At 68.1% G+C, this 115,343-nt stretch carries 96 protein-coding genes, 8 pseudogenes and 1 riboswitch; of the genes and pseudogenes, 44 read left to right on the top strand and 60 right to left on the bottom strand.

Annotation, left to right across the window (positions count from 1 at the left end):
• Positions 1–19 precede the first annotated feature (19 nt).
• From BJF87_RS01925 to hpt, 7 genes are all read right to left on the bottom strand, one after another.
• Positions 20–535 (bottom strand): DUF3180 domain-containing protein, encoded by a 516-nt coding sequence (locus tag BJF87_RS01925; RefSeq protein ID WP_006357026.1) that lies wholly within the window; start codon positions 533–535, stop codon positions 20–22.
• Positions 532–1,059: a 2-amino-4-hydroxy-6-hydroxymethyldihydropteridine diphosphokinase gene (folK, locus tag BJF87_RS01920; protein ID WP_006357027.1), complete on the bottom strand. Its 528-nt coding sequence runs from the start codon at positions 1,057–1,059 to the stop codon at positions 532–534. Before folK ends, BJF87_RS01925 begins: the two co-directional genes overlap by 4 nt.
• A complete protein-coding gene (gene folB / locus BJF87_RS01915) occupies positions 1,056–1,427 on the bottom strand; it encodes a dihydroneopterin aldolase (RefSeq protein ID WP_035754592.1) in 372 nt (123 codons plus the stop codon). Before folB ends, folK begins: the two co-directional genes overlap by 4 nt.
• Complete coding sequence (gene folP, locus BJF87_RS01910) at positions 1,420–2,274, bottom strand: dihydropteroate synthase (protein ID WP_006357029.1); 855 nt, start codon at positions 2,272–2,274, stop codon at positions 1,420–1,422. Before folP ends, folB begins: the two co-directional genes overlap by 8 nt.
• A gap of 71 nt (positions 2,275–2,345) precedes the next feature.
• Positions 2,346–2,957 carry a GTP cyclohydrolase I FolE gene (folE, locus tag BJF87_RS01905; RefSeq protein ID WP_006357030.1) on the bottom strand — a complete coding sequence of 204 codons (612 nt, stop codon included), beginning with the start codon at positions 2,955–2,957 and terminating at the stop codon, positions 2,346–2,348.
• A gap of 10 nt (positions 2,958–2,967) precedes the next feature.
• A complete protein-coding gene (gene ftsH / locus BJF87_RS01900) occupies positions 2,968–5,379 on the bottom strand; it encodes an ATP-dependent zinc metalloprotease FtsH (protein ID WP_075862552.1) in 2,412 nt (803 codons plus the stop codon).
• A 183-nt stretch (positions 5,380–5,562) separates the two neighbouring features.
• Positions 5,563–6,126 (bottom strand): hypoxanthine phosphoribosyltransferase, encoded by a 564-nt coding sequence (gene hpt / locus BJF87_RS01895; protein ID WP_005197838.1) that lies wholly within the window; start codon positions 6,124–6,126, stop codon positions 5,563–5,565.
• A 313-nt stretch (positions 6,127–6,439) separates the two neighbouring features.
• On the opposite strand from hpt, the gene BJF87_RS01890 reads away from it, so the two are divergent.
• Positions 6,440–7,159 (top strand): glycine zipper family protein, encoded by a 720-nt coding sequence (locus BJF87_RS01890; protein WP_075862551.1) that lies wholly within the window; start codon positions 6,440–6,442, stop codon positions 7,157–7,159.
• A gap of 29 nt (positions 7,160–7,188) precedes the next feature.
• On the opposite strand, the gene tilS is transcribed toward BJF87_RS01890, so the two are convergent.
• From tilS to dacB, 3 genes and pseudogenes are all read right to left on the bottom strand, one after another.
• Positions 7,189–8,145 (bottom strand): tRNA lysidine(34) synthetase TilS, encoded by a 957-nt coding sequence (gene tilS, locus BJF87_RS01885; protein WP_035754585.1) that lies wholly within the window; start codon positions 8,143–8,145, stop codon positions 7,189–7,191.
• Complete coding sequence (locus tag BJF87_RS01880; RefSeq protein WP_075862560.1) at positions 8,124–9,218, bottom strand: zinc-dependent metalloprotease; 1,095 nt, start codon at positions 9,216–9,218, stop codon at positions 8,124–8,126. The genes tilS and BJF87_RS01880 overlap by 22 nt, the downstream gene beginning before the upstream one ends.
• Positions 9,215–10,533 (bottom strand): annotated as a pseudogene (gene dacB / locus BJF87_RS01875) (D-alanyl-D-alanine carboxypeptidase/D-alanyl-D-alanine-endopeptidase). The gene BJF87_RS01880 and the pseudogene dacB overlap by 4 nt, the downstream one beginning before the upstream one ends.
• A gap of 283 nt (positions 10,534–10,816) precedes the next feature.
• Between dacB and BJF87_RS01870 the strand changes: the two are divergent.
• A complete protein-coding gene (locus BJF87_RS01870; protein ID WP_006357037.1) occupies positions 10,817–11,329 on the top strand; it encodes an inorganic diphosphatase in 513 nt (170 codons plus the stop codon).
• A 201-nt stretch (positions 11,330–11,530) separates the two neighbouring features.
• On the opposite strand, the gene BJF87_RS01865 is transcribed toward BJF87_RS01870, so the two are convergent.
• Positions 11,531–11,983: a hypothetical protein gene (locus BJF87_RS01865; RefSeq protein ID WP_075862550.1), complete on the bottom strand. Its 453-nt coding sequence runs from the start codon at positions 11,981–11,983 to the stop codon at positions 11,531–11,533.
• Positions 11,980–13,332 carry an aminotransferase class V-fold PLP-dependent enzyme gene (locus BJF87_RS01860; protein WP_075862549.1) on the bottom strand — a complete coding sequence of 451 codons (1,353 nt, stop codon included), beginning with the start codon at positions 13,330–13,332 and terminating at the stop codon, positions 11,980–11,982. The genes BJF87_RS01865 and BJF87_RS01860 overlap by 4 nt, the downstream gene beginning before the upstream one ends.
• Positions 13,333–13,349: 17 nt before the next feature.
• Positions 13,350–13,464: riboswitch (SAM riboswitch) on the bottom strand.
• A 112-nt stretch (positions 13,465–13,576) separates the two neighbouring features.
• On the opposite strand from BJF87_RS01860, the gene BJF87_RS01855 reads away from it, so the two are divergent.
• The gene (locus tag BJF87_RS01855) at positions 13,577–14,656 is read left to right on the top strand and encodes an isochorismate synthase MenF (protein ID WP_084813137.1); all 1,080 of its coding nucleotides are present in this window, start codon (positions 13,577–13,579) and stop codon (positions 14,654–14,656) included.
• 101 nt (positions 14,657–14,757) lie between these two features.
• Positions 14,758–16,293, top strand: coding sequence for an MFS transporter (locus tag BJF87_RS01850; RefSeq protein WP_075862547.1), 1,536 nt, complete (start codon positions 14,758–14,760; stop codon positions 16,291–16,293).
• 32 nt (positions 16,294–16,325) lie between these two features.
• Here BJF87_RS01850 and BJF87_RS01845 read toward each other — a convergent pair whose 3' ends face one another.
• The 3 genes from BJF87_RS01845 to BJF87_RS01835 are packed head-to-tail and all read right to left on the bottom strand — an operon-like array spanning position 16,326 to position 18,540.
• Positions 16,326–17,576: an O-succinylhomoserine sulfhydrylase gene (locus tag BJF87_RS01845; protein ID WP_187346445.1), complete on the bottom strand. Its 1,251-nt coding sequence runs from the start codon at positions 17,574–17,576 to the stop codon at positions 16,326–16,328.
• A complete protein-coding gene (locus BJF87_RS01840) occupies positions 17,540–17,953 on the bottom strand; it encodes a rhodanese-like domain-containing protein (protein WP_075862559.1) in 414 nt (137 codons plus the stop codon). Before BJF87_RS01840 ends, BJF87_RS01845 begins: the two co-directional genes overlap by 37 nt.
• Positions 17,950–18,540 carry a hypothetical protein gene (locus BJF87_RS01835; RefSeq protein ID WP_075862546.1) on the bottom strand — a complete coding sequence of 197 codons (591 nt, stop codon included), beginning with the start codon at positions 18,538–18,540 and terminating at the stop codon, positions 17,950–17,952. The genes BJF87_RS01840 and BJF87_RS01835 overlap by 4 nt, the downstream gene beginning before the upstream one ends.
• 134 nt (positions 18,541–18,674) lie before the next feature.
• Between BJF87_RS01835 and BJF87_RS01830 the strand changes: the two are divergent.
• Both BJF87_RS01830 and BJF87_RS01825 read left to right on the top strand, forming a co-directional pair.
• Positions 18,675–19,699 (top strand): annotated as a pseudogene (locus BJF87_RS01830) (ABC transporter substrate-binding protein).
• Between the two features lie 190 nt (positions 19,700–19,889).
• Complete coding sequence (locus BJF87_RS01825) at positions 19,890–21,287, top strand: FAD-dependent oxidoreductase (RefSeq protein ID WP_075862545.1); 1,398 nt, start codon at positions 19,890–19,892, stop codon at positions 21,285–21,287.
• A 77-nt stretch (positions 21,288–21,364) separates the two neighbouring features.
• On the opposite strand, the gene BJF87_RS01820 is transcribed toward BJF87_RS01825, so the two are convergent.
• On the bottom strand, positions 21,365–21,871 hold the full coding sequence (locus tag BJF87_RS01820; RefSeq protein WP_075862544.1) for a hypothetical protein: 507 nt from the start codon (positions 21,869–21,871) through the stop codon (positions 21,365–21,367).
• A gap of 173 nt (positions 21,872–22,044) precedes the next feature.
• On the opposite strand from BJF87_RS01820, the gene BJF87_RS01815 reads away from it, so the two are divergent.
• Genes BJF87_RS01815 through BJF87_RS01805 form a run of 3 tightly spaced genes read left to right on the top strand, consistent with a single transcriptional unit; the run spans position 22,045 to position 25,051 of the window.
• Positions 22,045–23,088, top strand: coding sequence for an iron ABC transporter permease (locus BJF87_RS01815; protein ID WP_006357047.1), 1,044 nt, complete (start codon positions 22,045–22,047; stop codon positions 23,086–23,088).
• Positions 23,085–24,224: an iron chelate uptake ABC transporter family permease subunit gene (locus tag BJF87_RS01810; RefSeq protein WP_075862543.1), complete on the top strand. Its 1,140-nt coding sequence runs from the start codon at positions 23,085–23,087 to the stop codon at positions 24,222–24,224. The genes BJF87_RS01815 and BJF87_RS01810 overlap by 4 nt, the downstream gene beginning before the upstream one ends.
• Positions 24,221–25,051, top strand: a complete 831-nt coding sequence (locus BJF87_RS01805; RefSeq protein WP_075862542.1) for an ABC transporter ATP-binding protein — start codon at positions 24,221–24,223, stop codon at positions 25,049–25,051. Before BJF87_RS01810 ends, BJF87_RS01805 begins: the two co-directional genes overlap by 4 nt.
• On the opposite strand, the gene BJF87_RS01800 is transcribed toward BJF87_RS01805, so the two are convergent.
• Both BJF87_RS01800 and BJF87_RS01795 read right to left on the bottom strand, forming a co-directional pair.
• Positions 25,048–26,364, bottom strand: coding sequence for a ClC family H(+)/Cl(-) exchange transporter (locus tag BJF87_RS01800; RefSeq protein ID WP_006357050.1), 1,317 nt, complete (start codon positions 26,362–26,364; stop codon positions 25,048–25,050). The two genes, BJF87_RS01805 and BJF87_RS01800, sit on opposite strands and share 4 nt — an antisense overlap.
• A 77-nt stretch (positions 26,365–26,441) precedes the next feature.
• Positions 26,442–27,458 (bottom strand): Lrp/AsnC family transcriptional regulator, encoded by a 1,017-nt coding sequence (locus BJF87_RS01795; RefSeq protein ID WP_081474296.1) that lies wholly within the window; start codon positions 27,456–27,458, stop codon positions 26,442–26,444.
• Positions 27,459–27,738: 280 nt separating this feature from the next.
• On the opposite strand from BJF87_RS01795, the gene BJF87_RS01790 reads away from it, so the two are divergent.
• On the top strand, positions 27,739–29,220 hold the full coding sequence (locus BJF87_RS01790; protein WP_281430803.1) for an MFS transporter: 1,482 nt from the start codon (positions 27,739–27,741) through the stop codon (positions 29,218–29,220).
• A 70-nt stretch (positions 29,221–29,290) separates the two neighbouring features.
• Here the strand turns inward: BJF87_RS01790 and BJF87_RS01785 are convergent, their stop codons facing one another.
• The 5 genes from BJF87_RS01785 to BJF87_RS01770 form a co-directional block, all read right to left on the bottom strand.
• Positions 29,291–30,193, bottom strand: coding sequence for an LLM class flavin-dependent oxidoreductase (locus BJF87_RS01785; RefSeq protein ID WP_006357053.1), 903 nt, complete (start codon positions 30,191–30,193; stop codon positions 29,291–29,293).
• 46 nt (positions 30,194–30,239) lie between these two features.
• Positions 30,240–30,719, bottom strand: coding sequence for a DUF456 domain-containing protein (locus tag BJF87_RS01780; RefSeq protein ID WP_006357054.1), 480 nt, complete (start codon positions 30,717–30,719; stop codon positions 30,240–30,242).
• A 71-nt stretch (positions 30,720–30,790) separates the two neighbouring features.
• On the bottom strand, positions 30,791–31,420 hold the full coding sequence (locus BJF87_RS26520) for a hypothetical protein (protein WP_262338838.1): 630 nt from the start codon (positions 31,418–31,420) through the stop codon (positions 30,791–30,793).
• Positions 31,351–32,418, bottom strand: a complete 1,068-nt coding sequence (gene purT, locus BJF87_RS26515) for a formate-dependent phosphoribosylglycinamide formyltransferase (protein WP_262338837.1) — start codon at positions 32,416–32,418, stop codon at positions 31,351–31,353. Before purT ends, BJF87_RS26520 begins: the two co-directional genes overlap by 70 nt.
• A gap of 74 nt (positions 32,419–32,492) precedes the next feature.
• Entirely contained in the window at positions 32,493–32,855 is a 363-nt protein-coding gene (locus tag BJF87_RS01770) for a UBP-type zinc finger domain-containing protein (protein WP_040004425.1), read from the bottom strand.
• Between the two features lie 44 nt (positions 32,856–32,899).
• Here BJF87_RS01770 and BJF87_RS01765 point away from each other — a divergent pair, with 44 nt between their 5' ends.
• Both BJF87_RS01765 and BJF87_RS01760 read left to right on the top strand, forming a co-directional pair.
• Positions 32,900–34,492, top strand: coding sequence for a Na+/H+ antiporter (locus tag BJF87_RS01765; RefSeq protein WP_006361004.1), 1,593 nt, complete (start codon positions 32,900–32,902; stop codon positions 34,490–34,492).
• A 119-nt stretch (positions 34,493–34,611) separates the two neighbouring features.
• Positions 34,612–35,004 (top strand): hypothetical protein, encoded by a 393-nt coding sequence (locus BJF87_RS01760; protein WP_006361003.1) that lies wholly within the window; start codon positions 34,612–34,614, stop codon positions 35,002–35,004.
• 4 nt (positions 35,005–35,008) lie between these two features.
• Here the strand turns inward: BJF87_RS01760 and BJF87_RS01755 are convergent.
• Positions 35,009–36,636 (bottom strand): annotated as a pseudogene (locus BJF87_RS01755) (adenylate/guanylate cyclase domain-containing protein).
• Between the two features lie 148 nt (positions 36,637–36,784).
• On the opposite strand from BJF87_RS01755, the gene BJF87_RS01750 reads away from it, so the two are divergent.
• Positions 36,785–38,191 carry a carotenoid oxygenase family protein gene (locus tag BJF87_RS01750; protein WP_075862557.1) on the top strand — a complete coding sequence of 469 codons (1,407 nt, stop codon included), beginning with the start codon at positions 36,785–36,787 and terminating at the stop codon, positions 38,189–38,191.
• Between the two features lie 308 nt (positions 38,192–38,499).
• On the opposite strand, the gene BJF87_RS01745 is transcribed toward BJF87_RS01750, so the two are convergent.
• A complete protein-coding gene (locus BJF87_RS01745) occupies positions 38,500–39,786 on the bottom strand; it encodes an adenylosuccinate synthase (protein WP_006361000.1) in 1,287 nt (428 codons plus the stop codon).
• Between the two features lie 91 nt (positions 39,787–39,877).
• On the opposite strand from BJF87_RS01745, the gene BJF87_RS01740 reads away from it, so the two are divergent.
• Positions 39,878–40,534, top strand: a complete 657-nt coding sequence (locus BJF87_RS01740) for a hypothetical protein (protein WP_035754567.1) — start codon at positions 39,878–39,880, stop codon at positions 40,532–40,534.
• A gap of 12 nt (positions 40,535–40,546) precedes the next feature.
• Here BJF87_RS01740 and BJF87_RS01735 read toward each other — a convergent pair whose 3' ends face one another.
• From BJF87_RS01735 to BJF87_RS01715, 5 genes are all read right to left on the bottom strand, one after another.
• Positions 40,547–41,950 carry an MFS transporter gene (locus BJF87_RS01735; RefSeq protein WP_075862541.1) on the bottom strand — a complete coding sequence of 468 codons (1,404 nt, stop codon included), beginning with the start codon at positions 41,948–41,950 and terminating at the stop codon, positions 40,547–40,549.
• 108 nt (positions 41,951–42,058) lie between these two features.
• Positions 42,059–42,886, bottom strand: coding sequence for a polysaccharide deacetylase family protein (locus tag BJF87_RS01730; protein WP_006360997.1), 828 nt, complete (start codon positions 42,884–42,886; stop codon positions 42,059–42,061).
• A 48-nt stretch (positions 42,887–42,934) separates the two neighbouring features.
• Entirely contained in the window at positions 42,935–43,846 is a 912-nt protein-coding gene (locus BJF87_RS01725; protein WP_040004414.1) for a cation diffusion facilitator family transporter, read from the bottom strand.
• A 52-nt stretch (positions 43,847–43,898) separates the two neighbouring features.
• Positions 43,899–45,020 (bottom strand): aromatic acid exporter family protein, encoded by a 1,122-nt coding sequence (locus BJF87_RS01720; protein ID WP_006360995.1) that lies wholly within the window; start codon positions 45,018–45,020, stop codon positions 43,899–43,901.
• Positions 45,021–45,039: 19 nt separating this feature from the next.
• Complete coding sequence (locus BJF87_RS01715) at positions 45,040–45,486, bottom strand: DUF3151 domain-containing protein (protein WP_006360994.1); 447 nt, start codon at positions 45,484–45,486, stop codon at positions 45,040–45,042.
• Positions 45,487–45,654: 168 nt separating this feature from the next.
• On the opposite strand from BJF87_RS01715, the gene BJF87_RS01710 reads away from it, so the two are divergent.
• Positions 45,655–47,772, top strand: coding sequence for a hypothetical protein (locus tag BJF87_RS01710; RefSeq protein WP_075862556.1), 2,118 nt, complete (start codon positions 45,655–45,657; stop codon positions 47,770–47,772).
• Entirely contained in the window at positions 47,769–48,089 is a 321-nt protein-coding gene (locus BJF87_RS01705; protein ID WP_006360992.1) for a hypothetical protein, read from the top strand. Before BJF87_RS01710 ends, BJF87_RS01705 begins: the two co-directional genes overlap by 4 nt.
• A gap of 129 nt (positions 48,090–48,218) precedes the next feature.
• Here BJF87_RS01705 and fbaA read toward each other — a convergent pair whose 3' ends face one another.
• Positions 48,219–49,256, bottom strand: coding sequence for a class II fructose-bisphosphate aldolase (fbaA, locus tag BJF87_RS01700; protein WP_006360991.1), 1,038 nt, complete (start codon positions 49,254–49,256; stop codon positions 48,219–48,221).
• A 186-nt stretch (positions 49,257–49,442) separates the two neighbouring features.
• Here fbaA and BJF87_RS26510 point away from each other — a divergent pair, with 186 nt between their 5' ends.
• The 3 genes and pseudogenes from BJF87_RS26510 (at position 49,443) to BJF87_RS01690 (ending at position 51,229) form a co-directional block, all read left to right on the top strand.
• On the top strand, positions 49,443–49,604 hold the full coding sequence (locus BJF87_RS26510) for a hypothetical protein (protein ID WP_262338836.1): 162 nt from the start codon (positions 49,443–49,445) through the stop codon (positions 49,602–49,604).
• Positions 49,601–50,167, top strand: a pseudogene (locus tag BJF87_RS26505) (DUF368 domain-containing protein); the annotation flags it as partial. The gene BJF87_RS26510 and the pseudogene BJF87_RS26505, both read left to right, overlap by 4 nt.
• A 330-nt stretch (positions 50,168–50,497) precedes the next feature.
• Complete coding sequence (locus BJF87_RS01690) at positions 50,498–51,229, top strand: VTT domain-containing protein (protein WP_035754555.1); 732 nt, start codon at positions 50,498–50,500, stop codon at positions 51,227–51,229.
• A gap of 4 nt (positions 51,230–51,233) precedes the next feature.
• Here BJF87_RS01690 and BJF87_RS01685 read toward each other — a convergent pair whose 3' ends face one another.
• The 4 genes from BJF87_RS01685 to BJF87_RS01670 all read right to left on the bottom strand — a co-directional run bounded on the left by BJF87_RS01685 (position 51,234) and on the right by BJF87_RS01670 (position 54,564).
• Positions 51,234–51,920 (bottom strand): RNA methyltransferase, encoded by a 687-nt coding sequence (locus BJF87_RS01685; protein ID WP_075862540.1) that lies wholly within the window; start codon positions 51,918–51,920, stop codon positions 51,234–51,236.
• Positions 51,913–52,494 (bottom strand): orotate phosphoribosyltransferase, encoded by a 582-nt coding sequence (gene pyrE / locus BJF87_RS01680; protein ID WP_006360987.1) that lies wholly within the window; start codon positions 52,492–52,494, stop codon positions 51,913–51,915. Before pyrE ends, BJF87_RS01685 begins: the two co-directional genes overlap by 8 nt.
• 98 nt (positions 52,495–52,592) lie before the next feature.
• Positions 52,593–53,513, bottom strand: coding sequence for a hypothetical protein (locus BJF87_RS01675; protein WP_075862539.1), 921 nt, complete (start codon positions 53,511–53,513; stop codon positions 52,593–52,595).
• Between the two features lie 37 nt (positions 53,514–53,550).
• The gene (locus BJF87_RS01670; protein ID WP_075862555.1) at positions 53,551–54,564 is read right to left on the bottom strand and encodes a D-2-hydroxyacid dehydrogenase; all 1,014 of its coding nucleotides are present in this window, start codon (positions 54,562–54,564) and stop codon (positions 53,551–53,553) included.
• Positions 54,565–54,651: 87 nt separating this feature from the next.
• Between BJF87_RS01670 and BJF87_RS01665 the strand changes: the two genes are divergently transcribed.
• The 6 genes and pseudogenes from BJF87_RS01665 (at position 54,652) to BJF87_RS01640 (ending at position 64,292) form a co-directional block, all read left to right on the top strand.
• Complete coding sequence (locus BJF87_RS01665) at positions 54,652–55,959, top strand: aspartate aminotransferase family protein (RefSeq protein WP_006360984.1); 1,308 nt, start codon at positions 54,652–54,654, stop codon at positions 55,957–55,959.
• Positions 55,943–59,031, top strand: a pseudogene (locus BJF87_RS01660) (FAD-binding and (Fe-S)-binding domain-containing protein). Before BJF87_RS01665 ends, BJF87_RS01660 begins: the two are co-directional and overlap by 17 nt.
• Positions 59,028–60,533, top strand: a complete 1,506-nt coding sequence (locus BJF87_RS01655) for an NAD-dependent succinate-semialdehyde dehydrogenase (protein ID WP_075862538.1) — start codon at positions 59,028–59,030, stop codon at positions 60,531–60,533. The pseudogene BJF87_RS01660 and the gene BJF87_RS01655 overlap by 4 nt, the downstream one beginning before the upstream one ends.
• Before the next feature lie 58 nt (positions 60,534–60,591).
• A complete protein-coding gene (locus tag BJF87_RS01650) occupies positions 60,592–61,785 on the top strand; it encodes a M24 family metallopeptidase (protein ID WP_042378519.1) in 1,194 nt (397 codons plus the stop codon).
• Positions 61,786–61,833: 48 nt separating this feature from the next.
• Positions 61,834–63,084 carry a PLP-dependent aminotransferase family protein gene (locus BJF87_RS01645; protein WP_035754541.1) on the top strand — a complete coding sequence of 417 codons (1,251 nt, stop codon included), beginning with the start codon at positions 61,834–61,836 and terminating at the stop codon, positions 63,082–63,084.
• The gene (locus tag BJF87_RS01640; RefSeq protein ID WP_035754539.1) at positions 63,081–64,292 is read left to right on the top strand and encodes a M20 family metallopeptidase; all 1,212 of its coding nucleotides are present in this window, start codon (positions 63,081–63,083) and stop codon (positions 64,290–64,292) included. Before BJF87_RS01645 ends, BJF87_RS01640 begins: the two co-directional genes overlap by 4 nt.
• Here BJF87_RS01640 and BJF87_RS01635 read toward each other — a convergent pair.
• The 4 genes from BJF87_RS01635 to BJF87_RS01620 all read right to left on the bottom strand — a co-directional run bounded on the left by BJF87_RS01635 (position 64,289) and on the right by BJF87_RS01620 (position 68,523).
• On the bottom strand, positions 64,289–65,683 hold the full coding sequence (locus BJF87_RS01635; RefSeq protein WP_035754538.1) for an MFS transporter: 1,395 nt from the start codon (positions 65,681–65,683) through the stop codon (positions 64,289–64,291). The two genes, BJF87_RS01640 and BJF87_RS01635, sit on opposite strands and share 4 nt — an antisense overlap.
• Before the next feature lie 125 nt (positions 65,684–65,808).
• Positions 65,809–66,597 carry a GntR family transcriptional regulator gene (locus tag BJF87_RS01630; RefSeq protein ID WP_081724860.1) on the bottom strand — a complete coding sequence of 263 codons (789 nt, stop codon included), beginning with the start codon at positions 66,595–66,597 and terminating at the stop codon, positions 65,809–65,811.
• A gap of 10 nt (positions 66,598–66,607) precedes the next feature.
• Positions 66,608–67,120 carry a DUF3830 family protein gene (locus BJF87_RS01625; protein ID WP_035754533.1) on the bottom strand — a complete coding sequence of 171 codons (513 nt, stop codon included), beginning with the start codon at positions 67,118–67,120 and terminating at the stop codon, positions 66,608–66,610.
• Complete coding sequence (locus tag BJF87_RS01620) at positions 67,117–68,523, bottom strand: amidase (protein ID WP_035754531.1); 1,407 nt, start codon at positions 68,521–68,523, stop codon at positions 67,117–67,119. The genes BJF87_RS01625 and BJF87_RS01620 overlap by 4 nt, the downstream gene beginning before the upstream one ends.
• A 59-nt stretch (positions 68,524–68,582) precedes the next feature.
• Here BJF87_RS01620 and BJF87_RS01615 point away from each other — a divergent pair, with 59 nt between their 5' ends.
• On the top strand, positions 68,583–69,308 hold the full coding sequence (locus BJF87_RS01615) for a maleate cis-trans isomerase (protein ID WP_035754657.1): 726 nt from the start codon (positions 68,583–68,585) through the stop codon (positions 69,306–69,308).
• Between the two features lie 3 nt (positions 69,309–69,311).
• On the opposite strand, the gene BJF87_RS01610 is transcribed toward BJF87_RS01615, so the two are convergent.
• From BJF87_RS01610 to BJF87_RS01565, 10 genes are all read right to left on the bottom strand, one after another.
• Positions 69,312–70,247, bottom strand: coding sequence for an aminoglycoside phosphotransferase family protein (locus BJF87_RS01610; RefSeq protein ID WP_035754529.1), 936 nt, complete (start codon positions 70,245–70,247; stop codon positions 69,312–69,314).
• The gene (locus BJF87_RS01605) at positions 70,244–70,942 is read right to left on the bottom strand and encodes a response regulator (protein WP_035754527.1); all 699 of its coding nucleotides are present in this window, start codon (positions 70,940–70,942) and stop codon (positions 70,244–70,246) included. The genes BJF87_RS01610 and BJF87_RS01605 overlap by 4 nt, the downstream gene beginning before the upstream one ends.
• Positions 70,939–73,434 (bottom strand): sensor histidine kinase KdpD, encoded by a 2,496-nt coding sequence (locus BJF87_RS01600; protein WP_262338839.1) that lies wholly within the window; start codon positions 73,432–73,434, stop codon positions 70,939–70,941. The genes BJF87_RS01605 and BJF87_RS01600 overlap by 4 nt, the downstream gene beginning before the upstream one ends.
• A 108-nt stretch (positions 73,435–73,542) precedes the next feature.
• Entirely contained in the window at positions 73,543–74,178 is a 636-nt protein-coding gene (locus tag BJF87_RS01595) for a potassium-transporting ATPase subunit C (protein WP_006359813.1), read from the bottom strand.
• Positions 74,179–74,183: 5 nt separating this feature from the next.
• Positions 74,184–76,325: a potassium-transporting ATPase subunit KdpB gene (kdpB, locus tag BJF87_RS01590; RefSeq protein ID WP_006359812.1), complete on the bottom strand. Its 2,142-nt coding sequence runs from the start codon at positions 76,323–76,325 to the stop codon at positions 74,184–74,186.
• Complete coding sequence (gene kdpA, locus BJF87_RS01585) at positions 76,322–78,130, bottom strand: potassium-transporting ATPase subunit KdpA (RefSeq protein WP_006359811.1); 1,809 nt, start codon at positions 78,128–78,130, stop codon at positions 76,322–76,324. Before kdpA ends, kdpB begins: the two co-directional genes overlap by 4 nt.
• 6 nt (positions 78,131–78,136) lie before the next feature.
• Positions 78,137–78,235, bottom strand: a complete 99-nt coding sequence (locus tag BJF87_RS01580) for a potassium-transporting ATPase subunit F (RefSeq protein WP_081474355.1) — start codon at positions 78,233–78,235, stop codon at positions 78,137–78,139.
• 250 nt (positions 78,236–78,485) lie between these two features.
• A complete protein-coding gene (locus BJF87_RS01575; RefSeq protein WP_006359810.1) occupies positions 78,486–78,878 on the bottom strand; it encodes a PPOX class F420-dependent oxidoreductase in 393 nt (130 codons plus the stop codon).
• A complete protein-coding gene (locus BJF87_RS01570) occupies positions 78,875–79,621 on the bottom strand; it encodes a hypothetical protein (protein ID WP_006359809.1) in 747 nt (248 codons plus the stop codon). Before BJF87_RS01570 ends, BJF87_RS01575 begins: the two co-directional genes overlap by 4 nt.
• Before the next feature lie 30 nt (positions 79,622–79,651).
• Positions 79,652–80,245, bottom strand: coding sequence for a DNA-3-methyladenine glycosylase I (locus BJF87_RS01565; RefSeq protein ID WP_006359808.1), 594 nt, complete (start codon positions 80,243–80,245; stop codon positions 79,652–79,654).
• A 223-nt stretch (positions 80,246–80,468) separates the two neighbouring features.
• On the opposite strand from BJF87_RS01565, the gene sigK reads away from it, so the two are divergent.
• Entirely contained in the window at positions 80,469–81,029 is a 561-nt protein-coding gene (gene sigK, locus BJF87_RS01560) for an ECF RNA polymerase sigma factor SigK (protein WP_006359807.1), read from the top strand.
• A gap of 160 nt (positions 81,030–81,189) precedes the next feature.
• Here the strand turns inward: sigK and BJF87_RS01555 are convergent, their stop codons facing one another.
• Positions 81,190–82,281 (bottom strand): GIY-YIG nuclease family protein, encoded by a 1,092-nt coding sequence (locus tag BJF87_RS01555; RefSeq protein ID WP_006359806.1) that lies wholly within the window; start codon positions 82,279–82,281, stop codon positions 81,190–81,192.
• Between the two features lie 158 nt (positions 82,282–82,439).
• Positions 82,440–84,992: an ATP-dependent chaperone ClpB gene (clpB, locus tag BJF87_RS01550; RefSeq protein WP_006359805.1), complete on the bottom strand. Its 2,553-nt coding sequence runs from the start codon at positions 84,990–84,992 to the stop codon at positions 82,440–82,442.
• Positions 84,993–85,399: 407 nt separating this feature from the next.
• Here clpB and BJF87_RS01545 point away from each other — a divergent pair, with 407 nt between their 5' ends.
• Positions 85,400–86,641: a triacylglycerol lipase gene (locus tag BJF87_RS01545; RefSeq protein ID WP_035754521.1), complete on the top strand. Its 1,242-nt coding sequence runs from the start codon at positions 85,400–85,402 to the stop codon at positions 86,639–86,641.
• A gap of 55 nt (positions 86,642–86,696) precedes the next feature.
• Here the strand turns inward: BJF87_RS01545 and BJF87_RS01540 are convergent, their stop codons facing one another.
• Positions 86,697–87,083, bottom strand: coding sequence for a DUF2784 domain-containing protein (locus BJF87_RS01540; protein WP_006359803.1), 387 nt, complete (start codon positions 87,081–87,083; stop codon positions 86,697–86,699).
• Positions 87,084–87,199: 116 nt separating this feature from the next.
• Here BJF87_RS01540 and BJF87_RS01535 point away from each other — a divergent pair, with 116 nt between their 5' ends.
• Complete coding sequence (locus BJF87_RS01535) at positions 87,200–88,438, top strand: cytochrome P450 (RefSeq protein ID WP_006359802.1); 1,239 nt, start codon at positions 87,200–87,202, stop codon at positions 88,436–88,438.
• Between the two features lie 43 nt (positions 88,439–88,481).
• A complete protein-coding gene (locus tag BJF87_RS01530) occupies positions 88,482–89,081 on the top strand; it encodes a DsbA family protein (protein ID WP_006359801.1) in 600 nt (199 codons plus the stop codon).
• Here BJF87_RS01530 and BJF87_RS01525 read toward each other — a convergent pair whose 3' ends face one another.
• Positions 89,082–89,855, bottom strand: coding sequence for a DUF427 domain-containing protein (locus BJF87_RS01525; RefSeq protein ID WP_035754519.1), 774 nt, complete (start codon positions 89,853–89,855; stop codon positions 89,082–89,084). It lies immediately after the preceding gene.
• A 92-nt stretch (positions 89,856–89,947) separates the two neighbouring features.
• Between BJF87_RS01525 and BJF87_RS01520 the strand changes: the two genes are divergently transcribed.
• The 3 genes from BJF87_RS01520 to BJF87_RS01510 are packed head-to-tail and all read left to right on the top strand — an operon-like array spanning position 89,948 to position 92,124.
• On the top strand, positions 89,948–90,844 hold the full coding sequence (locus tag BJF87_RS01520; RefSeq protein ID WP_035754517.1) for an MBL fold metallo-hydrolase: 897 nt from the start codon (positions 89,948–89,950) through the stop codon (positions 90,842–90,844).
• Positions 90,845–90,896: 52 nt separating this feature from the next.
• Entirely contained in the window at positions 90,897–91,376 is a 480-nt protein-coding gene (locus BJF87_RS01515) for a DUF2231 domain-containing protein (RefSeq protein ID WP_006359798.1), read from the top strand.
• A gap of 58 nt (positions 91,377–91,434) precedes the next feature.
• Positions 91,435–92,124, top strand: coding sequence for a response regulator transcription factor (locus BJF87_RS01510; RefSeq protein WP_035754655.1), 690 nt, complete (start codon positions 91,435–91,437; stop codon positions 92,122–92,124).
• Here the strand turns inward: BJF87_RS01510 and BJF87_RS01505 are convergent.
• The 3 genes from BJF87_RS01505 to BJF87_RS01495 all read right to left on the bottom strand — a co-directional run bounded on the left by BJF87_RS01505 (position 92,085) and on the right by BJF87_RS01495 (position 99,172).
• Positions 92,085–93,434 (bottom strand): HAMP domain-containing sensor histidine kinase, encoded by a 1,350-nt coding sequence (locus BJF87_RS01505; RefSeq protein WP_230461839.1) that lies wholly within the window; start codon positions 93,432–93,434, stop codon positions 92,085–92,087. The genes BJF87_RS01510 and BJF87_RS01505 overlap by 40 nt on opposite strands.
• A gap of 79 nt (positions 93,435–93,513) precedes the next feature.
• Positions 93,514–97,776, bottom strand: coding sequence for a non-ribosomal peptide synthetase (locus BJF87_RS01500; protein WP_006359795.1), 4,263 nt, complete (start codon positions 97,774–97,776; stop codon positions 93,514–93,516).
• A gap of 175 nt (positions 97,777–97,951) precedes the next feature.
• Positions 97,952–99,172, bottom strand: a complete 1,221-nt coding sequence (locus BJF87_RS01495; RefSeq protein ID WP_139319402.1) for an alpha/beta hydrolase family protein — start codon at positions 99,170–99,172, stop codon at positions 97,952–97,954.
• A gap of 203 nt (positions 99,173–99,375) precedes the next feature.
• Here BJF87_RS01495 and BJF87_RS01490 point away from each other — a divergent pair, with 203 nt between their 5' ends.
• From BJF87_RS01490 to BJF87_RS01480, 3 genes are all read left to right on the top strand, one after another.
• Positions 99,376–100,221 carry a 3-hydroxybutyryl-CoA dehydrogenase gene (locus tag BJF87_RS01490; RefSeq protein ID WP_005198135.1) on the top strand — a complete coding sequence of 282 codons (846 nt, stop codon included), beginning with the start codon at positions 99,376–99,378 and terminating at the stop codon, positions 100,219–100,221.
• Between the two features lie 259 nt (positions 100,222–100,480).
• Positions 100,481–101,497: a hypothetical protein gene (locus BJF87_RS01485; RefSeq protein ID WP_035754513.1), complete on the top strand. Its 1,017-nt coding sequence runs from the start codon at positions 100,481–100,483 to the stop codon at positions 101,495–101,497.
• 209 nt (positions 101,498–101,706) lie between these two features.
• Positions 101,707–102,171: a cupin domain-containing protein gene (locus BJF87_RS01480; RefSeq protein WP_006359792.1), complete on the top strand. Its 465-nt coding sequence runs from the start codon at positions 101,707–101,709 to the stop codon at positions 102,169–102,171.
• Between the two features lie 33 nt (positions 102,172–102,204).
• Here the strand turns inward: BJF87_RS01480 and BJF87_RS01475 are convergent, their stop codons facing one another.
• Positions 102,205–102,948 (bottom strand): alpha/beta fold hydrolase, encoded by a 744-nt coding sequence (locus BJF87_RS01475; RefSeq protein ID WP_035754652.1) that lies wholly within the window; start codon positions 102,946–102,948, stop codon positions 102,205–102,207.
• A gap of 193 nt (positions 102,949–103,141) precedes the next feature.
• Between BJF87_RS01475 and BJF87_RS01470 the strand changes: the two genes are divergently transcribed.
• The 6 genes and pseudogenes from BJF87_RS01470 to BJF87_RS01445 all read left to right on the top strand — a co-directional run bounded on the left by BJF87_RS01470 (position 103,142) and on the right by BJF87_RS01445 (position 111,294).
• On the top strand, positions 103,142–103,573 hold the full coding sequence (locus tag BJF87_RS01470) for a Fur family transcriptional regulator (RefSeq protein WP_006359790.1): 432 nt from the start codon (positions 103,142–103,144) through the stop codon (positions 103,571–103,573).
• A 49-nt stretch (positions 103,574–103,622) separates the two neighbouring features.
• Positions 103,623–105,848: a catalase/peroxidase HPI gene (gene katG / locus BJF87_RS01465; RefSeq protein ID WP_005198130.1), complete on the top strand. Its 2,226-nt coding sequence runs from the start codon at positions 103,623–103,625 to the stop codon at positions 105,846–105,848.
• A gap of 151 nt (positions 105,849–105,999) precedes the next feature.
• On the top strand, positions 106,000–106,365 hold the full coding sequence (locus tag BJF87_RS01460; RefSeq protein ID WP_005198129.1) for a metalloregulator ArsR/SmtB family transcription factor: 366 nt from the start codon (positions 106,000–106,002) through the stop codon (positions 106,363–106,365).
• Positions 106,362–108,028, top strand: a pseudogene (locus BJF87_RS01455) (SulP family inorganic anion transporter). The gene BJF87_RS01460 and the pseudogene BJF87_RS01455 overlap by 4 nt, the downstream one beginning before the upstream one ends.
• Positions 108,029–108,248: 220 nt before the next feature.
• Positions 108,249–110,487: pseudogene (locus tag BJF87_RS01450) on the top strand (NADP-dependent isocitrate dehydrogenase).
• Between the two features lie 75 nt (positions 110,488–110,562).
• A complete protein-coding gene (locus BJF87_RS01445) occupies positions 110,563–111,294 on the top strand; it encodes a hypothetical protein (protein WP_040004259.1) in 732 nt (243 codons plus the stop codon).
• Here BJF87_RS01445 and BJF87_RS26500 read toward each other — a convergent pair.
• Together BJF87_RS26500 and BJF87_RS26495 are read right to left on the bottom strand one after the other, a co-directional pair.
• Positions 111,291–111,527 (bottom strand): hypothetical protein, encoded by a 237-nt coding sequence (locus BJF87_RS26500; protein WP_230461840.1) that lies wholly within the window; start codon positions 111,525–111,527, stop codon positions 111,291–111,293. The two genes, BJF87_RS01445 and BJF87_RS26500, sit on opposite strands and share 4 nt — an antisense overlap.
• Before the next feature lie 608 nt (positions 111,528–112,135).
• Complete coding sequence (locus tag BJF87_RS26495; protein WP_006359785.1) at positions 112,136–112,495, bottom strand: hypothetical protein; 360 nt, start codon at positions 112,493–112,495, stop codon at positions 112,136–112,138.
• 58 nt (positions 112,496–112,553) lie between these two features.
• Between BJF87_RS26495 and BJF87_RS01430 the strand changes: the two genes are divergently transcribed.
• Positions 112,554–113,261: a type 1 glutamine amidotransferase gene (locus BJF87_RS01430; RefSeq protein ID WP_006359784.1), complete on the top strand. Its 708-nt coding sequence runs from the start codon at positions 112,554–112,556 to the stop codon at positions 113,259–113,261.
• Between the two features lie 54 nt (positions 113,262–113,315).
• Here the strand turns inward: BJF87_RS01430 and BJF87_RS01425 are convergent, their stop codons facing one another.
• Complete coding sequence (locus BJF87_RS01425) at positions 113,316–114,389, bottom strand: ADP-ribosylglycohydrolase family protein (protein ID WP_075862537.1); 1,074 nt, start codon at positions 114,387–114,389, stop codon at positions 113,316–113,318.
• A gap of 262 nt (positions 114,390–114,651) precedes the next feature.
• Between BJF87_RS01425 and BJF87_RS25640 the strand changes: the two are divergent.
• Positions 114,652–115,104: pseudogene (locus BJF87_RS25640) on the top strand (HNH endonuclease); the annotation flags it as partial.
• Positions 115,105–115,343 lie beyond the last annotated feature (239 nt).

Raw genomic sequence — 115,343 nt, 5'->3', positions numbered from 1 at the left:
TGGTGGCCGACGAGCGATGTCAGGAATCGCCGACGGCGGGCGGGTCCTCGGGCGCCCGGCAGCAGTACTCGAGCCACATCGCCGCGCACACCAACAACACGCCCCCGATCAGGCCCACGATCGCGCCGGGTCGGTCCTGGTCGGCGGCCGTCACGTTCTGCTGACCGAGGAGGAAGACGAGCAGTCCGGTCCACACGCCCACGGCGATCGCCCCGAGGATGGCAGAAGCCTTGGCGAGGGCCAGCACTCGTGCCGCGGTGAGCGGATGGAGTTGTCCGCGAGCACGACCCACGTCCCGGGACTCGACCCTCGACCGGACGACGAAGGCGATGACGACCTCGAGAGCGGCGAGCACGTAGAGCACGATCCCGGCCAGCAGCGGCAGCGGCGGGAAGTCGTTGTAGTTGTAGCGCACCAGAATCCACGCGGCGATCGCGGTGACGGCGGCGATGACGACGAGGTCGCGGAGCCGGGTGGGACCGAGGCCGGTCTCCTCGTCGTCCTGCCCCGGACGGCGTGGGTCGGGAAGCGTCATGACCCGCCACCCCCGCCCGGCCCGAGTCGCTCGACGGCACGCACCGCGTCCCGTTCGGCGGCGTCGAGGGCATCGATCAGCTCACGCACCGGCCGCTCCCCCTCCGGCGTCCACAAAGTGGCCTCCGGTTCGATCTCCAACCACGGGATGAGGACGAAAGCACGCTGCGCCGCCCGCGGGTGCGGAAGCGTCAGCACCGGGTCGTCGTCGACGACGACGCCCCCGGCCTCCGTGACGGAGATGACGTCGACATCGAGAGTTCGCGGCCCCCAACGGACTTCACGGGTACGGTCGGCGGCCTGCTCCAGTTCGTTGCCCCGGTCCAGCCATTGCCGCGCGCTCAGCGGCCCGTCGACGATGAGGGTGATGTTGAGGAAGTCGTCTTGTTCGATGCCGCCCCAGGGTGGGGTCGCGTACACCGCGGACACCGCGACGAGTTCGTCTCCGAAACCCTCGACCACCGACCGCAGATGGCCCAGTGAATCCCCGACATTGGAGCCGGCCGAGAGCACCGCGCGACTCATCGCATGCCCTTCCTGGAGCGGCGGGTCACCACCGCGACGTCGTCGAAGGTCAACGGGATCGGTGCCGACGGCTTGTGCACGGTGACCTCGCAGGCGGAGATGCGTTCGTCGGCCATGATCGTCTCCGCGACCTCCGCACCGACCGTCTCGATCAGGTTGCGGGGCTCGCCCCCGACGATCGCCGCGACCTGCTGGGCGAGTGCGCCGTAGTCGACGGTCTCGGCGAGGTCGTCGGTGTCGGCGGCGGCACGCAGGTCGAGCCACAGGGTGACGTCGATGAAGAAGTCCTGGCCGTCCTCGCGCTCGTGGTCGAAGACCCCGTGATTCCCACGGACCTTCAGTCCGCGTAGTTCGATCCGGTCAGCCATGCGACCCTCCTGCTCCGAATGTGGTGCGTGAGCCGCCCGCACGCCAGGCCTCGGCGACGGTCACGGCGTCGTAGGTGCTCGCCACATCGTGGACGCGGACGCCCCAGGCGCCGGCCGCGGCGGTGAGCGCCGAGATCGACGCCGTCGCGATGTCGCGGCCCGCGGGCGGACGGTCGACGCCGTCGCGACCGAGAAGTGTGCCGAGGAACCGTTTGCGGGACGCACCGACGAGGACGGGGAAACCCAGCCCGATGAAGGTCGGGAGCGCATGCAGCAGAGCCCAGTTGTGTTCGGCCGTCTTGGCGAAGCCGAGTCCCGGATCGAGGATGAGCTGATCCGGGTCGACGCCTGCGGAGACCGCGGCGTCGACCTGCGCCAGCAACTCACCGCTGACCTCGGCGACCACGTCGCGGTACCCACCGACATCACCGATGCGGTGGGTGAACCGACGATCCGTGCTCTCCCCCGCCGGCCGCCAGTGCATCAGGATCCAGGGCAGTCGGGCGTCGGCGACCACGCGCGCCATGTCGGCGTCGGCACGACCGCCGGAGACGTCGTTGACGATCGAGGCACCGGCCTCGATGGCGGCGGCCGCGACCTCGGAGCGCATGGTGTCGACCGAGACGACGACGCCGTGTGAGGCGAGGGCTGCGATGACCGGGGCGACGCGCTTCGCCTCGAGGTCGGGGTCGACGCGGATGGCGCCCGGACGGGTCGACTCACCACCGACGTCGATGAGGTCGGCGCCCTGCTCGATCAGCTGGAGTCCGTGCGCGACCGCTGCGTCGGTGTCGAGGTAGCGACCGCCGTCGGAGAAGGAGTCCGCGGTGACGTTCAGGACGCCCATCACCAGCGTCTGGTGGTTCCCACCACCGGCCGGGACCGCGCTCGAGGGAGTCATCGGAGGATCGGCCGGGGTCACCGGGTGATCAGGTCGAGGGCTTCGCCGCGGGATACCGCACTGGTCTTGAAGATTCCGCGGACGGCCGACGTCGTGGTGGTCGCCCCCGGCTTCCGGATGCCCCGCATCGCCATGCACAGGTGCTCGGCCTCGATGACGACGATGACGCCGCGGGGTTCGAGCTTACGCATGACCGCGTCGGCGATCTGACTGGTCAGCCGCTCCTGGACCTGCGGGCGCTTGGCGTACAGGTCGACGAGCCGCGCCAGCTTCGACAGGCCGGTGACCCGGCCGGACGTCCCCGGGATGTACCCGACGTGCGCGACACCGTGGAAGGACACCAGATGGTGCTCGCAGGTGGAGTACATCGGAATGTCCTTCACCAGCACCAGTTCGTCGTGGTCCTCGTCGAAGGTGGTCGCGAGGACCTCGTCGGGGTCGGTGTACAGGCCGGCGAACATCTCGCGGTAGGCGTTGGCCACCCGCGTCGGGGTGCGGACCAGACCTTCACGGTCGGGGTCCTCGCCGATCGCCAGCAGCAGCTCGCGGACCGCGGCCTCGGCACGTGCCTGATCGAACTCCGACCGGTGCCCATTCACCACGGCGTCGCGCCCCTCGCTGATCGTCATGCGTCAAACCTTACGAGCTTCGCCCGTCATCACCCTCACCGGCACTGTCCGTCCGGGCATTCCCGTTGTCGCCGTGCCGGCCCCAGCCGTTGGTCCCGTTGGAGGCGGGACGATCGGCCGAGGGCTGCTCCGGCGGCCATCCCGGTGCCGACCAGTCGCGCGGCGCACCGTAATCCGGGCGGGTGCCGCCGGTGTACGGACCACCGGGCGGCGGAGCCGACTGACCCGGGTTCGGGTACTGGGGATTCGGATACCGGGGAGCAGGATTCTGCGCACCCGGATACTGCGCACCCGGGTACTGGGGATCCGGGTACTGGGGATTCGGGTACTGGGGATTCGGGCTCCCCGATCCAGGCGGGACCGGTCCGCCCTGGGCACCCGGCTCCGGGTAGACCGGCGGGTAGTTCGGGACCTGACCCGGAACCTGCGAACCACCCGGGTAGCCCGCACCGACGGGCTCGGGGATCTTCGCCGCCTCCGGCGGGGGCCACGGCTCACCGCGCTCGATGGCGAGCTCGCCCGGCGTCTTCACCGGCGGCTTGTCGCTCGGGGTCCGCTCGCCGAAATCGTTGAACGCGGTGATCCGCGGGCGCTTGACGACGTCGGAGAAGATCTTCTCCAGGTCCTTGCGGGTCAGCGTCTCCTTCTCGAGGAGCTCGGTCGCGAGCACGTCGAGGGTGTCCCGGTACTCGGTGAGGATGGCCCACGCCTCGGTGTGCGCCGCCTCGATGAGACGACGGACCTCGTCGTCGATCTCACTGGCGATCTCCGCCGAGTAGGCCGCCTGAGCACCCATCGAGCGGCCCAGGAACGGGTCGCCCTGGTCCTGGCCGTACCGCACGGCACCCAGCTTCGCGCTCATGCCGTATTCGGTGACCATCGCGCGGGCGATCTTGGTGGCCTGGTCGATGTCCGACGACGCGCCGGTCGTCGGCTCGTGGAAGACGAGTTCCTCGGCGGCGCGACCACCCATGGCCATCACCAGACGCGCGATCATCTCCGACCGCGTCATCAGGTCCTTGTCCTGCTCGGGCACGGCGAGGGCGTGACCGCCGGTGCGACCGCGCGCGAGGATCGTGACCTTGTAGATCGGATCCAGGTCGGGCATCGCCCACGCGGCCAGGGTGTGCCCGCCCTCGTGGTACGCCACGACCTTGCGTTCGTGCTCGCTGATGATCCGGCCCTTGCGCCGCGGCCCGCCGATGACCCGGTCGACGGCTTCTTCGAGCGCCTCGGCCGTGATGGTCTGCTTGTTCTCACGCGCGGTGAGCAGGGCGGCCTCGTTGACGACGTTCGCGAGGTCGGCACCGGACATGCCCGGCGTGCGCTTGGCCAGACCGTCGAGGTCGGCGTCCGAGTCGATCGGCTTGCCCTTGGCGTGCACCTTGAGGATCGCGCGGCGCCCGGCCATGTCGGGATTGCCGACCGGGATCTGACGGTCGAAGCGACCGGGGCGCAGCAGCGCCGGGTCGAGGATGTCGGGACGGTTGGTCGCCGCGATCAGGATGACGCCCGACCGGTCACCGAAGCCGTCCATCTCGACGAGCAACTGGTTCAGAGTCTGCTCGCGCTCGTCGTGCCCACCGCCGAGGCCGGCACCGCGCTGCCGGCCGACGGCGTCGATCTCGTCGACGAAGATGATGCACGGACTGTTGTTCTTGGCCTGCTCGAACAGGTCTCGCACCCGGGACGCGCCGACACCGACGAACATCTCGACGAAGTCGGAGCCGGAGATGGTGAAGAACGGGACCCCGGCCTCGCCGGCGACCGCACGCGCCAGGAGGGTCTTGCCCGTACCGGGCGGGCCGAACAGCAGCACGCCGCGCGGGATCTTCGCGCCCAGCGCCTGGTAGCGGGCCGGGTTCTGGAGGAAGTCCTTGATCTCGTAGAGCTCCTCGACGGCCTCGTCGGCGCCGGCGACATCGGCGAAGGTCGTCTTCGGCATGTCCTTGCTGAGCTGCTTGGCCTTCGACTTGCCGAAGCCCATGACGCCACCGCGGCCACCGCCCTGCATGCGGCTCATCACGAAGAAGAACAGACCGAACAGCAGGATCATCGGCAGGACGAAGATGAGGATCTGCCAGAGCACCGACTGCTCGTTGACGTTCGTCGTGTACTTCGTGCCGGTCTCCTGGACCGCGTCGAAGATCTGTTCGCCGGCCTGCGCGGGGTACTTGGTGCTGATCTTGTCCGCGTCGGCGTCGTCGACCTTGATCGGCGAGTTGAGCTCGATGCGCAGCTGCTGCTCGCGGTCGTCGATGCTGATGAACTTGGTGTTCTTCTTGTTCAGCTGCTCCAGCGCGACGGAGGTGTCGACGCCCCGGTACTCGCGGTCGGAGTCGCTCATCACGCTCCAGCCCCACAGGGCGAGCAGGACGAGCGCCAGGATGGCGAGGTTGCGGAAGACTGTCTTACGGTTCATGCCAGTTGGTGGGGGTTCGACCGGCGAGCGGGATCGAGTCCCGGCGCCCACTTCGTTCCCATGTCCTTCCCATCGACGTACACATTGAGGCTACCGGTCAACGATCATGCTGGTGAAACCGTTCCCGTCGCCGATCCACGGCTCGGCGCGCAGGTCGCCGGGCGGGTTCGGGCTCTCGAAGGATCAGCTGCTGTAGACCGCGGGCTTGAGGCGCCCGATGTAGGGCAGGTCCCGGTAGCGCTCGGCGTAGTCGAGTCCGTACCCGACGACGAACTCGTTCGGGATGTCGAAGCCGACGTCGGCGACACGAACCGGCGACCGGACGGCCTCGGGCTTACGGAGCAGCGTGCACACCTCGAGACTGCGGGGCGAACGCGTGGCGAGGTTCTTCATCAGCCACGACAGGGTGAGACCCGAGTCGATGATGTCCTCGACGATCAGGACGTCGCGGCCCTGGATGTCGCGGTCGAGGTCCTTGAGGATCCGCACGACGCCGGACGATGAGGTCGACGAGCCGTAGCTCGACACCGCCATGAACTCCAGCTGGGACGGGATCGGCAGGGCGCGCGCGAAATCGGTCATGAACATGACCGCTCCCTTGAGCACCCCGATCAGGACCAGGTCGTCCTCGATGGCGGTGTACCGGGAGGCGACGGAGTGGGCTAGTTCGACGGTGCGCTGCTTGATCTGTTCCTCGGTGATCAGAACAGCGTCGATGTCAGCGGCATAGGGGTCAGCGGACTGCACCGTTACAGCTTGTCATGTTTCGCGGGTCACATGGCCGACGGGTGGGACCGCCGTCGGAAATTACTCACGAGTAGCGAGTAGACCGTTCGGACCAATTTGACCGCCGAGTTGTTTGCTTGTATAACAGTCAGATAACGAACTTTAACATCGGCCCCTTGCGAAACTTTTCTTAACAATTGTTGTGCCGGGTTTGTGAATGTTGGGCCACCTGCCAGCAACGCGGGTAGCAGGGGTATTTCGACCTGTGAATATGATCGACCGGGTTCCCCTATTCCCCCCTCGGGGAACTCCCCTTCATGGAAAGAATTCCTTCATGTCAACTGAACGACAAGACGGGGCCTTGTCGCGCAAATACACGCGCACATTGGTCGCTGTTGCCATATCCCTTGCCACCGTTGTGATCACGGCACTCGCCGGGACCGCACAGGCCGCCCCCAAGCAATTCGGGCCGGCCACCTACGACGCGACCTGGAATCAGTCGTCGCTGACCCTCACCCTGCACAACGCCTCGGCGAGTACCGAAAACGGATCGCTGACGATTCGCGATTTCGCCGGTGCGGAAGTCTTCCGTATGCCTCTTGCATATCGCATGGAAGATCGCCAGTTCCCGATCGACGCACGTCAGGCCGGCAACAAGGTGACGCTCATTCCGTCGCGTAACAACGCGCGTTCCGTGCAGGTCAACCCGACCGAGGTCAACAGTTTGCGCGATAGCGCGCGTCACCAGGTCGCCGCACCGCAGACGCGCCAGGAGCGCGATGACCAGGCATTGATCCGTTTCCAGCAGCAGCTGGGTGCGGGCACAACCATCTCGTCGCTGGTCGGCACGATCGTCGGCGCAATCGTCGGTGGCCTGATCGGCTGCATCGTCGGAATCACCGCGGCAGTCGTCGGTTGTCTCGTCGGAGTCGCCCCGGCGGCCGCGGTCGGTGGGATCATCGGTCTCGCGATCGGTGGCGGTGGCACCCTGATCGCAGCCGGGCTCCACTACTTCGAAACGATCAACTCGCCGTTCAAGGCTCCTCGACGGTAGGTCACAGACCTTTCTCCTGACGGTCCGTCTCACCTCGCGGTGAGGCGGACCGTCAGCTTTTCACCGCTTCGTTCCACGACGGTCCGCACGCCAGGGTCGCCGCCGATCGCCACCTGGGCGCGCCCCGTTCCGGATTCCACGACGAGCCGATCGACCGCGGCGATCACCCGATGCGTCGGTTCGGTTGCCCCGACGTCGAGCAACCAGCGTCGGATGACCCTGGTACGCACGGCCCTCGGCAGGTCGTGCAGCGGCGCGACCGCCAGACCATCGGGAGTCCCGGCACTCCGCCACACCGCCTCCGCCCAGCCGTCGAGGGCGTCGTTGTCGTCCTGCAGACCGTCCGCGGTGCGGCCCAGCGCAGGCACGACGCCGCCCTGGAGAACGTCGTCGAGCATCGGGATCACGTCGGCACGCAAACGAACCCGGGTGAACCGCGGGTCGCGGTTGTGCGGGTCGTGGTGCACGGCCAGCCCGAGTTCGGTACACACCGCGAGCGTCTGCATCCGGCGCACTCGCAGCAGTGGCCGACCCCACGGGGCCTTCCACGCACGCATGCCGGCGATCGAACGCGCCCCCGAACCGCGTGCGAGTCCGAGCAGCACGGTCTCGGCCTGGTCGTCGGCGGTGTGCGCGAGAAGCACCGGACGACCGTCCCGGGCGGCGTCGAGCGCTGTGTACCGCGCGTCCCGGGCAGCGGCTTCGAGTCCCCCGCGGGTCCCGACCCTGACCTCGAGCACGCGTGCGTCGGCGCCGAGTTCGCGTGCGGTCGTGGCGGCCCGGCCGGCCACGTGGTCCGAACCTTCCTGGAGTCCGTGGTCGACGATCAGCGCGGTGACGTCGAGTCCCGCGCGGACGGCCGTCGCCGTCAGTGCGAGCGAGTCGGCGCCGCCGGACAGTCCCACGCAGACGGATGCGCGCGGACCGGCGAAACAGGTGGCCGCGAAATCCGCGACCACCTGAGTCAGAGCACGCGTCGAATCCATGCCTGCGGGGTGTCGATCTCGTCCGGCAGCGGCATCGTCTCGGGCGAGGTCCACACCGTGTTGAACCGCTCCATGCCGACGGTCTCGACCACCTCGTCGACGAAGGCCTTGCCGCGGATGTACTGCGCGATCTTGGCGTCCATGCCGATGAGGGCGCGGATGATGCGCTGCACCGGGTTCTGCGGCGCCTTGCGTCGCTTGTCGAAGGCGGTGCGGATGTGGGCGACGGACGGGACGTGCGCCGGCCCGACGGCGTCCATCACGTGGTCGGCGTGACCCTCGAGCAGCGTGCCGAGAACCATCATCCGCTGGAAGGCGTCGAACTGCTCGGGGCTCTGCAGCAGCTGCATCGCACCGAGGATGCCCTTCTCGCGGGGTTCGGAGCCCTTGAGCGTCTTGGTCATCCGCGTGACGATCTCGGTGGTCGACTCACCGGTCTCGGAGGTGAGCACGGCGACGTTGTCCTGCATGTAGTCGCGTAGCCACGGGTTGGCCGAGAACTGCACCCGGTGGGTCACCTCATGCAGGCACACCCACAGACGGAAGTCCGACGGCACGACCTTCAACTGGCGTTCGACGTTGATGATGTTGGGCGTCACGACCATCAGCACGCCGGGTTCACCGGTTTCCGGGTCCGGCGTGAACGGGTCGTACTGGCCGAGGATCGCAGTGGAGAGGAAGGCGAGCAGACCACCGGCCTGGATCCCGCCGAACTTGGCGGCGAGGCCGGGCGAAGCCGGGTCCGCGTCGGCCTCGGACCCCAGCATCGAACGCATCGAGTCGGAGGCCGCGTCGATCCAGCCCGACCGGTCGAGGATTCGGGTCGTCGGGATGCGGAGTCCGTCGGCGAGACCGGTGACCTCGCGGACCGGCGCCTCCGCACGCGTCGCCGCGTCCGCGAGCTCGGCCTGCGCGGCTTCGTAGGTGTAGGCCGTGGTCTTGGGGCCGGGTCGGACGAGCCGTTTCGCGGTCGACGCCGCGAGCGGCCAGTCGATCTGCGATCCGATGCTCAGGCGGGTGTCGTCACCCACCGGCTCGACGGCGGCCTTGCTGTCGGTTCCTGACATGCTCATCGGCACCCGCACTCTCTGAGTTGACCCACCACGGCGTCCAGGGCGGGTCTCGCGTCCGCCGGCGAGGTGCCGCCGGACATGAGGGCGAACGACAGCACGCGGCCATCGATCGTTTGGACTATGCCGGTCAACGAACTGACTCCGGTGAGTGTTCCGGTCTTTGCGCGCACCCACCCGGCACCGGGTGTGGTGGCGATCGGGAAACGGTCGGCGAGGGTGCCCGTGCCGGCGGCGATGGGCAGACCGTCGAGCATCGGTCGCAGCTTCGGTCGCGAGGGTCCGCTGGCCGCGGTCATCACCGCGTCGAGCAGCGCAGGCGTCGTGCGGTTGGCATAGGAGATGCCCGACGCGTCGGCCAGCGTGGTGCCCTTCCACTGCTCAGGGAAGGTGGTGGACAGGACCTGCTCGACCGCGTCGACTCCGGCGGCGAGGGTCGCGGGTCCGCCGCGATGCACCGACAGTTCGATCGACAGCGTCTCGGCGAGCACGTTGTCGCTGTACCGGAGCATGTCGTTGACCCGGGTCACCAGCGGCGCGGACTCGACCTTCGCCACGACGCGGTCGCCGGCGGGTGCGGGTACCTCGGTCACCGGCGCATCGACGTCGAGCGCCGCGGCCAGCGCCTCACCGGCCATGATCCCGGGCGTCGCGGATCGCGGCGAATACTCGTCGAGCGGCTCGAGGCGGGCGCCGTCGACCATCAGCGACTCGATCGGCGCGATGTCGCCGCCCTGGATGTCCCTGCGGTCCCAGGTCCGGTCCATCGTCGGGCCCGAGAAGGCGCTGAGGTCCACCGCGACCGAGGTGACCGGGATGCCGGCCTGCTTGATCTGTTCGGCGAGGTCCGCGATGCGGGCGGGCTCGCTGTAGAAGGTGTCGGCATCGGCGGCTGCGCCGACAGAGTGGGATCGCCGGCCCCCTTGAGGATCACCTGCCCGTTCGACCCCGCGACGACCGTCGTGGTGAGGCGCGCGTCGTGCGGCATGGCCTCGAGGAAGGCCGCGGCCGAGAGCACCTTGTCGTTCGACGCGGGGATGCGCGGACGACCGGGGTTGCGCGACCACAGGACCTCGCCGGTCAGCGAGTCGGAGATCATGCCGCTCAGGACACCGAGCGCCGGATTCCGCAGTGCGGGGGCGATCGCGCGGGACACCCCGGCGGGCGTCGGGGCCGGTGCGGTGGCGGCGACCGGGTCGATCTGCGGGTCGGGGGAGATCGCGGCGGGCTGCGGCGGTATCCCCGGCGGCAGCTCGGCTTCCGTGTCCAGGCGGAGAGCCACGACCACCGCAGCGGTCGACGCCAGCGCGAGGATCACGACGGCGACGATCGTCCACCAGAGGAGTTTGCGACTGCGGGGTCTGCCATCACGACCTGCGGGTCTGGTGGTTGCGCCCACGAAGCCTCCGGATCTCTCGCATTGCGTTGCCGATACTGCATGACCGAAATGTCGGATATGAGCGACCCGGGGTCCGATGCACCCGCGCACTGCGGGGGTACGAAGTCCGAGGTCGTCGGACTAACAGTATCGTTGTTGCGACGCGCGGCCATCTGGGCCGTCCGGCGATCACACCCCCGATCCGCAACTGCCAGGAGGAACAGTGGAATTCGATGTGACCATCGAGATCCCCAAAGGTGGCCGAAACAAGTACGAGGTCGACCACGAGACGGGGAAGGTCTACCTCGACCGCTACCTGTACACCTCGATGGGCTACCCGGCCGACTATGGCTACATCGACGGCACCCTCGGCGAGGACGGCGACCCGCTCGACGCGATGGTCCTGTTGCCCGAGTCGGTCTTCCCCGGCATCATCGTGCGCGCCCGCATCGTCGGCATGTACACGATGACCGACGAGGCCGGCGGCGACGACAAGCTGCTGTGCGTGCCCGCCGGTGACGTGCGCTGGGACCACATCAAGGACATCTCCGACGTGTCGGAGTACGAGCTGGGTCCGATCTCGCACTTCTTCGAGCACTACAAGGACCTCGAGCCCGGCAAGGAGGTCCAGCCGGGCGGTTGGGTCGGCCGCGAGGCCGCCGAGAAGGTCGCCCAGGAGGCCATCGACCGTCTCGCCGCTCACCCCGACGAGGCCAACGAGCCCTCGCGCGGCTGACGCCACCCGAGCAGTCCCTCACCGACCGCCGACGACACATGCTGTCGTCGGCGGTTCGTGGTCTACAGGCAGAAGCACGAGCGCAGTGAACCCACCCGCCGCCTTCAGGCGTGAGCGCAGCGAACCCACCCGCTGCCTGAGGCGTGAGCGCAGCGAACCCACCCGCTGCCTGAGGCGTGAGCGCAGCGAACCTCGAAGGCCTCAGGCCACCCGGTGGCGCACGTCGGCGAAGACCGGAAGCACCTGCTCGCGGACTCGGCTGCCGGTGGCCGAACCGTCGATCGGGACCAGGATCACCGCGTCGGCGACCTCGGCGGCGTAGATGTCACGCAGCAGTGTGATCAGGCCGTGGGTCGTGCCGATGTAGCGGATGGTCTCCGAGCTGTCGGCGGCGATTCCGGCCTGCTCGACGGCGGCGCGTGCCGATGCCGCGTTCGGCGCGATCGCCACCTCGATCTCGAGGGCCACGACGAAGTTCGCCTGGTCGTGGGTGCCGGCCCGCAGCAGCGCGCGCGCCCGTTGGGCGTCCCGCAGGGTCTCGCGACGCACGACGATCGGGAAGGTCTGTGCAACAGCATCTCCCGCGATCGCGACCTGGAAGCCGGGACGGCCGATGGTGACGGCGGTGCGCGGAGTGTCGATGTGGACGGTCATGCGGGGTACCCCTCGTCGAGTTCTGGTCGGGTGGTGGTCGTTTCGGCGCTGAGTGCGCCGAGTGCGTCGAGCAGGCGATCGACGTCGTCGGAGGTGGTGCCCGCACCGAAGCTGGCGCGGACGGCACCCTCGGGATGACCGAGCCGCCTGAGCAACGGGTGGGCGCAGAACTTGCCGTCCCGCACACCGATTCCGTGCTCGCTGCTCAGATATTCGGCGACGGCCCGCGGCGCGAAGCCGTCGATCGTGAAGCCGGCGATGCCGACGCGGTCGGTCGAGTCGGTGAAGATCTGCAGCGGCCGGACACCGTCGATGCGAGCGAGACCGGCGTCGAGCCGCTCACCGAGCTCGAGCTCGTGGAGGCCGATGGCCTCCGGACCCAACTCGGCGAGTGCGGCGCACGCCTCGGCGATCGAAAAGGCGCCGAGCACGTTCGGCGAGCCGGCCTCGTGGCGGGCGGCCCCGGTGTGCCAGGTGGTCCCGGCCGAGTTCTCGTCACCGCGCAGGTCGACGTCGGCGGTCGCTCCACCGCCGGCGAGGTACGGGTCGGCGGCGTCGAACCAGTCGGAGCGTCCGATCAGGACGCCGGCGCCGAACGGGGCGTAGGCCTTGTGACCGGAGAACGCCAGATAGTCGATTCCGTGGCTGACGATCGAGATGGGGCGATGTGCGACGAGCTGCGCCGCGTCGACCAGGATGCGTGCGCCGTGGCGATGGGCGATCGAGGCCAGCCTGCTGATCGGGAGGACCTCACCGGTGACGTTCGACGCGGCAGTCACCGCGAGCAGCGACGCCGGCTCGGACGCGAGCTCCGCCTCGATCGCGACGAGGGTGTCCTCGATCGTGGTGCGGGCGGTGACCACGCGAGCCCGGTTGCGACCGTCCTTCGGCGCACACCACGGCAACAGGTTGGCGTGGTGCTCGATGTCGAGGACCACGACGTCGCCGGGCGTGATGTGGGCGGCGAGGTTGATCGCGTCGGTGGTGTTGCGGGTGAAGACGACGGAGTCGTCGGCGCGGCCGCGGACGAAGCCGCGCACAGTCTCGCGGGCGGCTTCGTACCGGCGGGTGGTGACCTGCGATAGGTGGCCGGCGCCGCGGTGCACGCTCGCGTACTCGCCGAGGGCCCCGGCGACCTGCGCGGCGACCGACGGCAGCGCCGGGGCACTCGCCGCGTAGTCCAGATTGGCGTAGCCGACGCGGTGTCCGGCGGCGACGGGAACTTGCGCATCCGAGCCGACGACCGGCGCCAGCGCGGGGATGAAGGGTGCCCGGTCGGCGATGGCGGCGGACACCACGGCAGGGGTCGGGCGGACGGTTGTGACGGGTGCCGAAAGCACAGCAGTCATGACAAGAGCTCCTCGAGAATCCACACTTGCCGCGTTCGGGTTCGACCGCAGCCAGGTCGTCACCCGGAGCACCCCACCGTGGAGGAGGGTTGCCGACCAGCGAGCCGGGGCTTGTCACTGGCACTCATGACCTGCGACAAGGTTCGCGGATCCCGGCGAAGGGTGTCAATTTAGATTCACCGTGATTCCTAGTTAGGACAGGCTTACCTGTACCCTGGCTGTCGTGGCATCGAGTGAGGTCTTCGTGTTGTCGCGCCCGCACGGCACCGTGCGGGGCGAAGGGGTGGTCCGGTCGTTCACCGACGTCGACGAGGCATCCGCCGCACTGCGGGCGGGCGAGGTCGGGGCGTTGACCGGGGCGATCCCCTTCGACCTCCGCGACCCCGCGGCGCTGGTCGCCCCCGTCCGGCTCCGGACCGGCGAAGCACCGCTGCCCGGGACCGGGCCGCTGTCACGGCGAGCGGTGTCGACCGTGAGCCACCCGGCTCGGGATGAGCACCGCGAGCGCATCGCACATGCGGTCAAGCGCATCGTCGCCGGCGACGTCGGGAAGGTCGTGCTCGCACGCAGCGTCGACCTGGTGCTCGACGAACAGATCCGCCCGGCGGAATTCCTCGACGCACTCGCCGGCGGCAACGCCGACCACAACGCCTTCGCGGTCGACCTCGGCGCCGCGACGGGTTCGGGCTCGTGGTTGCTCGGCGCGAGTCCCGAAGCGCTGCTGCGCAAGTCGGGATCGACGGTGACCTGTCATCCCTACGCGGGTTCGGCACCACGATCCGCCGACCCGGCCGTCGACCGTGCGACCGCCGCCGAACTGGCCGCCTCGAGAAAGGACCTCGCCGAGCACGCCTTCGTCGTCGATCATCTGCGCGAGCGCCTGGGACATCTCTGCGACGACGTCGACGCGCCGTCGACCCCACAGCTCGAGTCGACCGGCGAGATGTGGCATCTGGCCACCCCGATCCGCGCGACGCTGCGCGACCCGGCGACCACCGCACTCGACCTCGCACTACTCCTCGGACCCACCCCCGCAGTGTGCGGCACCCCGAGTGACGTTGCCGCACAGATCATCCGAGACGTGGAGGGAGATCGTGGCTTCTACGCAGGCGCGGTCGGGTGGTGCGACGCCGCGGGCGACGGCGAATGGATGGTCGCCATCCGGTGCGCCGAGCTCGCGGCCGACGGTCGGAGTCTGCGCACCTGGGCGGGCGGCGGCATCGTCGAACACTCCGACCCGCAGGCGGAACTCGACGAGACGCAGTTCAAACTACGGACCGTGTTCAACGCGCTCGGCATCCCCCTCGCGGACATCGTGAACTGACCCTCCGGTGAGCGCGCCCTCCCGCGATCTCGCCTCCGACCACGAAGGTCGGCGTTATGGTCGATGAACGTCGGGGCGAAGGGGCCAGGGAGGCGTAGCAGATGCCTGCGGAGCGGTCGACAACCCGGAAGAGCATTCTGCCGATCATCTTCGCGCTGTCCCTGGCCTTCACGATCACGGCCGTCGATCCACTGGTGCTGAGCCTGAATCTGCCGCAGGTGAGCCGGGAACTCGACGTCCCGCCCGCGGCTGTCGGATTGTTGGGTGGAATGTCGACGCTGGTCATGGCCGCGTCCGTCCTCGGCGCGGGGAATCTCGGCGACTCGATCGGACTCCGACGACTCCTGATGTCGGGACTGGCCGTGGTCACCGTCGCCGATGTGCTCGCCATGCTTTCACCCGGGTATGGCTTTCTCCTGGCGATGCGCGTCGTGGCGGGCCTGGGCATGGCGGCCCTGCTCGGGGTATCGCTGGCCCTCCTCAAGACGTCGGTGACCGAGGAGCAGCGACCGAAGGCCATCGGCATCTTCGTCGCCATCGAGATGGTTCTCTGCGGGGCGCTCCCCGCCCTGACGGGCTGGGCCGTGACGGGTCTCGGCTGGCGGTTCGTGTTCCTGGTCGCACCACTGCTTGCCGTGGTCTCGATGCTGCTGACGGCGAAGTTCGTTCCGGAGTCGCCTCGTCACGAGCGTGCGAAGCTGGACGTGATCGGCATCGTCCTGATCGGGGTGGCACTCCTGACCCTCGTCATCGGACTCGCGGCCGCCCAGAACGGTGTCCTCCGGCCCCAGGCCTGGCTGCCGCTACTCGTCAGCGTCGTCGGCGCGGTGCTCTTCGTCCGCCACGAACGGCGCACCCCCGAACCGGCGCTGGACCTGTCGCTGTTCGGCAACCGGACGTTCACGGTGGCGCTCGCCGCCGCCTTCACACTCAACTTCCTGATCGCGGGGCTCAGCATCGTCCTGGGGCAGTACGGCAGCAAGGTGCTCGCGCTGTCACCGCAGACGGTCGGACTGTTGTTCCTTCCCGGCTCGCTGCTGATCGCCGGCGCCCTGATCATGTCCGGGAGTCTGATGGAGAAGTTCTCGCCGAGACCGGTGATGGTCGCCGGTCTCGCGACCATGGCGGCCGCCGGGCTGCTGATGGCCGGCACGGTCAGCCCGATCATGGCGCTCTGGCTGCTCGTGATGTCCGTATGGCTGTACAACCTCGGGTCGATGGTGAGTTCCACATCCGTGTCGGAGACGGTGCTCTCGCATGCGCCGAGTGGGCAGTCCGGAACAGTGGCCTCGGTGCAGACGGCCTTCGGGATGACGGGCTACGCGTTCGGGCCCACCGTGTACCTGCTCCTCCTGAATGTGTTCTTCGAGCGTGAATGGCTCGCCGACAGCGAACAACGGGGCCTGACGGTGACACAGGGACAAGAGGCCGTCGACGCCGCGCGTAGCGCAGTGGCGCCGAGCCCGGGTGGCGTCGGATACGACCCGAACCTGCTACAGCAAGTGGGCGGCCTCGACCTCGGAGCGGACTTCTCCGACGCCGTGCGACTCACCATGCTGACCGTCAGTGTCCTGCCCATCGCGGTCGCGCTGGCCGCACTCAGGTTCCGTCATGAGCGTCCCGCCCGGGCGGCCTGATGGGCATGGGCAGGAGAGCCTCGTGCGCGGGCTCAGCCGAGCGCCTGATCCAGATCCGCGAGCAGGTCGTCGATGCCCTCCAGCCCGACCGACAGGCGCACGACCGCGTCACTGAGACCGATCGCGGCACGCCCCTCGGGTCCCATCGCGCGGTGCGTGGTGGTGGCCGGGTGGGTGATCAGCGACTTGGAGTCGCCGAGGTTGTTGGAGATGTCGATGACCTTCAGTGCGTTGAGGACCTCGAAGGCGCGCTTCTTGCCGTCGATGCCGTCGTGGTCGTTGAGCTCGAAGGTCACCACGGTGCCGCCACCGGACATCTGGCTCTTGGCCAGCTCGAACTGCGGATGCGACTGCAGGAACGGGTATTTCACCCAGCGGACCCGCGGGTCGGCTTCCAGGAACCCGGCGATGCGCAGGGCCGAGGACACCGAGGCGTCGACGCGAAGACGCATGGTCTCCAGGCCCTTGAGCAGGGTCCAGGCGTTGAACGGGCTCAGCGCCGGGCCGGTGTGGCGCATCAACTGCTGCACCGGGCCCTCGATGTACTCCTTGGTGCCGAGGACGGCACCGCCCATGACGCGACCCTGGCCGTCGATGTGCTTGGTACCCGAGTAGACGATGACGTCGGCGCCGAGATCCAGACCGCGCTGCAGCAGTGGGGTGGCGAAGACGTTGTCCAGCACCACCTTCGCGCCTGCGGCGTGAGCCATCTCGGACACCTTGGCGACGTCGACGAGGGTCTGCATCGGGTTGGACGGTGTCTCGAAGAAGACCGCGGTGGTGGGCTTGGACAGCGCCCGCTCCCACTGGTCGAGGTCTTCGCCGTCGACGAACTCGGTCTCGACGCCCCATCGCGGGAGGATCTCGTTGCACACCACGAAGCACGAGCCGAACAGGCTGCGGGCGGCGACGAGCCGATCTCCGGCCTTGAGCAGTGCGCCGAGCGCGACGAACACCGCGGCCATGCCGCTGGCCGTCGCGAAGCAGGCCTCGGCACCTTCGAGCTGACGCAGCCGCTCCTGGAACATGTGGACCGTCGGATTGCCGTACCGGGAATAGACGAACCGCTGGTCCTCGCCGGTGAAGGCGCGCTCGGCGGCCTCGGCGGAGTCGTAGACGTATCCGCTGGTCAGGTACAGCGCCTCGGTGGTCTCGTAGAAGCCGGAGCGGGCGAGGCCACCGCGGACGGCGATGGTGTCGGGCGAAAGACCCTCCGGCAGTTCACGACCCACGGACAAATCAGGACTCACGATTGCCTCCACGGCAGATTCTCGGCGCGCCATCCCGACGCACCTCGATGGTCGTTCTCGTCGAGGGCACCCTCGAACCCGTCGACCACGTTGTAGGCCTTGCCGATTCCGTCGGCGGTCGCCGCCTCGGCCGCACCGATCGACCGGTGCCCCGAGCGGCAGAGGAAGATGACCTCGTTGTCATCGGTGACCCCGGCGCCGCGCAACTGTTCGACGAACTGCTCGTTGCGGCGCCCCTCGGGGAACGTCGTCCACTCGGCGAAGATCGTCCGCTTGCCCAGCACCTCGAGGTCGGGGACGCCGACGAAGGACCATTCGGCCTGCGTCCGACAGTCGACGAGGACCGCGTCGGGATTGTTCTCGAGCTTCTCCCACGCTTCCTGCGGGGTCAGGTCGCCGGCATAGGTCATGAGGAGCACACCTTCCATTCGCCGTTCTCGCGCACCACGATCGTCTCCACGACCTGCTTGGCATCGGCCTTGTCCTTATAGTGCCAATGGACCTTGGCGGTCGCCCGGTCACCGTCGACCACCAGGTCGGTGATCTCGGGGATCTCGATGCGTCCGTTCTGGTCCAGCGACGCCTGGTTCTCCGCGACGAACTGCGCCTCGGTGGGGAAACCGGTCTTGTCCAGGTCGGCATCGCAGGTGTTGGCGCGATACTCGGCGTAGTTCGGGCCGTTCTTCGCCGTGTAGAGGTCGTTGATGGCGTACTGGACCCGCGCGTCGTCGCTGACGCGTTCCTCGGACGGCCGCGAGATGCTCGAGAGCACGATCCCCAGCACGAGGAGCGCGACGACACCCGCCGCCACGAAGAACGGCCACGCGTTCTTCCAGTTCGGTGGCCCTTCCTCGACGAGGGCGGCGTCGACGTCGTCGTTCGACGTTGCCTTGCCGAGGGCAGACTTCTTCGAGGACGCGGCGCCCCGAGAGGTGTTCCGGGATGCGGCGCCCTTACCGGAGGGCTTGTCGGGGCCCCCGCCTGCAGCTTTGGCCATGGCGCGAAGTGTAACGACAGGCCGGGTGTGACCTCCGTCCGGATTCTCCGGCCGCCATCGCGTCGAATCGCGTGGGCACCGAATCCACGCTCGGTAAGGTGGGCCTAACCAAACGCCGACCGCCGAGGAACCACATGCGTCTGCTTTCCCATCGACTGTCCGGAATCGTGCTCGCGACGACCGTGGCGGCCCTCGTGGTGAGCTCCTGCGCCGCTCCCGAAGAGAAGGTCGCCGACGATTCGGCGTCCGTCCCGGCTCCCGAGACCGGCTCGATTCCCGTCACCGTTCAGCAGGCCTATGCCCCGGCGGTCGTGGAGAAGGCACCCACGCGGATCGCCGCCTTGGGCGTGGGTGACGGCGACACGCTGCTCGCCCTCGGCGTCATGCCGACGACGATCGCCCCGTTCGCCGATCCCGACCAGGCGACCGCGCCGTGGAACGCCGACCTGATCGGCGACTCGCAACCGGTGGTCCTCGCCAACACCTCGGCAGCTCTCGGGAACGAGATCCCCAAGGCGCTCGCCACGAGCCCCGACCTGATCACCGCGGTCGGCGCCGATCCCACCCGCGACCAGTTCGACCTGCTCACCAAGACCGCACCCACCATCCTCCGGCCCACCCAGTACAAGCCTGGCAGGTGCCGTGGAATGCGCAGACCATCCAGATCGGCACCGCGATCGGGCAACCCGACCTCGCCCGGCGCAAGGTCGGCGAGACCGAGGCCTTCCTCGCGGGCATCCGGGCGAAGAATCCGCAGTTCGCGGGCAAGACCGCCGTCGTCGTGACCGCGAGCCCGACCGGTGGGGTCTCGGTGTACGGACCCGAGGACGGCCGGGCGCAGACCGTCGCGGGCTACGGCCTCACATTCCCGACCGTCCTCCGCGACACGATCACCAGCGGGTTCTACGGCGAACTACCGGCCGAGAGCCTCGACCGGCTCGACGCGGCCGACATCGTCGTCGCCGTCGACTGGGAGGGCTCGAACGACAAGCTGCGGTCGAACCCGGCGTTCACCCGGCTCGAGGTGGCGCGTTCGGGACGGGTCGCCTACCTGCCGCAGGAGGTCGGCAGTGCCATGTCGGTGCCGACCCTGCTGACGATCCCGTGGGTGGCCGATCAGGCCGTCGGACCCATCGCCGAAGCTGCCGGCTCACGCTGACGCGCGTGGCACCGCGTCATCGCGATGACGTCGAGAAGTGAGGATTACCTCACAGCTAATTTTGGGAGTGGACACCAAGCGCCTACCGTAGAAGGGATAGGCCATATCCAAGCGTGTCGACACCAGAATCAAGGGTTTCGGATCCGGTTCCTGTGGCGGGGCGCGCCGAACAACGGAAGACACCTACTCCATGAGCGAGAACAGCCGCCCGCTTCGGGTTGCGATCGTCGGTGCGGGTCCCGCCGGGATCTACGCCGCCGACGCGTTGATGAAGTCCGACACCGCGAAGGATCGCGGCGTCAGCATCGACCTCTACGAGCGTATGCCGGCTCCGTTCGGTCTGATCCGTTACGGCGTCGCGCCTGATCACCCGCGCATCAAGGGCATCATCACCGCGCTGCACAAGGTGCTCGACAAGCCGCAGGTCCGCCTGCTCGGCAACGTCGACTACGGCACCGACATCACGCTCGACGAGCTGAAGTCGCACTACGACGCGATCATCTTCTCCACCGGCGCCACCGACGACCGCGCGCTCGACATCCCGGGCATCGACCTCGAGGGCAGCTACGGCGCCGCGCAGTTCGTCGCCTGGTACGACGGCCACCCCGACTTCCCGCGCACCTGGCCGCTCGAGCAGGAGAAGGTCGCCGTCATCGGCGTCGGCAACGTCGCCCTCGACGTGGCGCGCGTTCTCGCCAAGACCGGCGACGAGCTGCTGCCCACCGAGATCCCGGCCAACGTCTACGAGGGTCTCAAGGCAAACAAGGCCATCGAGGTGCACGTCTTCGGTCGCCGCGGACCGGCGCAGGCCAAGTTCACCCCGCTCGAGCTCAAGGAGCTCGACCACTCGCCGAACATCGAGGTCATCGTCAACCCCGAGGACATCGACTACGACGAGGGTTCGACCGTCGCCCGCCGCGGCTCGAAGATCACCGACCAGGTCGCGACGATCATCGAGAACTACGCGATCCGCGAGCCCAAGCAGGGTGCGATCCACAAGCTCTTCCTGCACTTCTTCGAGAGCCCCACCGAGATCCTCGGCGAGGACGGCAAGGTCGTCGGCCTGCGCACCGAGCGCACCCAGCTCGACGGCACCGGCAACGTCAAGCCCACCGGCAAGATCACCGACTGGGAGGTCGGAGCGGTCTACCGTGCGGTCGGTTACCTCTCGGACAACCTGCCCGGCATCCCGTTCGACTCGCAGGCCGGGGTCATCCCCAACGAGGCCGGACGCGTGTTCGACGAGGGTGAGCAGCTCACCGGCGTCTACACCACCGGTTGGGTCAAGCGTGGTCCGGTCGGTCTCATCGGCCACACCAAGGGCGACGCCAACGAGACCGTCGACTGCATCCTCAAGGACATGGAGGCCGAGAAGCTGCTCGAGCCCGCCGCTCCGGGCGAGGGCGCCATCATCGAGCTGCTCGAGTCGAAGAACATCCCGTTCACCACGTGGGACGGTTGGTACCGCCTCGACGAGCACGAGCGCGCACTCGGTGCCGCCGAGGGCCGCGAGCGCGTGAAGGTCGTCGAGCGTGAGGACATGCTCGCCGCGTCGGAGCCCCACAAGGTGGCGCGTCCGTCGGCCTGAGACGACCTCTGGAGATCGACGACGAGGGGCGACCGGTTCTCTCACCGGTCGCCCCTCGTCGTCTGTTCTCTACGGACTCAGCGCCCGGGGATGGTGGGCACTCCCTTGACCGTGTTGCCGCCGCCGGTCAGCGCGGACGCCGACGCGGACGAGCCCGTGCCGAACCGGTCGAACGGGTTGTCGATGCGTCGCACGTTCCACCAGAAGCCGACGTTGTCGGTCAGGTTCTCGGCGTAGTCGGAGATCGCGTACCCGGAGATCGACGACGGGAAGCAGCCGAACCAGGTGGTCTTGATCAGCAGGGATTCGTTCTTCTTCAGCAGCGGCTTGAACTTGGTCGCGCCGCCGGTCTCCTGCAGGGTGACGTTGCGGAATTCGCCGTCACGCGCGGTGACACGCATGAACCGGGTCATGCTCCACGCCTGGTTCCACGGGGTACCCGGGGCTCCGAACTGGCAGTAGACCCCACCCGTCATCTGCAGGTTGGGGACGGCGGCCTGCGCGGGCGCGGCACCCACGAGTGTGCCCGCCGCGATGCTTCCCGCAGCCAACACTCCGACAACGGCCCGTTTGAATGACTTCATCGATCCTCCTGTTTTCAGAACCCTCGAAACACTGGGCATATCGATCCGAGCTCATCGCAGTGTTACCGAAGACACAGCCTCCACTAACTCCGGTGCGGTCTTTCGTTACCCGAACGACATCCACGGTGCCGCGCCGCGAGAGTCGCCGACCAGCGTTGGTAAGGTAACCCTTCGTGCGCCGCTCCCTTCGTGTTCTCGGCATTCCCGTGCTGGTCGCGGCTCTGGTGGGGCTGGTCGTGGCCTCCGTGCTGTTCGGTACCCGCCCCGTCCCGCTCGACGAGGTGTGGACGAGTTTCGCCGCCGGGATCACCGAGGTCTGGGCCGCCCTCCTCGATCTCCGGCTGCCGGAGATCACCAAGGACACCGACGTCGACGGCATCGTCTGGGATCTCCGCGTCCCGCGAACCCTGCTCGGATTGTTCGCCGGTCTGGCCGTCGGCGCCGCCGGTGCCATCACCCAGGGACACACGCGCAACCCCATCGCCGATCCCGGCATGCTCGGCGTCAACGCGGGAGCCGCGTGCGCGGTCGTGGCCGGGATCTACCTGCTCGGGATCACCAGCCCCGTCGCCTTCATGTTCTTCGGACTGCTCGGCGCGATCATCGCCGCGACCGTCGTCTTCGGGCTGTCGGCACTGAGCGGCTCGAGTCCGCTGACCCTGATCCTCGCCGGAACGGGACTGACGGCGATGCTCACCGCGATCACATCATCGATCGTGCTCGTCGACACCAACTCGCTCGACCAGTGGCGATTCTGGAGCGTCGGTTCGACCGCCGGCCGTGGCATCGACGTGTTCTGGGCGAGCCTGCCGTTCATCAGCGTCGGACTCGTGTTCGCGCTGGCGAGCGGCTTCTTCCTGAATGTCCTGAGCCTCGGCGACGACATGACCAAGGCCCTGGGCTCGCGGGTGATCCTCATCCGCGCGCTCGGCATCCTGACGATCACCCTGCTGATCGGCGCCGCCACCGCGGCCTGCGGGCCCATCGTGTTCCTCGGGCTCGTGGTACCGCACATCGCGCGTGCGTTCGTCGGCGCCGACTATCGCTGGATCATCCCGTACTCGGCGCTGCTCGGCGGGATACTCCTCGTCGGCTGCGACATCCTCGGCCGCGTCGTCGCGCGTCCCGGTGAGGTCCAGGTGGGCGTCATGCTGGCCCTGGTCGGCGCTCCGTTCCTGATCTTCCTGGTCCGTCGGCAGAGGTTGGCAACCGTATGAACTCATCCGACGTGAAGACGCCCGAGCCCCGTGCTCGTGGCCTCGCAGCACGTACGCGCAGCCTCGCCCCGCATCCCGGGGGTTACCGCCTCGCGATCGAGCCGGTGTCGTTCGTCGTGCGTCCGCGCATGCTGGTCGTCGCGCTCGTCTCGGCGGCACTCGCGGTGGTGCTGTTCCTGACCAGCGTCGGGGTCAGCGACTTCCCGCTCACCCCGATCGACGTCGCGCGCATCTTGCTGGGCGGCGGCACCCGCATCGAGAACGTCGTCGTCTTCGACGTCGCGCTCCCCCGGGCCCTCGTCGGCCTGCTGGTGGGCATCGGGCTCGGGTTCTCCGGCTCCATCACCCAGCTGATCTCCCAGAATCCCCTCGCCACCCCGGACATCCTCGGCATCACCGCCGGTGCGAGCGCGGCGGCGGTCGCGGCCATCGCCTTCTCGAACACGAGCTGGGGCAGCTGGTTCGGCGACCTCGGCGTCCCGGCGTCGGCGATGATCGGCGCCCTCCTGACCGCGGCGCTCATGTACGTGCTCGCCTGGCCCGGCCGAAAGGCGAACAGCGGCATCAACCCGTTCCGCCTCGTGCTGATCGGCGTCGGCATGACCTGGATGTTGCAGGCGCTGACCAACTTCCTGCTCACCCGTGCCGACATCCGCGACGTCGGGCGTGCCCAGGTGTGGCTGGTCGGCTCGGTCGCCAACGTGGGCTGGTCCAATGTCTGGCCGGTGGTCGGTGGGGTCGTCTTCGGGATCGTGGTGATCGTCGTGTTCTCGCGGCAGATCGGCATGCTCAGCCTCGGACCGGATCTCGCACGCGGACTCGGCGTCCGGACCGGCGCGGTGTCCACGACACTGCTGCTGACCGCGGTCCTGGTCAGTGCGCTGTGTGTGTCCGCCGCCGGACCGATCGCCTTCGTCGCGTTGCTCGCCCCACAGATCGCGCTGCGGCTGGCCCGCACCGCGGTTCCGACGCCGTTGTTGTCCGGCCTGGTCGGTGCGTCCCTCGTGCTCGGCGGAGATCTGTTGTGCCGCACTGTGCTGCCCGGCGGCCTACCCGTCGGCATAGTCACCGCCGCGATCGGCGGACCGTTCCTCATCTACCTGATGATCGCGATGTCCCGGAAGGCGACCGTATGACCATCTCCCCCACCGAGAACGCCCCGCAGACGACGGCCCGGCTTCGCGGCAGCGGACTCACCGTCGGCTACGACCAGCGAGTGGTGATCGACGGTCTCGACATCGACATCCCCGACGGTCGGGTCACGACCATCATCGGCTCCAACGGCTGCGGCAAGTCGACGCTCCTGCGATGCCTCGCCCGGTTGCTGCCGCCAAAGGCGGGCACCGTGTTCCTCGACGGCGAGGACATCGCGCACGTGCGGCCCAAGCAGGTCGCCCGGACCCTGGCGATCCTGCCCCAGAACCCGGTGGCGCCCGAGGGTCTCACCGTCGCCGACCTGGTCGGTCGGGGCCGGCATCCGCATCAGCGGTGGTACCAGCAGGCGACCGCCGCCGACGAGGCCGCGGTGGCCGAGGCGATGGAGATGACCGACACCCTCGAACTCGCCGACCGTACCCTCGACGCGCTCTCCGGCGGTCAGCGCCAGCGGGTCTGGATCGCGCTCACGCTCGCGCAGGGCACCGACCTCATCCTGCTCGACGAGCCGACCACCTATCTCGACCTCGCACACTCGATCGACGTCCTCGACCTGGTCCGTCGTCTCCGCGACGATCACGGCAAGACCGTGGTCATGGTCCTTCACGACCTCAATCTCGCGGCCCGCTACAGCGATTCACTGGTGGTCATGAAGAACGGCGCCATCGTCACCACGGGCGCCCCGGCCCAGGTCATCGACGCCGAGATGCTCGACGAAGCCTTCGGCCTGCGAGCACATGTGATGACGGACCCGATCTCGGGCGGACCGCTGATCGTGCCGCTCGGCGCGCACACGCGTACCTTCTAGGCGCCCGAATCCCGTTCGCGGGAAGCGTCGTTGGCGAGCATCTGTTCCCGCAGCGAGTCGTAGACGGGCGGGGTCCCGGAGAGATGTGCCACGAGCACGGCCGCCGCGGTCGCGGCGAGCATGGGGACCGCCACCGTCGTCGTCGCGCTCATCTCCATCACGACGACCATGCCGGTGAGCGGCGCCCGGACCACCGCACCGAACAGTGCGGCCATGCCCGCGAGCACCAGGGCGTCGCGCAGCGTCGAATCCGGTTGCGGGATCACGGCGTCGAGGCCCGCGGCGAACAGGACACCCCACAGCGCACCGAGCGCGAGCATCGGGGCGAACAGACCTCCCGGTGTGCCCGCGGCATAGGACAGCGGTCCGGCGACGAACCGAACGATGAACAGTGCGGCGACCACCGGCAGGACCACCGAGCCGTCGAAGATCTGTTGCGCCAGGTTGTCTCCGCCCCCGGCGGCATCGGTGTCGACGGCCATCAGCCCGCCGACGATCGCACCGATGATCGCGGCCTTCGCGATCGCCGGGACGCGGGTGATCCCGCGTACCCCCTGGATCGCGCCGAGAACCGCTCTCCCGTAGGCGATCCCGACGAGGCCACTGAGCAGACCGAAGACCACGAACACCGGCAGCAGGGTGATCGAGGGTGGGGCCACCACGCCGACGAGGAAGTCGGGCCGGTCGCCGAGGATCACGTGACCGCAGGCCACCGCAGCAGCGACTGCGAGGATGGTCGGTATGACCACCCGCAGCCGGAATGAGTGCGTCACCTCCTCGAGCGCGAAGAGCGCGCCACCCACCGGCGCGGTGAAGGCGACCGCGAGGCCGGCCCCGCTGAGGGAGGTCTGCATGACGCGGAGGTCGAATTGGTCGAGTCCGGCACGGCGTCCGGTCTCGGAGCCGACGGCGGCACCCATGTGCACGGTCGGGCCCTCTCGCCCGAGGATGAGACCCGAACCGATCGCGGCCAGTCCACCGAAGAATCGTGCGGGGATGACACGTAGCGGCGCCGGCTCCGCCTCACCACGTTCGACGGCCTCCACATGCTGGATGCCGCTACCCGCCGCGGTCGGCACCAGGTGCGAGACGAGCGCCCCGAAGGCCGCGCCCGCGGCTGTCACCGCGACCGGGATGAACCATCCCGGGGCGCCGAGACCGTCCGCCCAGTCCAGCATCTCGAACCGCCACCGGTTGAGATGGTCGAGGCACCACCGGAAAGCCCCGCCGAGGACGCCGGTCACGCAGCCGGCGAGGACAGCGAGCACGCACAACCGCACCAGGCCCTGGTTGTCGGTCGTCGGCGAGGTCACAGAAGGAAGTTACCGTGCACCACGCCCCCAGCCGGTACTTCCGAACGGCAGATTCGTGTCACCGAGGCCAATCGGGGTCAGACGGGCTGAATCAGCCGCCCCTGCACCACGAGTGACGCGTTCTGCTTCAGCCGCCGGACACGGATGCTGACCGAGTAGCCAAGAATCCCTTCCATCGCACCGATTCTGGTGCGCAGATAGCGGTAGAAATCGTCGGCGTTCCGGCAGATCACCGAGACCATGAGGTTGTGTTCGCCGCTGATCGCGGCCGCGAACGCCACCTCGTCGTGCGCGGCGACCGCCTCACCCACCGCATCGATCGCGCCCGGCGACACCTCGAGCCACAGTGTGGCACTCAGATCGAAACCCAGTCGCTCGGGCAGGATCTCGACGTCGTACTGCAGTGCGCCGCCCTGCTCCAGCGTCCGCAACCGTCGACGCACACGCCCCACCGTCCACCCGCAGACACGTGCCAGCTCCCGATGCGGCAGACGGCCGTCCTGTGTCAGCGCGGCGATGAGCGGCGCGTCGTCGTCGGTCAGGCGCGCGTTCTCGACGGCCCCGCCGTCGACCGCCTCCTCCTCGACACCGGCGGCACCGGAGGCCGCCGCGGCCACCAGCGCCCGGGACTCCTCCGGCAGGCACCCGCCGAAACCGGTCCACTTCGACGCCGAACCCGGGTTGAATGCGTGCAACAGGAGATCGACGCGAAGGTCGAGGACCGCCGCACGCGACGGCAGCGCCGCCAGCAGCGCATCGTCGCCGACGGCCACGATCGGTGCCCGGACGATGCAGACGATCTCGGTTCCGCCGGAGACGACGTAGGCGAAGACCACATCTCGGCGCCGAGCGAGGGACGCGGCGAGCGGTTCCAGCCGGTCCGGACGGCACCGAACGCGCACCACCCACTCCGCATCGCCACGCACCGCCGGCCGGACGACGCCGACGACTCTGGTCACCCCGGCGCGACGCAGGGCCTGATACCGCCTCGCCGCGGTCTGCTCGGAGATCCCGGCGACCTCGCCGAGCAGGCGGAACGATGCCCGCGGATAGACCTGGAGAGCGCGGAGGATTGTTCCGTCGGTGTCGTCCATCATGGAGGAATACTACGCGTGATCATTACCTCAACCGACAAATGTTCCGCACAGAGTGATCCGGCTGCCGTTTTTGTACACGTGCACCGGACAATTGGGTTCTGCGCTTCATCGCGCGGCAACCATCGCATCGCCGAGGCCCCTCCCGAGACGACGACCCGTGGTCGCGTCCGATCACCGGGCCGTGCCCGGTCACCCCCGACATCGAAAGCGAGAGTGCGTGACCACCACGTCCACCACCCTTCCCGCTCCCCCGGAGCACCGGACGGCCACCATCGTGATGGCCTGCCTCGGCGTCTTCGTGGCCTACCTGCCCATCACCAGCGTCGCGGTCAGCCTGCCGGCGATCGGCAACGCCCTCGGCGCATCGACAGCGCAGCTGTCCTGGGTGCAGGACGCCTTCGTGCTGCCGATGGCGGCATTCATCCTGACCGCCGGCGTCTTCGGCGACGTCCACGGCCGCCGCAAGGTCTATCTGACCGGTCTCGTGCTGTCCACCCTTGGTGCCGTCGTCGCGCTCTCCGCGCAGTCGATCGAGTTCGTGTGGGTCGGACAGGCCCTGGCGGGCACCGGTGCCGCCGCGCTGCTGCCGACGACCCTTGCGCTCATCAGCCACGCGGTCCCCGACTTCCGTGAACGCGGAAAGTTCATCGGCATCTGGGCCTCGTCGCTGATGCTGGCGCTCACCGTGGGTCCGCTGATCGCCGGACCGGTGGCCGAGAACATGGGCTGGCGCTTCATCTACGTGCTGCCCATCCCGTTCGCCGTCGCCGCCTTCGCGATCGCCCTGACGGCGCTTCCGGAGTCGCGTGCCCCGCACACCCGACGTCTCGACTGGCCCGGTCAGGTGACCGCGGCCGTCGCGGTCACCGCACTGGTCTTCGGCGTGATCGAGGCCGGCGTCAACGGACCGGGCGACCCCCGCGTGATCACCGCCCTGATCATCGCGGTTCTCTCAGGTGCGGCCTTCGTTGCGGTCGAGCGCCGTTCGGACAGCCCGATGCTCGACCTCGCACTGTTCCGCAGCCGCGCCTTCACCGTCACCACGCTGATCGCGATGATCAGCTTCCTGTCGCTGATCGGCTTCATCTTCGTGCTCAGCATGTACTTCGGCATGGTGCAGCAGCTCGGCACCATCGAGGCCGGCTGGCGCCTCGCGCTGATGAACGGCGCATCCATGATCGTGGGTGCGCTCGCGGGCAAGATGATGCACCAGGTTCAGGCGCGTTTCCTGATCGGCGGCGGTCTGGCCGCGGTCGCGGCGGCGCAGTTCGCGCTGCTCACCATCGATGCCGGCACCTCGTTCGCCGCGATCGGGTGGCGCCTGGTCGTCCTCGGCCTGGGTATGGGCTTCGTGATGGCCCCGATGACCGCGACCGCGGTCTCCGCGGTGCCCTATCGGCTTGCGGGCATGGCGGCGGCCGGCAACAACGCCTTCCGTCAGGTCGGCGGCGCGCTCGGTCCGGCCGTCCTCGGCGCCCTGCTCACCGCGGGCGCGGTGGACTCGCTGCCCGGGCAGCTCGCCGACGCGGGTGTCGACGGCGAGATGCGCGAGCGCGTCGTCGACGCGGTGGACGGTCAGGGCCTCGGTGCGGTGACAGGTCTCGATCTCGGCGCGGACACCCCGACTGTCATGAACGCCGTGGGCGACGCCTTCCTCGACGGTATGCAGCTGTGCCTGATCTTCTCGGGCATCCTCACTGCGGCAGCCGCCGTGCTGTGCCTGGTGATGCTCAAGCCCGGGGCAGACGCCTCCCACTGATCACCGAGGACTTGCGGCAGCTGGTTCCGGATTCCGGAATCAACTGCCGCAATGTCGTTTTCGGGGGAGATCAGGTGAACGCTGCGGCGACGTCCGCCGCGCGTCGGAGCTGGTCGGGGTCCGAACTCGTCGGGATGAGCTGCACTTCGTCGGTGCCGACGTCGGCGAAGCGGCGCAGCACCTCCCCGAGTTCGGCCTCGGTACCCGACCACCCCGTTGTGGGTGCGATGGCGTCGACGAACTCCGTCGGAATCCAGTTCATGTAGTGGTGCAGGTGCCGGGTCACCTGCGCCCGAGGTGCGTCGCCCTCGCCGATGGCGAACCAGAACGACGTCGCGAGATGCGGTGCGGGACGCCCGGCTTCGGCCCATGCCGAACGCGCGACGTCGAACAGTTCGTTCTGCTTCGACGCGTCGAGATCGAGGGTGACCCCGGCGATGCCGTCGGCCCAGTCGACGGCGCTGCGGATCGTCTTGGGCCCGGTGGTCCCGACGTGCAGCGACGGACCGCCCTTGCGATGCGGCAGCGGTCCGACCGGAAGCACCGACTCGGTCAGCTTCTCGCCCGCCCAGACCCGTTTCATCGTCTCGGCACGTTCGGCGAGCTGCCGCATGGTCTGGGTGGACGGGTCGGCGCGGACGGCCCGGTAATCCTCGTGTCGGCCGCCGACCCCGAGCGCCACGGTGAGCCGGCCCTCCGACAGCATGTCTCCGGTGGCCAGCGCCTTCGCGAGCATGACCGGGTCGTGCAGCTGGGGCACGACGACGGTCATCACCAACGGCACGCGCCGGGTCCACGCGGCTGCCGCACCGAGGAACGTCAGGCATTCGGGGTTGTCGAACGCTATCCGCTCACCCCAGCACAGGGAGCTGAACGGGCCGTCGTCAATGGTGGTGGCCCATGAGTGGAGCGTTCCTGCGTCGAGGTCCGGCTCCATCACGGGCATCGTCATCCCGATGCGCACAGGCGCCATTCTGGCACGCGGAGGTCGCGCGTATCCCGTTCTCGGAGAACGGGCCTCACCAGACGAATGCGCCACCCGTCCAGATGCTGGTGGCGACGAGCGCGAAGAGCAGTTCGATGCCGATCGTCTTGGCCGCCGCCTTGAGTGCGGCCACCGCGCCGCGCCAAGCCAACTCGAGACTCTGGGTACGCACGAGTTCGGCGGCCACCGCACCCACGACGAAGCCGAGCAGCAGACCGATCACGGGCACGACGAAGAAACCGACGATCCCGACGAGACCGCCGACCACGACGGTCCGGTTCGGAATACCGTCCGTGCGCAACGACTTTCCGGCGACGAGGTATTTGATCACCTCGCCGACCACGAGCGCGAGGAGGGCCGCGGCGAACACCGACCAGGCCCAACCGCCCACGACGATCGCCCAGACGAGGAGCGCGGAGGCGATCAGCAGCGTTCCCGGCAGGATCGGGACGACGATCCCGACCAGACCGACGAAGATGACGGCCGCGACAAGCAGCTCACCCCAGAGCGGCACCTGTTCGACGCCCGGTCACTCGCCCGCGACGGGCGACCGGGGGGCCGGCTCGTCGGCGGGATCGCCGGTCTTCACCAGCGACGCCATGACCGGGGACTGTCCCGGGGCCGCCGGACGGGGAGGACCTGCGGGACGGGGTGCCCCGGGAGGTGCGATCGGCCGCTGACCTCCGGGACCTCCGGGTCCGGCGGAACCGCCGGCGGGTCGGGGAGCCGGACGCGGGCCGGGCGGCGGTACCGGCCGGCCGGGTGGCGGGACGGGACGACCGGGCGGCGGGACGGGACGACCGGGCGGGGTCCGGCGACCCCGGCGGAGGACCGACGGGCCCGGGCGGCGGGCCGGCGTGTCCGGGCTGGGGCCGGGACGGCGCGGCGGTGCGGGCGGGCCGGCGGCGGCAGAACCGTCGCCTTGCGGACGGCGGCCCGACCCGGCACGGGCAAGACCAGCGAGGCCGCACGCACGGCGCGCTCGCGGGCGGCGGGCACGTCGTCGGCGGTCGCGGTGACCACACCCATGCGCCGGCGATGGAAGCTCTCGGGCTTGCCGAACAGGCGGATGTCGGTCTCGGGCACCGCGAGTGCCGCGGCGACGTTCTCGAATCCGATGGCGGGCTGGTCGAGCTGTCCGTAGATCACCGCAGACGCGCCGGGCGACGCAAGGGTGACGTCGACGGGCAGGCCGAGGATCGCGCGGGCGTGCATCTCGAACTCCGACAGCCGCTGGGTCGCATGGTGACGAGACCGGTGTCGTGCGGACGCGGACTCACCTCGGAGAAGTAGACGTCGTCACCCTGGACAAACAATTCGACGCCGAAAACGCCACGGCCGGCGAGCTTTCCGTCACCGAGCGCGGTGGCGATGCGGGCCGCGATCGACGTCGCGGAGGCGTGCGCATCCGGACTCATCTCGTGCGGCTGCCAGCTCTCGACGTAGTCGCCGTTGATCTGCCGGTGACCGATGGGGGCACAGAAGTGCGACGTCAGCAACCCGGTTCGCGGGTCGATCGCGCGCACCGTGAGAAGCGTTATCTCATAGTCGAATTCGATGAATCCCTCGACGATGACGCGGTTGCCCTGAACGCGGCCGCCGGTGTTCGCGGTCTCCCACGCCGACGCGACGTCGTCGGGTCCGCGCAGGACCGACTGCCCTTTGCCGGAGGAGGACATCACCGGCTTCACGACGCACGGGAAGCCGATCTGCCGGGCGGCGACCGTCAGTTCCTCGAGGGTGTCGGCGAAGAGATACGGAGACGTCGGGAGGCCGAGTTCCTCGTCGGCGAGGCGTCGGATGCCCTCGCGGTTCATCGTGGCGACGACGGCACTCGCGGTCGGGATGACCTCGGCGAGGCCCCGCTCGGCGACATCGACGAGGGCCTCCGTCGCGATGGCCTCGATCTCCGGCACCACATAGGCGGGCCGGTGCTTGTCGATGACGGCGAGCAGCGCCTCCGGGTCGGTCATGTCGATGACCTCCGCGTGGTGCGCGACCTGCTGGCCGGGCGCGTTGGCGTAGCGATCCACGGCGACGACCTCGACGCCGAGACGCTGGAACGCGATCACGACCTCTTTGCCGAGTTCGCCCGCACCGAGCACCATCACCTTGGTCGCCGTCGGACTCAGCGGCGTGCCGATGACATCCGGCGGGCCGATCGTCGGCGCCGGCTGATCCGCGCTGGTCGCGCTCTCGCTGTTCGACGTCATTCCCAAATCCTACTTGTCGTCGGTCCGGGTTCGGCCACGGTGACACCCGGTTGCGCGGTGTCGTGGTGCGGCTCTCAACCGATGACCTCGTGCACGTAACACCACCTCCAGCTCTCGCCTGGTTCGGCGGACCGCATGACCGGATGGGAGGTGTCGTGGAAGTGCGCGGTCGCATGCCGGCGCGGACTGGAGTCGCAGCACCCGATGTACCCGCATCGCAGGCACATCCGCAGGTGCGCCCAATGATCCTCCCCGATCGCCACGCAGCCCTCGCAGCCGAGCTTCTCGCCCGCCGCGGGTTCCGGCACGGGTATCGATTCACCCGCGACCGCGGCCAGCTCGGGGCAGCGCGCGGACGGAACCGACGCGTCGTCGGCGTCGGGTGCCGGCCCCGACGAGGCGTCGCCGCGGGACGAGGATCGACGGAAGATCTGCATGTTCACCATTATCAACGGCGCCTGTCGCGATTACAGTCGCTCGGATGAGTGCATCGCTTCTGGTCATCGCGGTCGTCGCGTTGGCGGTCGCCGCACTCTGCCGTCGCCATGGGCTGTCCTCGCCACTGATCCTGGTCACCGTCGGCCTGGCCATCGGCTGGATTCCCGGTCTGCCGACGCCCGAGCTGAACCCCGAACTCGTGCTCTTCCTCATCCTGCCGCCGCTCCTGTACTCCGCCGCCCAGGAGAGCTCCTACCAGGCGATCCGAGCACGCTGGCGAGGGATCGCGGCACTCGCCGTGGGTCTGCCACTCGTGACGACGGTCGTCGTCGGGTTCGTGGCCCATCTGACCGTCCCCAACCTCCCACTGTCCGCGGCACTCGTGCTCGGAGCCGTGGTCGCTCCTCCGGACGCGGTGTCGGCGCAGGCGATCGGCCGTCGCCTCGGACTCCCGCGGCCGGTCATGACGCTCCTCGGCGGGGAGAGTCTCCTCAACGACGCCACGGCGCTGACCGCGTTCCGGATCGCCCTCGCCGCCGCCATCGGCCTGACCGCCTCACTGAGCGAGGGCTTGCTGACCTTCGCCGTCGCGGCGGTCGGCGGACTCGTGGTCGGGCTCCTCTTCGGCGTGGCCGTCTCGTGGGTGCGGATCTGGTTGACCGACCCTCCGATGGAGACCGCGATCGGGATCATGGTGCCGTTCGCCACCTATTTCGTCGCGGAACAACTGCACTGCTCGGGCGTGATCGGCGTGGTCACCGCCGGACTGTTCCTCGGTCAGCGTTCGGTCCGCCTCGGCTATGCCACCCGACTCCAGGACGAAGCGGTGCGCAAGTCCATCGACGTCATCCTCGAATCGTTCGTCTTCCTGCTCATCGGCGTCCAGATGCCGTTCATCATCGAGGGTGTCGAAGGTGAATCGTGGGTTCAGGTCGCCATCGACGCGGCCGCGGTGCTCACCGCCACGATCGTCATCCGGTTCCTCTGGGTCTACCCGGCGGCCTACTTGCCGGGTGTCATCTTCCGCGGAAGACTCGGCCCCGATCCGCGCCCGACGCCGGCCTCCGTCTTCGTCGTCTCCTGGGCGGGGATGCGCGGAGTGGTCTCGCTCGCCGCCGCCTTCGGCATCCCGTTGACGACCCAATCCGGCGAACCCTTCCCGGCGCGCGCCGAGATCCTGCTCCTGACGTTCGTGGTCGTGGTCGGCACCCTCCTGATCCAGGGCACCACCCTGCCCTGGGTGATCCGGAAGCTCGGCGTCACCGGCGACGAGCGCGCGCAGGATCGTCTCGCCTACGCCGCCGCCCAGGACCGGGCCTCACGGGAGGCGGAGCATCGACTCGAGGAGATCGCCGCCGGCCTCGCCGACGACGATCCCAGGCGGATGCAGGTGGTCCTCATGCGCAAGTGGATCACCTCTCAGCGCGATGTGGCGTGGGAGGAACTCGGCCGTGGCCCCGAGACGATCGGCGAGAGCCCCACCGCCGCCGGCTCCCGGATCCGCACCGAACTCCTGCACCTGCAACGCAAGGTCTTCATCGCCGAACGCGACGCCGGCCGCATCGACGACGAGGTCCTCCGAATCGCACTGCGCCGCCTGGACTTCGCCGAGGGACAGGGCGACCGCGGCGTCTGACTCTGCTCCGTGAGCAGCCCGGAGCCTGCGGAGGGCGTATCGAAGGGTCATCCGTCCGAACGATGGCGGGGAGTTCTACCCATGTTGCAGACGAAAACTCTGCTCTAGCTTCGGTTCTCATGACAGCAACGCACATCCGCCTGATTACGGCCGGCGCAACACTCGTCCTCGCCGCCGGCGCACTCGCCGTCGGCACCTCCACGGCCACCGCGGCCCCGGTCACACCGTCGTGCGACGCCGATCAGTACACCGTCACCTCGGTCGTGACCGCGAAGTCGGCGGCGACCATCTGCCAGTGGGGCAACGGTGACCTCGAATACCGTGGCGTCGCACGCAGCTCCGGCAACACCCTGTGCATCCCCGTCTCCGGGGTGTTCGAGCAGGAGAACGGCAGCGGCCGTTACTACTACGTCGCCTACAACAACGGGTACAAGTACTCGGTCTTCGACGGGCTCGGCCTGAGCATCGTCGGCCCCGACGGCATCCTCATCAGCTCCGAAGACGCCATCTGAGCACCTAACCGGTCTCGGTCTCCGCGGTCGCTTTCTCCCTGGCCGCCGTCTTCTTCCCGGTCGTCTTCTCCGCGGTCGCCGTGTCCTCCCCCGCGGCGGCCGCGTAGACAACCGTCTCGGCCGTCCGGCCGCGCAACGGCAGGGTCTCCTGCTGCGTCCAGCGACGGGCCTCGGCGGGGTCGGCGGCCTCGACCGCGCGCCCCGATGCCAGCGGACTCGACGGGTCGCGTTTGGCGAGTTCGGATAGCCGCGCACTCTCGTTCACCGGGTCGCCGATCACCGTGTACTCGAAACGTTCGATGGCGCCGACGTTTCCGGCAACGACGGTCCCGTAACTCACCCCGACCCCCGCGGACAGTTCGGGCACCTCGACCGCGAGGTCGGCGACGATGCGCCGCGCGGCCGCGAGTGCCGCGCCGGCCGGGTCGTCGAGTTCGATGGGTGCGCCGAAGATCGCCAGGACCGCGTCGCCCTCGAACTTGTTGACGAGCCCGTCCTTGTCCTCGACGGCCCGGACGATGACGGCGAAGAACTTGTTGAGGATCTCCACGACCTCGGTCGGACGGCGTTGCGCGGCAAGGGTCGTCGAGCCGATCACGTCGACGAAGAGGGCGGCGGCCACCCGCTCGGTACCGCCGAGTTCGGGGTCCGACGACAACGCCGCTTCCGCGACCTCGCGGCCGACGTGACGCCCGAACAGGTCGCGCATCCGTTCCCGTTCGCGCAGCCCAGACACCATCGAGTTGAAACCCACCTGCAGGTCACCGAGTTCGGTGCCGTCGTAGACGACGAGGTCGCGTTCTCGAGATCGCCGGAGGTCACGCGGTTCATCCCGGAACGCACCGAGCCGATCGGCCCGGTGATGCTCATCGACGAGAGCAGGGTCAGCAGAAGACCGGTGAACAGGGCGGTGAGGCCCAGGACCGTCACCCCGATGAAGAGATCGAGCTTGGACGTCTCGTCGCGCCCCACCCCGAACGCCACGACCAGCAGGATGCCGATGATCGGGATCGCCGAACCGACCATCCACGACACCACCGCCCGTGACTTCACACCGGTGCGCTTACGGCGGTGGAATCCGGCCGAGATCAGTTCGGCCACAATGGGCCGCAGGGTGAAGTCGATGAAGAGGTAGGAGATCCCCACCACCACGACGCCGCTCATGCCGACGACGAAGAGCGTCTTGGGGATCAGCTGCGGGTCGACGACGCCGTACATGATCGTCAGCATCACCGTGGCGCCCGCCCAGAGCAGGCCCTGCACCAGCGACAGCCGCCACGGCAGGCGCATCGTCCGGCGTGCGTCGCGCTTGGTCGGGGCCTCGTCCCGGATGGCCCACCGGAGGTTCCGGACGCCCACCAGGGTGCCCCAACCGATCCCGATCACGAACGCGCCGAGGATGTACACGGGTACGGCGATGTAGTTCACCCACCACAGTTCGGCGGTGAAGACCGTCGGTTGCGGGATGCCCACGGCGGCCAGGGCGGTCGCGACGACCGCGCCGAAGATGTTCGCCACCACGATCGAGGACGTCAGCAGCGTCTGGATACGGACACGCTGCTTGACCCCGCTCTCCTCGACCGAGCCGAGCAGAATCGACCCGTAGTCGCGGCTCCCCCGCCTCGAACGCATGCCCAAGCTAATCACGACGACCGCGTCGATCGCCCGTCTCTGGCCCCGCCGATTCGGGACGAACCGGACGATCGACGGACGCGACCTGCGTCAACGCCCTAACCTGAACCGAGATCATCGTCATCCACGGCTCGCCGAAAGCAGCGCCATGACCGCATCCGATGTCCCGACCCGCCCTGCTCCGGTCGACATGTCCCGCAACCCGTTCCTCACCGGCGTCTTCGCCCCGCAGCGCGACGAGGTGGACGCCGTCGACCTACCGGTGAGCGGCGAGATCCCGGCCGACCTGCGGGGCAGCTACCTGCGGAACGGGCCCAACATGCGCTTCGACCCGATCGGTTCGTATGTCTATCCGATCGACGGGGACGCGATGGTGCATCGCATCAGCCTCGACGGCGGCCGCGCGTCGTATCGCAACCGCTTCGTCCGCACCCCGATGGTGCTCACGGAAGAGGCTGCCGGACATGCCATCTGGTCGGGTATCACCGACGGTTACACACCGTCGGCGGCGAAGGTCGGCGACGAGCTGGCGGGGACGACCCGCGAGCTGCCCGACATCAACATCGTGCGGCACGGCGGGCGGCTGCTGGCGATGGCCGAGGCCGACCGGCCCTATCAGCTCGCTCCCGAGGATCTCGCGACGCTGGCCCGCACCGACTGTGACGGTGCGATGTTCGTCGGCAGCACCGCGCACCCGAAGATCGATCCGTCGACCGGGGAGATGGTGCTGTTCAACTACGTACTCGAGGCGCCGTACCTGACCTGGGCCGTCGTCGGCCCGGACGGCCGGGCGATCCGCACACCGACCCCGGTCGACGGCATCGACGCCCCGATCATGATCCACGACATGGCACTGACCAGCCGGTACGTCGTGCTGTTCGTGTGCCCGCTGATCTTCGATATCGAGTCGGTGATGAGCGGCGGGTCGTTGTTGTCGTGGCAACCCCGGCGCGGGACCCGCATCGCGCTGATCCCGCGGGACGGCACGGCGGTGCGCTGGATCGACGCCGACCCGTTCTGGGTCTGGCACTTCGCCAACGCCTTCGACAATCCCGACGGTTCGGTCACCGTCGACTACGTGGAATGGACCTACCCCGGCGGGTTCTCCGACCAGCCCACACCAGCGGCGTCGTCCCTGACGCGAGCGGTGATCCGTCCCGACGCCGGGATCACCAAGACCGTCCTGAACAGCTCGGAACCGGACATGGAGTTCCCGCGCATCGACGACCGGATGCTGACGCGGGAACATCACCGCATCGCCAGCGTCGCGAAGGGCCCCAGAGACAGCGGTGATCTCGACAGCCTGTGGTTCCACGACCTCGCAGCCGGGACGGAGACGGTCTGGACCCCGGGTGCCGCGATCGGTGAACCGATCTACATCCCGGGCGCCGAACGCGACTACTGGGGTGCCATCGGCACCGACCCGACCGATATGACCTCGCACTTCTACCTGCTCAGCGCCGACGCGCCGCAGGACGGCCCGATCGCCACCGTGGACCTACCGATCCGCGTTCCCGCCGGACTGCACGGGGCGTGGCTGCCGGACCCTTCGTGACGCCCCTTCGCAAGCTCCGGGGCTCCTCAGGGATCGGATGGGTTGCTTCCTGATCCCGAAAGAACGCGAGCACCCGGCTCCGCTACCTGACCCCCGAACCTCAACTCGACCGGCAGACGTCGATCGAAGTCTGCAGGTCGGGTTGACGTCGACCGGTGGTTGGGTGAGCGACGGTGTCTCACCGGGCCTTCGAGGCAGGTCGCTTGCGCTCCTCGCACCTCAGGCAGCGGGCCTGGGTGCGTCGCGCTCTTTCCCATCAGGCAGAGGAGCTGGGTGCGTTGCGCTCTTTCGGATCAGGAAGCGACAGGTCAGACGATCGCGCGACGCACGATCGTCTGCTCGCGCCCCGGACCGACGCCGATACACGAGATGTGGGCGCCGGAGAGCTCTTCGAGCCGAAGGATGTAGTTCTGCGCGTTCGGCGGCAGTTCCTCGAAGGTCTTGCACTGGGAGATGTCCTCCCACCAGCCGGGCATCTCCTCATAGATGGGCTTGGCGTGGTGGAACCCGGTCTGGGTCATCGGCATGTCCTCGATGCGCTCGCCGTCCACCTCGTAGGCGACGCAGATCGGGATCGTGTCGATGCTGGACAGCACGTCGAGCTTGGTGAGGAAGTAGTCGGTGATGCCGTTGACGCGGGTGGCGTAGCGGGCGATCACGGCGTCGAACCAGCCGCAACGGCGCGCGCGGCCGGTGGTGACGCCGACCTCGCCGCCGGTCTTCGCCAGGTAGGCACCCCACTCGTCGAACAGCTCGGTCGGGAACGGGCCCGAGCCGACGCGCGTGGTGTAGGCCTTCAGGATGCCGAGGACCGTGGTGATCTTGTTGGGGCCGATGCCCGCGCCCACGGCGGCGCCGCCGGCGGTCGGGTTCGACGAGGTCACGTACGGGTAGGTGCCGTGGTCGACATCGAGCAGCGTGCCCTGCGAACCCTCGAGGAGCACGGTCTCGCCGCGCTCGAGGGCCTGGTTGAGAAGCAGGCGGGTGTCGGCGATGCGATGTTTGAAGCCTTCGGCCTGACCGAGGACCTCGTCGACGACCTGCGCCGGGTCGAGGGCCTTGCGGTTGTAGATCTTGACCAGGATCTGGTTCTTCAGCTCGAGGGCAGCCTCGACCTTCTGCGTGAGGATCTTCTCGTCGAGCACATCGGCGACGCGCACACCCACGCGGGCGATCTTGTCCTGGTAGCAGGGGCCGATGCCGCGACCCGTGGTGCCGATCTTCTTGTTGCCGAGGAAGCGCTCGGTGACCTTGTCGATGGCCACGTGGTACGGCATCAGGAGGTGGGCGTCGGCCGAGATCAGCAGACCGGTGGTGTCGACGTCGCGGTCCTCGAGTCCGCCGAGTTCGGTGAGCAGCACACCCGGGTCGACGACGACGCCGTTGCCGATCACGTTCTGCACGCCGGGGGTCAGGATGCCGGACGGGATGAGGTGCAGGGCGAAGGTCTCACCGGACGGGAGTACGACGGTGTGGCCGGCGTTGTTGCCGCCCTGATACCGCACAACCCAGTTGATCTGGCCGCCGAGCAGGTCGGTGGCCTTCCCTTTGCCCTCGTCGCCCCACTGGGCGCCGATAAGCACGATCGCGGCCATGATTCAGGTACTCCTTCGTGTGGCGCGCTTGAACTGATCAGAACAAACCTCACCAACACTACTGTGTTCACGCCCCCGATACCCTATCCGCGTGTCTTTCGCCCTGATCACCCAAGCCGGTCGCGCCGACGACAAGAAGGCGATCCGCGCCGCCGTGGCCGACGCCCTGTCCGATTCCGCCGTCACGCGCCTCATCGTCGAACCTCGTGTGGCCGAACGCTTCGCACCCACCCTCGCCGAGGAGGCCGACACCTTCCTGGATCAGGTGGTCGCCGCCCTCATGACCTCCGAGCGGCTCGACGTGGAAGTGGCGTACGTCTCGGCGGAGGCGACCGCGGCGACACGCCGATACCGCCTTCCGCATGGGCCGGCCGCGCGTGAGCTCGCCGAGAACGGCACCGCGAGTCCGGTTCCCCTCATCCGCGACGACGCCGCGACGGTCATCTTCGGCAGCGCGCGCCACCTCGGCGCCGAGGGCGCCAAGCTACACGGCGAGTCCTACGTCGACAGCGAACGGCTCTTCGATGGCGAAGTCCGTTCGGTGCTCATCGAACCCACGCTCGACGCCCCCGGCCTGCGCGCCCAGGTCGAGCGATTCCTGCTGCCGGGCAAGTGGTTCGCCGGCCGCGCGGTGCAGACCGGCGGCACCAACATCGTGGTCGAACGTGAGGGCGTGGTGAACGAACGCGTGCTGAAGCGGTCGACGTTCTACCGCCACGTCACCGATCTGCTACTCGTCCGCCCCTGAACGAAAACCCCGTCAGCCGACCGGGATCGGCGCCGGCGTCGGGGTGGTCTGGTTGCCGGCGGCCTCGATCTGGGCGTCCTTGCCGGTCGTCAGGTGCAGGTCTTCGCGACGGATGAGCGACGTCGCCACGACGCTGATGACCGCGGTGAGCGCGAGATAGCCGGCGGCCAGCCACGGCGACCCGGAGGCTGCACCGATCAGTGCGGTCAGGATCAGCGGGGTCAGGCCCGAGGCGTAGATGCCGGAGAACTGGTAGACCACCGACAAACCGGTGTAGCGGACCCGGGTCGGGTACAGACTCGCGAACAGCGTGCCCTGCGCGCCGTAGAAGAGGGCGTGGATCACGCCGAACACGATCACGAGCGCGACGGTGAACCAGACCAGGTTCTCGGTGCCGAACAGGGCGAACACCGGATAGACCGACAGCCCGTAGGCGGTCATGCCGGCGAGGTAGACCGGTTTGGCGCCGTACCGGTCGGTGAGCTTCCCGGAGACCGGGAGGAGCACCGCCATCACGAGCGAGGCGATGGTCACGGCCACCAGGACCGGGACCTTCTCCATGTCGAGTTCGCTGGTCGCGTAAGCGATCGCGAACACGCCCCACGTGTTGAACGCCGACCCCTCACCCCAGCGTGCGAGCAGCCCCAGCACGGTGTTGCGGGTGTTCGGCGGGAGCACGACCTCCCGGATCGGCGCCGTCGACTTCTGCGCGAGTTCGGCGACCTCGGCGAAGGCCGGCGTCTCGTCGACCTTGAGCCGCACCACGAATCCGATGACCACGAGCACGATGCTCACGAGGAAGGCGATGCGCCAGCCGTACGTCAGGAACGCGTCGTCGTCGAGCGCGACCTGGAGCAGGGCGAACACACCCGTGCCGAGGGCGAGACCGAGGGCGAGCCCGACCTGCGGGATGCTGCCGAACAGCCCCCGCTTGCGATCGGGACTGTGCTCGACCGCGAGCAGCACGGCCCCGGCCCACTCGCCGCCCAGCGCGAAGCCCTGCACGATGCGCAGCAGGAGAAGGAGGATCGGGGCGACGACCCCCACGGCCTCCGCGGTCGGCAGCACACCCATGAGCGCAGTCGCGATGCCCATCATGACCATCGTGATCGCGAGGGTCCTCTTGCGGCCGATCCGGTCGCCGATGTGCCCGAAGATCACGCCACCGATCGGCCGGACGACGAAGCCGACCGCGAAGGTCGCGAACGACAGCAGGGTCCCGACGAAGGAACTCTGGTCCGGGAAGAACAACTGGTTGAACACCAGGCTCGCGGCGGTCGCGTAGAGAAAGAAGTCGTACCACTCGACCGTGGTGCCGAGGAGACTCGCGGCCACGACCGTGCGGAGTCGCTTGCGGCGCTCGGCGTCGGTCTCGTGAGCCGTCGGGGACGCGGAGGTCTGCAGAGAAGAGGCCATGACCGGCCCCACGGTATCGGCGACCCACCGTGCCTCGTCGACTACGAATCAGCGTGAGCGAAAACCGCCGCCCACTTGCGCGCCGACGGCGTGTGCCGTTCCGCGGAATCAGGACGCGAAGTAGTCGTCGAGGGTCACCATGCGCAGCTTTCGCTGACGGATGATGTCGACGAGCTTCGGATAGACCTTGGTGACGGGATCGTGGTTGGCGTGGCCGATCACGACGGTCTGCGGCCGGAAGTACTTGCGCGCGCACTGCACGAGGTACTTCTCGGTGATGAGGCCGGAGTCCGACAGTGAGCCGTACCAGAGCGTCGGCATGGTGTAGCCGAGGTCGGCGGCCACCGCGTCGACCGACGCGTTGTGATAACCGAAGGGCGGCCGGTAGTACGGCGTGCCGTCGACGCCGTACTGGTTCTTCAGGAACCGCTTGGTCCGGCCGAGTTCGTCGGCGATGCCCTTCGCCGAGAGCTCGGTGAGCGCCGGATGCGTCCAGGTGTGATTGCCGAGCTGGATCTGCCCGGATTCGACGAGCGGCCGCAGTTCCGCGCGGTGGTCGGTCCAGCCGTCGAACGATCCGGTGACGAAGAAGGTGAAGCGAGCGCCGGTGTCCTGGGCGAACTTCACGTAGGCGCCGATGACGTCGGAGCTGGCACCGTCGTCGACCGTGAGGGCGATGTGCCTGCCCTTGCCCGGCAGACCGGTGATCGGTGCGGCGGGCAGCGGGCGGCGCGTGCCCACCGCCGGGGGCAGCAAACCTGCCGGTGACAGCGACGGCGCGATCGAAGTGGGCACTGACGGGGTGGTCGGTGTGGGCGGGGTCGAGGGCGTGATCTCGGCGGCCGGGACCGGCGAGGCGCACCCCGTCATAGTGCTCGCGGTCAGGGCCCCCACCGTGCCAGCCGCGAGTATCGCGAGGAAGTCGCGTCGTTCCATGCGGCGAATTTAAGGCATAACCGACATTTTCGGCTCATCGACGCGGGCTCACCACGTCATCTCGTCACGACATCGTCCCTGATCGTCGTTGTCCACCTGAACCGTGGCGTGCTCGAGCCCGTGGCGCGCCAGGATCGCCTGCGCGGCGGGCAGCACCTCGGAGTTGGGCCGGGTGCTGCCCAGGTGCACGGTGGCGACGTCCATGCCGGTGGTCAGCGTCCAGACGTGCAGGTCGTGGACATCGTCGACGGTGGGGATTCCGGCGAGATCGGAGCGCAGGGACTCGACGTCGATGTGCGCCGGCGCCTGTTGGTTGAGGATGCGCAGCGCGTCGATCGCGAGCCGGAGCGCACGCGGCACCACCCACAGGGCGATGAGGACCGCGACCACGATGTCGGCATAGCCCCAGCCGGTGGTCAGCGCGACGATGCCGGCGATCAGGACCCCGACGCTGCCGACGGCGTCGGCCAGGACCTCGAGGTAGGCGCCGCGGACGGCGATGGACTCTTTCGCGTCGGCACGGAGCAGGAGCATCACGACGAGGTTCACCGCCAGGCCCAGCAGCGCCACGATGATCAGCGTCAGCCCGGGGACCTGGGGATCGTTGCCGATTCGTTCGATGGCCTCGATCAGGACGAAGGCCGCGACCCCGATGAGCAGGACCGCATTGGCGACGGCCGTGAACACCTCGGCCCGATGCCAGCCGAAGCTACGGGCGTCGGTGGTGCGGCCGTGACGACCCAGCAGCAGCGCGATCAGGCCCATGATCAGTGCGACGACGTCGGTGAGCATGTGCCCCGCGTCGGCGATCAGCGCGAGCGAGTTGACCAGGATGCCGGTGACGAGCTCCACGACGAAGAATCCGCCGATGAGCGCGACCGCCAGCACCATCGGCCACAGCCGCCGCTCCCCCGCGACGCCTGTCCCGGGGGTGTGGGAATGCGAGTGTGAATGACCCATGATGGCGGTCAATATATGCAGAAGTCTGCATATGAGGCAACACCGGCGCGCGTCAGCTCCGCAGGGTCGCCAGCGCCGAGGAGCGCCGCAGCCCGGCGATCATCAGCAGGTCGACGAGGAGGGAGCGGATCTCCGCGAGCAACGCGGCCTCGGAGAGATCGCTGTTCGCGGCCAGCTCGATGCGCGCCTTGCGGACGATGGACCGGACGACGCGGGCCGCCTCCACCGGATCGGGATCGTCGCCGGGATCGGCCATCATCATCGCCCGCAGGACCTCGAAGGCGCCCCCGATGTCGTCGATGATGTCGATCAGCGCCGGTTGCACCGTCTCCCCGCGCTGGGTGATGGCGAGCGATCGCCGCGCGATGATCCGCAGGTTGCGGACCGCATTGTCGATGGGATCGGCCGTGGCGACCAGCCGGTCCAGGCGGGTTCGAGAACTCCAGTACAACGGGGAGATCCGGGTGACCTCTCTGCCCCCGGACATGTCGGCCCGCATCATGTTGATCGCCGACTGGGTACCGCGTGCGGATTCGAGCGCGGCGGCGATCGTCTCCGCATCTCCGCTACGCAAACCCGCGGCGACCGACCGCGCCGCATCACGAACCGTGACGAGTACCCCCGCGGCATCCTCGCGCGCCCGTGCCGCGGGATTCACGGGAAAGAGTGCGCCCACCAGGATTCCGACGAGCCCACCGATCAACGCGTCGATGGCCCGGTGGAATCCGGCGACGCCGCCGGGCGGCAGGAGTGTCGCGACCAGGACGGCCGACGACGCCGCCTGCATCGGGATCAGCGGGCCGTCGTCGAGCAGCACGGCGAGTGCCATCGCCAGCACGACCACCACGATGATCTGCCAGGCACCCTCTCCGACAGCACCGATGAAGAGATCGCCGACGAGGATGCCGATCGCGACACCGCCGACGAGTTCGACCGACCTGCGCCAGCGCCGCCCGAGGCCCAACCCGAGTGAGATCACCGCGGCGATCGGCGCGAAGAACGGGTCCGGGTGATCGAACACGTGCATCGCGATCCACCACGCGAGGCCCGCGGCGAGTGCGCACTGGACGATCGGAACCAGGGAGACCCGGAGTCGACGGAGGCGTCGTTTCAGCGCACCGGGCAGGGAGTCGTAGACCCTGCGCGGGAACGAGTCGCTCGCGGCTGCCGACATTCGACGAGTCGCGGGTCGGTCAGACCAGGCCGAGCTCGGTGGCCGCCCTGGGATCGCTGTCGTTGAGGAGGTCGAGGCAACGCAGGTGCTCGTCCTCTTCGCCGATCAGTTCCGCGGCCCGGGCAAGGGCACCGACGCATCGCAGGAATCCGCGGTTGGGTTCGTGGCTCCACGGAACGGGACCGAAGCCCTTCCATCCGTGACGACGCAGCTGGTCGAGCCCGCGGTGGTAGCCGGTCCGCGCGTAGGCGTAGGCGGCGATGACGGCACCGGTGTCGCCGGCCTCGCCGGCTGCGGTCGAGGCTGCGAGCGCCGCCTCGGCGAGATACGCCCAGGCGATGGAGGCGGTGGGATGGGCGGCCGCGACCTCGGCCGGGACGGCCCCGTTGAGCAGGTCCGACTCGGCGTCGTCGTCGCCGGTGAGCAGAACCGGCTGCGGGCCGAGGAGATCTCCGAAAGACGTCATGTACCCATTCAAGCATCGAGCCCGCTCCTGTGACCGCATCGACCGAACGCCGTAGTGCTGGACCTGCCGACGATTCGCTAGGGTGAATGGCGCAATCGGTCCTGTCGCCGAGCTACTCGGTGGCCGGACCGAAACCATGCGATGGGCAGAATGCGGGGTGATCAGTCGATGGCTCGATCCGACAAGCCGAGAGCTGCTGTCACCAAAGCACTTTCGACGCTGCGCCAGGCCCGGGACGAACGTCGCTCACGGCGGAGCGGCCGACCGGGCGCCGGCGCCGGGCCCGCTGCGTCCGCTCCTGGTGGCGCGGACGCGGGTCGGGAGCTCACCGGCCGATCCGACGCAGGCCCCGGCGACACACCGGGCACCGCCCCGTCGAGGCCACCCGCAACGAAATCCGGCCAGAATTCCCGATCTCGTCCGGACATCGCGGACATCACCCCGGATACTGTTCCGACCGGCGACGACGCCGAGAACCAGAGCACCAGCAGAGAGGGCCACGAGCCAGCCGTGGACGATCCCACCCAGAACGACACCGCCGAGAACAAAGCCGACGACGCGGCAGACACCGGCACCGACGCTTCTGATGCCCAGACCCCCGCGAAGAAGGCCTCGGCCAAGGCTCCGAAGCCGAAGGGCGGGCGCGGGATCGACGGTGCGACCCAGATCATCAGCCGGGACAACCTGCCGTCGCTGGAGGATCTCGAGGATCTGGACTCGATCGATCCCCTCGGCACCGACGCCGCGGACACTCCCGATGCCGACACATCCGACGCCGAAAAAACCCCGGCCGAGCCGGAGAGCAAGCCCGCCCGCCTGGGTCCGAGCGACTCCAAGACCACCGTGATCCGCCGCGAGGATCTCCCCGACCCGAGCGAACTCGAAGATCTCGACGACATCGACGCGACCTCTGCGGCGCCCGAGCCGGCTGAGGCAGATGCCGAGGCAGATGCCGAGGAAGCCACCGAGCCGGTGGCCGATGAGCCTTCGGCGCTGGACGAGGCCGCCGAGCCGGCGGATGCCGAGGAGCCGGGCACGGACTCGGACGCGGTCGAGTCGGACTCGGCTGACGCCGAGTCGGAAACCGCCGAAGCCGCCGAGCCCGACGTCACCGACGAGTCCGGCGCGGGCGCAGCTGCCGCCGCCGTCGCGGCGGGCGCCGTGGGTGCGTCAGCCGCCGGTGCTGCCGTGGCCGGCGACGACGACGAGACCACGGGCGAGGATGTCACCGACCAGGCCGGCGCGGAAGCCGAGTCCGAGGATTCCGTCGCCGACGGCGAGGCCGAATCCGCCCCTGCGGCAGGCGAGGCCGAGGACACCGACGCCGAAGCCGAACAGGCTGCCGAGCCCGCCGACGAGGCCGCCATCGCGACCGAGGAGCCCTCCGACGCCACTGACGGGGTCGAGGCAGAGGAACCCGAAGCGGAGCACGAGCCGACCGAACCCGAGGGTGCGGAGTCCGAGGGTGCGGAGTCCGGGGGCGCGGAGTCCGGGGGCGCCGAAGTCGAAGAGGCCGAGGCCGGAGACGCAGGCACCACCGCGACCGACGACGAGGCACCGGCCGCCGACGCCCCGACCGAGGCGATATCGCTGGCGAAGGGCGAGGACGACCCCGCGACGGCCACGCCGGAAAACGAGCCGGCCGACGACTCCGATGCCACCACGAAGGTGATCCCGGCAGCGGCCGCCGCCGGTGCAGCAGCCGCGGCCGGCGCGAAGGCTGCGACGCCGGATGAGCGCACCGACACCGTCCCCGAGCCCGCGGTCCCTGCGCCGTCGACCGGCGAGTGGACGACCACGACACAACAGCCGCAGGTCATCCCCGGCAGCAAGCCGACCAAGACCACCAAGAAGCGCGGCAAGGGCCCACTGATCGCCGTCGCCGCGATCCTCGTGGTGATCGCGGCGGTCATCGGCGGCATCTTCGCCTACCAGAACATGACGGCGACCCCGCCGGCCGACGAGGCCGCCGAGGTGGCGCTCGACTACACGACCGCGCTGTACGAGGGCGACCTCGAGACCCTGCGTTCGGTCACGTGTGGCGAGCTCCATGCCTTCTACGAGGACTTCGACGACGCCGCCTACCAGAAGACCTACGACGCACAGAAGGCACGCAACGAGCTCGTCCAGACCCAGGCGATCAACGCCGTCCGAGTGGTCGAGGGCGGCGAGCTGGCCGTGGTGGAGGTCGTCGCGGTACACACGAGTGCCCCGGACGCCCCCGAGACGGTGACGCTGAACCTGCAGCGCGAGGGTGATGACTGGAAGGTGTGCAACCCCACGTGACCGGCGGTCAGGGGTGGGGTCCCCCGTCGACCACACCCCCGCCGCCGCAGCATGTCCCGGATGCGGTCCGGTATGACGGCCCGCCGGAACAGCGGGATCGGCCGTCGGATGTCCCCGCCTATTTCACCCCTCGGCGCCCCACACCTCCGCCCGTGTCGAGCGGTCCGTCGCGGCGTATCCGGCCCACGCATCCCCGGAGCACCGGTGCACGCGCCGGCTCGGGGTCCGGTTCACGCACCGATCCCGCGGTCCTCGTCTCCGCGCTCGTGATGATCGCGCTGGCGGTGGCGGTGATGGTCGGTTTGCTCACCTCCTGACGCGCTGCGGCCGTTCACCTCCCCGGCGTGAGGTCACCGCCGGACGACCCCACGTCGAGTCCGACCAGGGCTCGAAAACAGTTCTGCCCGCACCCTCGCGGGGGTGCGGGCAGAACTTGTGTCAGACGATCAGGCGGTCAGCGACTTGCCGTTCGACTTGAGGTCGTTGCACGCCTCGACGACGCGCTCACTCATGCTGGCCTCGGCCTTCTTCGACCAGCTGCGCGGGTCGTAGACCTTCTTGTTGCCCACGTCGCCGTCGACCTTGAGGACGCCGTCGTAGTTGCCGAACATGTGGCCGGCGACCGGACGGGTGTAGGCGTACTGGGTGTCGGTGTCGACGTTCATCTTCACCACGCCGTAGCTGAGCGCCTCGTCGATCTCGCTCTTCAGCGAGCCCGAGCCGCCGTGGAAGACGAAGTCGAAGGGCTTGGCACCATCGGCCAGACCCAGCTTCTTGGCGGCGACCTCCTGGCCGGTGTTCAGCACGTCGGGACGCAGCTTGACGTTGCCCGGCTTGTAGACGCCGTGGACGTTGCCGAAGGTGGCGGCGAGCAGGTAGCGGTTGCCCGAGTCGCTGGCGCCCAGTGCCTCGATGGTCTTCTCGAAGTCCTCGGGGGTGGTGAACAGCTTGTCGTTGATCTCGTTCTCGACGCCGTCCTCTTCACCGCCGACCACGCCGATCTCGATCTCCAGGATGATGTTGGCCGCGCCCGCCTTGGCGAGGAGCTCCTTGGCGATCTCCAGGTTCTCGTCGAGCGGCACGGCACTGCCGTCCCACATGTGCGACTGGAACAGCGGGTTGCGGCCGGCGTCGACGCGCTCCTGCGAGATCTGCAGCAGCGGACGCACGTAGGTGTCCAGCTTGTCCTTGGGGCAGTGGTCGGTGTGCAGGCCGATGAGGACGTCGTACTTGGCGGCGACGACGTGTGCGAACTCGGCGAGTGCCACGGCACCGGTCACCATGTCCTTGACGCCCTGGCCCGAACCGAACTCGGCACCACCGGTCGAGAACTGGATGATGCCGTCACTGCCGGCGTCGGCGAAGCCCTTGATCGCGGCGTTGATGGTCGACGACGAGGTGCAGTTGATCGCGGGGAATGCGTAACCACCCTTCTTCGCCTTGTCGAACATCTCGGCGTACTGCTCCGGGGTTGCAATGGGCATCGACGAATCCTCCAGGGTGTTGATGTGCTCTGGTGTTCGGGTTCTCTCGCCCACGGTTGATGCGCCGTGGCGAGCAGCCGGACTTCCCGCGGCCGGACTTCCCTCAGTATGGCAGGTGCCACACCGGCCGGTGCGCCCACCATTCGGGCCCGGACCTGCACCGAGAGACATCGATAGGATCTCGGTGTGGCAGCCTCACGTTCTCCGGTCCGGTCCGACGACTCCCCGCCCGCTGACAACCCGTCCCCCCGACCGTCGGCGGTCACCGTGGCCTCAGATGTGGGCCGCGGTGCCCTCATCGGCGTGGCCGAGACCATCCCGGGAGTCTCCGGCGGCACCGTTGCCTGATCACCGGCATATACGACCGGCTCATCGCGACGGCGAAGGCGGCGACGACGTTCCCGGCACGTCGCCTGCGGGGCGTCCGATCCGACGATGCCAACCGGGTCGACTGGTGGCTAATGGTCCCGGTTCTGGCGGGAATGGCGATCGCGGTGTTCTCGATCGCCGGCGTGATGGAGGGATTCGTCACCGAGCAGCCGGTGCACTCCCGGGCTCTGTTCATCGGCATGATCGCGGTGTCGGTGGCCATCCCGTTCCAGGAGATCCCGCGCGGTACGTTCACGACCACCTCGTCGAAACTGTCCGCCGTCCTGACGTTCGTGATGATGGCCGTACTCGTGTTCGTGCTGACGTCGCTGCCGCGGTCCGAGGTGTCCGATCCGCCGCTCGTGGCGGTCTTCTTCGCGGCGTCGGTCGCGGTCTGCGCACTCGTCCTGCCGGGCGTCTCGGGTTCGTTCTTCTTGCTCGTGATCGGTCTCTACGCACCGACGCTGGCCGCCGTCGACGACCGCGACCTCATGTATCTGGGGGTTTTCGCCGCCGGCGCCGTCGTGGGCCTCGCCTCGTTCGTCCAGGCTCTCGAGTGGCTGCTGCGCACACACCACAGCCTGGCGATGGTCGGCGCCGCCGGCTGCTGCTGGGTTCGCTACGAGCCCTGTGGCCATGGCAGGACCCGGCGGACGGTGCGCCGATGCCCATCGGCGACGACTGGCCGGGGGCGTTGGGCATGTTCGTCCTGGGTGCCGCGATCGTCGGCGCGGTGGCGCTCGTCCAACGCAGACTCGGCTCGTCGAACGGCCGGCCCGCCGGGGCTGCGGGCTGATCGCTCCCGGGCGGCGCACCGACGCCGTTCCCGCGCGATTCCACCCTCCTCGCCCGCGCAGGTACTCTGGGTTCCCGTGATCGACTCAGCACTTGCCACCACGACCACCAACCTGGCTCTTCTGCCGGGATTCCTGGATCCGGTCAACCTCCTCAACTCGTTCGGCACCTGGATGCTGGCGGGTCTGCTCTTGGTGGTGTTCATCGAGTCGGGTCTGCTGTTCCCGCTGCTCCCGGGCGATTCCCTGCTGTTCACCGCGGGCCTGATCGTCGCCGCGAAGTCGGCCGACATCGAGCCGTTCGCGCCGCTGTGGGTGCTGCTGGTGACCATCCCGATCGCCGCATTCCTCGGTGACCAGGTCGGGTACTGGATCGGCAAGAAACTCGGGTACACGCTGTTCACACCGAACGCGAAGGTCCTCAAACAGGTCTACATCGACGAGGCCCACGAGTTCTTCGAGAAGCACGGCCCGGTCACGATCATCCTGGCCCGCTTCGTCCCGATCGTCCGTACCTACGCGCCGCTCGTCGCGGGCGCCGCCCGGATGCGGTACCCCGTCTTCCTGACCTACAACATCGTCGGCGCGGTGGCCTGGGGCGCGGGCGTGACCCTGCTCGGCTACTTCCTCGGACAGATCGCGTTCATCCGCGACAACGTCGACTACATCTTCCTGCTCATCGTCTTCGTGTCGGTGCTCCCGATCATCTCGGAGATCGGCAAGCGCATCCTGCGGGCTCGCAAGCGTCCCGTCGAGGAGGAGCCGCTGGCCCCCTCTAAGGATCCGGCCGCCACTCCCCCGGCCGAGTAGTCGTCTACCAGGACTGATCCAGATCGGCGTGCTGCCGGATCCACGCGTGCATGGCGATCCCGGCAGCCACTCCGGCGTTGATGCTGCGGGTCGACCCGAACTGCGCGATCGACACCGTCATGTCGGCCTGACGTTGGGCGTCGTCGCTCACGCCCGGACCTTCCTGACCGAACAGCAGCACGCATTCGCGCGGTAGTTCCACGGTCTCCAGCGGACGCGAGCCCGGAGTGTTGTCCACCGCGACGACGGACAGACCTTCTCCGCGCGCCCAGTCGAGCAGATCGCCGACCGTGTCGTGGTGCATCAGGTGCTGGTAGCGGTCGGTGACCATCGCGCCGCGACGGTTCCAGCGGCGTCGTCCGACGATGTGGACCGCCGCGACGGCGAACGCGTTCGCGGTACGCACGACGGTGCCGATGTTGGCGTCGTGGGCGAAGTTCTCGATGGCGACGTGCAGCGGGTGCCGGCGCGTGTCGATGTCGGCGACGATCGCCTCGCGCTTCCAGTACCGGTACGCGTCGACGACGTTTCGGGTGTCGCCGGTCGCGAGCAGTTCGGGGTCGAGGTGGTCGTCGTCCGGGATCGGCTCACCGGGGTGTTCGACCGACCAGGGGCCCACACCGACCGGCGGTCCCGTCACCCACTCGGTGGGACCGGCGACCCCGGCGTCTGGATCGGGTGCGTCAGGCAAGGCCGAGATCGCTCAGCCCGAGCAGTGAGCGGTAGGGCACGCCCAGCCCGGTGATGACCGCGTCCGCGCCGGTCGCACGGTCGACGACGGTGGCGACACCGACGACGTTGCCGCCGATCTCACGCACGGCCTCCACTGCGGTCGACGGCGAGGCGCCCGTCGTGCTGGTGTCCTCGACGACGAGCACGCTGCGGCCGACGATGTCCGGGCCCTCGATTCGACGCTGCATGCCGTGGGCTTTTGCGGCCTTGCGCACCACGAAGGCGTCGATGTCGCGACCGTCGGCATGCATGATCGACGTCGCGACCGGGTCGGCGCCGAGCGTCAGGCCACCCACGGCGACGTACTCCCAGTCGGCGGTCAGCTCGCGCATGAGCGTGCCGATCAGGCGGGAGGCCTCGTGATGCAGGGTCGCGCGGCGCAGGTCGACGTAGTAGTCGGCCTCCTTACCGGAGGACAGCGTCACCTTGCCGTGCACGACGGCGAGTTCGCGGACCAGTTCGGCGAGTCGCGCCCGCGCCGCTGGGTCGACCGGGGGCGGCGTGCCGTCGGAAACCGGGCTTGACGAGGACATGCGACCACTCACTCTCGAACTCTCCGGCTGTCGGCCGGTGCACTGGATGACGATTACCCTACGGTGTCCGCGACACCGTTCGGATCAGCCCTGTCGGGTCAGCTGCGGTGGCGATTCGACCGCTCGCCGGTGTCCTCGGGCCGACGCTGCGAGTCCTCGGGTTTGCGCGTCGCGGACCCGCGGACCGGCATCGGGGCCATGCCCCGGCCCGTCGTCGACGAGGTACCGGTCGCCGGCGGCGGCTTACGGACCGGCGGGGCACTCGGCTTGGCGGCCGGGGAAGCCTCTGTGGCGGGAGCCGCCGCGGCCTGCCGGCGACGCTTGTCGCGCATCGACTCGGTCTTCTCGTCGGCGAGCTCGGCGCGCGTGGGTCCGTGCGGATCGCGTGGGTCGGGCGAGTCCTCGGGTTCACGCACCGGCGGGAGCACGCGCAGCAGGTCGGCGAAGCGTCGAACCACTTCGAGGCCGGTGTTCAGCGTCGCGGGATCATTGGTCAGCGGAAGCGAACCGAGCGCCCAGTTGCCCTCGTTCCACAGCACCTCGACGAACGCCGGGGCCTTGTTGGCCAGGGCGACCATGCGCCGGTCGCACACGCGCCGGGCGACGTCGAGGTTGTTGGAGAACATGACCCGCGGCCCCATCGCGCCGAGGAGTTCGACGTCCTCCTCGGCGGGCGCGAGCACATCCTCGTGACGCAGGTCGACGACGACGGGCGAGGGCGAGGATCGGCGGACGGCGATCACGGTCGCGGTCTCGGCGAGATCGAAGACAACGGTCTCCACGCCGCCGTAGCGGCCGTAGGCGACGTCGCGGACCTCGACGTGATCGGGGACGTTCATCGTCGCCCGACGGAACACCTTGCGCAGCTTGGTGTCCGTCTCACGGAACTTGAACTCGTGCTCATCCCCCCAGATCGCACGCTGGTGCCGCGCGACGCTCGACCGCTGCCGGTCGAGCCACAACAGGACGCCCGCACCCGCGAGTGCCACGGCGGCGATCAGGAAATAGACGGTGGTCATCGCGCTACAGCCTACTATCGGCCGCGCCGCGACGACGTCATCCGCCTCCGGTTAGGTAGCCGCGTTCCTTGTCGACGACGTTGACCAGCGTCTCGGCGACGACGGCACCGTCCGCGGTGTCGTCCAGACCGACGTACCGGCGCAGGTTCTCGAGGATCTGTTCCGACAGCGCCTCGCGCCAGCCGAGCGCGTCGCCGCTCATGTGCGCCGAGATCGCGACGCCGGGCAGATCCCACAGCTCGTTGTAGGCGGGCAGCGGTTCGGTCGCGAACACGTCGAGCGAGGCCGCACCGAGGCGCCCCGACCGCAGCGCGTCGATCAGCGCCGGCTCGTCGACGAGTTCGCCGCGGCCGACGTTGATCAGATGCGCGCCCGGTTTCATCGTGGCGAGCACCTCCGCGTCGATCATCCCGGCGGTCTGTGGGGTCAGCGGTGCGATGGTGACGACGTTGTCGAAGTCGCCGACATGCTCGGTTAGTTCGGCGGTGGCGACGACCCGGCCGAAGTCGGGGTCGGACTCCCGCGCGGTTCGCCCGCCGCCGACGACGTGCATCCCCACGGCACGGAGTAGCCGCGCGGTGGCTCGGCCGATTCCGCCGGTCCCGATGACGAGGGCCGAGGTACGCGACGTGCCGACGGTTTCCCGATGCTTCCACACGTGATCGCGCTGCAGGGCCATCGACTCGTGTAACCGCTTGTCCCGGGCGAGGATCGAGGCGAGGACGAACTCGGCGATGGGCCGGTCGAACACGCCGTGCGCGTTGGTCACCACCACATCGGAGGTCTTCAGCTCGTCGAACAGCAGCGAGTCGACACCTGCCGCGCAGACGTGCACCCACCTCAGCGACGCGGTCGTCTCACCCCAGTTGTCGGCGAGCGCCCGAGAGAAGAAGTCCCACAACACCAACGCGTCCGCACCCGGCAGCGCATCCGCGAGATCGTCTGCGACGCAATGGCGTATCTCGGCGAGTTCGGCGAGCTGATCGAGGTTCGATGGCGGCGCGACACCTGGGGCACCGAGGAGCGCGAGGACCGGACGTCGGGTGCTCATGCGGCCACCGTAGCCCGAGAACAACCCCTGAGCACCGCCGACTGTCACATTGTTGACAATCGTACGATCTAGCGTCACGGTGTACCCATGACTGCCGGCGTTGACTCCCCCACCCGCATCCACCAGACGGCCTCACTCAGTCCTGCGCTCAAGCAGGCGACGCCGGTCGTCGTCGACCATGCGCTGGGGTCCTGGATCCACGGCACCGACGGCCGCGACTACCTCGACTTCACCACCGGCATCGGCGTCACCAGCACCGGCCACTGCCACCCGCACGTGGTCGAGGCCGCGCAGGCCCAGTGCGCCAAGGTGATCCACGCCCAGTACACGACCGTCATGCACCCGCCGCTGCTCGAGCTGACCGAACGACTCGGTGCGGTCCTGCCGGCCGGCCTGGACTCCGTCTTCTACGCCAACTCGGGTTCGGAGGCCGTCGAGGCCGCGATCCGCCTTGCCCGCATGGCGACCGCGAAGCCGAACATCATCGTCTTCCAGGGCGGATTCCACGGCCGCACCGTCGCGGCCGCAAGCCTCACCACCGCGGGCACCCGCTTCTCGGCCGGCTTCTCCCCGCTGATGGGCGGCGTGCACATGGCACCGTTCCCCTACGCCTTCCGCTACGGCTGGGACACCGACACCGCGGTCGACTTCGCGCTGCGGGAGCTCGACTACCTCCTGCAGTCGCGCGTCGCACCCAACGACACCGCCGCGTTCCTCATCGAGCCCGTCCTCGGCGACGGCGGCTACCTGCCGACGCCGCCCCGATTCCTCCAGGGCCTGCGCGAGCGCGCCGACCGCCACGGCATCCTGCTCATCCTCGACGAGGTGCAGGCCGGGTTCGGTCGCACCGGCAGATTCTGGGGCCACCAGCACGCCGAGGGCCTGACCCCGGACATCATCGTCACCGCAAAGGGTCTGGCGTCGGGCTTCCCGATCTCGGCGATCGCCGCGTCGACCGAGCTGATGAGCAAGGCGTGGCCGGGATCGCAGGGCGGAACCTACGGTGGCAACGCCGTGGCCGCCGCAGCCGCGGTCGCGACTCTCGAGGTCATCGAGGCCGAGGGACTCGTGGAGAACGCCCGCGTGCGCGGAGAGCAACTGCTCGCGGGGCTTCGCGAGGTGTGCGCGCCGTTCCCGGGCGTCGGCGACGTCCGGGGCCTCGGCCTGATGGCCGGCATCGAGTTCGTCTCCACCGATGCCGCCGGCAACCGGGTGCCCGACGCCCCGGCCGCCGTCGCGGTGCAGCAGGCCACCACGGAACAGGGCCTGTTGACGCTGACCTGCGGGCCGTCGGCCAACGTCGTCCGCCTCATCCCGGCGCTGGTGGTGACCGCCGACGAGATCGACCTCGGTGTCGCGCGGTTCGGCGCGGCGCTGCATGCCGCACTGGGTTAGGCCGGTGGACATCGCAGACGAGCTCGCCGACCTCGGCATCGATGCCGACGCCTCGCCCCGCCGTCTGGCCGAATACTCCTACGACGCCTCGAATTACCGCATCCCGCCGCGGGCCGTGACCTTCCCGCGGTCTGCGCGCGAGGTCGCGACGATCGTCGCGCGATGTCACGCCATCGGCGTCCCGGTGATCGTGCGCGGCGGCGGGACCTCGATGGCGGGCAACGCCATCGGCGACGGAGTGGTCATCGACCTGTCCCGTCACCTGGATCAGGTGCTGTCGGTCGATGCCGAGAACTCGAGCGCCGTAGCGGGTTCGGGCATCGTGCTCACCACTCTGGCGGCGCGGGCTCGTGCAGCGACGGAAGGACGGCTGACCTTTGCCCCGGACCCGTCGTCGGCGTCACGGGCAACCCTCGGCGGGGCAATCGGCAACGACGCCTGCGGAAATCACTCCGTTCGATACGGACGCACCAGCGACCACGTGATCGAACTGCACCTCGTCACCGCCGACGGGCTGCTGCTCACCGCGACGCGCGACGGGTTGTACGCCACCGATCCCCGCGACCGGCAGGCCGTGGCGCGGGCCGCCGAGATCACCGACGAGTTGCGGAAACTCGCGTCGGACAACCTCGCGATCCTGCGCACCGAACTGGAGACCATCCCTCGCCAGGTCTCGGGGTATCACCTCGCACGGCTGTTGCCCGAGAACGGATTCGACGTCGCCCGCGCACTCGTCGGGAGCGAGGGGACCTGCGCGATCGTGGTGTCTGCGAAGGTGCGCCTCGTCCCGGTCGCGACCTCCCAGCTCCTGCTCTGCGTCGGCTACCACTCCCCCGCCGACGCGCCCGCGACGTCCCCGCGATCCTCCCGTTCGCGCCGTCGGCCATCGAGGGCATCGACCGCAAGATCGTCGCCACCATGGCCGCGCGCCGCGGCCGGGACACTGTCGCCGGACTTCCCGAGGGATCCGCCTGGTTGTTCATCGACGTCGACTCCGAGAGTGCCGGAGCACAGGGCGAATCCGACGTTCCGGCGACCGCCGAGCGACTCCTCGACCACCTTCGTGCGCAGGGCCGGATGATCGGCGCCACCGTCGTCGACGACCCGGTTCGGCGCAAGGCATTGTGGCGCGTCCGCGAGGACGGCGCCGGACTGTCGTCGCGTCTGGCCGACCCCGACGACGAGAGTGTCGGCGGCAACTACGAATCCTGGCCCGGCTGGGAGGACGCGGCGGTCGCCCCCGAGCGACTGGCCGACTACCTCGACGACTTCGCCGAACTCCTCGACCACCACCGCCTCACAGGTGTGATGTACGGCCACTTCGGCGCCGGCTGCATGCACGTCCGCATCACCTTCGACCTGCGCACCCCCGAGGGTCGCGCCGTGATGGAGCACTTCTGCATCGGAGCCGCGGAACTCGTTGTGCGTCATGGTGGTTCACTGTCGGGCGAGCACGGCGACGGGCGGGCGCGCTCGGCACTGCTGCCGATCATGTACGCACCGGCCATGATGGCGGCCTTCGCTCGGTTCAAGTCGATCTGGGACCCGGCGGGCAACCTCAACCCGGGCAGCATCGTCGACCCGCCGTCGATCACGGCCGACCTCGCCCTGGCCGACGTCCCGCGCCGCACCTGGCCGACCGCCTTCGACCTCGGCCACGGCCACGGCCACGGCTCCCGGGATACGCCCCCGAAATCCGCCCTCAGCAGCGGCGCCGATGACAATACGTCGGCGGCGGCTCCCTCCGGGGCGGATGTCAGGGGCGGTTCTCGCGAACTCCCGCTCCTTGATCCCTTCGTCCACGCGGTCCAGGGCTGCATCGGTGTCGGCCGGTGCCGCGCCGACACCGGTGGCGTCATGTGCCCGAGCTACCGGGCGACCCGCGACGAGAAGGATTCGACGCGGGGTCGGGCCCGGGTCCTCCAGGACATGGTGCGCACCGCCCCATCGGTCGACGACGGCTGGCGGTCACCCGAGGTCGCCGAGGCCCTCGAACTGTGCCTGTCCTGCAAGGCATGTTCGACGGACTGCCCGACCGGCGTCGACATGGCCACCTACAAGTCGGAATTCCTCGACCATCACTACCGTCGCCGTCTCCGCCCGCTGTCGCACTACTCCCTGGGCTGGATGCCGGCGTGGCTGACAGCGGCCGGAACCGCTGCGCCGCTGATCAATCGCGCCCTGTCCTCGAAGATCAGCGGCCTGGCCGCCCGCGCCGGCGGCCTCGACCCTCGCCGGACGATGCCGGCGTTCGCGGCCCGACGCACCCGCAAGGCGCATCTGGACGGGCTCGCCCCGGTGTCCCCGACCTCGCAGATCATCCTGTTCGTCGATTCGTTCACCCGCGCTTTCCGCCCGCAGGTGGCCGCCGCCGCCGCGGAGGTCTTGGGCGCGACGGGCGAGCAGGTCGGTTGTACGTCGGAGAACTGCTGCGCCCTCACCTGGATCTCCACCGGTCAACTGGGCAAGGCGCGCAGGACACTTCGACGCACCGCCGCGAACCTCGACGACGGCACCGACCGTCCCATCGTGGTGCCCGAGCCCAGTTGCGCTGCTGCACTGGCCAAGGACCTGCCCGAACTCGTCCCCACCGACAGCGCACGTCGCGTAGCCGCACGCGTACGCAGCTTCGCCGCCCACCTCCCGACCCTGCTCGACGCGGGATGGCGGCCGCCGCCGCTCCCGGACGAGGTGACCCTCCAGACCCACTGCCACGAGTACGCGGTCTTCGGCGCCCGCACCGGCACCGCGGCTCTCGAAGCACTCGGCGTCACCGTGCACTCCGCCGACGGATGTTGCGGTGTGGCAGGTAACTTCGGCTTCGAGAAGGGCCACTACGAGGTCAGCATGGCCGTCGCGGAGAACGGACTCGCACCCGCGTTGCGCGACAACCCGCATCGCCCCGTCGTCACCGACGGATTCAGCTGCGCGATGGCGGTCGAACACCTCGCTATGGTCGACGACGACTTGACCGACGCACGCGAGATCCGCGGGGTCCACCTCGCCGAACTTCTCACCTCCACAACCCGACCCCGACCCACCCCCGATCAACCGAGGAGAGCCCGATCATGACGGCCATCGCCACCACCCAGGTCCCCGACGCCATCTCGTCGGTCCACACCGACCTGTTCATCGACGGTGAATGGGTTCCGGCCGCCGCCGGCGACCGTTTCGACGTGCTCAATCCCGCGACCGGCGAGGTGCTCGCACAGGTGGCCGACGCCGACGCGACCGACGCCCGGCGCGCACTCGAGACCGCGGCCGCGCATCAGGCCGAGTGGGCTGCCACGTCCCCGCGCAGCCGCAGCGAGATCCTCTACCGCGCATACGAGCTCATCATGAGCCGGGTCGACGAGATCGCCTCGGTGATGACCGCCGAGATGGGCAAGCCGCTGGCCGAGGCCAAAGGTGAGGTCGCCTACGGCGCCGAGTTCTTCCGGTGGTTCGCCGAGGAGGCCGTGCGCATCGGCGGTGACCACACCACCACCGGAGACGGTGGCCACCGCATCGTGGTGAGCAGGCAGCCGGTCGGCCCGTGCATCCTGATCACACCGTGGAACTTCCCGCTGGCCATGGGAACCCGCAAGATCGGGCCCGCCGTCGCGGCCGGCTGCACGATGGTTCTCAAGCCCGCCGAGCTCACCCCGCTGACCACACTTCTCCTCGCCGACATCCTCGTCGAGGCGGGCCTGCCTGCCGGCGTACTCAACGTCGTGACCACCACGAATCCGTCGACGGTGGTCACCGAGTGGATGGACAGCGGGCTCGCCCGCAAGGTCAGCTTCACCGGATCGACCGAGGTCGGCAAGACGTTGCTGCGGCAGGCCGCCGGAACCGTGATGCGCACCTCGATGGAGCTCGGCGGCAACGCCCCGTTCATCGTGTGCGCCGACGCCGACATCTCCCGCGCGGTGGACGGACTCATGCTGGCCAAGATGCGCAACACCGGTCAGGCCTGCACCGCGGCCAACCGGATCTTCGTGCACCGCAGCGTGATCGACGAGTTCACCGAGCAATTCACGGCGAAGATGGCCGCACTGAAGGTCGGCGACGGCACCGCAGAGGGAACGCAGGTCGGTCCGCTCGTCGAGCCCAAGGCCGTCGCGAAGGTCTCCTCGCTCGTCGACGACGCGGTGTCCAAGGGCGCCACGGTGGCCTGCGGCGGTGTGGCGCCCGAGGGTCCCGGTTACTTCTACCCGCCAACGGTGCTGACCGGCGTCGGCCTCGACGCCGATCTGGTGCGCAACGAGATCTTCGGTCCGGTCGCGGCGATCATCCCGTTCGGCGACGCCGGCAATCCCCTCGACCCGGCCGCCGACGACGAGGTGATCTCTCTCGCCAACGACACCGCATGGGGTCTGGTCGCCTACTTCTTCAGCCAGGACGTCGACCGTTGCGCTCGCCTGTCGGGAGCGCTGGAAGCCGGTATGGTCGGGGTCAACACGGGCATCGTGTCGAATCCGGCCGCGCCGTTCGGCGGGGTCAAGGAGTCCGGCCTCGGCCGTGAGGGCGGCCGCGTGGGCATCGAGGAGTTCCTCGACATGAAGTACACGGCGACGCCGATCCGCCGCTGAGGACGCGAAAAGAACATCCCGCCGAACCACCGACGTGTGAGCAAGGAGCAGCAAGCCCATGTACCTCGGTACTCAGCTGTTCACCGACAGCGAGTACGAACAGCGCCTGACGAGGGTTCGTGAACTCATGGACCGTCAGGGGTTGTCGGCGATCATCGTCACCGACCCGGCCAACATCTTCTATCTGATCGGGTACAACGCGTGGTCGTTCTACACCCCGCAGATGCTGTTCGTCCCGATCGAGGGCGAGATGGTCTTCTACGCCCGGGAGATGGATGCCCGTGGCGCGCACCGCACGACGTGGTTGCCCGACGAGCAGATCGTCGGGTACCCGGAGAGCTACGTGCACCGGCCGCACGTGCATCCCTTCGACTGGGTCGCGTGGTCGCTCCGCCAGCGGCACGCCATCGCGCCCGCCTCGCGCGGCGGTTCGGTCGGCCTGGAGATGGACTCGCACTTCTTCTCTCCCAAGGCCTATCGCGCATTGCACAATGCGATCCCGGAGTGGAAGCTCGTCGACAACTTCGAACTCGTCAACTGGGTGCGGTCGGTCAAGTCCGAGGCCGAGGTCCAGCTGATGCGTCAGGCCGGGATGGTGTGCTCGGAGGCCATGCGCGCGGCGATCGACACCATCGACGTCGGTGTGCGGCAATGCGATGCGGCGGCGGCGATCTCGCAGGCACAGATCACCGGGACACCGGATTTCGGCGGCGACTACCCGGCGATCGTGCCGATGATGCCGACCGGCGCGGCGGCCGACACACCCCATCTCACCTGGCATCAGGGAACTTTCGTCGAGGACGAGGCGGTGGTCATCGAACTGACCGGCGCGCACAACCGGTACCACTGTCCGCTCGCGCGGACGGTGTCGCTGGGTACCCCGAACAAAGACCTCGACTATGTCGCGAAGGCCACCGCCGAGGGACTGAACAACGTCCTCGAGGCGATCAAGCCGGGGGTGGCGACGCGCGAACTCGCCTCCACCTGGAACTGGACCCTGGCCAAGTACGGACTCGAAAAGCCCTCGCGCCTGGGGTATTCGATCGGCATCGGGTACCCGCCGGACTGGGGTGAGCGCACCATCAGCATCCGCTCCGAGGACGAGACCGTCCTCGAGACCAACATGACCTTCCACATCGTCTGCGGGATGTGGATGGAGAACTACGGTTTCGAGCTCTCCGAATCGGTGCGGGTGAGCCCCACCGGCGTCGAGTGCCTCACGTCGTTCCCGCGGGAATTGATCCAGAAATAGTGTCGAGCACAACGCAATCCACTCCAGAGAAGGAATGAGGTGACCAGAATGACCACCACCCACACCGCCACCGAACCCGTGAACGACCTACGGCATTCCGGCCCCACGCTGCCTCTGGCCGGGCGGACGAAGGACCTGGTCGGGTCGATGATCGACTCGTCGACCTCCCTGCTGGCCGCTCAGTCCCACGACATCGTGCGCTTCGCGATGGGTTCACCTGCCGACGAGGCCGTCCCGGCCGACGAGTTCCGTCAGATCGCCGGCGAGATCCTCGACCACACGTCGTTCACCTACGGTGCCACCGAAGGGGAACCGCGGCTGCTACAGCTGCTCGTCGACTATCTCGCCACCACGCCCGACCCGTCGACCCACGACCGCCTGGTGATCACCACCGGCGGCATGCAGGGCCTCGACCTCGCCTGCAAACTGTTCGTCGATCCCGGCGACCTGGTCATCGTCGAGTCCCCGACCTACACCAACGGCAGCGCGACCGCGCTGTCCTACGGCGCACAGCTGCTCGAGGTACCGGTCGATGACGACGGCATGCAGGTCGATCTGCTCGCCGATCTGGTGGCGCGCACCCACAAGACCCCCAAGGCGATCTACACGATCCCCACGTTCCAGAACCCGTCCGGCGTCACGATGTCGGAGGAACGACGCCGCGAGCTGTTGCGCCTGGCCCACACGTGGGGTTCGGTCGTCATCGACGACGATCCGTACGGTCTGCTGCGCTTCGCGGGAACCGACATCCCGACCTTCCAGACGATGAGTCCCGGCGATCCGCTGATCTTCTCGGTGCGGACCTTCTCCAAGATCCTGGCTCCCGGCTGGCGCGTCGGCTGGGTCGACGCCGATCCGTCGTTGCGGCAGCTGCTCATCAACGGCAAGCAGGCCATGGACACTTGCACCAACGTGCCCAACCAGCACATCGTGGCCGAGTACATCGCGCGCGGTGGCCTCGAGGACCACCTCGCCGGCATCCGCTCGCTGTACCGCGAGCGCAAGGACGCCATGCTCGACTCCATCGCCCGCCACCTCGGCGACCGCGTGGTCACCACCAACCCGGAGGGCGGCTTCTTCCTGTGGGTCACGCTGCGTGAGGAGTTCGCCGAGATCGACACCCGGGAGCTGTTCGAGATCGCCCTGGCCGACGGCGTCGCCTTCATCCCCGGTCCGGCGCTGTCGCCGGGTGGCCGGTTCCGCAACTCGATGCGCCTGTGCTTCGCGTCGAGCACGCCGGACCGGATCGACGAAGGTATTCGACGCCTCACGTCCAGTCTTGAGAAGATGGCACGGTGAGCGGTGAACACGTACCTGAGCTGAGTCCGGCCGAGCAGTCGCTCGTCGATCTGATCGACGAGGCCGCTGTCACCGCGCTCACGACCGCGCTGGTGGAGGCACCGAGCGAGAACCCGGGTGGCACCGAGGGCGCCGCCGTCGAGATCCTGGAAAAGGCGTGTCGCGCGCTGGGGTTCGCTGTCGACACCTACGAGGTGGCCGCCGAGCGCCCGAACCTGATCGCCACTCTCCCCGGCGGCGACGGCCCGGGACTGATGTTCCTCGGCCATTCCGACGTCGTGCCGGCCGGCCCGAACTGGACCGCCGACCCGTACACCGTGCGGACTCGCGACGGCCGGCTCTACGGACGCGGCACCACCGACATGAAGGGCGGGATCGCGTCCGTCGTGGCAGCCATGAGCGTGCTGTCGCGGGCACGCGACTTCGGCGTCGGACTCTCGGGCCCCGTGCGCCTGGTGTGCACGGTCGACGAGGAGGAGCACGGCATCGGCGTGCGCGACTTCGTCGGCCGTCCCGCCGACTCCGAATTCCTCGGCTGTATCGTCGCCGAACCCACCGACATGCAGATCGTCCGCGGCTGCCGCGGTGCGTCGTACATCGAGATCGAGGTGACCGGCCGCGCCGCGCATTCCGGCCGACCGGCCGACGGGCGCAGTGCCATCAACGCCGCGGCCGCGATCGTCGATTTCATCCGCGCCGACCACGAGCACCTTCACGAGACGCTCGACGACCTGCTCGGCTGCGGCACCTGGAACGTCGGCACCATCCAAGGCGGACAGGGCATCTCGGTCGTCGCACCGACATGCTCGCTCGGTATCGACCGGCGCCTGATGCCCTTCGAGGACCCGCATGCGGTCGCCGGGGACCTCCGAAAAGCTATCCGCGACAGGGCAATCGACACCGACGGCATCACCGTCGATGTCCGCGTCACCATGGAGATGCCGGGTTTCGCGACCGCCGCCGATCACCCGCTCGTCACCGCAGCAGTCGGTGCGGTCACCGACTCCGGCACCGCGACCTCGGTGGGCGGCTGGAGCGCTGCGTGCGACGGCGGTTTCGTCAGCCGCGACCTCGGCATCCCGTCGATCGTGTTGGGCCCCGGCAACATCAACACCGACGCACATCAGCCCGACGAGTCGGTCGCCATCGCAGATCTCGTCACTGCGGCAAAGGCGTACACGCTCGCCGGGCTGAGGTTGCTGGCCTAGACCCTCGACTCCGCCGGCTTCTTCTGCAGCTCGTGGAAGTCGTTCTCCTTGCTGGGGATCTCGGTGCCGCGGAGCGAGCAGCCCGCGGTCTCCTTCAGGAACAGCAGCGCGACCATGCCGATGGCGCAGGCCCCCATCATGTACACCGCCGGGAAGAGGTTCCAGTCGGTGTTCTCGACGACGGCATCGTTGACCAGCGGCGCGGTACCGCCGAACGCAGCGGTCGCGACGTTGTAGGAGATCGCGAAGCCCGCATATCGCACCTGCGTCGGGAACATGGCCGGGAAGGTCGCCGAGATGGTGGCCAGCTGCGGGATGTAGAGCGCTCCGAGGATCACGAATGCCACTATCGCCCAGACGAATCCCTGCCCCATGAGCCAGTACAGCGGGAGCGCGAGGACGAACAGGCCGATCAGCGATCCCCACCACATGGGTTTGCGCCCGGTCGAATCCGACCACCAGCCGAAGAACGGGATGAGCAGCATCATCACGAGCTGCCCGATCAGGTTGACGACGCTCGCCGAGGTCTCGGACAGGTTGATGGTGTTCTGCAGGTAGGTCGGCTGATACGCCAACAGCGTGTAGTTGGCGACGTTGAGTGCGATGACCATGCCGAACATCGTCAGGATCGGTCGCCGGTAGTTGACGAGCAGATCCTTGAACCGGGTCCACGCCGAACCCTTGATCTCGTCCTCCCGCTCCAGCTCCTGGAAGACGGGGGTGTCATCCATCTGCGAGCGCAGGTACAACCCGATCAGACCCATGGGCAGCGCGAGCAGGAACGGGATACGCCAACCCCACTGGTCCATCTGCGAGTCGGTGAGGCCTAGCTGCAGGAGCAGAACGAATGCGGTACCGCCGCAGAAGCCGGCGAGCGTGCCGAACTCGAGGAAGGAGCCGTACTTGCCGCGCTTGTTGTCCGGCGCGTACTCGGCCATGAACGTTGCCGCGCCACCGTATTCACCACCGGTCGAGAAACCCTGGATGACGCGGAGCAGGATCAACAGGATGGGTGCCCATACACCGATCGACGCGTGCGTGGGCAGTAGGCCGATCAGCGCGGTGGCGCCCGAGATCAGCAGGATCGTCATGGCCAGAACAGATTTGCGGCCGATACGGTCGCCGATCGGCCCCCAGATCATGCCACCGAGGGGGCGGAGCACGAAGGAGACCGCGAAACCCAGCATGGTGCCGATGGTTCCGAACTCACCTGGGAAGAAGGCTTGGGTCAGATAGACCGAGGCCGCGGCGTAGACGCCGTAGTCGTACCATTCGGTGGCGTTTCCGATCGCCGAGGCACCGATGGCCTTGCGGAGGAGTTTCCGTCCCTCGGGTGACTCCGGGTCCGGTGCGAGCTGCTCATAAGTATCCGCTGGTGTCGTGTCGCTCATCTGCGCTTCCTGAATGTCATCGAGGCCGTGACTCGCCCCTCGCTAGGTCATCTCCGGCGTTGGTGGGCCTTTGTGCACGGACGGCAGCCTGCTCGACCATCCGTGGACATTCGAACCGCGAGCGATCAGCTCCCGGACCCGGGGACATCACCGGCGTCGTCGCCGTCACCGATCAATCGGCGCAGCCCGTCGGCCATGTGCTCGATCATCAGCGCATCTGCCTTGGCAGAATCCCCCGCAGCTATGGCGTCCACCAACGCCTGGTGTTCGTCGATCCGTTCCTTTCCCGATGAATATGTTCCTCGCATGGCTCGCAAGCACATTCGTGTTTCCACGAGAATCGTCTCGTGGAGACGCGAAAGGCGCCGGCTTTCCGCGAGTTCCACCAGCGTCTGGTGAAATCCCATGTCCGCCTCGGCCATCCCGGCACCGTTCGGCTCGTCGCCGAACACGCGCATGGCCTCCACCGCCTCGTCCAGCGCGGCCACCGCCTCCGATTCGCTGTGCGCGATGACCTGTTGCACGGCAGCACGTTCCACCGCCGTGCGCGCGACGTACATGTCGCGGATGTCGTCTCTCTCCATCGAGACGACGAACAGGCCCCGGTTGCGATGGCTGACCAGCAGACCCTCCGCGGTGAGACGTTGCATCGCCTCACGCAGCGGGCCGCGGCTGACGCCCAGGTCTGCGGCGAGACCGGACTCCGTCAACTGCGACCCGGGTGGGAAGTCGCCGTTCGCAATGGCATTGTGCAACTTACGCGCGATGATCGCCGGTGTCGACTCCTGCACCAGTGGCGTGAGCACTCGACGGCGCGTCGAGCCGCCTCGTTTTCCCTGGTGAGAAGCGGCGCGCCGACCCCCCGGGCCGTCCACGCCCGGGCCGTCCCCATCCACTGTGATCGCCACCGTCATTCCTTCTTTCTTACCGCTCGAAGCTCGCATAGGTGAGCGTTTCCCCCCGCGCGCCGCCCATCCAGATGTCGTTGCAAGCCGCCGCAAAGTCTTCCAGGCCCTCCGTGATGGTGGCGAACACGTTCCCCGGTACCCAGCCGACATCGCCGTTGACCAGCAGGTTGTTTCTTCCGTAGAAGACTGCGAGGTCGATGAGCAGCCGGTGTTCGGCCGGTGCGGATGTGGGATCGTACCCATATGCGGGGTTGTCCAAAACACCGTCGAAGGTGAAGTAGCACAGGTCGCCGGGAATCGGCGTGATGGTAGTGTTCTCGGGACCCGGCTCCACCGGCGCGAATGCCGGTAGCAGCGTGTAGATCTCGTTGCGCGCGAACTTGCCGTGGAACACCTGGCCACCCAGCGGCAGCGCATCCCAGACCGCTGCCGCCGTCCGCGGCGCCTCGGCGTCGAGCATCCGCGCCACCGCCGTCACCCCCCGCTTCTCGAGTGTCACGGTGATGAATCGTTCGGCACGGCCGGTCACGGACGGTCTCCCAACATCGTGAAGCCGGCAGCCGCCTCGTACGCCGCCGCGACCCGCAGCACGGTCGTATCCCGGTGTCGCGCAGCGACGAACTGAGCGCCGGTCGGCAGACCGTCGACGAATCCGCTGGGTACCGTGATCGCGGGCTGCCCGGTGAGATTGAACGGATAGCTGTACGGCGTCCAGGACGTCCAGTCCGGCGATGCCGATCCTTCGGGAACGGTGCGTCCCGCCTCGAAGGCCACGGTGGGCATCGAGGGGGTGACGAGCAGGTCGAACTCCTCGTGGAAGAGACCCATCGTGGTTCCCATCTCCATGCGCAGCGCGTTCGCGCTGACGACGTCGTCCGCGGTGAAGTCTCGGTGTCGTTCGAGCGCCTCGAGGAGCAGCGGGTCGACCTTCTCCTGCGCGCCCGGGCCGAGCCCTCGCACCACCACGTCGGCTCCGGCGAACCAGATGATGTGATACGCCCACGCCGGGTCTTCCCAGCCGAGGTCCACCTTCTCCACCGTCGCCCCGAGCTGTTCGAGCACCGATACCACGCGGTCCGTATTGGACTGTATCCCAGGATCATTCGAGCCGAAGCCGAGGTCGGAACTGTACCCGATACGCAGATCGGAGAGGTCCCGGACGTCGGCGATGGCGGCGGCGGCGCTCTCGGTGGGCGTCGCCAGCGCCGACCAGTCCCGCGGATCGTGCCCACTGAGGACGTCGAGGAGCAGCGCGCAGTCGCCGACCGTCCTGGTCATCGGCCCGACGTGCGCGACCGGCGCGAACGGACTCGGCGGATACATCGGGACCCGGCCGAGAGTGGCCTTGAATCCGACCACCCCGCAGTAGGCGGCCGGTATCCGGATCGATCCCCCGCCGTCGGTTCCCACCGACAGCGGACCGAGTCCGGCCGCCAGGGCCGCGGCAGAACCACCACTCGATCCTCCGGACGTCCGCAGTGCGTTCCACGGGTTGCGGGTGATGCCGGTACGCGGGCTGTCGGTGACGCCCTTCCACCCGAATTCCGGTGTGGTGACCTTGCCCAGCATCACCGCGCCGGCCTCGCGGAGTCGCGCGACCGCGGGGGCGTCGGTGTCCCACGCCATCTGATCCGACTCGATCATCAGCGACCCGCGCAGGGTGGGCCAGCCGCCGGTGAGCAGCAGGTCCTTGATGCTGACCGGCACCCCGTCGAGCGGCCCCAGCGGAGTGCCCGCCCTGAAACGTTCGCCGGCCTCCCGGGCGGCGGCGAGGGTCGCGTCCCGATCCACGAGGCAGAATGCGTTGACGGAAGGGTCGACCTGGTCGACGGCGTCGAGCAGTTCGACGGCCACCGCCTCCGGCGTCAGCTCACCGGTCCGGTAGGCGTCGGCCAGTTCGATGGCGCTGAGCCACCGTGCTGTTTCCGACATGCGCCCTCTAGTCTGTCGCAGTTGGTAGATTGTTGACAATCTACCTTGGAGGTGTGCGGGTGACAACCACCGTCGCGATGCTCTATCCCGGTCACGCTGCCGAAGACGACTACGAGCTCATCGCGTCCGTGCTCGTGGCCGCAGGCACCGACGTCCGCCTGCCGGTGACCATCACCGAGATCGAGTCCGATGACCACACCGTCGACGCCATGGCCGCGGTCGGCGAACAGCACCGCCTCGCCGAGGGGCTGCGACGAGCCCAGGCCGATCAACCGGCGTCGGTGATGTGGGCCTGCACCTCCGGGAGTTTCGTCTACGGCCTCGACGGCGCCCGACGTCAGGTGGCCGACGTCGCGGCCCTCGCCGGCCTTCCCGCGTCGTCGACCTCGCTGGCCTTCGTCGAGGCGTGTCACCACCTCGGACTGTCCCGGGTCGCGATCGCCGCAACCTACCCCGATCCCCTGGCCTCACGGTTCATCGGTTTCCTCGGCGACGGCGGCATCGAGGTGGTCTCGCTGCGCGCCAACGACATCGGGACCGCCTCCGAAGCCGGAATCCTGGACGGAGACGGCCTTTTCGACATGATCGCGGCCGCGGACCACCCCGACGCAGAGGCGCTCCTCATCCCCGACACCGCCCTGCACACCGCGATGTGGATCACCGGACTCGAGGAGAAGTTCGCGAAGCCGGTCCTGACCGCCAATCAGGTCACCGCGTGGCAGGGGTTGCGTCTCGCCGGGATCAACTCGTTCATACCGGAATTGGGAACCCTCTTCACTCGCTGACGGTCAGTCGATGACCGCCTTGGCCACCGTGATACAGGTGGTGATCCACTCGCGATCACTTACGGTAAGGGCACGCGAGGCGTTCTCCGCATCCTCGGTCGCCCAGTGCGCGTTGAGGATCATCCGCACGATCACCCAGTCGCGCGCCCGGTCCGGGTCGAGTCCGGCGGCGTCGACGATGCTGTGGAAACGGGAGCGGATCACGTACCGCGGGTCACCCCTTCGGCGGTCGAGGAGATTCCACAGCATCGGCGCGGGCTCGTAGTGCGGGTCGCCCGACATCGGGCTCGGGTCGATCGCGAGCCAACGTCGGCCGGCGGACGGCGCCAACAGTACGTTCTCGTGGTGCAGGTCGCCGTGAACGACGACACCCACCGTCGACTCATCGGAGAGAAAGTTCCGGCCGAGTGAAAGTGCCTGTTCGACAAACCGTCTCGGCACCGGAGCGTCGCGGGACATACGGGCCAGCCCCGCCAGCCAGTGCTCCAGATGCGTGGTCAGAGGCGTCATCCGTCCGGGCGCCGGTATGTGCAGGACGCCATACAGTTCCGCGACCACGCGGCAGGCCTCGTCGTCCTCGACCGTCGTGAGGTCCGTCCGCCCCAGTCGTTCGAGGAGCAGCGCGCGCAGCCGCGGGTCGGCACGCAGCATCCGCACCGCACCGCGTCCGGCCCAGTGCTGCAGTCCGAGTGCTTCCTGGGCGCCCTCGTCGTCGCCGTCGAAGGCGACCTTCAAGACCGCACGCTGTCCGTTCCGGTCGATCACCGGGATCACCAGCGACTCGAAGCCGTGCCACAGTTCCTCCCCGTCGCGGCGGAGCTCCCAGGCGTCGAGAAGCCCCGACGCGGTTGCGGGCAGCCGGCGAAGCCAGTCCTGCCAGGCGGGCCCCAGCGTGGACTGCTCCGCCAGACCCGCAGGGATGTCGGCTGGGCCGATCATGCACGCACGAATCGGTAGCCCATCCCCGCCTCCGTGATCAGGTGGCGCGGGTGTGCCGGATCTTCCTCGAGTTTCCGTCGGAGACTCGCGAGGTAGACGCGAAGATAGTTGCTCTGCCCGAGATAGCCGGGACCCCAGACCGAGTTCAGGATGTCGCTCTGGGACACCAGCTTCCCTTCGTGGCGGACCAGCATCTCCAGGATTCCCCACTCCGTCGGAGTGAGATGGACCGGCTCCTGCTCGCGGGTCACCTGTTTCGCCGCGAGGTCGACGACGAACGCGCCGGCGTCCACCACCGGCGACTCCGCAGTCACCCCCGACGCGGCGCCCCGCCGCAGGGCTGCCCGCAACCGGGCCAGGAACTCCTCCATCCCAAAGGGTTTGGTGACGTAGTCGTCGGCACCGGAGTCCAGCGCCACCACCTTGTCCGCCGCGTCGGTCCGCGCCGAGAGCACGATGACCGGGACGGACGTCCATCCGCGCAGACCCTCGAGGACCGTCAACCCGTCGATGTCGGGAAGTCCGAGGTCCAGGACGACGACGTGCGGGTTGAACCGCGCAACAGCCGACAGGGCTGCCGCGCCGGTTGCCGCCGTGGACACCGCGAAACCGCGCGCGTTCAGATTGATCCGCAGCGCGCGCAGCAACTGGGGCTCGTCGTCGACCACGAGGACGCGACTCTTGTCGGCGTTCATCGGCTCCCCTCCTCCGATCGCGGAAGGTCAGCCACTGTGGGCAGGTCCACGACCAGGGTGGCTCCGCCACCGGGAGTGTCCCCGGCGGACAGTTCTCCTCCCATCGCCGAGATGAACCCGTGGGCCACGGACAAGCCGAGCCCCACCCCGGACGACGCCCCCGCAGTGTCGCCGCCCTGATGGAAGGCCGCGAACACCTGTTCACGGTCGGTCGTGGGCAATCCGGGCCCGTGGTCGACGACGCGAATCACGCAGCGCGGCGGGTCATCACCGGTTCCGCTGACGGTGATCTCGACCTCGGATCCGCCGTGCCGGTGGGCGTTGTCGACGAGATTCGCGAGCGCGCGTTCCAGTAGACCGGGGTCGGTGTACGCCCACGCCTGGCCGAGCTCGATGGTCAGAACGAGGTCCGGGTTGAGCCGTTGCACCTCGGCGGCGGCGCGGTGCACGACCTCGGGCAGGAACGTGTGCTGCATCTGGGGTCGCACCGCCCCTGCGGCGAGCCGAGAGGAGTCGAGCAGGTTGCCGACGAGACCCGCCAGATGGTCGACCGACTCGTCGACCGTTGCCAGCAGTTCCGCGGTGTCGTCGGGGCTGAAGGTGACGTCGTCGCTACGAAGACTGGACACCGCGGCCTTCGCCGCCGCGAGCGGTGTGCGGAGATCGTGGCCGACCGCGGACAGCAACGCGCGCCGGAGTTCATCGGTTCGGGCCAGCGCCTCGGCAGAGGCCGCCTCGACCTCCAGGGCGTGCCGCTCGACGGCACCTGCTGCCTGCCCGGCCACGGCGGCCAGCACCCGCCGGTCCCGCGCGCCGAGTCTCGGCCCGCGGAGCAGCAACTCGAACTGCCCACCCGGTACCGAACACGTCGTGTCCGCGTCATCCGGACCGTTCAGCGGGCAGTCGCCGACCCAGGCCTCCACCGTCCGAGTGGTCTTCGACGTGCGTCGGACCAGTGCGACGGCCGTCTGGTCGTAGGTCTCACGTAACCGTTCGAGCAGGCCCGGGACATCGGCGCCGCCGAGCACGACGCTGGAGAACATCGCCAGCAGTTCCGCCTCGCGGGTGGCCTCCTGCGCCTGAGCACGCCGTACCGTCGCCGAATCGACCAGGGCGGCCACGGCGATCGCGATGAGCAGCATCACCAGGATGGTGATCAGGTTGTCCGGTTGATCGATGGTGAAGGTGAACCGGGGATCGGTGAAGAAGTAGTTCAGCAGAAGGCCGGAGACCACCGCCGACAACGCCGCGGGCGCGATGCCTCCGAGCATCGACACCGCGAGCACCGACACGAAGAACAGCGCCGACTGACTGGTGAACCCGAGCCAGGGATCGAGCAACCGCAGCACACCGGTCGCCACCAGCGGTACGACCACCGCGAGGACCCAGCTCAGCGGTCGATGGAACCTGGTGTCACGGATGTCGAGCCGGTGTCGGCGGGGCGTCTCCTCGTGCGTGACCATGTGCACGTCGATGCGCCCGCTACCGCTCACGACCGTCGCCCCGACACCTTCGTCGAAGATCCGTTGCCAACGCGGTCGACGGGACGTACCCAGAACCAATTGGGTGGCATTGACCCCGCGCGCGAACACGAGCAGCGTGGCCGGGATGTCGTCACCGACCACCGTGTGGATCCGTGCGCCGAAACCGGCGGCGAGCTCTCGGAGTGCGGTGAGATCGACGCCGCGATCACTGAGCCCGTCCCCGCGGACCACGTGTACGGCCAGCAGTTCCGCGCTCGATCGCGACGCGATACGACTGGCCCGACGCAACAGGGTGGGCGACTCCGGCCCGCCGGTGATCGCCACCACGACTCGTTCGCGTGCTTCCCAGGTGTCGGTGATCGAGTGTGCCGCACGATAATCGGCGAGTTTGTCGTCGACCTGGTCGGCCAGCCACAACAGGGCCAACTCGCGCAGCGCGGTGAGGTTGCCCTGCCGGAAGTAGTTGCCCAGAGCCCCGTCGACCCGACTGTACGGGTAGACCTTGCCCGCGGACAGTCGCTGCCGTAGCGCCTGCGGGTCGATGTCGACGAGTTCGATCTGATCGGCGCCGCGAACGACGTCGTCGGGCACCGTCTCCCTCTGCACGACACCGGTGATCTGGGCGACGACGTCGTTCAGGCTGGCGAGGTGCTGGATGTTCACGGTCGAGCAGACGTCGATACCGGCGTCACGGAGTTCCTCGATATCCTGCCACCGCTTGGCATTTCGCGATCCCGGAGTGTTGGTGTGGGCGAGTTCGTCGACCAGCACCACCTGAGGATGGCGCGCCAGGACGGCGTCGAGGTCCATCTCGTCGAATGTCGCCCCCCGATACGGGAGGGCGATCCTGGGGATCACCTCCAGACCCTCGACGAGGGCCGCGGTCGCGGGCCGCCCATGCGATTCGACGACCGCGACCACCACGTCTGCACCCTCGTCCCTGAGGTTCCGGGCCTGCGCCAGCATCTCGTAGGTCTTCCCGACGCCGGGTGCGCATCCGAGGAACACCTGCAACGTGCCGCGACCTTCCGAGCGTCGGCGCGACGCCGCCTGAGGCTCGTGACCCGCGTCGTCGCCGGTCCCGCCGCTGAGGTCATCCGCCGATTCTATCGCCGGTCAACGGGTGTGACACGTGGCCGGCCCGTGACCGAGCGCCAGGTTCACCTCGAGGACGTCGACCCGCGGCTCACCGAGGAACCCCCACTGTCTGCCCTGGGTGTGGGCGGCGATCAGCGACCGTATCTCCTCCGGCGGGCGACGGTTCTCGCGTGCCAGTCGCGGCACCTGAAGTGCGGCATATGCCGGACTGATGTGGGGGTCGAGTCCCGACCCCGATCCGGTGACGGCATCGGCCGGAACCGCCTGCGGTGACACTCCTTCCCGCTCGGCGATCAGCGCACGCCGGGCCTCGACGTTGTCGAGGAGGATGACGCTGTTCGGCCCCTGATTGCTCGCCGACGATGCGGACGGATCGCCGGTGGCCATCGGCGCGCCCTCGGCACCGAGGACACGCGCGTGGAGGTACGGGTCCGGTCCGCCGGCCTCGACCTGCGGATCGACTCCGATGAGCGAGGAGCCCACCGCACACCCGGAGGCGTCGACCAGACGTGAGCCCTCCGCACTCGACGAGTCCACCCGCGAGATCGCCCACACCGCGGCGGGATAGGCGAACCCGAGGATGAGTGTCAGTCCGAGGAGCATCCCCAGTGCGGCGCCGCACTGCCGGAGGAGACCGGTCGCGATCGTGGTCATCGTGCTCACCCCATTCCCGGAACGAAACGGACGACGAGATCGATCAGCCAGATGCCGACGAAGGGTGCGACCACCCCGCCGAGCCCGTACACGATCAGGTTGCGGCCCAACAGCTTCGATGCCGACGACGGGCGGTAACGCACTCCCCGCAACGAGAGCGGGATGAGCGCGACGATGATCAGCGCATTGAAGATCACCGCGGAGACCATGGCCGACTCCGCCGAATGCAGACCCATGACGTTGAGGGCCTCGAGCTGCGGATGGACCGCGGCGAACATCGCCGGGAGGATCGCGAAGTACTTCGCGAGGTCGTTGGCGAGCGAGAAGGTGGTGAGAGCCCCGCGGGTGATGAGCAGCTGCTTGCCGATCGCGACCACCTCGATGAGCTTGGTCGGGTCGGAGTCGAGGTCGACCATGTTGCCGGCCTCCTTGGCCGCCGAGGTCCCCGTGTTCATCGCCAGCCCGACGTCGGCCTGCGCGAGCGCGGGTGCGTCGTTGGTTCCATCCCCGGTCATCGCGACGAGGCGCCCGGCCTGCTGCTCGGAACGGATGAGTGCGAGCTTCTCCTCGGGGGTGGCCTCGGCGACGAAGTCGTCGACCCCGGCCTCGGCCGCGATGGCACGGGCGGTGAGCGGGTTGTCGCCGGTGACCATGACCGTGCGGATACCCATCGAGCGCAACTGGGCGAATCGCGCGGTCATCCCCGGCTTCACGACGTCGGACAACGCGATCACTCCGAGCACGCGGGCGGGCCGGCCCGCCTCGTGCACGCCGACCAGGAGCGGTGTACCGCCGTCGGTGGAAATGCGCTCCACGTCCGCGAGGACCGCCGGTTCCACGGTTCCCGCCGACTCGGCGACCCACCGTCCGAGTGCGTCGGCAGCTCCCTTGCGGTACACGACCACCGCGTCGGCGTCGTGCAGGTCGGCCCCGTGCAGGTCGACGCCGCTCATGCGGGTCTGGGCGGTGAAGGCGACCACCTCGCGGCGCGTCGAGCCGACGGTCGGGGCCTCCGCGACCGGTTCCACCCCGTACGAGGTCCGGCACAGTTCGACGATGCTCCGTCCCTCGGGAGTGTCGTCGGCGAGACTGCACTCCGAGGCCACCCGCGCCAGTTCGTCGACGGACACGCCCGGCGCCGGGTGCAGGGCGGTGGCCCGGCGGTTGCCGTAGGTGATTGTCCCGGTCTTGTCCATCAGCAAGGTGTCGATGTCGCCGGCGGCCTCCACCGCCCGGCCGGACATCGCAAGTACGTTGCGCTGGACGAGCCGATCCATCCCCGCGATTCCGATCGAGCTGAGCAGGGCGCCGATGGTGGTCGGGATGAGGCACACCAGCAGTGCGATCAACTCGACGGGATCCGGCGACCGGCCGGCGTACTCCTGCATGGGCCCGATCGCCACCACCGCCAGCAGGAAGATGATCGTCAGGCTCGTCAACAGGATGTCGAGCGCGATCTCGTTGGGCGTCTTCTTGCGGTCCGCGCCTTCGACCAGCGCGATCATGCGGTCGACGAAGGTCTCACCCGGTGCCGTCGTGATCTTGACGACGATCCGGTCGGAGAGGACGACGGTGCCGCCGGTGACCGCGGACCGGTCTCCCCCGGATTCCCGCACGACGGGAGCCGATTCGCCGGTGATCGCCGACTCGTCGACGGTCGCGATGCCGTCGACCACATCTCCGTCGCCGGCGATGACCTCGCCCGCCTCCACGACGATGAGGTCGCCGACCCGCAGCGCACCACCGAGGACCTCGTCGAAGCCACCGTCAGCTCGTAGTCGACGGGCCACGGTGTCACGCTTGATCTTTCGCAGACTCTCGGCCTGCGCCCGCCCTCTCCCCTCGGCGACCGCCTCGGCGAGAGCGGCGAACACGACGGTGAACCACAACCAGGCCGCCACGGTCCAGGCGAACCAGGACGGACGAAGGACCGCCAGGGCGGTGGTGACGACAGCGCCGAGGAACACCACGAACATCACCGGGTTGCGGGCCTGATCGCGAGGGTTCAGCTTTCGCAGGGCCATCGGCATCGACGTCACGAGCGAGCGGACGTCGAAAGCGCCGCGGGACAACAGTTCCGGCTCGTCGCCCGCGGCAGGTTCGGCGTGGGAGGCGTCCGGGGCGGTGTCGATCAGGGGTGTGGTCACAGCAGCGCCTCCGCGATGGGTCCCAGCGCCATGGCCGGGAAGAAGGTGAGTCCGGCGACCAGCACGATGGTCGCCATGAGCAGCGTTCCGTAGAGAAGACCGTGGGTGGGCAGGGCGGAGAGAACCTCCGGTCGTGCCACCGGACGGGCCGACGCGGCCTCCAGGACGGCGCGCCCGTGACCGGGTCCCACCGGTCCGGTCGGGCGGGCACCGATGATGCCGGTGCTCTCGGCTGCGCCCTCGTCGGCCGTGCCGCGCGGACGCTGCCGGGCGAGAAGGCCCGCGAGTGCGAGCACGAGCACGATCGGCACGAACCGACCCAGCAGCATCGCCATGCCCAGAGAGGACTGGAACCAGTCACCGGTCACCGCGAGCCCACCGAAGGCACTGCCGTTGTTGTTGGCCGCCGACGCGTAGGCGTAGAGCACCTCACCGAAACCGTGGATCGCACCGGGTGTTCCCGGCTCGCCTCCGTTCCCCTGCGCCTCCGTGGTCGACGCCAGGATCACCGAGATCGCCGTGCCGGCCAGCACGAGTGCCGGCATGACGAGGACATAGAGCGCCGCCATGGTCATCTCCGGCTGTCCGATCCGCTTGCCGAGGAACGTCGGCGACCTGCCGACCAGTAGCCCGCCGACGAAGACGGTGATCACCGCCATCATCAGGATTCCGTACAGTCCCGAACCGACCCCACCGGGCGCGACCTCGCCGAGAAGCATGTTCCACAGGACCGCACCCCCGCCGGCCGCGGAGAAGCTGTCGTGCGCGGCATTGACTGCACCGGTAGAGGTCCCGGTCGTCGACACCGCGAACAGCGCCGAACCCGGAATCCCGAAGCGCACCTCTTTGCCTTCCATCATGGCGCCCGCCGCCCGAGCTGCCGACCCGGACGCATGACTCTCGAAGATCCATACGACGGTAAGCATGATCGCCCAGATCCCCGCCATCACGGCGAGAAGAGTCAGTCCCTGGCGCCGGTCTCGGACGAGGGTCCCGTAGGTCCGGGTGAGGCAGACCGGGATCACCAGCAGCGCGAAGATCTCGACCAGATTCGAGAACGGTGTGGGATTGGAGAACGGGTGCGCCGAGTTCGCCGACAACGTCCCGCCGCCGTTGGTGCCGAGTTCCTTGATCGCCTCCTGCGAAGCGAACGGACCGACCACACTGTGCACCTCCGCACCGTCGAGCGTCGTCCACGTGAATCCGCTGTGCCAGGACTGCACGACCCCCTGACTCAGCAGCAGCGTCGCCACGATGATGCTCAGCGGCAACAGAATCCGGACCACGCCGCGCACGAGATCAACCCAGAAGTTCCCGATCTCGCCGGTGGCCCCACGGTTGACGATCCCGCGGACGAGCGCGATGGCGACGGCCATCCCGACCGCCGCGGAGACGAAGTTCTGCACCGCCAGTCCTGCCATCTGGGTCAGGTTGGTCATCACGAGCTCAGGTGAGTACGACTGCCAGTTGGTGTTGGTGACGAAGGAGATCGCGGTGTTGAACGCCGTTGCCGGCGAGACGCCGGCCTTGCCGTCGGAGAACGGGAGGATTCCCTGGAGCCTCTGGACCGCGTAGAGGACCGCGAAGCAGACCGCCGAGAACCCCAGTACGGCAAGGGCATACCCCAACCAGGACTGTTGCCTACGCGGATCGACACGGGCCAGTCGATAGAGGATGCGCTCGACGCCGAGGTCTCGTTGCCCGGTGTACACACGCGCCATGTGGTCGCCCAGCGGCACGTAGACGGCGACCAGGATCACGATGAGCGCTCCGAACTGCAGGAGGCCGGCAGCAACTGTGCCCATCGTTTCTCAGAACCTCTCCGGGAACACGAGAGCCAGGAGAAGGTACACCATCGCCGCCGCCGCGAGCACGAGGAGTACGACGTTGGTCACCCCGGCCGCGGTCACGACTTGATCCGCAGATCGAGGCCGCGAACGGCAAGTACGCACAGACCGAACCCTGCGATGGCAAGCAGCAGGAACAGCACATCCGCCACGATGACTCACTCTCTGATCGCACCGATGGCCCACCGTGCGGTGGGCACACCGAAGGATCACGCGCCCCGCGGGGCACCGGAGAGTTCTTAACGCCGTTCTTACGGGCCGCCGGCAGTTCTTGACGACCCCTTGTCACCGGTCGTACTGACCGGGGGTCCCGCTATGTCGCCGTGATCGCGATCCCGATGGTGCCGCTTTCTCCACGACGCACCTTGCTGGCGAAGATCAGTACCCGCGCGAGCAGCCCGTACTTCTCGCCGAGCTTCTTGCGAACGTGTGCGGTGCCCTCGGCGTCGAGCACAACCGCGGTGCCGGCGACCGGCTCGCCGGACAGCTTCTTGCCCCGCGCATCCGTGGCCTGGACCAGGACCTTCGGATTCCGCCTGATCCGCTTGACCTTCCATGCTTCGGTTTCGGTCCACACGAGCAATCGGGCTCCGTCGAGTACCGCCCACACCGGTGTCGCGACCGGAGTGCCGTCCTTGCGATAGGTCGTCAGGTTCACGTACTTGGCGGTACCCGCCTCGCCGAACGTCGCGGCGTCAGAGGTCATGCGGCAATGCTACGGGCGAACAGCGATTGCGCATGGGTTGTCGGCCAGCCCACCGGGGTGATCTCGCCGCCGAACACGCCGGCGTCGCACAGCGTCGCCCACGCGGTCACCTGGTTGGCGGAGAGAACCGGCTTGCCGAGCTCCGCCTCCAGGTCGGCCAGGATGTCGTAGGTCCACAGGTTGGTACAGGAGACGAAGACGGCGTCGGCATCGGGATGATTCGCGGCGCGGATGAGATCCGCGGTCACGCGGTACGGGATGGTCCAGATCTCGCGATCGCGACCGAGACCGGCCTGGGCCACGACGCTCCTGCCGGACTCCGCGAGGAAGTCGCAGAGGAGTCCGGTGAGCGCGGCTGTGTACGGCGTGGCGACGGCGAGCGTCCCCACGTTCAGCATGTCCAGCGCCCGGATCAAGGCCTCTGACGTCGTGACCGCGCGCTCCGCGCCCGCGGCGAGCATGCAGTTGGAGATCTCCACCGCGCCCGCCATCCCGTAGACGAAGCTGCCCGATGCACACGCGTAACCGAACGTTCGCGGCCCGACCGACGAGACTGCCCTGACCGCTGCCGAGATCTCCGCGTGATTGTTCAGATCGCGGCACAGTTCGACGTCGACGGGAGCATCGATGTAACCGGTCCGCGTGAAGTACAGCGAGACCGAGTCCGGCATCCAGCGCCACAACTCCCGGTCGAGAGCCATGTCGAACGGGCACACCATCCCAATGCCGATCTGGGCGTTCATGCTCCGGATGATGGCACATTGTGTGATTGTCTACAATCGCTGCCGAAGTGCCGCGGCCACCTCGTCCCGAATGACGCATTCGTAGGCGTGGTCGTTGACGATCCCGGTCGCCTGCATGAGGGCGAACATCGTGGTCGGCCCCACGAAACGCCATCCGCGCTTCTTGAGGTCTTTCGACATCGCGACCGACTCGGGTGACGTCGTCATCGAGTTCGGCACGTGATCATCGGCGGGCGCATATCCCCAGAAGTACGACTCGAGCGAGCCGAACTCGTCGATGAGCTCGACGGCCCGCTGCGCGTTGTTGACCGCCGCTTCGATCTTTCCGCGATGCCGGATGATGCCCGCGTCGTCCAGCAGGCGCGTGACGTCGGCGTCGGTGTAGCGCGCGACCTTCTCCACGTCGAAGCCGGCGAAGGCCGCGCGGAAGTTCTCCCGTTTCATCAGGATCGTGCGCCAGCTGAGGCCCGACTGGAAGCCTTCGAGGCACACCCGCTCGAACAACGACGTATCGTCGGTGGTCGGGAATCCCCATTCGGTGTCGTGATAGGCGGTTTCCGGCTCGCGGCCCGCCCAGAAGCAACGCAGCCGACCGTCTGGTCCCTCTATCGTGTCTGCGGACATACGTCTCCCTTCGTGGCGAGGAGGCTACGGCACGGCTACGACAGATGGCCGCCGTTATCGTTCCGTTACCAAAGATTGCGAAAGCATCCCGTTGTGTCTCTCGATGGTCACTTCTCGCCGCTGCCCGCATAGCGTTGGTCACATCGCACCGAGAGCACTCCGGCACCGACGCCGAATCCCGCTTCGGAAGCGAGACAACACATCTGCGCCAAGGAGTTTCGTGATGCATGAATCCGACCTGAACAACCTCCTTGCCCGCGTGGCGACCGGGGACATGGACGCTTTCGCCCAGTTCTACGACGCAACCTGTGACCGGGTGTACGGCATGACACTCCGCGTGTTGCGCGATCCCGGTTACAGCGAGGAAGCGACGCAGGAGACCTTCCTGGCCGTCTGGCGCAACGCCGAGACCTACGACCCCCGCTCCGGTTCGGCACTCTCCTGGATTCTGACCCTGGCTCACCGCCGGGCCGTCGACCGCGTTCGGTCGGAGTCCGCCGCGACCCGACGCACCGTCGCCTACGGCATCGCCGACACGAGCCGAGAGATCGACGAGGTCAGTGAGTCGGTGGAGCGACGAGAGATCGCTCGCCTGATCCACACCGGCCTCGAGAGCCTCACCCCCATCCAGCGCCAGGCCATCGAACTGGCCTACTTCCACGGACTCACCTACCGCGAGGTCGCCGAGCACCTCGGGGTCGCGCTTCCCACGGTCAAGTCACGTATTCGCGACGGTCTCATCCGGCTGCGTCAGACCGTGCCGGGCTTGGCTGCCACCGGCTAGGGTTCCGCCGCCTCGCTCGCCCCCCCTTGTAAAGCACCCCTGAGAAACGCCCCTGAAACACCCCCTCCACGGGACCGCCGGCGACACAGTGTCGTCCGCGAACCTCTGGAGGGTTGTCCTCAGGGGCGTTTCTCGTCGAGGAGCCGGTCACCGGGACCGGTCACACCTGTCCGTACGGGTGCCATCCGTTGTGGTTCCACTTCCCGCCGCGACGCTCGCGCACCTCGCGCAGACTCGTACCGACGTACCGCGCCTCCAGCTCGGCATCCGGCGAGCCGGTGTAGACCCACCGTTTCGGGTCGAGGTTGCCGTCGGCATCCCGATACGCCTCCCAGTAATCGACGCGGTGCACCGCGCGGACGATGTCGTCGGCGAACACCAGGACCGGGAGATCGGGCACCGTGCGATGTGGTCCGGCCCGCCATCCACTGCGCGCCCACTCATAGATCTGCTCGGCACCGGCGTCTGGTCGGGCGGAATCGTCGACCTTCACCAGCACGCACGGCTCGGGCAGCGGAGGTGCGAGCGGCGCCGCGTGCTGCAGCACCATCTCGTCCAGTTGGATCGCGCCGCTCGACGCACTGTTCGTCAGCGGGAGTCGTGCCAGGCCGGCGAACTCGACCGTGAACTGCTGGACATACGCCGCCAACATCTCAGCGGAATCGACGACGTCGTCGCCGTGGCGGAGAATCCAGTGCTCCACGCCGAATCCGTCGGCATCGATGTCCCGGATGCGCTCCTCGGTCGCAGTCCAGACCGCCGGCGACTCGGCGTCCCCCACCACCTCCCCGGCATCCGGCGTGACACCGGCCAGCGCCGCGCGGGCGTGCTGGTGGACCCGGTTGCCGCGACCCGCACCCACGTAGAACACGGATGCATCACGCGGATCGACCAATGCGTAGATGTAGACGCCGAGTACGGACTGGACTTCGAGGGGCACGGGGTTCGGGGCGCCCGGCGCCGCGACCCCGACCGGCCGCAGGAGATCGAGGACCGCGTCGACTACAGACGGCCGCACCCCGAGACCGCCTCCGCGCAGACCGCCGATGATCACCTCGCCGGCACGCTCACGGTCGACGAACCGTCGGCCCGCGTTGGTGTCGATCGCATTCACGACGTCGACGACCTCGGCCCTCCGCGACCGCGCATCCCGTGACGCGGAACGCTCGTCCTCGGGGTCGAGCATCTCCGCGAATGCCGCCGACTCGAGGAATTCGACGAGCGCGGTGGCCGGCAACTCGACGGCGTCCATCCTGCTCATGTCCGCGATGATGCCAGGACGCGCGGGGTTGCGAGCGGTCGACTCGCCCCCACCGACGCGTCGCCACTACCAGACCGGTCCGCGCCACCCGCCGCAGACGACGAAGGGGCCCACCCCGAAGGATGGGCCCCTGGTCGTGTCACTCGTGATCAGCCGAGAACCAGTGACTCGCCGTCTGCACTGACGTTCACCGGAACGACGTCGCCGTCTCGGATGTCGCCGGAGAGCAGCTGCTTGGCGAGCTGGTCGCCGATGGACTGCTGCACCAGGCGGCGGAGCGGACGGGCACCGTACTGCGGATCGAATCCACGTGCGCCCAGCCATTCCTTGGCCTTGGGCGAGACCTCGAGGTCGAGGCGACGCTGGGCCAGCCGCTTCTTGAGCTGTCCGAGCTGGATGTCGACGATCGACACCAGCTCTTCGGGGCTCAGGGCGTCGAAGATGACCACATCGTCGAGGCGGTTGATGAACTCGGGCTTGAACGCCGAGCGCACCGCCATCATGACCTGGTCCTTGTCGCCACCGGCGCCGAGGTTCGAGGTCAGGATCAGGATGGTGTTGCGGAAGTCCACCGTCCGTCCCTGGCCGTCGGTGAGTCGACCTTCGTCGAGCACCTGCAGCAGCACGTCGAACACGTCCGGGTGGGCCTTCTCGATCTCGTCGAACAGGACCACCGTGTACGGCCGACGCCGCACCGCTTCGGTCAGCTGGCCACCGGCCTCGTACCCGACGTAGCCGGGTGGAGCACCGACGAGCCTTGCGACGCTGTGCTTCTCGCCATACTCGCTCATGTCGATACGGACCATCGCCCGCTCGTCGTCGAACAAGAACTCGGCGAGCGCCTTGGCCAGCTCGGTCTTGCCGACGCCGGTCGGGCCGAGGAACATGAACGAACCCAGCGGCCGGTTCGGGTCGGCGACACCGGCTCGGGCACGACGCACCGCGTCGGAGACGGCCTCGACCGCAGCCTTCTGCCCGATGACGCGCCTACCCAGCTCGTCCTCCATGCGCAGCAGCTTGGCGGTCTCACCTTCGAGCATGCGTCCGGCCGGGATTCCGGTCCACGCCGACACGACCTGCGCCACGTCGTCGGGTCCGACCTCCTCCTGCAACATCACGTCCTGACCGGGATCGGTACCGGTCTTCTCCAGCGCGGCCTCGAGTTCCTTCTCGAGACCCGGGATTCGGCCGTACCGGAGCTCGGCGGCGCGTCCGAGGTCACCGTCGCGCTCGGCGCGTTCGGCTTCTCCTCGGAGACGATCCAGCTCTTCCTTGAGGTCGCGGACCGCGTCGATGGCCGTCTTCTCCGACTGCCACCGTGCGGACAGCTCGTTGAGCTTCTCCTTCTGATCGGCCAGTTCGGCGCGCAACTTCTCGAGCCGTTCCTTCGACGCCGCGTCGGTTTCCTTCTGCAGCGCAACCTCTTCGACCTCGAGCCGGCGGACGATGCGCTCGACCTCGTCGATCTCGACGGGGCGCGAGTCGATCTCCATGCGCAGCCGCGACGCCGCCTCGTCGACGAGGTCGATGGCCTTGTCGGGCAGGAAGCGCGAGGTGATGTAACGATCGGAAAGCGTTGCGGCGGCGACCAATGCGGAGTCGGTGATGCGCACACCGTGGTGCAACTCGTACCGGTCCTTGAGGCCGCGCAGGATGCCGATGGCGTCCTCGACCGACGGTTCGCCGACGTACACCTGCTGGAAGCGACGCTCGAGCGCGGCGTCCTTCTCGATGTACTTGCGGTATTCCTCGAGGGTCGTGGCACCGACCAGCCGCAGCTCACCGCGGGCGAGCATCGGCTTGATCATGTTGCCGGCATCCATCGCGGAATCGCCTGTCGCACCGGCTCCGACGATGGTGTGCAGCTCATCGATGAAGGTGATGATCTGGCCGTCGGAGTTCTTGATCTCGTCGAGCACGGCCTTCAGCCGCTCCTCGAACTCACCGCGATACTTCGCGCCGGCGACCATCGAACCCATGTCGAGCGAGATGACGGTCTTGTTCCGCAGCGATTCGGGCACGTCACCGGCGACGACACGCTGGGCGAGGCCCTCGACGATCGCGGTCTTGCCGACACCGGGCTCACCGATGAGGACCGGGTTGTTCTTGGTCCGTCGGCTCAGCACCTGCACGACGCGACGGATCTCGGTGTCACGTCCGATGACCGGGTCGAGTTTGCCCTCGCGGGCGGCTGCCGTCAGGTCGGTCGAGTACTTCTCGAGTGCCTGGTACGTCGACTCCGGGTCCTCGCTCGTGACACGCCTGCTCCCGCGGACTGCGACGAACGCATCGCGCAGGGCCTGCGGGGTTGCTCCGGCGTTGTGCAGCAACTTGGCGACATCGGAGTCACCGGTCGCCAGACCGACGACGATGTGCTCGGTCGAGACGTACTCGTCGCCGAGCTCACCGGCCAGTTGCTGAGCTGCGCTGACCGCCGCGATCGATTCGCGGGAGAGCTGGGGGGTGGCACTGGCCTGGGCCACCGTCGGCATGCGGTCGACCAGCATCTGGGCCTGCGCACGAATGTTCGACGGGTCAACGCCCACTGCCTTGAGCAGCGGCGACGCGATGCCGTCGGACTGATCGAGCAACGCCACCAGGATGTGGGCCGGTCGCACGTCGGGGTTGCCAGCACTGGCCGCCGCCTGCACAGCAGCGCTCAATGCCTGCTGTGTCTTCGTGGTGGGGGTGAAGCTGTCCACTCGCGTGCACCTTTCTCTTTAGTCCAACAGGCTCAAGTATGAGCCATACGGAGGATGCAACGCCAACAAAGTTGAGTCCATTCCGCTCATGGCTTTCTATTTTGTGATCTGCGCCACTCCTACCAGAGTCGCCGCTTCCCGCCCGAAGCGCTAGCCGGAAGTAGCGCGGGTGTCGTCGAGGTCGCGCTTTTGCGCCGCGGGGGATGTCAGGCCATCGCATTCGTGGGTCGCGCCCCGGACTGACCGCCAGAACGATCGAGTCGGATGAGCCCGGAGAACTCGCACGCGCCTCACCCGCCTTGCCGTCGTCGCCGGATGGATGAGCAGCAGTCCGTTCAACCGTCCCGGGTGACCGAAACCGCGGCGTTCCGGACCCAGCTTTCAGTGGACACACGTACACTGAAATCATGTCTGTGGATTCCGCCCCCGCCCGCGAACTGCCGGCACTGGCGGCACTGGGCCGCGACGAGCTGAACAAAGCGGTCTCGGGCATCGCGGCCGTCCACTCATCCGTCGCCGACACCGTGTTCGCCGGTCTGCGCGTGGCGTGGGGAACGAGGGTCCGTCCGGCCCAGGTGATACATGACGCGATCAGCACGTCCGTCTACTCGGCGATCACATCGACCGTCGACGTGGCCGGCGACCTCGCCGAGTCGCTGACGGTTCACAACTCCGGCGTTCCGTCCGAGACCAAGCGGGGCGCCACGGCCATCGGCATCCTCGACGGGTTGATCGGTGATCAACTGACCGCCGAGCGGTCACCGCTGGCTCCGGAGATCGCCGTCCGGGTCGACGGCGCCGTCGTTCCGATCACCCCGGGCGACCTGGCCACGGCCTTCCCCCGGGCCACCGGACACCTCACGGTGTTTCTGCACGGGCTCATGGAGACCGAGTTCGCGTGGGAGCGCGGAGGCAAGCCCACTTACGGCGCGCGCCTCGCCGATGACCTCGGCAGCACCGAGGTCATGATCCGGTACAACTCGGGACTACACATCAGTGACAACGGCCGCCGTCTCGCCCAGCTACTCGACGATCTCGTGTTGTCGTGGCCGGTACCGGTGACCGACCTGACCCTCATCGGCCACTCGATGGGCGGCCTGGTGATCCGCAGTGCGTGCCATCAGGCCGTCGACCCGTACTGGCCCAAGCTGGTTCGACAGACCGTATGCCTCGGGACGCCGCACCTCGGCGCACCGTTGGCACGAGGGGTTCACTGGGCGACTGCTGCCCTGCGCCTGCGGCCGACCAGCCGCCCGTTCGGCACTCTCCTCGGTCGTCGCAGTGCCGGCGTTCGCGATCTCTTCCACGGGGCGATCGCCGAAGATCATTGGCGCGACACCGATCCCGACGCCTTTAGGCAGCCGGCCGTCGACTATCCGCCGCTCATGCAGGGGGCGCGACACCTTTACGTGACAGCGACCGTGACCCGGCGACCCGACCACCCCTTCGGCCGCATCGTCGGCGACGGATTGGTGATGACGAACAGCGGCGGCGGTCGAGATCGGAGGCGACACCTCGGATTCGAGATCGATGATGGACTCCACGTCGGCGGCGCCCATCACTTCACCTTGCTCAACGATGACGCCGTCTACGAGTGGATGCTGCCCCTGTTGAGGCCTCGGCGTGCGCTACCGCCGGGCACCGACTGACCCGCCCCGCACGATCGCGACCTCGCCCCACTAGCGCCGGTTGCAGGTGGCGCCCCTACCCCGAAGTCGAGATTCTGCGACGGCGCGAGCCGGTCCGCACTCGCCACCACAACCCCACCCACGACACGACAACCAGTGCAGCGACCAACCCACGAACCAACCCGAGTGCCGAATCCGGGTAGATCACCCCGGTCAGGTAGTTGTCGATGAATCCTGTCGGCGGCAATCCGGCCTCCCCGGCCCGACGCCGCGCCCAGTTCTCGGCGTCGGTGAGCGGGCACTCCAGACCGACGACCACCGACGCCATCCCCCACCCGACCGCGACCAGGTGCAGCGCGATGGTGCGCGGCCACCGCCAGGCGATGAACCCGCCGAACATGACGTACAGCAGGAACATCAGATGCAGGACCGCGATGCCGTCGGCCAGGACCCGATAAGGCATATGTCCAGCGTAAATCGATCGGGTTCACCAATCTGCCGATCTGGAACCCGCCGATATCGGACACTCGAAGCGAGAAGCACCCGTTCGACGGAAGGACGCCAACGGTGAGCGCGAGCATGACCGACGAGGCCGCCAACGTATTCGCCGATCCGACGGCCTACGCCGACGAGCCGCGACTGCACGCGGCGATGACCTACCTTCGAGCGCACAACCCGGTCGCCTACGTCGACAAGGCTCCGTACCGGCCCTTCTACGCGATCACCAAGCACGCCGACATCATGGACATCGAGCGCGACAACAACCTGTGGCTAAGCGAACCGCGCCCGGTGCTGGTAACCGCCGTGGCCGATGACTTCGCCAGGTCGCAGCTCGAGTCCGGCGCCGGGTTGCGCACCCTGATCCACATGGACGACCCACACCACAAGAAGGTGCGCGCGATCGGTCAGGATTGGTTCCGGCCGAACGCGTTGCGCGAGTTGCAAGTACAGGTGGACGCACTGGCGAAGCGTTACGTCGACAAGATGGTTGAGATCGGTCCGGAGTGTGACTTCGTCGAGGACATCGCCATCCACTTCCCGCTGTACGTGATCCTGTCGTTGCTGGGACTGCCCGAAGAGGACTTCCCTCGAATGCACCAGCTCACCCAGGAGATGTTCGGCGCCGACGACAAGGAGTACCAGCGCGGCGCCACGCTCGAGGAGCGGATGGCCACCCTGCTCGACTTCTTCAACTACTTCAGCACGCTGACCGCCTCCCGACGCGCGAATCCCACCGGCGACCTGGCGTCGGCAATCGCCAACGGCCGCATCGACGGTGAGCCTCTCTCCGACGTCGACACCGCCTCCTATTACGTGATCGTCGCCAGCGCCGGCCACGACACCACCAAGGACGCGATCTCCGGAGGTCTGCGCGCACTCATCGAGAACCCCGGCGAACTCGACCGTCTCCGCCGCGAGCCCGACCTCATCGGAACCGCGGTCGAGGAGATGATCCGTTGGACCACTCCGGTCAAGGAGTTCATGCGCACCGCCGCCGCGGACACCACGGTGCGTGGCGTACCCATCAGCAAGGGCGAATCCGTCTATCTCGCTTACACTTCGGCAAACCGGGACGAAGAGATCTTCGACGACCCGTTCACCTTCGACGTCGGGCGCTTCCCGAACAGACACCTGGCCTTCGGTTACGGCGTGCATTTCTGTCTCGGCGCAGCGCTGGCCCGGATGGAGATGAGAAGCCTGTTCAGCGAACTGATCCCACGTCTGGACTCGATCGAGTTCGCCGGCGAGCCCGAGTTGGCCGCGACCGTGTTCGTCGGCGGACTCAAGCACCTGCCGATCCGCTACTCGCTGCGCTGAGCCGCACGCATCGAACCCGGCCGAACTGGGTACACGCACGTCCATGACCCACTTCGACTTCTACTTCGATCCGGTGTGTCCGTTCGCCTGGGCGGCGTCACGATGGCTCCGTGACCGCGCGGCCGCCCACGGTGCCGACGTCGACTGGCATCTCATGAGCCTCGCGATCCTCAACGAGAACGAGGAACCCGACTCCGACGAACAGCACCGCCGACTCGAGACGGCTCGCCGTCTGGGTCGCGTTATCGCAGCTGCGACCGCGAAAGCCGGCGCAGACGCGATCGACCCGCTCTACACAGCGCTCGGCAAGCGAATCCACCACGCCGGCGACGAGATGACACCCGGTGTCGTCGCCGAGGTGCTGACCGCGGCAGGACTCCCCGCCGAACTGGCCGACGCCATGGACGACGAGTCGTTCGACACCGCGGTGCGTGAATCCCACCAGCGCGGTCAGGATGCTCTCGGTGAGGACGGCGGCAGCCCGATCCTCGGCATCGACGGCACCTTCTTCTTCGGTCCCGTGCTCGCCGACCTCCCGACCGGCGACGAGGCCGAGGCGCTCTACTCCTCGCTCGTCACCCTCGCGGGGACCCCGACCTTCGCCCAGTTGAAGCGACCGGCCGGTCCGCCGACGTTCTCGTGATCAGCGGATCTCCAGGTCGACCCGCTCGTCGTAGAAGCAGATGAGGTCCCGCACGGGCTCGGCGTCGTGCAGCGGATCGGTGTAGGTCCACGCGATGTCGGGGACGATCTCGTCGCCGACGAGTGCCGACCAGTACGTCGCCTGACCTTTGTAGGCGCACACGGTGACGGTGTCGGAGCGCTGGAGAACGTCCATCCGGACATCCTGCCGCGGGATGTAATGCCGCGGCGGCAGGTGCGTCTCCAGCAGCAGCGTGGGATTCCGGCTCTCGGCCAGTACCGTGTCCCCGATCCGTACGACGACGCGTCTGCTGGTGGGCAGGCAATCGATCCGTTGGTACGGGTCATGGGCGTGCCCCATGACGGTCTGTTCCTCCTCACGCCATTCGTCGAACGCGTCCCAGTCAAGTAGCACATAGTCGGCGAGATCGGGGTCGTCGAGCCGGAAGGCGGCCCCGGCGAGCATCCGCCCGTCGGCAACGATGTCGTACGTCGCGCCCGACGCGGTGTGCAGCGCGAACGGATGCGCCGGGGTCAGGATCGGCGGGTGCTCGGCGGGCGGCATCGTCGGTCGGTGGTGTTCGAGCAGGCCCTCGATGTCGGCGGACGGTACCGCGTAGCACCCGACCACCCGGTGTGGCTCCCACACCTGGATCGGGGCGGCGGAATCGACGACCGCCTGGCCGTCGACGAATGCTCGGACCCGACGGCGCATGTCCGTCCACCGCAGCAGATCCACCTGAGACTTCGTGACTTCATCCAGTGACGTGGCCATGGACCGATGGTCCTCCGGCTCGTGTCGATTCGCCAGGGCCCGGGCGGCGACCACCGTTGACAGTTCGCTCGGCGCGCGGGTAGGCAGACGAGGTGACCACTGCGCCGAGCTTCACCGAAACCCGCTTCGACGAAGTCACGGTGCTGGCGCCGGCCGGCGGCGGAGCGTTCCCTCGCGGCAACACCGTCGTCGTGCACGGCAGCGAGGCGACGCTGGTCCTCGATCCCTCCCTCGACGTCGATCACGACCCCGTCGGCGCGGATGCGGTCATGATCAGCCACGCCCATGAGGACCACATCGCCGGACTGCGCCACTTCGACACCGCCAAGTACGCGCACCACGACGAGGTCGGCGGAGTCCGCTCACTTCAGGTCCTCCTCGACGGCTACGGACTCACGCCGGACGAACGCGCCGCGGTCGACGCCCAGATCGGGGACACCTTCGCGCTCCCGCCCGGCTTCCCGGAGGCAGAGGGTGTAGGCGACGGTCATGTCTTCGACCTCGGCGACCTCACCGCGACGGTCGTCCACCTGCCCGGCCACACGCGCGGACACTGCGGTGTACTCGTGGAACCGACGGGCTTCTTCTACATCGCCGACATCGACCTCACGTCCTTCGGACCCATGTACGGCGACGTCGGCAGCAGCGTCGACGACTACCTGGCCTCCCTCGCGCGCGTCCGCGAGGTCGACGCCCGCTGGTACGGAACCTTCCATCAGAAGGGAGTCGTGGAGGGCGCCAAGGACTTCCGGGAACGCCTGACTGCGTACGAGGGCGTCATCCACCGCCGTGAGGAACGCCTGCTGGCGTTCCTCGACCGGCCCCGGCCACTCGACGAGATCGTCGAGTACCGTCTCGTGTACCGGCCGCATGTGCAGATGCCGTTCGTCAACGCGGTCGAGCGCCGTACGGCCGGGCTCCATCTCGAGCGCCTCATCCGGCACGGACAGGTCGCGCGCAGCGACGACGGGTCATTCCACCGGAGGTGACCTGCCCGACAGATTCAGCTGCCCTTCAACATCGCGGGCCTACCGTCACTGCGTGAACACCATCAACGGATTGCCTCTCCACCCCCTGCTCGTACACATCGTCGTCGTGCTGGTGCCGCTCAGCGCGCTCATGGCGATCGCCGCGGTGTGCTGGCCCGCCGCTCGCGCCCGCCTGGGGATCCTCACTCCCCTGGTGGCTCTCGTCGCGCTGATCGCCCTTCCGCTCACCACCAGTGCCGGGGAATCACTGGAGGAGCAGGTCGGCCCCAGCGCGGCAATCGAACGCCATGCCGGATTCGGCGAGCAGGTGATCTATTGGGTGGGGCCGCTGTTCGCGCTCGCCGTCGTCTGGTGGGCGCTGCACAACGAGCGGGTGACAACCGCCGTTCACGCGAGAATCCCGGCGTCGTCCAAGCTCTCGCAGCGGGCAGTGGCAGTTGCTCTCGGGGTCGCACTGGTCGTGGTGGCGCTCGGTTCGCTGTACATCGTGTTCCGAACCGGGGAATCCGGTGCCAGGTCGGTCTGGTCCTGACACGCACGAACGTGTGAATCTCCTCGACCCCGCCGACTCCGGGCAGATACTGGAACACATGCGCGTACTGGTCGTCGAGGACGATCCGCGGGCGGCCGAGACCCTGCGTCGGACCCTGCAAGCCGAAGGCTGGGCCGTCGACACGGCCGCCGACGGAGTGGAGGGTGTCGAATCCGCCTGTGCCCGAACCTACGACGTCATCGTCAGCGACATCATGATGCCGGGGCGCAACGGCTACGAACTCGTCCGAGAGCTACGGCACCGCAGCGTGTGGACGCCGGTTCTCATGCTGACCGCCAAGGACGGCGAGTACGACGAGGCCGACGCCTTCGACCTCGGCGCCGATGACTACATGGTCAAACCGTTCTCCTTCGTCGTCCTGTCCGCGCGACTGCGTGCGCTCGCACGACGCGGCGCCCCGGAACGACCCACCGTCCTGCAGGCCGGCTCGCTCTCCCTCGACCCGGCGAGACGGGAGGTCCGACGCGGGGAGACACCGATTCGCGTGACCGCCCGCGAGTTCGCGGTCCTCGAATACCTGATGCGGCACAAGGGCGACGTGGTCAGCAAGGACGACATCCTGCAGTCCGTGTGGGACGAGCACTACCGCGGCGACGACAACATCGTGGAGGTGTACGTGGGCTATCTCCGACGGCACATCGACACGCCCTTCGGCTGCCGCTCCATCGAAACGGTACGCGGCGCCGGTTACCGACTCGCCGACAACGGCGGTGACCCGTCGACCTGATCCGCCCGGAGCGGTAGCGACACCTCGATGGAGCAACCCCCGCCGTCGGTGTCGGAGACGGTGACGGTGCCGTGATGCGCACGAACGATCTCGTCCACGATCGAGAGCCCGAGTCCGCTACCTCCGCGACGATCTCGTGAATCGTCGAGCCGGACGAAGCGGCCGAATACACGCGCACGATCGTCGGCGGGGATGCCGGGCCCGTCATCGGCGACCCTCACCGTCACCCGATCCGGCTCGACGGCCATCGTCACCGCAACCGCGGAACGGGCGTGACGAACTGCGTTGTCGCACAGATTCCGTACGACGCGACCGAGCTGATCACGATCGCCGATCGCCCGGACCGGCAGCACGGTCGCCGAGATGTCGAGATCGGTCGTGAGATCGAGACGGGTGACCTCGTCGTTGACGATGTCGTCGAGATCCACTTCGTCGAGCGACGGCCGGAGTCCGTACTCGTCGGCGCGCGCCAGCAGGAGAAGATCGTCGACGAGGTCGCGCAACCGGTGTGCCTCGGGCAGGAGAAGAGTGGACACCGTCCCGGAGTCGATCGGTTCACCTGTCCGGACGGCGAGTTCGAGCAACCCCAGAATCGTGACCAGCGGACTACGCAGCTCATGTGAGGAGTCGCCGACGAATCTGATCTGTTGTTCGCGAGCGAAGGCCAGCGCATCCAGCATCTCGTTCATCGTCACCGCCAGGGTGGCGATCTCGTCGTCGGTGTCGGCGACCGGAACGCGCCGCGCGACGCCTGATCGCGAGATCTCCGCGACCTCGGCGCGAATCGCCTCGACCGGCCGCAACGCGCGACCGACGAGCTGGTAGGTCGTCACGGCCGCCACGACGAGAATGCTCGGAAACACCACGCACAACACCCCGAAGACCGTCCACACCGTCGCGTGGAGGTGTCCTTCGCCGGCGCCGACCACGACGTTCAGCACCGTCCCGTCCGGCGTCGTCACACCCCGGACGACGGCGCGGAACTCGGTGCCGTCGCCCGGAAATGTCGCGTCGTTCACGGTCCGCCGCACTCCTGCGTCGACCGGGGTCACCAGCGGACGTACCCGCTGCCGTTCATGACTGGCCGCGAGGACGGTCCCGTCCCGGGCGAGGACCTGCACCACGCCGATCGAGTCGGTCGGCTCCAGCTCCGTCGGTGGCACCGCTCCGATACCGCCCCGCGCGAGGGCATCGACGATCTCCTGGCTCCGCGTCGACGTCGCTTCATCGGCGGCGTCCGTCAGCGATCGGTAGACGACGATCAACACCAGACCGCCGGCGACCGCCAAGGCCACGAAGAGGGTCGCCACCCCGACAACCGTCAGCCGCAGTCGAACACTGCGCCATCTGAGCCCGAACAGGTCATGCTGTGGCACGGTCGCACTCATCTCACCATCGACGTAGGCACTCACTGACCTCCGCCAGCACCCGCTCGGCCCGTTCGGCCCCCAGCGCCTGAGCCGCGCCGGTGACACCGATCTCGAGTTCACCGGCCGACGTCGGGCATCCCTCCACCTGCAGCAGCCACCGGGTACGACGCGGCGGCAACGCGTAGAGGGTTCCCCCTGCCGACGGGGGCGAGATCACCGGCGTCCAGCCGAGCAGGACGGGTACGGGAAACAGATTGTCGGCGTCGACGGTTCGGCCGGCGAGATCCAGGACGTCCTCCATGGGTGCCGTCGCGGCTCGAATGCAGGTGCGTCGCAACGTGACCGCGGCGTCGCGGTCATCACCGGCCGACAGCGGGGTGATGACCGCGAGCACATGATTGCCCACCACGTCCTCCGCACCCGCGGGCCGTTTCGACACCGTTGTCGCGGCCAGGACTCGGAGTTGACCGGTGATGTTCGCCAATGCCGTGGCCACCACCTCGCCGAAGGCTTCGAACGGCGTCAGGTGTTCGGCCGCCGCCCGGCTCCGGAAACGGGCATAGGTGTCGGCGTCTATCAACACACGCCGTCGGACCGCGACATCGTTCCTCCGCGACGCCGGGTCGACCCCGTTCCACTCGAAGACCGAATCGCTCTGCTGCACCAGCAATTCCTTCCAGAAATTGTGCAGCTCGAGGTCGTCCTCGTCGGCGCCCGGCGGCGTCGTGGTCTCCAGCGCGAACGACGCACTCTCCGGCGCCAGAGCCCCGCCCGTCATCAGTGTCTCGGCGTCGCGGGCGAGCACCCCGAGCGAGCGCCCGTCCACCGCTATGTGATGCATCACCGCGACCGCGGCCATGACGTCGCCGTCCGAACCGACGAGAAGACGCACCGCGATCGGCGGCGCGACCCGCACATCGAGGCCGGCCGCCATCTCTTTCGCCTCTGCGCGCAGCCGCTCCCGATCCGGCACCTCGACCACGTCGGCCAGGTCCACGACCGCGTCGACGACGTCGCGGCCCGTCGTCCGCCGAACCGGGCCCGCGGCGGTGTCGGGATACACCGAGCGCAGAGCGGGGTGGCGTTCGAGGAGGGCGCCGATGAGCGCCGTTGTCTCCTGTGTGCCCGGCCGCGCCCATGACGCTGGGACCCAGGCGACGCAGATCAGTTGCGCGAACGGGTGACCCGGCTCGCGCACCACGGTCAGCTCGGCGGGCGTCAGAGAACGCTCGGCGGTCGCGTCGCCCGCCGATTCATCGCGCACCGGTGTCGTCGCCGCCGTCATCAATTCGCCGAGGGACGCGAGATCGGGCGCGGTCAACACGTCGTTCGGTCCGATCTCCGGGTGTCCTGCCTCTGCGAGTCTCTGAGCCACCCGCACGACGGCCAGCGAGTCGCCGCCCTGTTCCACGAAACCCATCATCGGGTCCACCGATTCGATTCCCAGCACTTCCCCGACCACTTTCACCAGCAGCGCTTCGTGGGGGCCCGCCGCCTCCCGCGACGGCGCGTTGACCGGCAACGGGATGTCCCGCAGCGCGGCGATACTCAGCTTTCCGGTGGCTGCACGAGGCATCTCGTCGAGGACGACGACCATGGTCGGCACCATGTACGACGGCAGCATCCGCGCCAGCTCCCGGCGAAGCGCACGCGAACCAGGAGGGCGGGAGGTGTCGTCGGGGACCACGAACGACACGATCCCGGGAATCCCCGCCGGCAGATCGCGAAACGTCGTGGCGCAGCGTCGGACTCCTGCACAGCGCATGAGTGCCGCGTCGATCTCGCCGAGTTCAATCCGGAGACCGCGCAACTTGACCTGGCCGTCACGCCGGCCGAGGATGCGCAGGTCACCGGCGTCGGTCCAGGTGGCGATGTCACCGGTTCGGTACATGACCGTATCGTCGGAGATGGTGCATTCGACGAATGCCTCGGCGGTCTGCTCGGGGTCGTCCAGGTATCCGTCGGCCAATTGCGTTCCCGCACAGTACAGAGTGCCGAGTGCGCCCGGCGGCTGAGGTCGGCCGCGCCGGTCCAGTACCGACTCGGTCACCCCGACCATCGGCGGGCCCACGGTGATCTCACCGTCCGGCGACAGTGGCCGGGAGATGTTGATACTGCACCGGGTTTCCGTGGGACCGTACGCATTCCGCATGGGCACACGTCCACTCCAGCTGTCCACCAGTCGGGGCGGCAGGGCCTCACCGCCGACGATCACCTGGGTGAGCCCGTCCGCGAGGTCGACCGGCAGGGTGTCGAGTACCGACGGCGTCATGATGATGTGGGTTACGCCCGCTCGCCGAATGAGCTCGGCGAGAGGATCGCCGCCGCGGGTCGACGCCGGCGCGACGATCAGTGTCGCGCCGGTCGCGACGGCGGACAGCATCTCGACGAAGCCGGTGTCGAACGTCGGGGACGAGACGTGCAGCACCCGTGACCGGGAGGTCAGCGCATACGACTCCCGGATCTCGGCGACCAGGGCGGGGATCCCGCGGTGCGGCATGACCACACCTTTCGGGCGCCCGGTCGAACCCGAGGTGAAGAGAATGTACGCCGTGTCGTCGGGACCGCGGTCGAGCCCCGGCGGTCTCCACTCGCGGGTGTCGACGGAAGTTGTTGCGGTGTCCCCTTCTTCGGTCAAGTCGACCCAGCGGACACCGCCGTCGACGACCACCCCCGGGTCACACACCCCGACCCGTGCTCCGCTGCGGGCGAGGAGCGTCTGCGTTCGCGCCTCCGGGGCCGTCGGATCTCCCAGCGGTACCCAGGCGCCGCCGGCCAACAGTACCGACCAGAAGGCGACCACCGAGGCCGCCGACCGCTCCACGGCGACGACGACCGGGTCCCCTGCCCGCACGCCCGCCGCCGCGAGCCGCCGCGCACCGCGACCAACCCGTTCCGCGAGCTCGGAGCGTGACCACTCGATGTCGCCGTCGACGAGCGCGGGCGCCGACGGATCGGCTGCACAGTAGTCGGCGAACAACGCTGCCGTCGGGCTGAAAGGCGGTGCCGGCGGTCCGTTGCGACGTCGGAAGCGATCCCACTCCCCCTCCAGGAAGACCGCGTCGTCGGGGATCGGCGCTTCGTCGTCGATCTCGCGAACCAGGGCCGTCAGGAAGTTGTCGTATCGCGCGGCAAGAGTGTCCAGTGCCGCAGCGTCGAAGCTCACCGCCGGCGCTTCCCAGGTGACCGCCCGGTGCCCGAGCTGATCGGCAGGGTGCATCGTCACCGCCACGTCACCGACCGGGCCGGTCCGCATCACCTCCAGGGACCAGTGGAGACCGTCGACGACCGGCGGGGAGAACGAGGGCAACAGGTTGACCACCACCCCGACAGCGGCGGATCGCGGGCTGTCACGAAGCATGTCCTCACGCGAGTAGAGCTGGTGCCGCAACACGTCGATCACTGCCGACGACACTGCTTCGACCGACTCCGCGGCCGTGAGGTCACCGATCCCGCCCAGGGCGAGCGGCACCACATTCGACAGCGGCTGCACCGCGATTCGACGCACCGCCGACGTACGCGCCGCGACCGGGAGCGCGAGCCCCACGTCGGGAGTGTCGAGGAGCCGCGCGCACAAACCGGCCAGCGCCGCGATGAGCTCCTCCGACCGGGCGGATCGTGGACTCGTCAATCGTCGTGTCACGCGGGTGATCTCCGACGTCATCCGCGCGGGCACTGCAGACAGCAACGACGGTTCATGTCCGGCGAGAACGGATTTCCAATGTTGCGCATCGGATTCCCGACGGCGCGACACGGCGTACCGGTCCTCGTCGGCCGCCAGCTGAACGGGGTCTGACACCGGAAGATCGGCCGCCGAGGCCGAGCCGCCGTACACATCGGCGACATGACCCATGACCCGCAAGACCCCGGCACCGTCGGTCAGCACGTGGTGGACACGTATCACCCATCGGTGCCGATCCTCGGCCAGCCGGTGCAGCTCACTGCGGAACAACGGCATCGTGAGGTCTGCGCCGTCGGCGTCGTCGATGAACTGCTGTGCGCGGCTCTCGCTTTCGGCTTCCGGATCAGCGGACCGGGAGAGATCGACACTCACCATCGACTCGAGTGAGGAGTTCGCACGCCGGAGTGGTTCGGCGACACCGCCATCCGGCGTAGTGGGCTCGGCCGGGGAGAATCCCGCCGGGATGTGTACGTCATCCCACCCGACGTGTTCGAGTACCGCACGAGTCGTCTCGACCAGACGCGGGACGTCGAGCGGCCCACGCAGGGTGAGCCCGAATGCGATGACGTGAGAGACGTCCGGTTGAAGGACCTGGGACATCCACAACGCACGTCGCGTCGCCGTCATCGCCGTTCGCCCCGGGACGGGTCCTCGACGGGCGATCGTCGGCGGTGCTGCTCAGCCGGGTCCACATCTCGAACGTAGTCCCGGAAAGTTGAAAGGCGGCTGAAGTACGAGGTACGCGGCCTGCCCTGTCGTCGCATCTGCAGGCAGTTCACGCCCCCAGCGCCCTGGCGAACATGGGCCAGGACTGGTGCATCTGGTCCTGCCAGTAACCCCACGAGTGGGTCCCGACCGCCGGGAACCGTACGACAGCCGGGATACGAAGGGCCGCAAGCCGCTGAGCCAGGGTGACCGTGCAGCTCCGGGCGGCGGCCTCGCTGAAGCCGCCGGCCGTCACCTGCGCAGCAAGCTTTCCGACGTCCCCGCGGACCGAGCGGTCGGCCGGGTTGTCGTGCCCGCCCGGCAGGCCGGTGGCCGCAGAGATCCACAGTGCCGGCGTGCGACGAGCCAGCTTGTATGCGTTGACAACGGGGTCCTGCGCAGCCCATTCGGGGTCGCCCGGCAGCCCGTACATGTTCGTCGCGTCGGCTCCGTAAGGAACGAAAGCGACATTCCTCAGCAAGAGCTGCCCGGTGGGCGTCGCGGTCTCGGCACAGCCCGAGTAGGCACCCACCGCGCGGTACAGACCGGGATGATTCTCCGCGAGGCGGATCACCGAGTTGCCGGACATCGAGATCCCGGCGATGCCACGCGACCGCCCGAAGCTGTATCCGCCGTGCCTCCCCTCGAACGTCGCAGGCAGTTCGGAGGTCAGGAACGTCTCCCAGCGCAGCGGTCGCGACGTCTTCACCTGGTATCGGAAGTTCGCCGCCGGGTCCACGCGCCGCCAGTTGGCGTAGTAGGTCGCCGCGCCGCCGATCGGGGTCACGGTCCAGACGTTCTTGTTGGCGTAGAAGGCGTTCGCGTCGGTGGCGTGGGTCCAGTCGTCGTTCTCCTCGCCGCCCGACGACCCGTTCAGCATGTACATCACCGGTGCGGCCTGGTGGCCGTTCGCCGGGGTCTGTACCAGCAGCGGGACCTGCGTCTGCATCGACGGAGACCACACCGAGGCGACGAAATTCCGTGGCGACGTCCAGGTCTGCCGGTAGGGCGCTCCGGGACTCGCCTGTGCGTACCGGACGCCGTCGAGCGTGCGGGCCTCCGCGGTACCGGCTCCGATACCCAGCAGGCCGACGACCACGGCGAACACCGAGAAGATCGCGATGCCCACCGACGCCCTGCCGCCTGAGGTGCGAGGAGCGAAAGCGCCCGGCCCCCAGCTGCCTGAGGTGCGAGGAGCGAAAGCGCCCGGCCCCCAGCTGCCTGAGGTGCGAGGAGCGAAAGCGACGAGCCACGAAGGCCTGGTGACGTCATTCCCCGACTTGCGCTTCATACGGAACTCCCACCTCGGCGTGCACCGGGGCCGACGGCCCCGCGCTCCGTCATCGTAAACACGTGGGATTGCGCACGGGAACCGCTTGGTCGATCGTCCAGGTCCGCGGGGCGAGTCAGGCCGAGGGCGCGGGTGACCTCGACTCCGCCGGACCCAACCGACGTACTACCGTTTGTCGTGTAACTCGACTCGGAGGTTTTACTGTGCAGAACATCGGCGTCATCGGCGGCGGCACCATGGGAGCTGGCATCGCGGAGGTGTGCGCGAAGTCCGGCAGCGATGTCGTCATCATCGAGGTCAAGCAGGAGTTCGCCGACGCCGCGCGTGCGCGCGTCGAGAAGTCCCTGGCCCGCGCCGTCAGCAAGAACAAGCTCAGCCAGGAGGACGCCGACGCCGCGCTCGGCCGTCTGCGCGTCAGCCTCGACTACGCCGACCTCGCCGACCGCGACCTGGTCATCGAGGCCGCTCCCGAGAACGAGCAGCTCAAGCGCGACATCTTCGCGCGCCTCGACGAGGCCGTCGGCGAGAACACCATCTTGGCCACCAACACCTCGTCGATCCCGATCATCAAGGTCGCCACCGCGACCAAGCGTCCCGAGCGCGTCGTGGGTGTCCACTTCTTCAACCCGGTCCCGGTGATGCCGCTGGTGGAGATCATCTCGACCCTGGTCACCTCGCCGGAGACCGCCGAAGCGGTCAGCACCTATGTGAAGGACGTTCTGGGCAAGAACCCGGTCAACGCCGGCGACCGTTCGGGCTTCATCGTCAACGCTCTGCTCATCCCATACCTCTGTCAGGCCATCCGGATGTACGACTCCGGCTACGCCTCGGCCGAGGACATCGACACCGCAATGAAGGGCGGTTGCGGCTACCCGATGGGACCGCTGACCCTCGTCGACACCATCGGCCTCGACATCACCCTTGCCGCCGCCGAGTCGCTGTACGACGAGTTCGCCGAGCCGCACTTCGCGCCGCCCGCACTGCTGCGCCGCATGGTCGACGCCGGTCACCTGGGCCGCAAGTCCGGACGCGGCTTCTACTCCTACTGATCGAGCCGGGACGATCCCGGCAGAACGCCCCCGACGACGCACCATGCGTCGACCGGGGGCGTTTTGTCGTCTTCGCGCTTTTCCCCCGGTGCACGAAACCCGGCTGTGACCCACCTCACCAACCACGTAGGCGACTGTGGCATAACAGTTTTCGGATCAACACTGCGGCGGATATCGAGAGGGAGGTTACGTACCCGGTCGTCGTGGCAACACTCTGGACGTACACATCCCGTCGCGGATGAGAAGGGAGCGAGACCGAATGACTGTTTCGACCACCACCGTCCACCAGCAACTTCGTGCAATCCTCGCGATGACCCACACCGAGATCCAGATCGCCGAGACGCGTCAGGCCCAGGCCCGGACCGACGCGATCCGCAAGGAGCTCGCCGAGAACGCCGAGAACGCCCGGCTGCGCGCCGTCGCGATCGAGGAAGCCCTCCGCGAACGCGGGGGACTCGTCGACGTGATCCGTCCCGTGATCGGCCGGGTCGGCGCCCTGGCCAAGACCGTCGTCGAGCAGGCCCAGCCGCTGGACGAGGCACTCCTCGACGATCTCGCCCTCGAGCAGCGACTCCTCGCACGTTCGACGTACCTCAAGGCCCTCGCCACCGGTCAGGAGGACAAGGCACTCGTCGATCTCGCCGAGAAGCTGATCGTCGCCCACACCGCGACGGCCGACTGGCTGACCACCGTTCTCGCCGAAGAAGCATTGGGCGGGCCGACCGCACTGCGTCGTGGCCCGACCCAGTGGGTCAGCGGACTCGCCGCGCGTGCGCTCGCCGCACCGGCCAACGGCGCCTCGTGGGCCATCGACCGGACCGCCGACTTCGCCCGACAGATCCCCGATCCGGTCGCGCTGGTACGCAGCCGCTTCGCGAGCGCCGTAGACGACGCCGCGGTTGCCGCCTCACGCGCCGGTGACGCCATCGAGAACGCGGGCACCGCTGTCTCGAAGACCGTCGCCGCCGGACGCGACGCAGCCCTCGAGGCTGTCGAGGAGAGTGCCCGCGACAACGGCGCCAAGGGTGCCGCGGACGCACTCCACCAGCTCCGCGCGATCACCGGGACTGTCGAGGCCGAGGACCTGCCGATCGAGGGCTACACCGACCTCAACGTCGGCGATGCCGTGGCCGCGGTCAAGGACCTCACCACGCCGGCCGATCTGCGGGTGACCCTCGCCTACGAGGAGACCCACAAGAACCGCCAGCGGGTGGTCTCGGCCATCGAGATCCGTTTCGCCGAGCTCGCCAAGGAACTGGTCGGCATCGACAGCTGATCTGGCACAAGACAACACGACGGCCGTCATCCTTTTCGGATGGCGGCCGTCGTCGTGTGTCCGCACCGCGCGCGTCTGACGTCGCGATCACGGGATCCGTTCGCGCTCATCGATATCGCGTGAGCGCGAACGGACGAAGTGAGCGAAGAATCGCGACCGATTCGTCGAAATCGCAGCTCACGCGCCCAGTCGCGTCGTAATCTCGCGCGATGACCTTCCGCACCGCAACAATCACCGCCCTCGCCGCGGCCACGCTCCTCACGCCCGGCCTCCTCGGGCCGGCCCTCGCGAATGCGACTCCCTCGTCGGGGATCTCAGCGGTCACCCTCGCCCACACCGACATCCCTGCCGGACTGCTGCCGTTCATCCCCCAGGGCGCTCACGTCGAGGTCCGCGAGATCACCATCGCCCCCGGCGGCACCACCGGCTGGCACTACCACGACGCCCAGATCTACGGCTTCGTCCGGCAGGGCACTCTCACCCACCCGGGAGCGGACTGCAAGCCGGTCGTCTACCGGGCGGGCCAGATCATCGAAGAGCCCGGCGGGAAGGTCAACACCCACGAGGGCACCAACCTCGGCACCGTTCCGGTGATCCTCGACGTCCTCTACGTGATGCCGCCCGGCAAGCCGTTGTCGGAGGACGCCGACGCACCGGCCTGCGCGCAGCCGTAGACGTTCGCGCCGTAGCATTCCGACGCACCGAACTCAACCGACCGGGAGACCCGCCGCCTCGGTGATGATGTGCGCCAGGTCGCCGGGTCGGCTCCACATGGGCCAGTGCCCGGTCGGCAGGTCGACGAAGTCGACCTGCTCGAGCCTCGACACCTCGGCGAACATCGGGTGACCCGCGTCGGCCAGCTCCGTTATCCGCGCGCTCGGGATCGAGCAGCACACCAGAGTGGTCGGGACCGCCAGACGCGCGTCGTTGGTGAGCTCCACCCGCTGCCGGAGCACGAGCCCGGGTTCCGGAACGGCCCTGGCCCGAAATCGCTGGAGCGCTTCGGTGCTCAGCCCCTCGAAGCTCGCCTGCTCCCCGAGTACATCGAAGGGCGGCAGCGAAAGCTCGTCCAGATCCTCCGGCGCATCCGGGGCGAACACGCTCCCCGACGCGACGGGACCGCTGTCAACCCAGACCACGCGGCGTATGAGTTCCGGCCGCCGATCGAGCACCAGACTCACCGGCGCGTTTGCCCCGCTGTGCGCCACGATCACCACCGGCACGGACTCGGATGCCCCTGCTCCGAGGAGCGTCTGTCCGATCGCCTTCGCCTGGTCGTCGAGCGTCCTGGAGGCCCGTCCGCAGTCCTGCTCGTCGAGGCCGGGAAGCGTCATCGGAATGGCCCGCCGACTCGCCGCGGTCAGGTGTTCCAGTACCTCGTCCCATGCCCACGCCCCCAGCCAATGTCCGGCGATCAGGATGATGGGTGGGTTGCTCTCATTCGTCGTCACGTCACGAGGCTGCCAGGCCTCTAGGACAGCTACTGTCACCATTCCGGCAGCGGCCCTGCGTCTCCCGTGGTCGTGTACGACGACCGCGTCACGCTCCCTCTCAGCTGACCCGTCAATCCGCTGTTCCCACGGAGTTTTGATCAGATCCAGAAAAACGACGTGAACGCGTAGACGGTGTGCCTAAGGTGGTCGCGTGGCATCGACATCGGACTATGCCCAGCAACTCCGGGCCGCGGACCTTCGAGTCACCCAACCACGGGTGACGGTCATGCATGCCGTCGACGAACATCCCCACACCGACACCGAGACCATCTACGGCATCGTTCGCCAGACGCTGCCCAACGTGTCCCGCCAGGCCGTCTACGACGTCCTGCGGGCGCTGACCGAAACCGGTCTCATCCGGCGGATCCAACCGTCGGGTTCGGTGTCGCTCTACGAATTCCGCACCGGCGACAACCATCACCACGTCGTCTGTCGCTCTTGCGGAACCGTCGAGGACGTCGACTGCGCGGTCGGCGAGGCACCGTGCCTCACCGCCTCCCACGATCACGGTTTCGTCCTCGACGAAGCTGAGGTCATCTACTGGGGACTCTGCCCGGATTGCGTCAGTTCAGCCCCGATTTGATCACGCCCGTGATCGCAGCCCAATCGGTTCCACCATCGAAAGGAATGTCGTGACCTCCGACAGCCGCCCACCGAATTCCGCAGAAGACACCCGGAGCAACAGCGAGAGCGAGAACCCGGCGATCCCGTCGCCGGAGCCCAAAGCGCATGCGCCGCTGACCAACAAGGACTGGTGGCCCGAGCAGATCGATCTGTCGGTCCTGCATGCGCATTCCCCGCTGTCCAACCCGCTGGGCGAGGACTTCGACTACAAGAAGGAATTCGCGAAGCTCGACGTCGAGGCACTCAAGGCCGACCTCGTCTCGCTGATGACCCAGTCGCAGGACTGGTGGCCCGCCGACTACGGCCACTACGGCGGCCTGTTCATCCGCATGAGCTGGCACGCCGCCGGCACCTACCGCATCTTCGACGGCCGCGGTGGCGGCGGTCAGGGTGCGCAGCGCTTCGCCCCGCTCAACAGCTGGCCGGACAACGCCAACCTCGACAAGGCCCGACGCCTGCTGTGGCCGATCAAGCAGAAGTACGGCAACAAGCTCTCGTGGGCGGACCTGCTGGTCTTCGCCGGCAACGTCGCGCTGGAATCCATGGGCTTCAAGACCTTTGGCTTCGGTTTCGGTCGCGAGGACATCTGGGAGCCGGAAGAGGTCTTCTGGGGCCCCGAGGACCAGTGGCTCGGCACCGACAAGCGCTACTCCGGTGAACGCGAACTGGCAAAGCCGTTCGGCGCCACCACCATGGGCCTGATCTACGTCAATCCCGAAGGGCCCGAGGGCAAGCCGGACCCGATCGCGGCCGCCTACGACATCCAGGAGACCTTCGCCCGGATGGCGATGAACGACGAGGAGACCGCAGCCCTCATCGTCGGCGGCCACAGCTTCGGCAAGACCCACGGTGCCGGCGACGCCGATCTCGTGGGCCCCGAGCCCGAGGCCGCACCGATCGAGCAGCAGGGCCTGGGCTGGAAGTCCAGCTACGGCAGCGGCAAGGCGGAGGACACCATCACCTCGGGTCTGGAGGTCGTCTGGACCAACACGCCGACCCAGTGGGACAACAGCTTCCTCGAGATCCTCTACGGCTACGAGTGGGAGCTGCAGAAGAGTCCCGCAGGCGCATGGCAGTACGTCGCCAAGGACGGTGCGGGAGCCGGCACGATCCCCGATCCGTTCGGCGGACCGGGACGTGCACCCACGATGCTGGTCACCGACGTGGCCCTGCGCGAGTCGCCGATCTACGCCGACATCACCCGCCGCTGGCTCGACCATCCCGAGGAACTCGAGGTGGCCTTCGCCAAGGCCTGGTACAAGCTGCTCCACCGCGACCTGGGGCCGGTCACCCGCTACCTCGGACCGTGGGTTGCCGAGCCGCAGATCTGGCAGGACCCGGTGCCGGCCGTCGACCACGAGCTCGTCGACGACTCCGACATCGCGTCGCTGAAGGGCAAGCTGCTCGAGGCGCTATCGCCCACCCAGCTGCTCAAGACCGCGTGGGCGTCGGCGGCGAGCTTCCGCAGCACCGACAAGCGCGGCGGCGCGAACGGTGCACGCATCCGTCTCGAACCGATCAAGAACTGGGAGGTCAACGAGCCGAGCGAACTCGCCAAGGCCCTGCCGGTCTACGAGCAGATCCAGAAGGACTTCAACGACTCGGCGTCCGGCGGCAAGAAGGTGTCGGTGGCCGATCTGATCATCCTCGGTGGCGCCGCCGCCGTGGAGAAGGCCGCCGAGGCCGCCGGTTTCCCGGTCACCGTACCGTTCACCCCGGGTCGCACGGACGCCTCGCAGGAGGAGACCGACGTGGACTCGTTCGAGGTGCTCGAGCCCGCGGCCGACGGCTTCCGCAACTACAGCCGTGGCGGTGAGAAGGCCCCGCTGGAGCAGCTGCTGCTCGAGCGCGCCTACATGCTCGGCCTCACCGCTCCGGAGCTCACCGTGCTGATCGGCGGACTCCGTGCCCTCGACGTGAACTACGGCGGCTCCAAGCACGGCGTGTTCACCGATCGCCCGGGCGTGCTGTCCAACGACTTCTTCCGCAACGTCGTCAGCATGGACTACGAGTGGAAGTCGGGCACCGACGAGAACGTCTACGAGGTCGTCGACCGCTCGTCGGGCGCGACCAAGTGGACGGCGACCGCCGCCGACCTGTCCTTCGGTTCGCACTCGCAACTGCGCGCGCTGTCGGAGGTCTACGCTCAGGACGACAACGCCGAGAAGTTCGTCAACGACTTCGTCAAGGCGTGGGTGAAGGTTGCCGAGAACGATCGTTTCGATCTGGGCTGATCCAGCCTGATCGATCGGGGGCACCCCGCGGACCAGGGCCGCGGGGTGCTTCCGTGTTCAGGGACGAGCTATAGTATGGATTGATGAATTTCTCAATCCGTCAAGTCATCAACTGGCACTGCCTGCCTACCGACCGCCGTTGGAGTGACCCGTGACCGATCCCGGCCCCGACAAGCCGCTGTACGAGATCAAGGCCAACTTGTTCAAGGCCCTCGCGCACCCCGCTCGCATCCGGGTCCTCGAGGTGCTCAGCGCCAACGGTGATCCGACGCCGGTCAGTGAACTCCTCGCCGCCACCGACCTCGAGCCGACGCTGCTGTCGCAGCATCTGGGCGTCCTCAAGCGGCACCGGGTGGTCACCGCCAACCGCGTCGGCAACGCCGTCTTCTACGAACTCGCCCACCCGAAGATCTCCGATCTCCTGGTCATCGCGCGCACGTTCCTGATAGACACCCTCGACGCTCAGCGTGAGCACCTCGACGCCATCTCGTCACTTCCACCGGTGACCCGCCGGTGAGTACCGACGCCGTCACCGGCACGCTCGCCCGGATCAAGGGCTTCGCCCCCCGACGCAGCGATTACGCCGACCTCCCCCGGAGCTGGAAGACCGACATCCTCGCCGGCGTGACCGTGGGCATCGTCGCCCTCCCCCTGGCGCTCGCCTTCGGCATCAGCTCCGGCGTCGGCGCCGCCGCGGGCCTGATCACCGCGGTCGTCGCCGGTCTCGTCGCCGCGGTCTTCGGCGGCTCGCACGTCCAGGTGTCCGGGCCCACCGGCGCGATGGCGGTGATCCTGGCGCCGATCGTCGCCGAACACGGCCTGAGCAGCATCGCCATGGTCACCGTCCTCGCGGGCTTGCTGGTGCTGATCGCAGGCGTACTCGGACTCGGACGCGCCGTGACATTCATCCCGTGGCCGGTCATCGAGGGCTTCACCCTCGGCATCGCGGCAATCATCTTCCTGCAACAGGTGCCGGCCGCGTTCAACACGGCAGCCCCGGCGGGCATGCGGACCCTGAACGCCGCGATCGACGTCGTCGTCCACGCCGACTGGTCGCAGGCCTGGTCCACGCTGACCGTCGTCGCGATGGTCGCGGTGATCATGGTGGTGCTGCCGCGTGTCCATGCTTCCATTCCCGAATCTCTCACCGCGGTCATCGCGGTCACCCTGATCGTCTACTTCACCGATGTCTTCGACGTGGCGACGATCGGGCAACTGCCGTCGTCGCTGCCCGCGCCCTCCATCCCGCACGTCGACTCCGAGGCACTGCGGGCGATGTTCAGCGCGGCGGTGGCGATCGCCGCGCTCGCGGCCATCGAGTCGTTGCTCTCGGCTCGGGTCGCGGCGACCATGTCGCCCACCGGCCCGTACGAACCCGACCGCGAGCTGTCCGGGCAGGGCCTGGCGTCGATCGCGTCGGGTCTCTTCGGCGGCATGCCCGCGACGGGCGCGATCGCCCGCACGGCGGTCAACGTCCGGTCCGGCGCCCGCACCCGCGTCGCCGCGATCGTGCACTCGCTGTTGCTCCTGGGCGTCGTCTACCTGGCCACCGGCCCGGTGTCGGAGATCCCGCTCGCCGCGCTCGCCGGCGTGCTCATGGTGACGTCGTTCCGCATGGTATCCGTCGGGACCGTCCGCGCGATCCTGCGGTCGACCCGCTCGGACGCCTGATCTTCGTCGTCACCGCGATCATCACCGTGACGCTCGACCTCATCGAGGCCGTCGAGATCGGCATCGTCGTAGCGGCGTTCTTCGCGCTGCGCCAGGTCGCCCAGCGGGCGAGCGTGACCCGCGAGCCGCTGCCGGGTCCCGCGCAACCCGGCGACGAGCGCATCGCCCTGCTCCGGCTCGACGGCGCGATGTTCTTCGGCGCTGCCGAGAAGATCTCGACCACCATCTCCGCGGGCGCCGACCGCAACGAGTCGGTGTCGGTCGTCATCATCCGGATGTCGCACCTCGGCATGCTCGACGCCACCGGCGCCCGCTCGCTCGCCGAGATCGTGGCCGATCTCGAGAAGCGCGGCGTCACCGTGATCATCAAGGGGGTGCAACCCGAGCACCTCGCGCTGCTCGAAGGTGTCGGCGTCGTCGACTCCCTGCGCCACGACAACCATCTCGTCGACACCCTCGACGAGGCCATCGCCCACGCGCGAAGTCACGTCGAACGCGAGAGGATGTGAACTACCTGCATCGACGCTGGTTTCAAGAGCACCGGGACGACCCGTCTCCGGCGGCATCAAACCACAAGACCCGAGGCCCCTGAACGCGAGGCTGATCACAGGGGGCAGAATCGGGGAGTAGTTGTCACACAAGCACACCGCAAGCGTGGTATCGGTGAAGCCTGACTCACAAGGTCGCCGGCGACACCGGTTAATACAGACAGAATCGAGAACATCAGGCATGAGCACCCAGAAGCCGACCATCATCTACACGTTGACCGACGAAGCCCCATGCTCGCCACCCACGCGTTTTTACCGGTGGTGCGCACGTTCGCCGGAGCGGCCGGCATCGAAGTCGAGACCAGCGACATCTCGGTCGCAGCGCGCATCCTCGCCGAGTTCTCCGATCTCCTCCCCGAAGATCAGAAAGTCACCGACAACCTCGGCGAACTGGGCAAGCTCACCCAGGATCCCGACACCAACATCATCAAGCTCCCCAACATCAGTGCCTCGGTGCCGCAGCTCCTCGCCGCGATCAAGGAACTCCGGGAAAAGGGCTACGACCTTCCCGAATTCCCCGGCAACCCGAAGAACGAGGAAGAGCAGGCGATCCGCGACCGGTACACCAAGTGCCTGGCAGCGCGGTCAACCCGGTTCTGCGTGAGGGCAATTCCGATCGCCGCGCGCCGAAGGCCGTGAAGGAGTACGCGCGCAAGCACCCGCACAGCATGGGCGAGTGGTCGATGGCGTCGCGTACCCACGTCGCGCACATGCGCGAGGGCGATTTCTACCACGGCGAGAAGTCGATGACCGTCGAGGGCGACCGCAAGGTCAAGATGGAACTCATCCCGGACGACGGCAGCGAGACCCTGGTTCTCAAGCCCGAGGTCGACATCACCGACGGCGACGTCATCGACAGCATGTTCATGAGCAAGAAGGCGCTCATCAAGTTCTACGAAGAGCAGATCGAGGACGCCTACAAGACCGGCGTCATGTTCTCGCTCCACGTCAAGGCGACGATGATGCGCGTCTCGCACCCCATCGTCTTCGGCCACGCGGTGAAGGTCTTCTACCGCGACGCCTTCGAGAAGCACGGCGAACTGTTCGACGAGCTCGGCGTCAACGTCAACAACGGCCTGTCGGATCTCTACAGCAAGATCGAGTCGCTCCCGAGCGCCCAGCGCGAGGAGATCATCGACGACCTGCACAAGTGCCACGAGCACCGTCCCGAGCTGGCGATGGTCGACTCGGCCCGCGGCATCTCGAACTTCCACTCCCCCAGCGACGTCATCGTCGACGCGTCGATGCCCGCGATGATCCGCGCCGGCGGCAAGATGTACGGCGCCGACGGCCGCCTCAAGGACACCAAGGCGGTCAACCCGGAGTCGACCTTCTCCCGCATCTACCAGGAGATGATCAACTTCTGTAAGACCAACGGGCAGTTCGATCCCACGACGATGGGCACCGTTCCCAACGTCGGCCTGATGGCGCAGAAGGCCGAGGAGTACGGCTCGCACGACAAGACCTTCGAGGTCCCGGTCGGCGGCACCGCCAACATCACCGACATCGAGACCGGTGAGGTCCTGCTGACCCAGACCGTCGAAGAGGGTGACATCTGGCGTCTCTGCATCGTGAAGGACGCCCCGATCCAGGACTGGATCAAGTTGGCCGTCAACCGCTGCCGCGACTCGGGCATGCCGGTCCTGTTCTGGCTCGACCCGTACCGCCCGCACGAGAACGAGCTGATCAAGAAGGTGCACAAGTACCTTCCCGAGCACGACACCGAGGGCCTGGACATCCAGATCATGTCGCAGGTCCGCGCCATGCGGTACACCCTCGAGCGCGTCGTCCGCGGCCTGGACACCATCTCGGCCACCGGCAACATCCTCCGCGATTACCTCACCGACCTCTTCCCGATCCTGGAGCTCGGCACCAGCGCGAAGATGCTGTCGATCGTGCCGCTGATGGCCGGCGGCGGTCTCTACGAGACCGGTGCGGGCGGTTCGGCACCGAAGCACGTCAAGCAGCTCATCGAGGAAAACCACCTCCGCTGGGATTCGCTGGGTGAGTTCCTCGCCCTCGCGGTCAGCCTCGAGGACATGGGCAAGAAGTTCGACGACCAGCGTGCGGTGATCCTGGCCAAGGCGCTCGACGCCGCAACCGGCAAGCTGCTCGAGAACGACAAGGGCCCGTCGCGCAAGACCGGTGAGCTCGACAACCGCGGCAGCCAGTTCTACCTCGCTCTGTACTGGGCCCAGGAGCTGGCCGGCCAGACCGAGGACACCGAGCTGGCCAAGCAGTTCGCGCCGCTGGCCGAGACCCTCGCCGCGAACGAGGAGAAGATCGTCGAGGAGCTGAACTCCGTGCAGGGTCAGCAGGTCGACATCGGCGGCTACTACTACCCGGACTGGGACAAGACCGCTGCCGTCATGCGTCCGAGCAAGACCTTCAACGAGGCACTCGCTTCGCTCGACCTCTAGTTCTCGCCGCACCGATCGAGAACGCCCCGGGTGATCCGTTCACCCGGGGCGTTTTTCGGCACTACCGTCGACACCATGGCCGATGCCGACATCAACTTCTATTTCGATCCCGTGTGCCCGTTCGCGTGGATGACGAGCAAATGGGTTCGCAAGGTCCAGGCGCAACGTGACTACAGCGTCGACTGGCGGTTCATCTCGCTGCGTCTGCTGAACGCACACATCGACTACGCCGCGCATTTTCCACCCGAGTACGAGGCCGGGCACACCGCCGGTCTCCGGCTGCTCCGCGTCGCCGCGAGCATCCGTCGCGAGCACGGCCGCACCGCCATCGATCCGTTCTACACGGCCCTCGGCACGCTGTTCTTCGAGGAACACACCGGCACGTACACCGTCGACAACACCGACCACCGCGGCACCGCCGGCTTCCTCACCCCGGTACTGGAGGGGCTCGGGTTGCCCACCCATCACGTCGACGCACTCGAGAACACCGACTTCGACGCGGAGATCCGAGCCGAGACCGAGGAGGCGCTCGCACTGACCGGCCGTGACGTCGGCACACCGATCATCCACTTCCAGCCGCCGAGCGGCGTCGCCTTCTTCGGCCCGGTCATCAGCCGCCTGCCGAGCGACGAGGACGCAGTCACGTTGTGGGACCACGTGATCGGGCTGGCGAGCTTCCCCGGATTCGCCGAACTCAAGCGGAGCCTGCGGGAGAAGCCGCAACTGCGCGCCTTCGGCGTGACCGCCGACGAGACGCCCGAGCAGGAGGACTGGCACGCCGGCAGTCGGCGGACCCGCGAAGACTAGTGCCGTACCGGCTTTGGAGTCGAGACGGCACCAGCACCTCGACGCCGCGACACGAACACGACACCCGTGGTGACCACCAGCGCGACGATCGTTGCGATGGCAACGCCCACGATGCCGGTCGTCTCGCCCTGCGCCGTGGCCAGGATGCCGAGGAACGCCCAGATCAGCGTGAGCCGGGTAGGCGACCAGGACGGACCCGACCGCGGCGGTGACAGTGAGTCCGAAGACTGCACACACGATGAGAATGATGAGCTGCCAGCCGAGGGACTGCGAATCGGCGAGGTCGGTGCCGATCGCGGCCGCCCAGTTCTGGAACACCGCCGCGGTGGCCCACGCGACGTAGATGCCGACCAGGACGCGGCCAAGGACCCGCAGCCAGCCTGGTGCCGCGTCGTCGGCGGGGCGCGCCGCGATGCGTGCGGCGTCGAGTAGCACCACCGTCATGACGGTCAGCACGATCGGCGTGACCCACGTCCATTCCGCCGCGGACACCAGAATCCAGATGGCCGCGCCGGCGAAGGCTATCTCGAGATCGATCAGCAGGCGACGCGGATCTGCGGTCCCCGTCGCACCTTTCCACACCACTGCGAGCGCGAAGACGACGGACACCGAGCGCCCCCACGAGGTACGCACCGGGGTCGCGGGATCGGGACTCCTCGACCACCACGTCGAGATCACCGGTGCGTGCCGACGGTACGTCCGCGAACCCTGGCTCGACGATAGCTGGAACCGGGTCATGGTCCGGCGCAAGGAGGTCCGGTGCCGCCCGCAATCCGGCGAACAGGAACTCGGGACAGATCGTCATCGCGACCGCGTGGATGGCGTAGACCGTCACCAACTGTCAGGGCAGATACACGGCGATGAGGATCCCCGCGATGAGACCGGTACCGGCACCGATGAGCGAGCCGGTCGCCATGAACGCACGGCCCTTCTCACCTCGGTCGGCGACCATCATCGCCGCCGCCGCACCGGTGCTCAGCGCCACCGACGCGCCCGTCATCAACCGGCCGGGGAACAGCACCAGCGGGTACCAGGCGCCGACGACCTCCACGAGGTCGCCGACGATCGCCGTGATGAACGCGATGGGCAGGACCTTGCGCGTGTGCCGGATCAGCGGACCGCGAGCCGAGATCAGCAGGATCACGATGAGTGCAAAGAAGTAGGTGGCGAACAGGACCGCTGCGGCGGCCGCCCCGAGCATCTTCTCGGCCGCGCGAACGACTAACCTGACCGGACACAGATGTTCGGAAGGAGTTCAAGTGGGCGGCAGGGTTCTCGCACTGGTTCACGGTGTGCGGCCGGAGTGGCGCGAAACGGTGCTCGGTTCGTTGCTGCCCGCCTTCGTCGACCGCGGATTCGACGTCGTCATCCACGACGTCGAGGACGGGCCCCCGCCCCCGTCAACCGGATTCGACCTGGTATGCGTGACCGGCTCCCCGGATTCGGCCTTCGACGCCGCACTGCCGTGGGTCGAACCCGAACTGCGGTACCTCTCCCACACGGTCGGCCGACAGATCCCGATCTTCGGTATCTGCTTCGGCGCCCAGATCCTCGCGCGAACTCTCGGCGGTTCGGTGGCGCCGAGCACGCGTCCCGAGCACGGATTCGTCACCGTCAGCACCACCCGTCCCGATCTGGTCGAAGCGGGCCCGTGGATGGAATTCCACCACGACACCATCACCGTGTCCGATGTCGCCGAGGTGATCGCGGTCAACGACGCGGGGGTGCAGGCCTACGTCTCCGGCCCACATCTGGGCGTGCAGTTCCACCCGGAGATCACACCGGACTGCTTCTCCGGGTGGCGCAAGGGATTCACAAGCGCCCGGTCGGGCAGCGACGATGGGAAGATCGACACCCGGGCCCTCGCCGTTGAGATCGATTCTGCCGCACCCGAGACCGCAGCCCGCTGCGACCGACTCGTCGAACGATTCCTCGAGCACGCCGGGATCAGCATCACTGCTGCCTGAGGTGCGAGGAGCGTTAGCGACGAGCCACGAAGGCGGCGGCCTCAGACTCTCGAATCAGCCCGTCGGCTGAAGTCCCACGTACTTGTCGGCGACGCCCGGGGCGTCGAGCTCCCAGTCGGTGAACTCGTACAGGTCGGTCGCCACCTCGGTGATGACGTCGCGTAGTTCAAGCTGCTCGAGCCAGCGTTCCGGGATGACGCCGGCCCCTTCGCGCGCGCCGAGCAGGTTGCCGGTGATCGCCCCGGTCGAGTCCGAATCACCGTCGTGGTTCACCGCGAGCACGATGGCCTGCTCGAAATCGCCTGCGACGAGCGCGCAATAGATCGAGATCGCGAGCGCTTCCTCGGCCACCCAACCCTCGCCGAGTCGGGAGATCGCTTCCTCCGGCGCGACGTCTTCACCGGCGAGCCGCTCGGCGAGTTCGACGGCGGCCAGGGTCTCCTCGTGCTCGGGTTTGGTCCGGAGGATGTTCTTTGCCGCGGCGAGCGCGTCCTCGAGAGGGGCACCTTCGGCGAGCTCACGGACCATCAGGGCGAGGACGCCGCCGGTCAGCGAGCCCGACGGGTGCCCGTGGGTCAGCGCGGCGATCGCGGTTCCGAGATCGAAGGTTCCCATCGCTGACCACTCCGCGCGAGCGGCGAACAACCCGACCGGCGCGGCACGCATGACCCCGCCGCAGCCCTTGCTGTCATTGTCTGCCGGAGTGCCCGGCCGCGTCGTGGAACGCAGCGTACTCAGGCAGGTCGTGCCGGGGGCGCGCTGGCTGTGGAGCTCCCGGTGCTCGGTCAGCCAGCTGGCGCGCTCGCCCATCGGCAGCACGCCGTGCCGGGGGCGCTCCCCCTGTGTCATGAACCAGCGCAGGTAGGCGCGGGCCGTCGACGCCGCAAAGCACGAGATCCCGCCGTCGCAATCCCGTAGCCACGCGCGCAGCAGTCCCTCGGCCGTGAAAAGGGTCATCTGGGTGTCGTCGGTGATGGTTCCGGTTCCGCCGTATGCCGGCGCGTAGGAAGTGATGCCCGTCTGGCCGAACCGCTCCATGATCGCCGAGCGCGACATGAATTCGACCGATCCCCCGAGTGCGTCGCCGACCGCACCCCCCACGATGCAACCGACAAACCGTTCTTTCATCGGCGTCACCTGCGCTTTCCCGAGTAATTCCAACCATGTTCACACGGGTCGACGATGTTCGCAGGCCGGTGGTTCGATTGAGGCCTACGTCTCGTTTCCCGTAGTGGGATCCCTTTGCCGATCAGATCGGTTGGCGGAGCCGGTCCGCAGGTTTGTCAGACCCCCGGGGTACAACTGAAGACACAGGAATTCGATGACACAGCAGTAGTCGACGACGGTCCCAACCAACCGCATTACCTCCATGAGAGGGACGGCTGCCGTCATGATCGACACCGACACCACGTCACTCGACGCACACTTCGACCAACTCGTCGAGATCACCGCGCCCTCCGACGACCCCACCGGCCGCACGACGTACGCACAGTTGGAGTTCTGGCGACTGATCCGCAACGTCGCCGGCCACCAGATCGCCACCCACGCAGCGACTCTCGACTCGCTGGGCGTTGCGGAAAAGCCGGGTCGACCACCAAGAAACTGTTGATCGAGATGGGATTCCCGCCCGCAGTCGCCACCCGCGCCGCCCGCATCGCCGACCGCCTCGGCACGCTGGGCAAGGTCGAGGCGTGAAATACAGAAACATGCGCAGACGATCGGAAACACCATCGCCGACGATCAGGATGGCCTCCCCGCCTGCGACGACCGATCCCTCGACACCCTGTCCCACCACCTGACTGATGACAGTCGCGTCGACATCCACGCCAACGTCACTCAGTCCACGGTGTGTAAGCGATTCCCCGCGCACCAGTTCCGTTCCCGCTCACCTTTGCACGCTGGCTGCCAGCCTTGTCGTGAGACAGGTTGGTAGCCAGGGTGGGGAATGGAGCCGGGGGCCTGGTGCACGGATAGGTGACAGGGTTAGTCACGCGGCCTGAGGGGCCTCGTGGTTGATGATGGTCTCGAATTCAATGGGGGTCAATCTGCCGAGGCGGTCCTGTCGTCTGCGGCGGTGGTAGG

This window comes from Gordonia sp. CNJ-863 (assembly GCF_001942325.1).
GTDB lineage: Bacteria > Actinomycetota > Actinomycetes > Mycobacteriales > Mycobacteriaceae > Gordonia > Gordonia alkanivorans.
This window is presented reverse-complemented; position numbering and strand designations above follow the sequence as displayed.

Excerpts from the sequence above, each read along its gene's own strand:
- BJF87_RS01925 (WP_006357026.1), bottom strand. The coding sequence starts at position 535 with ATGACGCTTCCCGACCCACGCCGTCCGGGGCAGGACGACGAGGAGACC.
- folK (WP_006357027.1), bottom strand. The coding sequence starts at position 1,059 with ATGAGTCGCGCGGTGCTCTCGGCCGGCTCCAATGTCGGGGATTCACTG.
- folB (WP_035754592.1), bottom strand. The coding sequence starts at position 1,427 with ATGGCTGACCGGATCGAACTACGCGGACTGAAGGTCCGTGGGAATCAC.
- folP (WP_006357029.1), bottom strand. The coding sequence starts at position 2,274 with ATGGGCGTCCTGAACGTCACCGCGGACTCCTTCTCCGACGGCGGTCGC.
- folE (WP_006357030.1), bottom strand. The coding sequence starts at position 2,957 with ATGACGATCAGCGAGGGGCGCGACGCCGTGGTGAATGGGCACCGGTCG.
- ftsH (WP_075862552.1), bottom strand. The coding sequence starts at position 5,379 with ATGAACCGTAAGACAGTCTTCCGCAACCTCGCCATCCTGGCGCTCGTC.
- BJF87_RS01890 (WP_075862551.1), top strand. The coding sequence starts at position 6,440 with ATGTCAACTGAACGACAAGACGGGGCCTTGTCGCGCAAATACACGCGC.
- tilS (WP_035754585.1), bottom strand. The coding sequence starts at position 8,145 with ATGGATTCGACGCGTGCTCTGACTCAGGTGGTCGCGGATTTCGCGGCC.
- BJF87_RS01880 (WP_075862560.1), bottom strand. The coding sequence starts at position 9,218 with ATGAGCATGTCAGGAACCGACAGCAAGGCCGCCGTCGAGCCGGTGGGT.
- BJF87_RS01865 (WP_075862550.1), bottom strand. The coding sequence starts at position 11,983 with ATGACCGTCCACATCGACACTCCGCGCACCGCCGTCACCATCGGCCGT.
- BJF87_RS01860 (WP_075862549.1), bottom strand. The coding sequence starts at position 13,332 with ATGACTGCTGTGCTTTCGGCACCCGTCACAACCGTCCGCCCGACCCCT.
- BJF87_RS01850 (WP_075862547.1), top strand. The coding sequence starts at position 14,758 with ATGCCTGCGGAGCGGTCGACAACCCGGAAGAGCATTCTGCCGATCATC.
- BJF87_RS01845 (WP_187346445.1), bottom strand. The coding sequence starts at position 17,576 with ATGGCGCGCCGAGAATCTGCCGTGGAGGCAATCGTGAGTCCTGATTTG.
- BJF87_RS01840 (WP_075862559.1), bottom strand. The coding sequence starts at position 17,953 with ATGACCTATGCCGGCGACCTGACCCCGCAGGAAGCGTGGGAGAAGCTC.
- BJF87_RS01835 (WP_075862546.1), bottom strand. The coding sequence starts at position 18,540 with ATGGCCAAAGCTGCAGGCGGGGGCCCCGACAAGCCCTCCGGTAAGGGC.
- BJF87_RS01825 (WP_075862545.1), top strand. The coding sequence starts at position 19,890 with ATGAGCGAGAACAGCCGCCCGCTTCGGGTTGCGATCGTCGGTGCGGGT.
- BJF87_RS01820 (WP_075862544.1), bottom strand. The coding sequence starts at position 21,871 with ATGAAGTCATTCAAACGGGCCGTTGTCGGAGTGTTGGCTGCGGGAAGC.
- BJF87_RS01810 (WP_075862543.1), top strand. The coding sequence starts at position 23,085 with ATGAACTCATCCGACGTGAAGACGCCCGAGCCCCGTGCTCGTGGCCTC.
- BJF87_RS01805 (WP_075862542.1), top strand. The coding sequence starts at position 24,221 with ATGACCATCTCCCCCACCGAGAACGCCCCGCAGACGACGGCCCGGCTT.
- BJF87_RS01795 (WP_081474296.1), bottom strand. The coding sequence starts at position 27,458 with ATGGACGACACCGACGGAACAATCCTCCGCGCTCTCCAGGTCTATCCG.
- BJF87_RS01790 (WP_281430803.1), top strand. The coding sequence starts at position 27,739 with ATGGCCTGCCTCGGCGTCTTCGTGGCCTACCTGCCCATCACCAGCGTC.
- BJF87_RS01785 (WP_006357053.1), bottom strand. The coding sequence starts at position 30,193 with ATGGCGCCTGTGCGCATCGGGATGACGATGCCCGTGATGGAGCCGGAC.
- BJF87_RS26520 (WP_262338838.1), bottom strand. The coding sequence starts at position 31,420 with ATGCACGCCCGCGCGATCCTCGGCCTGCCCGTCGACGTCACCCTTGCG.
- purT (WP_262338837.1), bottom strand. The coding sequence starts at position 32,418 with ATGACGTCGAACAGCGAGAGCGCGACCAGCGCGGATCAGCCGGCGCCG.
- BJF87_RS01770 (WP_040004425.1), bottom strand. The coding sequence starts at position 32,855 with ATGCAGATCTTCCGTCGATCCTCGTCCCGCGGCGACGCCTCGTCGGGG.
- BJF87_RS01765 (WP_006361004.1), top strand. The coding sequence starts at position 32,900 with ATGAGTGCATCGCTTCTGGTCATCGCGGTCGTCGCGTTGGCGGTCGCC.
- BJF87_RS01760 (WP_006361003.1), top strand. The coding sequence starts at position 34,612 with ATGACAGCAACGCACATCCGCCTGATTACGGCCGGCGCAACACTCGTC.
- BJF87_RS01750 (WP_075862557.1), top strand. The coding sequence starts at position 36,785 with ATGACCGCATCCGATGTCCCGACCCGCCCTGCTCCGGTCGACATGTCC.
- BJF87_RS01745 (WP_006361000.1), bottom strand. The coding sequence starts at position 39,786 with ATGGCCGCGATCGTGCTTATCGGCGCCCAGTGGGGCGACGAGGGCAAA.
- BJF87_RS01735 (WP_075862541.1), bottom strand. The coding sequence starts at position 41,950 with ATGGCCTCTTCTCTGCAGACCTCCGCGTCCCCGACGGCTCACGAGACC.
- BJF87_RS01730 (WP_006360997.1), bottom strand. The coding sequence starts at position 42,886 with ATGGAACGACGCGACTTCCTCGCGATACTCGCGGCTGGCACGGTGGGG.
- BJF87_RS01725 (WP_040004414.1), bottom strand. The coding sequence starts at position 43,846 with ATGGGTCATTCACACTCGCATTCCCACACCCCCGGGACAGGCGTCGCG.
- BJF87_RS01720 (WP_006360995.1), bottom strand. The coding sequence starts at position 45,020 with ATGTCGGCAGCCGCGAGCGACTCGTTCCCGCGCAGGGTCTACGACTCC.
- BJF87_RS01715 (WP_006360994.1), bottom strand. The coding sequence starts at position 45,486 with ATGACGTCTTTCGGAGATCTCCTCGGCCCGCAGCCGGTTCTGCTCACC.
- BJF87_RS01710 (WP_075862556.1), top strand. The coding sequence starts at position 45,655 with ATGGCTCGATCCGACAAGCCGAGAGCTGCTGTCACCAAAGCACTTTCG.
- fbaA (WP_006360991.1), bottom strand. The coding sequence starts at position 49,256 with ATGCCCATTGCAACCCCGGAGCAGTACGCCGAGATGTTCGACAAGGCG.
- pyrE (WP_006360987.1), bottom strand. The coding sequence starts at position 52,494 with ATGTCCTCGTCAAGCCCGGTTTCCGACGGCACGCCGCCCCCGGTCGAC.
- BJF87_RS01675 (WP_075862539.1), bottom strand. The coding sequence starts at position 53,513 with ATGACCACCGTCTATTTCCTGATCGCCGCCGTGGCACTCGCGGGTGCG.
- BJF87_RS01670 (WP_075862555.1), bottom strand. The coding sequence starts at position 54,564 with ATGAGCACCCGACGTCCGGTCCTCGCGCTCCTCGGTGCCCCAGGTGTC.
- BJF87_RS01665 (WP_006360984.1), top strand. The coding sequence starts at position 54,652 with ATGACTGCCGGCGTTGACTCCCCCACCCGCATCCACCAGACGGCCTCA.
- BJF87_RS01655 (WP_075862538.1), top strand. The coding sequence starts at position 59,028 with ATGACGGCCATCGCCACCACCCAGGTCCCCGACGCCATCTCGTCGGTC.
- BJF87_RS01650 (WP_042378519.1), top strand. The coding sequence starts at position 60,592 with ATGTACCTCGGTACTCAGCTGTTCACCGACAGCGAGTACGAACAGCGC.
- BJF87_RS01645 (WP_035754541.1), top strand. The coding sequence starts at position 61,834 with ATGACCACCACCCACACCGCCACCGAACCCGTGAACGACCTACGGCAT.
- BJF87_RS01635 (WP_035754538.1), bottom strand. The coding sequence starts at position 65,683 with ATGAGCGACACGACACCAGCGGATACTTATGAGCAGCTCGCACCGGAC.
- BJF87_RS01630 (WP_081724860.1), bottom strand. The coding sequence starts at position 66,597 with ATGACGGTGGCGATCACAGTGGATGGGGACGGCCCGGGCGTGGACGGC.
- BJF87_RS01620 (WP_035754531.1), bottom strand. The coding sequence starts at position 68,523 with ATGTCGGAAACAGCACGGTGGCTCAGCGCCATCGAACTGGCCGACGCC.
- BJF87_RS01610 (WP_035754529.1), bottom strand. The coding sequence starts at position 70,247 with ATGATCGGCCCAGCCGACATCCCTGCGGGTCTGGCGGAGCAGTCCACG.
- BJF87_RS01605 (WP_035754527.1), bottom strand. The coding sequence starts at position 70,942 with ATGAACGCCGACAAGAGTCGCGTCCTCGTGGTCGACGACGAGCCCCAG.
- BJF87_RS01595 (WP_006359813.1), bottom strand. The coding sequence starts at position 74,178 with ATGACCACGATCGCGACCGGTCTCCTCCGGCAGTGCGGCGCCGCACTG.
- kdpA (WP_006359811.1), bottom strand. The coding sequence starts at position 78,130 with ATGGGCACAGTTGCTGCCGGCCTCCTGCAGTTCGGAGCGCTCATCGTG.
- BJF87_RS01575 (WP_006359810.1), bottom strand. The coding sequence starts at position 78,878 with ATGACCTCTGACGCCGCGACGTTCGGCGAGGCGGGTACCGCCAAGTAC.
- BJF87_RS01570 (WP_006359809.1), bottom strand. The coding sequence starts at position 79,621 with ATGAACGCCCAGATCGGCATTGGGATGGTGTGCCCGTTCGACATGGCT.
- BJF87_RS01565 (WP_006359808.1), bottom strand. The coding sequence starts at position 80,245 with ATGTCCGCAGACACGATAGAGGGACCAGACGGTCGGCTGCGTTGCTTC.
- sigK (WP_006359807.1), top strand. The coding sequence starts at position 80,469 with ATGCATGAATCCGACCTGAACAACCTCCTTGCCCGCGTGGCGACCGGG.
- BJF87_RS01555 (WP_006359806.1), bottom strand. The coding sequence starts at position 82,281 with ATGGACGCCGTCGAGTTGCCGGCCACCGCGCTCGTCGAATTCCTCGAG.
- BJF87_RS01545 (WP_035754521.1), top strand. The coding sequence starts at position 85,400 with ATGTCTGTGGATTCCGCCCCCGCCCGCGAACTGCCGGCACTGGCGGCA.
- BJF87_RS01540 (WP_006359803.1), bottom strand. The coding sequence starts at position 87,083 with ATGCCTTATCGGGTCCTGGCCGACGGCATCGCGGTCCTGCATCTGATG.
- BJF87_RS01535 (WP_006359802.1), top strand. The coding sequence starts at position 87,200 with ATGACCGACGAGGCCGCCAACGTATTCGCCGATCCGACGGCCTACGCC.
- BJF87_RS01530 (WP_006359801.1), top strand. The coding sequence starts at position 88,482 with ATGACCCACTTCGACTTCTACTTCGATCCGGTGTGTCCGTTCGCCTGG.
- BJF87_RS01525 (WP_035754519.1), bottom strand. The coding sequence starts at position 89,855 with ATGGCCACGTCACTGGATGAAGTCACGAAGTCTCAGGTGGATCTGCTG.
- BJF87_RS01510 (WP_035754655.1), top strand. The coding sequence starts at position 91,435 with ATGCGCGTACTGGTCGTCGAGGACGATCCGCGGGCGGCCGAGACCCTG.
- BJF87_RS01500 (WP_006359795.1), bottom strand. The coding sequence starts at position 97,776 with ATGTCCCAGGTCCTTCAACCGGACGTCTCTCACGTCATCGCATTCGGG.
- BJF87_RS01495 (WP_139319402.1), bottom strand. The coding sequence starts at position 99,172 with ATGAAGCGCAAGTCGGGGAATGACGTCACCAGGCCTTCGTGGCTCGTC.
- BJF87_RS01485 (WP_035754513.1), top strand. The coding sequence starts at position 100,481 with ATGACTGTTTCGACCACCACCGTCCACCAGCAACTTCGTGCAATCCTC.
- BJF87_RS01480 (WP_006359792.1), top strand. The coding sequence starts at position 101,707 with ATGACCTTCCGCACCGCAACAATCACCGCCCTCGCCGCGGCCACGCTC.
- BJF87_RS01445 (WP_040004259.1), top strand. The coding sequence starts at position 110,563 with ATGGCCGATGCCGACATCAACTTCTATTTCGATCCCGTGTGCCCGTTC.
- BJF87_RS26495 (WP_006359785.1), bottom strand. The coding sequence starts at position 112,495 with ATGCTCGGGGCGGCCGCCGCAGCGGTCCTGTTCGCCACCTACTTCTTT.
- BJF87_RS01425 (WP_075862537.1), bottom strand. The coding sequence starts at position 114,389 with ATGAAAGAACGGTTTGTCGGTTGCATCGTGGGGGGTGCGGTCGGCGAC.